This is a genomic window from Pseudomonas sp. LBUM1646 (assembly GCF_059716165.1).
The window spans coordinates 3,761,496-3,876,838 of record NZ_CP166810.1; the positions used below are offsets into that span (position 1 = coordinate 3,761,496).

Sequence of the window (115,343 nt, forward strand, 5' to 3'; positions counted from 1 at the left end):
TCCGCACCCGCGTGGTGCAGAGTTACCTGGAAAGCGGCGTGCTGGAAGCCGTGACCAAGGCCCCTGAGTTCAGTTACCCAACCTACCTGGTTTACTCCCGGGACCGGGATTCGGCGACCCTGCAACAGGCGTTCGACCTGCTGCGCGAAGTGATCAAGACCGACGATGACTGGTCCCAACGCTGGAACCCGTTGAGCTGAGTCCATCAAGTGGCGCTTGTGCCATCGAGGTTCGCCAAGCCTGCACGGCCGGATCGGCTAATCTGCTGTGATAACAACAATCACAGGTGAGCGCAGTGAGGCAGACCACCCAGGCATTTCGCACCCGTTACCGTGCCGACATTCATCGGCTCTACAACCCGTGGCTGCACGGTGTCTTCGTGCTGCTGTTCGGCATCGTCGCCATTGGCGGGTTCTGGCGCACGGTGCAGCAGGTCCAGCCGCTGGAATGGTTGGCGGTGCCATTGACACTGTTGTTCTTCAACTTCGGTGTGTACATGGTGCATCGCCACCTAGGTCACCACAAAAAGAGCTTCGCGCGGATGTTCTACGCCCGGCATGCTGGCGACCATCACAGTTTTTTCACCCCCCGCCACATGACTTACGACAGCGCCCGGGACTGGCGGGTGATTCTGTTCCCGGCCTGGCTGATCGTGGTTCACACCGTGGTCATCACTCTGCCGCTCTGGTGGCTGTTTTCACAGGTCAACGCCAACGTCGCCGGGTTGTTCGGTGGCTGCATGGTCCTGGGTTACCTGACCTATGAAGTGTTCCATGCCTGCGAGCACTTGCCGCCGCGCAACCCGATTACGCGGTTGCCGTGGATCCGCCAGATGCGCCGCCTGCATGAACTGCATCACCGTCGCGAGGTGATGCAGGAGCGCAACTTCAATATCGTGTTTCCGCTGATGGACTACCTGTTCGGCACCCTGTACTGGGAGCCGGAGCACGCCAACCCGCACCCGACGAGAACGCCCATGACCCGCATGCAGCACCAGATCGACATTGCCGGAAACCCGATTGCCGTACTCGCCTACGCCAGCACCGTCACTCGTTGGCCGGAGTGGCATCCGTCGTCGCTGAAGGTCGCCGGCCAGGGCGGTCCGCTGCACGCGGGGTCGCACTTCGAAGAGGACATCCGCGCCGGTGGGCGCGACGGCCATTTGAGTTGGGAGGTCGAGGAGTATTTGCCCGGGCGGCGCTGGAGTGCCCAGGCTCGGGGCGATCATGGTTTGTCGCTGGTGGTGACCTACGAATGCGAGGCCTTTGGCGACGGCACACGGTTTGTCCGGACCCTGGATTATCAGTTCAGCGGCCTGGGCATGCGCATCGCCAATCAGTTGCTACTGAAACGGCGGATCGAGCATGAGTCGGCGGCGTCGATGCTGGCGCTGCGCGACAGGGCGCAACGGCACCTGGCCCCGGCGGGAGTGAGCGTGTGAGATCAGTCTTCAGGTTTGTGCTGTTGCTGATCGTCGCCATCGCCGCGTTTTTGCTGCTAATGCCGAGCAAAGTCGAGCCGGTGGCCTGGACACCGGCACCGGCGCCGTCACTGACCAGCGGCGTGTATGCCGACAATCAGCGGCTCAAAGACGTGGAGCGTGTCGGCGCCTCCGACATTGACGGGCCAGAGGCGTTCTTGCTGGAAAACGACCTGTTGATCACCGGTTTGCACGACGGCCGGGTGATTCGCAGCAGCCTCGATGGCAAGGTCACTAAGGTGCTGACCGACACCGGCGGGCGGCCGTTGGGGCTGGCCCGGCATCCCAATGGCTTGCTGGTGATCGCTGACGGGGTCAAGGGCTTGCTGTCCCTCGACGCCCAGGGTCGGCTGATCCCCTTGACCACTGCGGCCAATGGCGTGCCCTTCGGTTTTACCGATGACGTGGCCATCGACAAGCCGGGGCACTACGCGTATTTCAGCGATGCTTCGAGCCGTTGGGGCTATGGCAAGGATGGCGAGGCGATTATCGAACACGGCGGCGACGGTCGTTTGCTGCGCTATGACTTCCAGACCGGCAAGACTAGCGTGCTATTGGACAAACTGGAGTTCGCCAACGGCGTCACCCTCGGGCCCGACGATGCCTTTGTGCTGGTCAACGAAACCGGCGCCTATCGCATCAGCCGTTATTGGCTGAGCGGACCAAAAGCCGGGACCCATGAAGTGTTTATCGACAACTTGCCGGGGTTGCCGGACAACCTGGCGTTCAATGGCCGTGATCGCTTTTGGGTAGCGCTGTATGCGCCTCGTAATGAGCTGCTTGATGCCACGGCGCCGCACCCGTTCGTACGCAAGATGATTATGGTGCTGCCCAAACCGGTGGAGAAACGGGCGTTTGCGTTGGGGCTGGACCTGGACGGCAAGGTGATTGCCAATTTGCAGGATGCGAGCAGCGGCAATTATTCGCCGATTACGACGGTGCGTGAGTATGGGGACTGGTTGTATTTCGGCTCGTTGAAAGCGCAGCACATGGTGCGGTTGCCTTTGGAAAAGGCACTTCACTAAAAGATCAAAATCAAAAGATCGCAGCCTTCGGCAGCCCCTACACGCGTTCCCCTGTAGGAGCTGCCGAAGGCTGCGATCTTTTGATCCTTGAATCAACGCGGATCCATCTCCCCATCGCGCTCGGCATTGTCGGTTTCTTCGCGCACTCGCTCAGGGTCGAGGTCGGTGCCGTCGCGCTGTTCCATCGGCTTGGCGCCTTCGTTGTTTGGCAGTTCGTCGATGCCCGGTTCGTCCTCGGGGTGGACGGTCGTGCGGCCGGGGCTCAACGGTTCAGGATGAGTCGGAATCGGGTCATACCCGCCCTGTTCTTCGCTTGGGAATTTGGGATGAGTCATGAAGGCACCTCTGAAGCGAGTCATGAATGGTAAGACTCTGTACTTTCGAGGTGCCGGTCTTATCGCCGTTCCAATTATTCAGTCACCGGTCGTCGGTGGTTCAGGAAGACGCCTGGAGTTGTTTGACGATCTTGTCCTTGACCTGCAATCGCTGTTCCTTGAGCTTTTTCAGTGCGTCGTCGCTGGGGGCGTCCGATTGGGCGGTTTCAGCCTTTACCACCTCGGCGTCGGCTTGCGAATACTTGTTGATCAGTGAATCCAGTAACGGATCCTTGGTGCGTTTTTGCTGGATAACTTCCTTTGGAATGTTCAGGTCCAGATAAAGGTTGTGTGGCACCGGCATGGAACACCTCCGTTTGTTGATCGGTAGCAAACGCGATCGATTGCGTTCACCAACCATCAGAATGGCCTTGGTTACCCGGTTCTGTCGACCTCCTGTCAGACCAGCGGTGGCCGTTCGTCGTCGTTTTGCATTTGCGATCAAACCTTTCGTCGAGTCGCCACCTCCATTGAATAACGATCACCTCGATCGCTTATAAAACCCGTGTGGAGAATAACCAATGGACGGATTCACCCTGCGCCACCTCGCCCTGGCCGTTGCCTTGAGCACCAGCATGGGCACCGCTTTCGCGGCCACTTCCAATGACTTTGTCGACAACGCCGCTGCGGGCGGCATCGCTGAAGTCGAAACCAGCAAACTGGCCCTGGAAAAAAGCTCATCGGCGGACATCAAATCGTTCGCCAACATGATGATCACCGACCACACCAAGGCCAACGATGAACTGGCGGCTTTGGCGAAAAAGCATGACATCGAGGTGCCGGACAGCACGACGCTGGTCAGGCAGGCCAAGGCGAAAATCCTCGACCTGCGCGATGAATCCTTCGATGCGGCCTACGCCAACAATCAGGTGAAGGCCCACGAAGAAACCATCGCGCTGTTCAAGAAAGAAGCCGACACAGTGACCGACGACAAAAAACCGGGTGCCACTGAACTCAAAGGCTTCGCGCAGAAAATGCTGCCGGCGCTGGAGAAGCATCTGGACGCGGCCAAAGCCCTGCAAGCGGCGCATCCAAGCAAGTAAGTAACCCCCGACAAAAAAACCGCATCCTGTCGATGCGGTTTTTTTTCACCTGCGCCTAGCCCCCATCGGTGTCGATATCGGCATCGGTGTCCTCGCCGGGTTTTGGCCGGTCGGGATGTGGTTTGAAACCGGGGCTGAATTCGTTGTCGTTGTCGGTGTGGCGATTTTTCTGGTCGACCGCGGTGTCGGCGCTTTCCGGCTCGGCGGTTTTCTCATCGTGCCCGCTTTCACCTTCACCCGGAACTTGCGGGTCAATCGCCGGGTCATTGCGATCAACCGGCGTCCCGGCCTGATCCTGTTGCTGGGATTGCTCTTTCATAGGTACCTCGTTCGTCACTGCAGATGCACGGCTGGAAACAGTCGGGCCATGAGGATTCGAAGCCATACCCGGCGCAGGGTTCAATCCCATGAAGCACGATCCCCTGTAGGCGCTGCCGAAGGCTGCGATCTTTTGATCTTTGGTGTCGGTTGAGTCGTTGAAGATCAAGAACAAAGCCAAAAAATCGCAGCCTTCGGCAGCTCCTACTAGAGTGAAGGAAGAAAAATCCCGCCGCGAGCGAACAACTATTTCATACGGCAAATGTCACTGATTTGCGCCGGTCAATTTTTGGGGCATCGGCCATCACTTTCATGGAGTCAAGACACATGGCGGCACTGCACAGCAACACACTCGATGCGATGAAGAAAACCCAGGCGCAAGTGCTCGCCGAATGGACGAACAGCCTCGAGGCCAGTGGTGCCACGCGCAACATCAAGGAGCAAGACCTCAAGCAACAGACGTCCGATTTCCTGCAGTTGATCATTACCGGGCTGGAGCGCGGCAACGGGCAGAATATCGCGGCGCCGGGCTGGGACGAGATCCGTCAGTTCCTCGAAAAACTCTCCCATAGCCGCGCCCTGCTCGGCCAGGACTCGCAACAGACCGCCAGTTTCATCTTTTCCCTCAAAGGGCCGATGTTTGGCCTGCTGCAAACCGAGTACAAAGACAATCCGGCGCTATTGGCCGAACAACTCTGGGAAGTCTCCGAGCTCCTCGATGCCTTGGGCATGCACACCATCCGCACCTTCCAGAAATCCCGCGAAGCGGTGATCAAGCGTCAGCAAGAAGAACTGCTGGAGCTGTCGACCCCGGTGGTCAAGCTCTGGGACGGTGTGCTGGCGCTGCCGATGATCGGCACCCTCGACTCGCAACGCACCCAGGTGGTGATGGAATCGCTGCTGCAACGGATCGTCGACACCGGCTCGGAAATCGCCATTATCGACATCACCGGCGTGCCCACAGTCGACACGCTGGTGGCGCAACACCTGCTCAAGACCGTCACCGCCATTCGCCTGATGGGCGCCGATTGCATCATCAGCGGCGTGCGTCCGCAGATCGCGCAAACCATCGTCCACCTGGGCCTGGACCTGCACGGCGTGGTCACCAAGGCCAACCTGGCCGATGCCCTGAAACTGGCCCTGACCCGGCTGGGAATGACCGTCAGCAAGGCGGTATAAGCCGATGGAGCGCATTCCGATTCTGCAAATGGGCGACTTCTTGCTGGTGACCATCCAGGTCGACATGCATGACCAGTTGGCCCTGACCCTTCAGGACGATTTATCCGAACGCATCAGCCGCACTTCGGCCCGGGGCGTGCTGATCGATATCTCGGCGCTGGACATGGTTGACTCGTTTATCGGCCGGATGATCGGGACCATCTCCGGCCTGTCGAAAATCATGGATGCCCAAACGGTGTTGGTGGGCATGCAACCGGCCGTGGCGATCACCCTGGTGGAACTCGGCCTGACCCTGCCCGGCGTCAGCACCGCGTTGAACGTCGAGCGCGGGATGAAACTGCTGCAGGCCCGAGTACGCGAACAATGACCGTGCGCAGTAGCGGCAGCCAACCGATTCAGATCGAGCAGGACGTGGTCCTGGCACGGCAGACTGCGCGCAAACTCGCCCAGGAGTGCGGCATGCGCCTGATCGATCTGACCAAACTGGTGACCGCCGTCAGCGAGCTGGCACGCAACACCATGGTCTATGGCGGTGGTGGCGACATGGATTGGCAGATCCTCGACGAGAACGCGCGCACCGGGCTGCGCCTGACCTTTCGTGACGAAGGACCGGGGATTCCTGACATCAAACTGGCCATGACCGACGGCTGGACCTCCGGCAGCGGCCTTGGACTTGGGCTGACCGGGGCTAAACGGCTGGTGGAAGAGTTCGAGCTGGAAACCGAGCCTGGCAAAGGCACTCGCATAACGATTACCCGATGGACATGAACATTGGCGGAACCCTGACCCTGGTGCTGCCGATCGAAGACAGCAGTCAAATCGGTCACGCCCGGCGCACCGCGCAAAAGCTTGCGGAACAACACGGCTTCGACGCCACCGACGCCGGGCGTGTGGCACTGGTGGTCACGGAACTGGCGAGCAACATCCTCAAGCATGCTACCCGGGGCGAATTGCATATAAGAACGTTGCCCCGCCCGACCGGCGTCGGTATCGAGATCCTCGCCGTGGACCGTGCCGGCGGCTTCGATTTGCAGGCGTGCCTGACCGATGGATTTTCCACTGGCGGCACCCAAGGCATCGGTTTGGGCGCTGTGTCGCGCCAGACGGAAGTGTTTGATGTCTACGCCGACGCTCGGGGCGCCGTACTGCTGACTCGCGTGTACCCGCGCACCGACAAGGCGCCGGACCGGCGTATCGGCATCAGCCAGCATTCGCTGCACAACGACCCGGCGTGCGGGGATGTCTGGCACCTGGCCTTCGACGGGGCCTGCATCAGCGCCCTGGTGATCGACGGCCTGGGCCATGGCGAAGAAGCCGAACGCGCCGCCCGCGCCGGTGAGAAAATCTTCGCCCTGGCGCCATTTGCCTCACCGACGCTATTGCTTGAGGACATGCACCAAGCCATGACCGGCACCCGTGGCGGTGCAGCGGCTTTCGCCCAGTTCGACGGCGATGCCTTGAAGTTTGTCGGTATCGGCAACATCGGCGCCAGCCTGATCGCCCCAGACAAATCCCGTGGCCTGGCCTCCCACCCCGGCATCGTCGGCGGGCAATACCGGAAGGCCCAACCCTTTGACTATGCTCAAGTGAACGGACACCTATTGATCATGTACAGCGACGGCTTGCAGTCCCGTTGGAACCTGCAAGATTACCCCGGCCTGGTGCACCGCCACCCCGCCGTGATTGCCGCCGTCCTGCACCGCGACTTCTGTCGCGGGCGGGACGATGTAACGGTGTTGGTCGTTGCCCTGGAGACCGCCCATGGCTGAGTCACCCAACCTGACGCTGGACGAACAAGCGACGCTGATCGCCCAATTGCAGAGCGAAGCCACGGCGTTGCGCGATGAGCTCGATGAAACCAACCAGGGGGTTCTGGCGCTCTACGCCGAACTCGATGAACAGGCCGAGCAACTGCGCCAGGCCTCGGACCTGAAAAGCCGCTTCCTGTCATACATGAGCCATGAGTTCCGCACGCCGCTGGGCTCGATCCTGAGCATCACCGGCCTGCTGACCGATGAACTCGACGGCCCGTTGAGCCCCGAGCAGCACAAGCAAGTGGCGTTCGTCAGCGGTGCTGCGCGGGAGTTGAGCGACATGGTCGACGACCTGCTGGACCTGGCGAAGATCGAGGCCGGACGCATCAGCATTTCCCCGGCCTGGTTCGACATGCTCGACCTGTTCGCCGCGCTGCGCGGCATGTTCCGGCCGATTGTCGATGGCAGTGCGGTCGACCTGATTTTCGAAGAACCGGTCGGCATTCCGCGGTTGTACACCGACGACAAAAAACTCGCGCAGATCCTGCGCAACTTCATTTCCAACTCGCTGAAGTTCACCACTCGCGGCGAAGTCCGGGTCTCGGCGCAACTGGAAAACAGCGATCACGTGCGCTTCGCCGTCAGCGACACCGGAATAGGTATCGCCCCGGAACTACATGGCGCATTGTTCGAGGACTTTTCTCAAGTTGATTCACCCTTGCAAAAACGCCTGCGCGGCACCGGGCTTGGCCTGTCGCTGTGCAAACGCTTCGCCGCGCTGCTGGGGGGCGAAGTCGGGGTGCAGAGCACACCGGGCGCCGGCTCGACCTTTTTCGTGATCATCCCGCTGGCCATTGCCGTGGAGCCCGCCGATGAAACGTGACATCCGTTTGTTGATCGTCGACGACAATGTCGCCACCCGCTACGCCCTGCGCCGGCGCCTGGAACGCCACGGCTACGCCATCCTCGAAGCCGGCACCGGCAGCGATGGCCTGGCGTTGATCGATAGCGAACGGATCGACGCGCTGATCCTCGACGTCAACCTGCCGGACATGAGCGGCTTCGACATCGTGCGCAAACTGCGCGCCGAAGCAAGCACCGCGCTGCTGCCGGTGATTCATGTGTCCGCGGCCTCGATCCAGACCGGCGACATCATCACCGGCCTCGATGCGGGCGCCGATGCTTATCTGATCCATCCCGTAGACCCGGACGTGCTGCTCGCGACCCTGCGCACCTTGCTGCGAGTGCGCGACACCGAAAATGCCTTGCGCGAAAGCGAGGCGCGGTTCCGCGAGATTTTCACCAACGTCTCGGCACCCATTGCGGTGATGGACGCGACGTTGAAAGTCCACGAATGCAATCACGCCTTCGCCCAGCTGATTCAGGACAACCTCGACCCGGACACCCTGCGCGAGTGCTTTGCCGACGATCAGGGCGCGGTGATTGATGAACTGCGCCTGCGCCTGGCCTACGGCGAGCGCTGGAAAGGCACGCTGAACATGCGGGTCGAAGGTCAGGTGCGCGAAACCGAGTGGCAGATTTCGCCGTATCGCACGCCGGAATTGAGCCTGGTGTTCGTCGAGGACGTCACCGAACACCGCCACCGCGAACGCTCGCACCTGGCCCGGCTCGACGACGCCACCACGCAGTTGGCCAAGGAAGTCGCCGAACGGGTGCGCACCGAAGCGCAACTGCTGCAAGTGCAGAAGATGGATGCGCTGGGCAAGCTCACCGGCGGTATCGCCCATGACTTCAACAATTTGCTCACCGGCATCATCACCAGCCTGGAACTGATCCAGAAACGCGTGGCCGATGGGCGCACCGACAAGGTTCAGTTCTACGCCGAGGCTGCGCTGAACTCGGCCATGAGCGCCGCGTCCCTGACCCATCGCCTGCTGGCCTTCGCTCGCCAACAGCCACTCGATACCCGGCCGGTGGACATCAACGAGAACATCCGCTCGCTTGAAGAATTGCTGATTCGCACCATCGGCGAACGCATTACCCTGAGGCTGGAGCTGACCTCCAAAGCGGCCATCGCTTTGGTCGATCCGATCCAGCTGGAAAGCGCCGTGCTCAACTTGGTGATCAATGCCCGCGATGCGCTGCCCCAGGGCGGCAATATCTGGGTCAGCACCTACGCCGCCTATTCCCACGGCGACCCCAATCTGGCCGATGGCGCGTATGTGGCGTTGGCGGTACGCGATGACGGTACGGGCATCGAGCACAGTGTGATCGACAAGGTATTTGATCCGTTTTTCACCACCAAGCCGTTGGGTCAAGGCACCGGGTTGGGGCTGTCGACCATTTACGGTTTCGCCCGGCAGTCCGGCGGCGATGCGCATATCCGCAGCGTGGCCCGGCACGGCACCGAAGTGACCATCATGCTGCCGGCCAGCGCCGATCCTACAGCGACCGAAACCCAATCGGTGGTCATCGATTCCCAAGGCTCGGGCGAACATGTGCTGATTGTCGAGGACATGCCTTCAGTGCGCATGTTCGTTGCCGAGGTGCTGGTGGACGCCGGTTATCGCTGCACTCAGGTGGGCGACATCGAATCGGCGCTGGAGCGCCTGCAGAACGACCCGTCGATTGACCTGATGCTCACCGATGTCGGCTTGCCGCGCATGAGTGGGCGGGAACTGGCGGACGTCGCCCGGGGTTGGCGTGAAGGTTTGCCGATTCTGTTTATGACTGGCTATGCGGAGAATGCGCTTAATCGCCAGGTGTTCCTGGGTGAAGGCATGGACATGCTGGTCAAGCCGTTTCAGATCAGTGAATTGCTGGATAAGGTTCGGCGTACCCTCGACGGCGCCTGACAGTTACTGATCGTTCCCACGCGACCCGTGGGAATGCCTCAAGGGACGCTCCGCGTTCCAGTGGGACGCAGAGCGTCCCGGGCTGCATTCCCACGCAGAGCGTGGGAACGATCATTGGTACAGCACCCTGGCCAAAAACGGTGCCGTGCGGCTTTTCTTGTTCTTGGCCACCGTCTGCGGCGTACCCGCCACCACAATCCTGCCGCCCTGATCACCCGCCCCCGGCCCGATGTCGATCACCCAGTCACTCTGGGCCACCACGCGCATTTCATGCTCGACGACGATCACCGTGTGCCCCGCCGTCACCAGTGTGTCCAGCTGCTCCAGCAACCGATCAACGTCCCGGGGGTGCAAACCGGTGGTGGGTTCGTCGAGCACATACAGAGTCGCGCCACGCTGGTTGCGTTGCAGCTCGGTCGCCAGTTTGATCCGCTGGGCTTCGCCGCCGGACAGCTCGGTCGCCGGCTGACCAAGGCGCAGGTAGCCGAGGCCAATATCCCGCAACACCTCCAGCGAGCGACGAATCCCCGGCTGCTCGGCAAACACCGTGACCGCTTCGTCCACCGTCAGCTGCAAGACCTGGGCGATGCTCAAGCCCTGCCAGGTGATGGCCAGGGTCTGCGGGTTGTAGCGGGCGCCGTGGCAGGTCGAGCATGGCGCGTAGACGCTGGGCATGAACAGCAACTCGACGCTGACAAACCCCTCGCCTTCGCAGGTCGGGCAACGGCCCTTGGCGACGTTGAAGGAAAACTGCCCGGCGTCATAACCTTCGGCCTGGGCCTCGGGGGTGGCGGCGAACAGTTTGCGCACGTTGTCGAACAGCCCGGTGTAGGTCGCCAGGTTCGAACGCGGCGTGCGGCCGATGGGTTTCTGATCGACTTGCACCAGGCGTTTGATCGACTCCAACCCCGCCGAGACCTGACCGCCGCTGACTTGTGGCGCATCGTCTTCAAGGCTCAGTTCTTCCGGTTCGCTGGCCGTTCGTCCCAGATGCGCGCCGACCAGTTCCAGCAACGCCTGGCTGACCAGGCTCGACTTGCCGGAACCCGAGACGCCGGTCACCGCCGTGAAGCAACCCAGGGGGAACTCGACGCTGAGGTTGTTCAGGTTGTTGCGGGTGATGCCTTGCAGCCGCAGCCAATCCTTGGCCTTGCGAATAACGCGAGGTGCCGTGACCTGCTCGGCGAACAGGTAGGTGCGGGTCTGGGAAGCGCTGACGTGCTCCAGCCCCGAAGGATGCCCGCTGTAGAGAATGTGGCCGCCATGCTCCCCGGCTGCTGGCCCGACATCAATCAACCAGTCTGCGCGGCGCATGGTTTCCAGATCATGCTCGACCACAAACAACGTGTTACCCGCCGCTTTCAGACGTTGCAAGGCTTCGAACAACGCCTCGCCATCCGCCGGATGCAGACCCGCCGAAGGCTCATCCAGTACGTAGATCACACCAAACAATTGCGAACCCAATTGCGTCGCCAGACGCAGACGCTGCAACTCGCCGGACGACAGCGTCGGCGTGCTGCGCTCCAGCGCCAGGTAACCGAGGCCCAGATCGGTCAGGGTACTGACCCGCTCCAGCAAATCCTGAGCAATGCGTTGCGCCGCCAGGCGCTTCTCCACCGACAGGTTCGGCGTGTGGCGCACATCCGGCGCATTGGCGTGACCACTGGCGCCGTGGGCAACGCGCTGTACGCGGGCTTCGCGGGTCTGGTCATGGGTCAGGACTTCGCCGGGCTCATCGGCCTGTTCGAGGTAACTGTGCGCCGCCACCGGTTTCAGCACCTCGGCCACTTGCAACAAGGGCATCTGCGACAGTTCGCCGATGTCATAGCCGGCAAAGGTCACCGACAACGCTTCGCGCTTGAGGCGTTTGCCGTCGCACAACGGGCAGGGGCTGCCGAGCATGAATTGCGAAACGCGCTTCTTCATCAGCGCGCTTTGGGAATGGCTGAAGGTGTGCAGGATGTAGCGCCGGGCGCCAGTGAACGTGCCCTGGTAACTCGGTTCCATTTTGCGCTGGAGGGCGACGTTGGTTTCTTCCGGGGTCAGCCCGGCGTACACCGGCACGGTGGGGGCTTCTTCGGTGAAGAGAATCCAGTCGCGCTGTTTTTTCGGCAGTTTGCGCCAGGGAATGTCGACGTCGATGCCCATGGTCACCAGGATGTCGCGCAGGTTCTGCCCCTGCCAGGCCAGCGGCCAGGAGGCAATGGCTCGTTGGCGGATGGTCAGGCTCGGGTCCGGGACCATCAGCGCTTCGGTCACTTCATAGACCCGCCCCAGGCCATGGCATTCGGGGCACGCACCTTGCGGCGTGTTCGGCGAAAAGTCTTCGGCGTAGAGCATCGTTTGCCCCGGCGGGTAACTGCCGGCGCGGGAATAGAGCATGCGGATCAGGCTCGACAACGTGGTCACGCTGCCCACCGAAGAGCGGGTACTCGGCGTGCCCCGCTGTTGTTGCAGGGCCACGGCCGGTGGCAAGCCTTCGATGGAGTCGACGTCCGGCACCCCGACCTGATCGATCAGGCGCCGGGCATAAGGCGCCACGGATTCGAAATAGCGCCGTTGCGCTTCGGCGTAGAGGGTCGAGAACGCCAGGGACGACTTACCCGAACCGGATACGCCGGTGAACACCACCAGCGCGTCGCGAGGAATATCCACGTCGACGTTCTTGAGGTTGTGTTCCCGGGCGCCGCGCACCCTGACCATGCCGGAAGGAGGGGTTGAGGTGCGCTTTGAAGTCATGGGCCAGCCTTAATTCAAGATGCATTGAAGGACGCTGCTATCTGTAGGAGCAAGGCTTGCCCGCGATGGCAATCTCGAGGACGCCATCGCGGGCAAGCCTTGGTCCTACGGGGTTATGTGTTAACCATTGAGAACTGTGCGCACCATCCGGGTCAGCGCCTCCGGCCCATATGGCTTGCTGAGCAGATGTGTATCCGGGCTCAGTTGGTGATTGCGCGAGATGATGTCGCGGGTATGCCCCGAGGTGAACAGCACCGCCACCGGAGGTTCCTGCACTTTGGCCCAGGCCGCCAGGTCCGAACTTTTGATCAGACCGGGCATGACCACGTCGGTAAAAATGATGTCCACCGCCACGCCTTCCAGCAACATCTGCATGGCCGTGTCGCCGTTGCTGGCGGTCAGCACCTGGTAGCCCTCTTCGCGCAGCAACTCCACCGCCGCAACACGCACCGCATCGTTGTCCTCGACCACCAGAACGGTTTCATGTCCGCCCCGCTGCTGCTGCGCCTGAAGCGGTGTTTCATTGGGCAACGGCCGCAGGCTGCGCGGGAAATACAGCTGCACTCGCGTGCCTTCGCCGGTCACACTGGAGATCTCGATATGCCCGCCGCTCTGCTTGACGAAACCGAACACCATGCTCAAGCCAAGACCGGTGCCCTGGCCGTCGGCCTTGGTGGTGAAAAACGGTTCGAATGCCTGCGCCAATACCTCTGGCGCCATACCGGCGCCCGCGTCGGTCACCGTCACGCGCAGGTAGTCACCGGCAACGATGCCCTTGCCCGCGCAGAACCGCTGGTCCAGGACGATGTTCTCGGCGCTCAGGCCGATGGTGCCCTCACCCTTCATGGCGTCGCGGGCATTGATCGCCAGATTGAGGATGGCGTTTTCCAGTTGATTGCGGTCCACATGCAGGCGCCAGGCATCGTCGACCACGACCACATTGATCTGGATGGTTTCCCCCAGCGCCCGTTGCAACAACTCCCCCAGGCCATCGAAGATCTGCCGTGGTTCGCAGACGGCCGGCGACAATGGCTGACGTCGAGCGAACGCGAGCAGTTGCGAAGACAGTTTGGCCCCGCGCTCGACCGCCGCAATCGAGGCACTGACCCGGCGCTGCACGTTGGCGTTGTCCGGTTCGTGGCGGGCCAGTAAATGCAGGTTGCCGGCAATCACTTGCAGCAGGTTGTTGAAGTCATGGGCCACGCCGCCGGTGAGGCCGCCGATCGCTTCAAGCTTCTGTGCCTGGCGCAATTGCTCCTCCGCCGCCAGCCGTGCACCGACTTCATCGGCCACCTGTTGCTCCAGGTTGCGGGTGAACTTGAGCAAGGATTCTTCAGCGGTCTTGCGTTCGTGGATGTCGATCAACACCCCGGGAAAACGAAACGCCTTGCCCTGTGCATTGAACTCGCAACAGCCGCTGGCCAGCACCCACAAATAGCTGCCATCGGGGCGCAGCACTCGGTATTCGGCGTTGTAAGGCGCCCCGGTTTGCACGGCTTGGTCGACCTGTTCCTGAACCCAGCTGCGGTCGTCAGGGTGAATCCGTGATTCGGCGATGCTCGATGGCAGGTCGGCCAGGCTGTGCTCCGGGGGATAGGAGAATGTGCGGGCGAAACGCTCGTCCCCGGACAACACGTTGGCCTCCATGTCCCAGACGAACGAGCCGATCAAGGCCCCCGCATTGAGCGCCAGGCGCACCCGTTCGTTGTCGGCCCGATAGGCGTCCTCGGCTTCCTGGCGCCGGCGTTCGGAAATGACATGCGCGGTGGTCTCGACCACCATCGCCATGACGCCAGAAGGACGCCCGTCATCGTCGGCGACCGGGCTGTAATAGAGGTCCAGCCAGACGTCCTCGGGAACACCATCGCGCAACAACACCAAGGCTTTATTGCGATAGGACAAGGTGCCGCCCGCCAGGCAGGTATCCACCACGTGGCGGTTAAAGTCAGCGACTTCCGGCCACCCGAGTTCCACCGGCGAACCCAGCAGGTAAGGATGGCGGCCACCGGCGAAGACCGAGTAGGCGTCGTTGTAAATCATGTAACCCGCCCGCCCCCAGAGCATCACCATCGGCAAGGGTGAAGCGAGCATCAGTTGCACGGCACTGCTCAGGCTTCGTGGCCAGCTATCGATATTTCCAAGCTCGGTCAGGCTCCAGTCGAACGCGCGAATGCGTCCGGCCATTTCGCCATTCCAGCCGGCACATCCGTGGCTATCCGATAGAAACTGCATTGACTGACTCTGTGTCCTGTAATGGCATCCGTTTGTTTCGAGCACTGCGGATGCCAATGGTTTCATAGAGGTATAGCTGATTCTCGCTTTCCGCTGTGGGAGCCGTCTTGAAGATGCAGGCGGGGCATGTAGGAGTTGCCGCAGGTTGCGATGATCGTTCCCACGCTCTGCGTGGGAATGCAGCCCAGGACGCTCCGCGTCCCAGTGGAACGCAGAGCGTCCCTTGAGGCATTCCCACGCAGAGCGTGGGAACGATCAATCACGGGATGTCGAGATCAGTCAGTGCCGTATTTCGGCGAACGTGGTCCGTACAGCAAGCCTGCCGGGTGCCCGGCCGACAGCAACCGATTGCTGGCGATACCGGCAATCGGGTAACCGGCGTCGGTGGAGCTGTTGATGATCTGCTTCACCGCCGCGGTAATCAGCATGCCGATCAAATTGCCACCGCCGTTGTTGCCGCCCTCTTCGCTCGACGCACGCGCCGCGCCGGTCCACAGGGTGGTGCCGGTTTTCAGGTCCACCAGTTTGGCGGTGGCCGTGACGGCCGTTTCGCTGCTGATCACCATATAACGAGTACCGTACTCGGTCACCGTGATGTACAGCGCCGCGTCGGCACCGAAAATATCCCGCAGCTTGTCGGCCGGTGCCTGGTGAATATCCGCCGGCGTGGTCAGGCCATTCTGGCGAAACGTTTCGTCAACCAGGGCGATCGGCAGCACGTAGTAACCGGCTTCAGCCAACGGAAAAGTCACCTGGGACAGCATCGCGTAGGACGCCTTGACGTCCGGGGAGTCGTTCAGTGGCGGCAGCACCAGGATGGTTTTCGGGCGGGCTTGCTTGTACGCCGAATAGTCCACGGTTTTGGGGCTGACACAACCGCCGAGGACGGCCAATGCCAGCAAGCCGGCCATCAGCTTCAATGCGCGCGGGATCATTTGGCGTCTCCGGTTTTAGCGTTCTTGAGCAGAAAATCCATGTATTGCCCGGACTCGGGGAACAGCGTCTTCTCGGTTCGGAACTGCTGAACCATCTGATCGTCCTTGCCCATGCTCAGGTACAACAGACCCAGATGGGCGTGGTAACCCGGTGGCGGCGTCTTGCCGGTCGAGGCGATTTTCTGCAGATCGCGCTCCAGGGCTTCGGCCTGTGCTTCCTTGGGCGTTTCGCCCTTGAAGTACTCATAGACTTCCGGCTGATAGCTTTCCCACTGGTACAGGGTTTTCGGGCCGCCGTTGCAACCCGTCAGCAGCGCGCTGCCCGACAGGGCCAATGCCATCAGTGGCCACGCTAGAAATTTGTTCATGCGCCTATCGCTCCTTGATCAGTTGCCCGGTTTCCATGCACCGGAATTCATGCCGTCCACCAAGCGATTGATCGCCTCGCGCATGGCCAGGTCGAGCACTTTGCCGTTAAGGGTCGAGTCGTAGGCCGCAGTGCCGCCGAAACCGATAATTTCACGGTTGGACAACGCGTATTCACCGGCGCCCTGGGTCGAATAGACGACTTCCGAGGTACTGATGTTGACGATGTTCAGGTTGACCTTGGCGTAGGCCACTTGGGTCTTGCCGCGACCGAGAATGCCGAACAGTTGATGATCGCCGGTTTCCTTGCGGCCGAACTCAGTGACATCGCCAGTCACCACAAAGTCAGCACCCTTGAGGCGCTGGGCCTGGCCCTTGATCGACGCTTCCTGCTGGATCTCACCCATGTTGTCGCGGTCCAGCACGCTGAAGCGGTTGGTCTGCTGCAAGTGCGTGATCAGAATGGTCTTGGCCTGACCGCCGAGGCGATCCACGCCATCGGAGAAAATCCCGCGCATGTAGCTCGAACGGTTATCGAACTTGCCCACCGCCATCGGTACACGAACACCGGCCCAAGCCTGGGTGGCGCTTTCGACTTTCTCTACCGGCAATGCCCGGGAGCTTTCGGTCGCACACCCGCCGATCCCGCCCAGAACAGCAATCGCCGCCCCTGATACCAACATCCGAGAGATCATTCTCACTGTGCATTCCTTCTGAAAAGCTGTTGATCCCGGCACAGCAATGGCCAACCGCTGCGGGTTGCAGCGATGAAACAGCGATGGGGATTGAAATCGATAATCGACGTGCGAGACGTCGGCGGCGAGCATTATGCCAAAGTGCCATCATCCGTGACAGTGTTTAAATAATTTGGCGCCAGATCGTTGACCTCCTACTGATCGTTCCCACGCTCTGCGTGGGAATGCAGCCCGGGACGCTCCGCGTCCCATTGGAACGCGGAGCGTCCCTTGAGGCATTCCCACGCGGAGCGTGGGAACGATCAGCGATCAGATCGAGGTCAACGGAAATCCCGGCTGCGCACGCTGATGCCGTCGAGCAAGAAACTCAAATCGCTCAAGCGCCCGGCAATCAGGTGCCGCACCTCGCCTTCCCGTTCCCAACGCCCATCGACCTTGAGCAACTGCGAGCCCACCAACACCTGGCGCTGGCGTTCGGCCAAATCGCGCCAGACCACCACGTTGACGTTGCCGAACTCGTCTTCGAGAGTGACAAAGGTCACGCCACTGGCGGTGCCCGGTCGTTGGCGTCCGGTCACCAGCCCGGCGACGCTGACGGGCCGGCCATGCTCGACGTCGAGCAATTCCTTCGAACTGCGGCAACGCCGGGCCTTCAATTCTGCGCGCAATAACGCCAGCGGATGCGGGCCAAGGGTGGTGCCAACCGATGCGTAATCGGCCTGCAAGTCTTCACCCACCGTTGGTTTTGGCAAAGACACCTCAGGCTCTTCCTGACGCGGCAACCCGGCGAACAACCCGAGCTGCTTCTGCACCCCCGCCACTTCCCAGCGCGCCCGATGGCGATCGCCGGCCAATCCGCGCAAGGCCCCGGCATCGGCCAGTTGTTCCTGGGCGCGGGCGTCGAGTTGCGCCCGTTCGCCCAGGTCGGCGATGTCGGCAAACGCGCCCCGCGACCGGGCGGCTTCGATGCGCCGGGCATCACCCTCGCGAAAGCCTTTGATCATCCGCAGGCCCATGCGGATCGCCGGTTGCGCGCCGCTGATCGGTTCCAGGCTGCAATCCCAGTCGCTGGCGCGCACGTCCACCGGGCGAATCTGCAAATGATGCCGCCGCGCGTCCTGCAGAATCTGATCCGGGCTGTAGAAGCCCATGGGCCAGCTGTTGATCAGCGCACAGGCGAAGGCCGCCGGTTCGTGGCATTTGAGCCAGCAACTGGCGTAAGTCAGCAAGGCGAAACTGGCGGCGTGGGATTCGGGGAAGCCGTAGCTACCGAAGCCCTTGATCTGCTCGAAGATCTGCGCGGCAAATTCTGCCGTGTAGCCGTTTTTCTTCATCCCGGCGGCGAGGCGATCCTTGTGCGGTTCCAGCCCGCCGTGGCGTTTCCAGGCGGCCATGGAACGGCGCAGTTGATCAGCCTCGCCGGGGCTGTAATCGGCGGCGACGATGGCGATCTGCATGACTTGTTCCTGGAACAGCGGCACGCCCAGGGTGCGCTTGAGCACGGCTTTCAGTTCCGGGGACGGATAGACCTCGGGTTCTTCCTTGTTTCGACGACGCAGGTACGGATGCACCATGCCGCCCTGGATCGGCCCCGGGCGGACAATCGCCACCTCAATCACCAGGTCGTAGAAGTTCACCGGTTTGAGTCGGGGCAGCATCGACATTTGCGCCCGGGACTCGATCTGGAACACGCCAATGGTGTCGGCACGACCGATCATTTCATAGGTGGGTTTGTCTTCGGACGGAATGGTCGCCAGGCTCAGGTCAAGGTTTCGGTGGCGGCGCAGCAGATCGAAACAGCGGCGAATCGCGCTGAGCATGCCCAGCGCGAGGATATCGACCTTGAGCAGCCCGACCGCGTCGAGGTCGTCCTTGTCCCACTGGATGATCGTGCGCTCGGCCATCGCCGCGTTTTCCACCGGCACCAGACTGTCCAATGGCTGCTCGGAAATCACAAAACCGCCGGGGTGCTGGGACAGGTGCCGGGGGAAACCGATCAATTGCCCGGTCAGGCTCAGGACCCGGTGCAGCACCGGGCTCTCGGGGTCGAAGCCGCCTTCCAGCAGGCGTTCGACGGGGGGGGTCTTGTCACTCCAGTGGCCACAGCAATCGGCCAGCGCGTTGACCTGATCCGGCGGCAATCCCAACGCCTTGGCCACATCGCGCACTGCGCCGGCCGCATGGTAAGTGCTGACCACGGCGGTCAGTGCGGCACGGGTCCGGCCATAACGCTGGAACACGTACTGCAAGACTTCCTCGCGGCGCTCGTGCTCGAAGTCCACGTCAATGTCCGGCGGCTCGTTGCGCTCCTTCGAGAGAAAACGTTCGAACAGTAGCGTGGTGCGATCCGGATCGATTTCGGTAATCCCCAAGGCATAACACACCGCCGAGTTGGCCGCCGAACCCCGGCCCTGACAGAGGATTTTTTGCTCGCGGGCAAACCGCACAATGTCGTGAACCGTCAGGAAATAACTTTCGTAGCCCAGTTCGGCGATCAGTTCCAGTTCCTTGTCGATCTGCGTCAGCACCTTGGCTTGCGGTGCTTGGGGCCAGCGCCATTGAATGCCTTTTTCGGTCAGTTCACGCAGCCAGGACGTGGCCGTTTGCCCCTCCGGCACCAACTCCCGGGGATATTGATAGCGCAACTGGCCAAGATCGAAGGTGCAACGCCGGGCGATGACCAACGTTTCATCGAGCAACGTTTGCGGGTAGATCGATTGCAGTGCATCGAGGCCGCGCAAATGCCGCTCGCCATTGGGATGCAAGCGCAACCCGGCGGCGGCCACCGGCAGGTGATGACGGATCGCGGTCATGGTGTCCTGCAAGGCACGCCGGCCACGGGCGTGCATGTGCACATCGCCGCTGGCTACTGCCGGGATTCGCAGTTCCCTGGCCAACAGCAACAGGTCGTTCAGTCGTCGGCTGTCGTCTTGCCCACAATGCAACTGGACCGCCAGCCACAGGCGTTCGGCGAAGACCTGATTGAGCCAGTGACCTTGTTCAAAATCATCGACCGCGTCCGGCACCCACAACGCCAACAGCCCTGGCAGCGGTTCACTGAAGTCCTCGCGCAGCACCTGATACTGACCCTTTTGCGTACGCCGTCGGGCACGGGTGATCAGCCGGCACAGCGCCTGATAGCCTTCAAGGTTTTCCACCAGCAGCACCAGTTTCGGTCCGTCCTCGATGCGTATTTCGCTGCCGATGATCAGCGGCAGCTCAACAGACTTGGCCGCTTGCCAGGCACGGACGATGCCGGCCAGGGTGCATTCATCGGTGATCGCCAGGGCCTGATAGCCCTGTTGTTTGGCCCGTTGAAACAACTCCAGCGCGCTGGAAGCCCCACGCTGGAAACTGAAGTTCGACAGGCAATGCAGTTCGGCATAGTCAATGCTCATGCGAACCAGCCTTGCAGCCACAAAGGACCGCCCTCGCCCACCACGCGATAGGCCCAGCCTTGCTGACCGGCGCGAGTCTGGATCAAGTAATAATCCCGGCGCACATCGGCACCGTCCCACCAACCGGACTCGATGCGTTCCGGCCCCATGAGGATGCGCGCCGAACCTTCGTGCACCGCCAGTGCTTCGGTCAGCAGCCAGCCCGGCCGTTGCACCCTCGGCAGCCCGCCGCAGAATTGGCTGTCGGCACGGGTCTGCCACGCACACTCGGGTCGGTGATCGGCCTGGAAACGCAAACCCTGCACCGCCTCATCCCCCAGCCGTGCCCGCAGGCGTTCGCGCAACTGCTCCCAAGGCAAGGACTGCTGCGGGCGGTCGTCGAACAATTCCTGGCGCTGGGGCACGAAGCTCGGCAGGTCTTCGGCGCGCAGGCGAAAACCGCGCACCGGAGCCGCGACCTGCACCTGCTCCAACCGGCCTCGGGCCAGTTCGAAAAGCATTGCCGGATCACGCTCGGCGCTGAGCAGGCCGACCTTGATCACGCTGTCCGGTAACCCGGCGTGTTCCAGGTGCAGGTCGAAACGCTGCACGCCGCTGTCCCGGCCGCAGAGGAACGCCGACAGATCGCCAGTCAATCGGCGTAGTGGAAACAGCAGCGCCTGATGGGATTGCACATCAAAGTTGAGCTCGATGCGCACATCGAAGCGGTCCGGCGGCAGGTAGAACGCCAGGGCCAGGTGCCGTAAACCGAGCAAGGCGTCCAGATGCTTGAGCACCTGAGCCTCGAAGCGCCGGGCCAGGGTATGTCGCGGCAGCGCTTGCACCTGGCTCAGGGTGCGCAGGCCCATGCGCGATAACGCCGTGGCCACCGTGGGTTCCAGGGCAATGCGGTCGACCGGTAACTGTCCCAAGTGATAACGCAGGGCCTGATCGTCCGGCACCACCAGTCCGTCATAAACGTTGGCCAGCACCCGCGCCGCCACCGGGTTGGGCGCGGCGACAATCCGATGGCGAAAACCCAGCGCGGTGAGTTCGCTGCGCAACCGCGCTTCCAGCTGCGGCCAGGCGCCGAACAGCCCCAGGCTCGATTCAATTTCAAACACCACGGCGCGCGGGTAATGCACGCTGACCTGGGAGCTGAAGCCATAGGCCCAGGCCGCAAGGAACTGCTGCCAGTGTTCGATCTCGGCGGCGTCGTACTCAGCCGTGACAAAACCTTTACTCAGGGCCTGGGCGGCCGTCATGGACTGGCCGGGGCGCAAGCCGAGCGCCCGGGCCGAAGCGTTGACCGCTTGCAGCACCCGGCGCTGGGCCGGACCGGTCAGCAGCGCCAACGGCTCATCGGGGTCGGGGCGCTGACGCAGTACCGCGTCCAGCGCCAATTGCGGGAACAGAATGCAGACCCAGCGCATGGCAACCTCAATGTCCCATGGCAAAGGCAATCGGCGCCGTGCGCGCCAACCCGCCCCGGCACTTCAAGACCCGCAACTGTGCAGGCTTGGCGTCGATGGCAATGCGCAGCGCGGCCGGCGAAGGGTTGACCGCTTCGGCCATCGAGCGATAGGCAAACGCCAGGGTCGAGCCGGTTTCCGCCGCCACCTGCAAGCGCCGCAACGCCCGGTCATCAGCCTTGTGCGGCCAACACAGCACTGCGCCGCAACTGCCCGAACGCAGGCATTGTTCCGCCGCCCACAAGGCATCGCGTTCGCTGGCCTGGATGATCGACAACTGGCGCAGATCAACCCCGGCGTTCTGCCAGGCCTGGGGATACGGCACGTACGGCGGCGCTATCAATACGATGCGTTCACCCGCTGCCGACAGCCGCGCCAGCGCCGGCCACACCAATTGCAACTCGCCGACGCCCTGCCCGGCCAGGAGGATTTCGGTCAACGCCGCTTCCGGCCAGCCCCCGGTCGGCAATGCCGCATCCAGCGCGGCATGCCCGGTGGGTTGCGGGCTGGCGGCCGGTGGCGCAGGCCGGCCCTTCCAGACCTGGCCGCCATTGAACAGCGTATCCAACGCAACGACGGCGCCCATCACCCTTGCCTCACCAGACCGCAGAACACCCCTTCGATGGCCAAGTCCTGATCGGCTTCGACGATGATCGGTTTATAGGCCGGGTTGCGCGGCAACAGCCGCACCGTATCGCCGACCCGCTCGAAACGCTTGATGGTGACTTCGCCGTCGAGCCGAGCCACCACGATCTGGCCGTTAAGCGCCTCGGGGTTGCGGTGCACGCCCACCAGGTCGCCGTCGAGAATGCCGTCCTCGATCATCGAGTCGCCCTGGACCCGCAGCATATAGTCCGGCACCCGGGAGAAGATCGACGGGTCGAACAGCAAACGGCTGTGCACCTCGGCATCCGCACCAATCGGCGCCCCCGCCGCCACCCGACCGAGCACAGGGATGTCCAGCAACTCGGGCCGCGCCGGTTGCCCGAGCAAACGAATGCCCCGGGCCTGATGCGGGTTGACCTCGATAAAACCGGCGTCGGTGAGCGCCAGCACATGCTTGCGCGCCACGCTGCGGGAGGCAAAACCAAAGGCCTCGCTGATTTCAGCGAGGCTCGGGGACTGGCCGTGCTCCGCGATTCGATCACGGATAAAGGTCAGGATGGCGGTACGGCGGGGAGTGAGAGTCGTCATGGAGTACATTTGTACTCTTTTGGCTTTTTCCTGACAAGCCCCCGTAGCAGCTGTCGAGCAGCGCGAGGCAGCGTTCGGCGGCGAAGCCGTCGTGAAATCAGACACGCGGTGTTTCAGGTAAACCTCGCGTGTAGGTTTGCGACGGCTTCGCCGCCGAACGCTGCCTCGCGCTGCTCGACAGCTGCTACAAGGGGACCAGGTCAGTGACGAGCGCAGTCATCACCCAAGCCACGGGCCGCCAAAAATTCTGCGATGTAATCGATAAACGCCACGACCTTGGCCGTCGCCCGCCGATGGCTCGGGTACACCGCCAGAATGTGCGCGCCAAAGCTGTCCGGATCGATGTCGTAATCGGCCATCAGCCGCACCAGCCGCCCGTCGGCGATGTATGGCGCAGCGCTCCATAACGGCGTGTGCAGCAAGCCACGCCCGGCCAAAGCATTGGCCAACAGCAGGTCATAGTTGTCGCTACGCAAGCGTGGCGACTGGGGTTGCGGCAGGCTCAAACGCTGGCCGTCGCGCTCGGCCCACCAGAATTCACGGCTGAGCAACGGATGGCGATACAGCAGCCATTCATGTTCATCGAGGGTTTGCGGCGTCACCGGCACGCCCTTGCGCGCCAGATAGGCCGGGCTGCCGCACAGCGCCAGGCGATTGCTGCCGACCACCCGGGCGATCAGCCCCGGCAAGTCGTCATGGCCCTCGCGCAGGGCCAGGTCGTAGCCACTTTCCAGCAGATTGACGAACTCGTCGCACAAATCCACTTGCAGGTTGATCTGCGGGTATTGCTCAAGAAAACCGCCGCACACCTGATCCAGAAAGGCTTGCCCATACGCCAGCGGCGCAGTGATTTTCAGGCTGCCACGCAAACCATGCTGCATCTGCTCGACTTCCTCGCCAGCCTCCTCCAGGCGCTGCAACACCTGACGCGCGGTTTCCAGATAGAGCCGCCCCACTTCCGTCAGCAGAATCCGCCGGGTGCTGCGCTCAAACAACCGGGCGCCAAGCTCGGCTTCGAGGTGATTGACCGCTTTGGTCAGGGCCGACGGGGTCTTGCCCAGTTGCTCGGCGGCGCGGCTGAAACTGCCCAGTTGCGCGGTGACCACGAACATTTTCAATGCACCCAACTTGTCCATGCTTTTTCCATTCAGGCAAAAACGTTTTTCGTGAGGGAGGCGTTCTGCTGAAGCCAAGCAGCCACTAATCTGGCCATCAGACGCAATAACAAGGAAACATTCAATGAAAAGATTCATCCCGAATCTATTGATGGCCGCTGTTAGTTTTGCCTCGATGGAAGCCATGGCCGCCACCGATCTGGTGTTGCTCAATGGCAAGATTTTCACCGCCGACCGCGCCCAACCGAAGGTGCAGGCCCTGGCGGTAGAAAACGGCAAGGTGCTGAAAGTCGGTACGGATGCGCAGATCAAGGCGTTGATCGAGTCAGGCACCAAGGTGATCGACCTCGGCGGCAAAACCCTGATGCCCGGCCTGATCGACAGCCATTCCCACGCGGTTTTCGGCGGCCTGGAAATGGTCTCGGCGAATATGGAAGACGAGGTGGTCAGCCTCGACGAACTGGAAAAACGCCTGCGCGGCTGGCGCGACGATGGCAAGGCCAAACATGGTGATGTGTTGAGCGTGGCCGGCATGAGTTCGGCGTATTGGGCGCAAGCCGAAGCGTTTGGTAAAAAATTCAACAGTGGCGAGTGGGCCAAGGTGCCCGTGGTATTCACCGGCAGCGACCATCACACCGCCTGGGCCAACAACGTGATGCTGGAACGCGCGGGCATTGATGCCGCGCTGCTGAAAGCCCTGCCCGACGCCGAGAAAGACACGATCGGCAAACGCGCCGATGGCAGCCCCAACGGGTTCCTGGTGGACGCCGGTTGGGACCGGGTCGCCTCGAAAATGCCGGTGCCGAGCGCCGCCGAGATGCTCAAAGCCGCGCAATCGGCGATGCGCTACAACAACAGCCTCGGCATCACCGCGTGGATGGACCCCGCCGCCAACGCCGCGCCCGGCGAGCCGGTATTCGCGCTCAAGCCCACCGAGAAAACCGTCGGCGTGCTGCCGGCCTACAAAGCGCTGTCCGAGACCGGCGCCATGAGCGTCCACGTCGCCGCGCTGCTGGTGGCCAATCCGAAAAGCGTGCCGGCCGATCTCGACGTCCTGGACAAAGTCCGCCAGCAATTCCAGGGCATTCCCAACCTGACGTTGCCGGGGATCAAGATCTTCGCCGACGGCGTCATCGAATACCCGGCCCAGAGCGCGGCGATGATTGACCCGTACAGCAACTCGCATAAACAGGGCGAGTTACTGATCGATCCCAAGCATTTCGGTGAACTGGTCAGTGCCATCGACCAGCGCGGCTGGCTGGTGCATATCCACGCCATCGGCGACCGTGCTGTGCGCGAATCACTGAACGGCATCGCGCAGGCACGCAAGGATCGCCAGAGCGGCGTGACCCACTCGATCACGCACCTGCAAATGGTCAACCCGAAAGAGTTTGCGCGGTTCAAACCGCTGAATGTGATCGCCTCGATGCAACTGCTGTGGGCCACCGCCGACGATTACACCCTGGACATGATCAAGCCCTACGTCAGCGCCCTGGCCTTCCGTTATCAATACCCGGCGCACTCGCTGCTCAAACAGGGCGCGACCATTGCCGGGGCCAGTGACTGGCCGGTGTCCACGCCCAATCCGTTTAATGCCATGGCTCAAGCAATCACGCGTAAAGGCCCCTTGGGCGTGTTGAACGCCGATGAACGCCTGGACCGCGAAACGCTGTTCTACGCCTACACCCTCAACGCGGCGCGGACCATCGGACTGGAGAAGCAGATCGGTTCGCTGACCGCTGGCAAACAGGCCGATTTCATCGTGCTGGATCGCGATGTGTTCACGGTCGATAACAAAGCCCTGCACGACACCCAAGTGCTGCAAACCTGGTTCGCCGGTCGCGAAGTCTACGCCCCCACCCTCTAAGAAAACCCTTGCTGCCCGCCCCTGCGCTTGTCGCCGGGGTATGGCGCAGCCTTGCCCAAAACCTGCCCAAAACAATCAAAACAAAGGCATCGACCCATGAAAGCTTTCACCCTGTTCGCCCTCCGCTCTTTAAGTTTGTTGCCGTTGAGCATGCTGCCCTTGAGCAGCCAGGCCATCCCCTTGAATGACGACTTCAACCTGCTGGTGGACCTGACGCTGGCCAGCGATTACCGCACCCGCGGCATCTCGCAAACCCAGAACGATCCCGCCGTGCAGGCCGGTGTCACCCTGGCCCACAGCAGCGGTTTGTACGCGGGTGCATGGAGTTCGAATGTCGATTTCGGCGCAGGCCTGAAAACCCGCCAGGAAATCGATTACTACGCCGGTTGGTTCTGGCAGGCGACCGATGCCATCAGTCTGGACCTCGGCTATCTGAAATACGCCTACCCCAAAGAAGGCCAGTTCAATCAGAGCGAGACCTACGGCATTCTCAGCGTTTATGGGGTGAAGCTGGCCGCCTATTACTCGGCGGACGCGCCGGGTATCGACAGCAAGCAGAGCTCGCTCTACAGCTACATTGGCTACGAAACCGAATTGCCCTACGGCTTGGGTCTGAAGCTGCGCTACGGCGAAATGGACTTCAAGGACCCGCATCTGTACGCCTCGAACGGCCACGCTGAAGACGCGTACCACGAATGGGAAGTGAAGCTGACCCATGAACTGGCCGGGGTGTTGCTGGGGGTCAGCTACATCGATACCGACCTGTCGCAAAGCCAATGCACCAGCAATTGGGGGTTTGGTGATGTGTGCACGGCTACGGTAGTGGCGAGCATCAGCAAATCCTTCTGACCCCCCGCACATTCAATGTAGGAGCTGCCGAAAGCTGCGATCTTTTGATCTTGTCTTTAAAAAGCAAAGTCAAAAGATCGCAGGCTTCGCCAGCTCCTACAGCGTTCCGGTCAGTTCTGCCAGGTAAGGCCAGGGGTAAATGCCGCGTTCGTGGCCGTCGCTGAAGATCAGTTGCAGGCCGTAGCCTTGGCTATTCAACTCGACCACACGGATGCGCGAATCCACCTTCACCGTCAGCCCTTGCAGCCGAAACGCGCGGCATTGCGAGCATGGGCACTGGCGGCGCAACTCGGCGTGATCGAGTAACTGCTCGCGCCCGTCCGGCCAGTTCAGCCGCAGTTGCTGTTTGCTCTGGGAATTACCCACCGCCAGCGGGTTCATTGCAGTTGACTCAGGGCGATGCGCACCGCTTTGCGCACTTCCGGGTCGCCGTCGTCTTGCGCGGCTTGCAGGGCGGCAACCGCGCCTTGATCATTCAATTCGCCGAGGGCCAAGGCTGCTTCCTTGCGCAGGTTGCTGATGCGGTGACCAAGGGTTTCGATCAGCGCTTCCAGGGCCGGGGCGTACCGCAAGCGGCCGAGGCTACGGGTGGCGCGCAGGCGCACTTGCCAGTAATCGTCGCTCAAGGCTTCGACCAGTGCCGGGCCTGCATCAACGTGGCCGACCTTGCCCAGCGTGGTCGCGGCTTCTTCGCGCACTTGCCAGGCATGGTCCTGCAAGGCATGACGCAGGGCCGGCAGGACTTGAATGTCCGACGCCAGGCCGAGCGCACCGGTGGCAGCACGGCGCACTTCGGTGTCCGGGTCGTCGCTGGCCAGTCGGGCCAACGCGGGCAACGCATCCAGTTGCTTGAGCCAGCCCAGTACGCCAACGGCTTCGCGGCGCACGCTGGCGTCTTGATCGTTCAATGCGTTTAAAGCAGCACCGGCAGCATCGGGGAAACGCAATTCGCGCAGAGCCCTGAACGCCGCGACCCGCACGCTGATATCGGCATGCCCGGTCCACGGCAAAATCACCCGGCCCGCCGCCTCGCTCTTAAGCAGGCTGAGGCTTTGCGCGGCGGCCGATTGCACGACCAAGGATGGATCGGTCAGCGCCTGGCATAACGCCGAGACGACCGGCTCATCCTCCCACGCTTCCAGCAACCGCGCCGCTTCGGCACGAACCTCTTCAGTCGGGTCTTCAGCCAGGCGATTGACCAGCCAAAGCAAGCCCTCCGGCTCTTCGAGATCAGCCAGTTCGATCAGCGCAATGCGGCGCACGCCGGGGTCGTCATCGGTCAGGCGCGGTTGCAGGGCGAGGATGTCGTCGTTTTCGGTTGCATCAAATAATGAGGTCATAGGGCAAATCGCGGCAGTTTGTTTTCTGGGGGAAGTCCGAGGGGGTTCAAGCGTGGCAGCTGCCGACCGTCCTCGTGACGCAGGAGCTCAAGGCAGTGACGCTTCAAGCAGGAAAACTCGTGGCTGGTCACCAGTTCCGTGGTGCGTGGCCGGGGGAAATCAAGGCGCAGGTCTTCGATGATTCGACCGGGGCGTGAACTCATCACCAGCAGGCGATCGGCGAGAAACAGCGCTTCATCGATGTCATGGGTGACAAACACCACGGTGGTACGAATCCGCGTCCAGATGTCCAGCAGCAGTTCCTGCATGTTCAGCCGGGTGAGCGCGTCGAGGGCACCGAAGGGTTCGTCCATCAGCAACAGCCGTGGGCGATTGATCAGCACCCGGGCGATCTCGACCCGTTGCTGCATACCGCCGGAGAGCTGATCCGGCCAGCGATTGGCAAAGCCTTCCAACCCCACCAAAGCGAGGATTTCATCGGCGGCTTTGTGGCGTTCAGTCTTGCCGATGCCGCGCATTTTCAGGCCGAACGCAACGTTGTCGCGCACGGTTCGCCAAGGGAACAGCGTGTGATGCTGGAACACCATGCCGCGCTGCGGTGATGGGCCTGAGATCGGCGCGCCATCGACATTCAAGGTGCCGATGCGCGGTTGCAGATGCCCGGCCAACGCCCCGAGCAAGGTGGATTTGCCACAACCGGACGGTCCGAGAATGCACACGAATTGCCCTGGCTCGATCTGGCACTCCAAACCCTGGACGGCTTCGAACGCCGCGCTGCCCTCGCCCAGGCTGATCGACAAATCGCGGATATCGATACGCCCTTCCGGGTGTTGAAAAACGCTCATCAGGCTTTTCCTCGTGGTCGATGCCAAGGCGTGAACAACCCGCCCAGGCGTTTGATCAGCAGGCTGCTGCCCATCCCGAGCACGCCGATCAGCAACATGCCAACAACGATGTCGGCGTAGTTCTGGATGGTGTAGGACTCCCAGGTGTAATAGCCGATGCCGTATTGGCCGGAGATCATTTCCGCGGTCACCAGGCAGAACCACGAAGTGCCCATGCCGATGGCCAGGCCGGTGATGATGCTCGGCGCGGCGCCCGGCAGGATCACTTCCAGCAAAATGGCGCGGCGCCCTGCCCCGAGGCTGCGGGCCGAGGCGATCAAGCGTGGATCGACGCCTTCAACGCCGTGGATGGTGTTGAGCAGGATCGGGAACAGCGCGCCGGTAAACGTGATGAAGACCATCGACAATTCAGAGGACGGGAACATCAGGATCGCCAGCGGAATCCAGGCCACCGCCGGGATCGGTCTTAAGACTTCCAGAGGCGGCAGCAACAAGTCCTCGGCCCATTTCGAGCGGCCGATGGCCAGGCCCAGGGCGATGCCGATGACCAGCGCCGCAAGGTAACCAGCGAAGACCCGGCTAAGGCTGCTGCTCAGGTGCTGGGCGAGTTTGCCGGAGTCGCCGAGGCCCAGCGCGGCCTGGATGACCGCCACTGGCGTCGGCACGTTGGCAAAGGTCACCAGGCCGAGGTTCCAGTGACCACTCGCCGCGAGTTGCCAGAACAATAGGCAGAGCAGCAATGAGGCGGCTCTGGGGATCCATCGTGCAAACATATAGCACCTCTGATCGTTCCCACGCTCTGCGTGGGAATGCATCCCGTGACGCTCTGCGTCACATTCAAGAACGGAACGCGGAGCGTCCCTGGCGGCATTCCCACGCGGAGCGTGGGAACGATCTAACGGCCGGGATCGGTCGGAGGACTTCCAGAGGCGGCAGCAGCAAGTCCTCGGCCCATTTCGAACGGCCGATGGCCAGGCCCAAAGCGATGCCGATGACCAGCGCCGCAAGGTAACCAGCGAAGACCCGGCTAAGGCTGCTGCCCAGGTGCTGGGCGAGTTTGCCGGAGTCGCCGAGGCCCAGCGCGGCCTGGATGACCGCCACTGGCGTCGGCACGTTGGCAAAGGTCACCAGGCCGAGGTTCCAGTGACCACTCGCCGCGAGTTGCCAGAACAATAGGCAGAGCAGCAATGAGGCGGCTCTGGGGATCCATCGTGCAAACATATAGCACCTCTGATCGTTCCCACGCTCTGCGTGGGAACGATCTAACGGCCGGGATCGGTCGGAGGACTTCCAGAGGCGGCAGCAACAAGTCCTCGGCCCATTTCGAGCGGCCGATGGCCAGGCCCAGGGCGATGCCGATGACCAGCGCCGCAAGGTAACCAGCGAAGACCCGGCTAAGGCTGCTGCCCAGGTGCTGGGCGAGTTTGCCGGAGTCGCCGAGGCCCAGCGCGGCCTGGATGACCGCCACTGGCGTCGGCACGTTGGCAAAGGTCACCAGGCCGAGGTTCCAGTGACCACTCGCCGCGAGTTGCCAGAACAATAGGCAGAGCAGCAATGAGGCGGCTCTGGGGATCCATCGTGCAAACATATAGCACCTCTGATCGTTCCCACGCTCTGCGTGGGAACGATCTAACGGCCGGGATCGGTCGGAGGACTTCCAGAGGCGGCAGCAACAAGTCCTCGGCCCATTTCGAGCGGCCGATGGCCAGGCCCAGGGCGATGCCGATGACCAGCGCCGCAAGGTAACCAGCGAAGACCCGGCTAAGGCTGCTGCCCAGGTGCTGGGCGAGTTTGCCGGAGTCGCCGAGGCCCAGCGCGGCCTGGATGACCGCCACTGGCGTCGGCACGTTGGCAAAGGTCACCAGGCCGAGGTTCCAGTGACCACTCGCCGCGAGTTGCCAGAACAATAGGCAGAGCAGCAATGAGGCGGCTCTGGGGATCCATCGTGCAAACATATAGCACCTCTGATCGTTCCCACGCTCTGCGTGGGAATGCATCCCGTGACGCTCTGCGTCACATTCAAGAACGGAACGCGGAGCGTCCCTGGCGGCATTCCCACGCGGAGCGTGGGAACGATCTGACTCAGCGGGTGGCCACGGCCTGGGTGGTGGCGTCGGTGAAGTCGAGGACTTTGCCGCCCTGGGCCGTGGCGAATTGTTGGGCCTGGCCTTTGAGCAGGAAGGCGCTGAGGCGGCCTTTCGCGTCACTGGCAAACCACGCTTGATCCGCCAGCAACTTGATCCCGCTGTCACTCGCCTGGGCATACACCGCGCGGATGTTTTTGCCTTCGGCTTTCAAGCTGGCCAGCGCGGTGAACGCCGATTCCGCCGAGGCGTACTGCCGGACTTTCGGTTCACCGCGCACCCAAATTTCCGCCACATGGCTGAAATCGATGATGGCTTTGCCACTCGCCGCATCCACAGCCTTGAGCGGGGTCTGCGCGTAGTTGGCCAGTTGCGCGGTGTAGTCCAGGTTCGACGCCTTGAACGCAGCGCGGATGTACTGGTCGTCGATGAAGGTATTGAGGTCCAGCCCGCGATCAGCCTTCTTCAACAACTTGAGGGTATCGATGGCCGTGCCGACCGCTTGGCGATATTCCGGCTTCCAGCTCAGGTCGCGGGTCTGTACGCCCAGCGGACCATGGAACAGGTAATTGACCTCGGCATCGACCCCGGTGACCTTGGCGATCAACTCGCTGTATTTCTCCGGTTCTGCCGCCAGCAGTTGATTGGCTTCAATGCTGGCTCGCAGGTAAGCGACGACGATTTCCGGGTACTTTTTCGCATAAGCCTGATCCACCAAAGCGCCATGGAAAGTCGGTGCATTGGCCTGGGCACCGTCATAAATCTTGCGAGCAAAACCACGGCTCGGGAACAGTTCAGCAAACGGCACGAAATCAGCGTGGGCATCGATCTTCCCGGCCTGCAACGCCGAACCGGCGACTTCCGGCGGTTGGGCGATGATGTTCACGTCTTTCAGCGGGTCCCATCCCTGGGCGGCCACAGCACGCAGCAGCATGCCGTGAGCGGTGGAAGCAAACGGCACGGAAATGGTCTTGCCCTTGAGCTCCGCCAACGACTGCACGCCGGACGCGCTCGGCACCACAATGCCGTTGCCGCTGCCCTTGATACTGCCTGACAGCACGCTGATAAACAGACTGTGCTTGCCGGCGGTTTCGAACGCCACACCGTTGAACGCGCCGGGGAAATCGGCCATGGCCCCAAAGTCGAGTTTGCCGGCGACCATCTCATTGGTCAGCGGCGCGCCGCTGGTGAAGTTCTTCCACTCCACCTCGTATTTGGCGTCTTTATATTGGCCGTCGTGGGGCAGGTATTTGTCGAGCAAGCCGAGTTCACGGATCAACAGACCGCCAGCGGCGCAGTTGATGGTGGTGTCCTGGGTGCCGATGGCAATGCGGATGGTTTCAGCCGAGGCGGACAAGGTGAATGAGGCCAGAACCAGACCGGCGAATGCTGCACGCAATAACATGAGTATTTCCCCTCGAATCATTTATAGGATGTTCGTCTCCGCCACGATCAGGGCGCGGTGGGAAACGAGGGGTGTTTGAATCAGGCGTCCGGTGTTGCCGGATGGCTTTAACGCAAGCGGTGTTCAACGCAACAGATAAGGAATCTCGACCTTCACCGCCCCGGTCGGGCAGTCCTTTTCACACGGCATGCAATACCAGCATTCATCGAACGCCATGTAGGCCTTTTGCGTGGCCGGGTTGATCGCCAGCAGGTCCATCGGGCAGACGTCGACGCACACGGTGCAGCCTTTGTGGGCGATGCAAAGGTCCTCGTCGACCGTCACTGGTGCGTTGGAGCGGAAGAAGATTTCCTGGGGTTGATAGGCCATGGTTCGGGCTCTCTTGGTTTAGGCGTCAGGCCGCAAACGCGCCGACCCGCAGGCGGTCGTAGGCCTGCATTTCTTCGGCATCGAGCGGGATGATGTAAGGCTCGACGGCTTTCTTGAAACTGGTCATCTGGCCGTCGTCGCCCTTCTTCAGGTGGCAATGGCAGAACCAGTCGCTGTCGTTGCGTTGCGGGTGGTCGACCCGGTAGTGGTAAAGCCCCCAGCGACTTTCGGCACGGAACAACGAAGCCCGGGCGGCCATTTCGGCGCAGTCGCGGATCATGCTGACTTCCATGGCGCGCATCAGCTCGTGAGGGTTGTGGGCCTTGATCTGATCGAGGTCACGCTGGATATCGCTGAAACGCTGCAGGCCGATTTGCATCTTCTTGGTCACTTTCGGCGGTTGCAGGTAGTCGTTCACGAAGCGTCGCAGTTTGTATTCGACTTGCGCGGGCGGCAGGCCGTGTTCGCGGTCCAGGGGTGCGTAGACCCGTTGTTTTTCCGTTTCGACCTGCTGGGCATTGACGGCTGAAAACTCGCGCCCGGCGACAAAATCCGCCGCGTTGGTGCCGGCAAACCAGCCGTAGGTGAAGGCGCCGAGCATGTAGTTATGCGGCACCGCGGCCATGTCGCCCGCCGAGTACAAACCCTTGACCGACGTCTCGGCCCGCTCGTTGACCCACACCCCCGACGCCGAATGCCCGCTGCAAAATCCGATCTCGGAGATGTGCATTTCGACCATTTGCGTGCGGTAGTCCGTGCCGCGATTGGCGTGAAACTGACCACGACTCGGGCGTTCGTTGCTGTGCAGGATCTCTTCGATGTTCTGGATGGTTTCCTCGGCCAGGTGATCGAGTTTGAGGAACACCGGGCCGTTGCCGCTTTCGAGTTCCTGGTGGAACTCCCACATCATCTGGCCGCTCCAGTAATCGCACTCGATAAAGCGTTCGCCCTTGTTGTTGGCGGTGTAGCCGCCCAATGGGCCGGTGACGTAGGCGCAGGCCGGGCCGTTGTAATCCTTGATCAGCGGGTTGATCTGGAAGCATTCGAGGTTCGCCAGTTCGGCCCCGGCGTGATAGGCCATGGCGTAGCCGTCGCCAGCGTTGGTCGGGTTTTCGTAGGTGCCCATCAAATAGCCCGAGGACGGCAAGCCCAAGCGTCCGGCGGCGCCGCAGGCGAGGATCACGGCTTTGGCCTTGATCACATGGAAATCGGCGGTGCGGCAGTCAAAACCCATCAGGCCGTTGACCGCGCCCTCTTCGTCCGTCAGCAAACGCGTGCAAACGACGCGATTGGTGATGCTGACCCGCGCGCGTTTCAACTGGCGGTACAGCACTTTCTTGATGTCGTGCCCTTCCGGCATCGGCAGCACGTAGGCGCCCATGTGGTGGACCTTTTTCACCGCATAGTCGCCGGTTTCGTCCTTCTCGAACTTCACGCCCCAGCGGTCCAGTTGCTCGATAGTTTCGAAGCTGTGGGTGGCGTAGGCATACACCGCTGCCTGATTGACGATGCCGTCATTGGCGATGGTGATTTCCTTGGTGTACTGCTCCGGCGTCGAGTGCCCGGGAATGATCGCGTTGTTCAAGCCGTCCATGCCCATGCTGATCGCGCCGCTGCGCTTGACATTGGCCTTGTCGATCAACAACACACGCAGATCGCGGTTGCGTTCCTTGGCCTTGATCGCCGCCATCGGGCCAGCGGTGCCGCCGCCGATCACGACAATGTCGTATTCCTGCTCCAAAGTGTTTCGGGTCATGCCTGATCCCCTTTTTGCCGATCGATCCGCAAGCGGTACTGGAACGCATCGCCACGGTAGTAAAGGTGTTCGAAGTCCACAGGCTGGCCGCTGGCGTCGTGGGTCAGGCGTTCGATGCGCATGATCGGCGAGCCGGGTTCGACGTTCAGCGCCTGGGTCAGGTCGCTGTCAGCCAGCACCGCGTCGATGGCCAGGTCGGCGTGGCCGAGCGCGAGGCCGCAATCGTTTTCCAGGATCAGGAAGATGTCGCGGGTCACCAGGTCAGCCTTCTCCAGCCGCTCGCCGATGGCTTTGGGCAGGTAGGTGATTTCCAGCGAGATTGGCTCGCGGTTGATCAGCCGTACGCGTTTGATCTGCGCCACGGTTTCGCCTTCGGCCACCTGCAAACGCTCGGCGACCCGTTTGTCGGCGGCAATGAATTTGAAGCTGCGCAGGCGGTTGATCACCTCATAGCCGCGACCGGTCATGGACTCGGCCAGGCCTTGCAGGGTGCTGACGTTCTGGAAGGTTTTCGGCTTGGCGACGAAAGTGCCCTTGCCGTGGATCTTGAAGATCAGCCCTTCTTTCTGCAGATCCCCCAGGGCCTGGCGCACGGTGATGCGGCTGACTTTGAACAACGCGCCAAGTTCGCTTTCGGACGGCATCTGGCTGTCTTGCGGGTATTCGCCGTCGAGAATGCGGGCACGGAGTACGTCGCGGAGTTGGGTGTGCAGAGGAACACTGCTGAGGGAAAGAACGTTATCGGTCATCCGAGATCACTTGTTATAACGAGTTATGACGTGATCTTAGAGAACCGATGCGATGGTTGAGAAATACTGTTTGAGCATAACGATAGATTCGCCGCACGAACGCGAACCGATGTAGCAGCTGTCGAGCACCGCGAGGCAGCGTTCGGCGGCGAAGCCGTCGTAAACCCAGCGCTGCGGTCTATTTGAAACACCGCGGTGGCTGACTCTACGACGGCTTCGCCGCCGAACGCTGCCTCGCGGTGCTCGACAGCTGCTACGGAAAAACCGCGTTAACGCTTGAGGATCTGGTCCATCACCCAATCGGTCTTCAACGCCTGTTCGGCCACCGCCGGATGCTGCGCTTCGCCACGGATGTGCGCATTCATGCCCAGCACGTGATGCCACTGGATGTGTTCGTGATGATCGATGTTCAGGCTGAGGGTTTCATCGGCTTCGAGCACCACCGGATGCTCATCAAACACCGCGAAACTGATTCGGCCCTTGCTGCCAATCACCTCGACCCGATCCTCACGCCGATCCGCCACGAAATTCCAGCAGCCCATGCCTAATGCCCCGGAGGCAAAGCGCCAACTGGCGCTGACCGCGTCTTCTGCCGCATACAATCGGGCCTGCTGCGCCGTAAAACCGGCGACGTCGACGATATCGCCGAGCAAGTACTGGAACAGGTCAAACCCATGGCTGGCCAGGTCAGCAAAATAACCACCACCGGCAATCACCGGATCAGTACGCCAATTATCGGAGCCACCCAAATCTGCCGGTGAAGGGGTTTTGGTCAACGTCCAGGTCAGGTGCCGGACCTCGCCGATCCGCCCCTCCTCCAGCCATTGCCGCACTTGCTGGAAACGCGGCAGCGAACGTCGGTAGTAGGAAACGAACAGGTGCAGCCCGGCATCGGCAAAGACCTTTTGCATCTCACGGCTTTGCCCGGCATTCAGCGACATCGGTTTTTCGACGCAGCAATGTTTGCCGGCAGCGGCGACCATCAGAGCGAAAGCGTGGTGACTGTCGGGTGGCGTGGCGATGTACACCGCATCCACCTCGGGGTCGTTGATCAGCGACTGGGCATCGGTGTAAACCCGGGCGATGCCGTGGCGCGCGGCATAGTCGGTCACCGCCTCCCGCCGTCGCCCCATCACCGCCACCAACGCCGAACCGGGCGCCTTGTAGAAGGCCGGCCCGCTCTTGCGTTCGGTGACATCCCCACAACCAATCATGCCCCAGCGCACCACGTTCATATTCACTCCTTGATAGATTTAGCCGATGCGCAAAGCGCGCAGGTCCAGGTGACCGTCCTTCAGCGGCGGGCACCAGTAGTAGCCGCCAGTGATCGGCCGGCTCATGCGATACAAACCATCGGTGATGCCGTCTTCCAGACCGCTCATGCGCCGCAGTTGCGCTTCGAACGCGTCAAGGGAGAAGCCGAACGCGAGGAACATCAGGCCGGCGCGGTGACCTTCGATCCATGGCATCGAACGACGGACCACAAAGGCTTCGGGTGTGAAGCTTTCCTGGGCGGTGCGTTTGACGTGGGCGGAGATCGGCGCGTCGTCGAGTTCTTCGTTGTCGCTCAGGCGACGGCCCATGATGTTGTCCTTTTCATGGGACGGCATGGCGTTGAAGCCTTTCAAATTATGCTGCCACTGCTGGATCGCGGCGAAGCTGCCACCGACCGTGCCATCGGCGCCGTTACTGACCAGCGCGGCGGCCACGGCGGCCTCGTCGTGGGGGTTTTCGGTGCCGTCTTCGTAGCCAGTCAGGTCGTGGCCGGTGAGGTGGCGGAAGGTTTCGTTCATCTGCACCAAACGGAACGCCGGGGCCAGCGCGGCTTCGATGGCGGTGCTGCGATTGAGCAATTCACCACGGTCGACGCCATGCAGCCAGCACCAGAGCGCGTGTTGGGTCGACGGGTTGTCGACACCAACGCCGGTCATGGCCGGGAATGCGCGCAGGCCTTCGATCTGACCGTGCAGGGCCTTGACCAGGGATTCACCGAAACCGACCACCGCCGACTGGCCGTCCACCAGTTGTATCAATTTGTCGAGCGCGGCCGGCAGCTCGGCGGCGGATTCGAGGGCGAAGAACATATGACGGGCTTGAGGCGGAACGGGGGTGGCGAGAATGCCCGGCTGGTAGTAACTCATATGAACTCCTTGGGAAAGAAGCGCGGAGTTTAACCGGGGCACCGGCAAATGTGTGTTTTCACGGCAAAAGATCAACCACATCCCCGTAGCAGCTGCCGAGCACCGCGAGGCAGCGTTCGGCGGCGCAGCCGTCGTGAAATCAGACTATGCGGTGTGTCAGGTGGGCCGCGTGCATAGGTTTTACGACGACTTCGCCGCCGAACGCTGCCTCGCGGTGCTCGGCAGCTGCTACACACAGGGCTGCGAATCCTGGCGAAACGCGCTGGGGCTCATCCCCGTCCAGCGCTTGAACGCCCGGCGAAAGCTGCGCACATCGCTATAGCCGACCTCCTCGGTAATCCGCTCGATCGACATTTCAGGATTGGCCAACAAACTCAAGGTCCTTGCCTGGCGCACCTGTTCCAGTAACGTCTCGAAAGTCAGCGCGTGCTCAGTCAGGCGCCGACGCAACGTACGGCTGCTCATGTTCAAATCACCGGCAATCTTTTCGATATGGCTGCCGCGCGTCAGGTCCCGGGCAATCGCCCGCTCCACCGCTTGAATCAGATCAATCTTCTGATGCACCTGCGCCGCTTCCAGCTCCAGCAGCTTGACCGCCTGCCGCAACGCCAATGAATGATGATTAGGCAGTCGCACATCCAGCCAATGCGCGGCGATCACCATGCGGTTTTGCAGGCAACCGAAACGCACGTCCGGCCCGAGCAATCGCGCGTACTCGGCAACGTAATCCGGCGCGGCATGCACGAACTCCACCGCCATCGGCTTGAAATCGACCCCGACTAACGCCCGCCCGTAAACCAACAAACTGGCGAAAAACTCCTCCACCGCAAACACCTGCACATCGGCAAACGGCAGGCGGCATTCGATATCGACAAACACCCGATCCCCCGCCTCCTCCACGCTCGACACCACGATGCCGCCCGAGGTGTGCTGATGGCGGATGCCCAGCTCAAACGCATCACGCAAAGTCTTGCACAGCGACAACACATGCCCGAGCAAACCCAGGGTGCCGAGCACGTTCTGCGCGCCGACCCACAAACCGAGCCCGCGATTGGGCAGCACTTTGAGTGCGCGCTGGATCATCGCCACGGCTTGGCGATAGGAAATGCGCTGCGCCGGGTCCTGGAGATCTTCGAGGGTGAAGCCCAGGCCACGGCACAGGTTCTCGGAATTGACCCCGTTGAGCTCGGCGACTTCGGCCAGGGTTTGCAGCAGGAATGGCGAGACGAGTGCCAGTTCGTAGGTAGGATCGACGACTTTCATTTGCATGGGGCAGGACATCCCGGATCAGGCTGAATTCTTATTTTTGTTACCGGTTATGTCGAAAGAACTTAGCACAGGGTTTTACGGCTGTCCGCAGAAGCCCCCCTACGTGGCCGCCAATACCCTGCCCGCCAAGGTCCGAACCGCTTATTTCTATGCAACGGCCCGCGCGGCCGGCGGTGCGTCCCTAACAATAATAATGAGTACACCCATGAACCCGACCCGCACGACATTCCGCTTGCGACTGGCCGTCAGCCTGGCTGGTGTGTTTGCCATTCATTTGCAGGCCTCGGCCACCGAGGCTGGCGTCGACAACATCGGCACCGGCACCGATGGCTTTTTCATGCTGCCGCTGGACGTCAACAGCCTCCCGGACAACATGGTGGCCTTCAACGTCTACTACAACCATTACAAATCCAGGAAGCTGAACATCAGCTCCCTCGGCGGCAAAGTGCCGAACGTGGAAATCGAATCCACCGCCGTGATCCCGCGCCTTGATTACCTGAGCCCGGTGCGCATTTTTGGTGGTCGGCTGGCAGGCTACATCGCGCAGCCCTGGCTCAAACAGGAAGTGTCGGTGTTCGGCTTGCAAGACACCCGCGAAGGCATGGGCGACACCACCATCGCGCCGATCATTCTCTGGGACATGGGCAAGAATCTGACCCTCGGCGCCGCCGTGGAAATCACCGTGCCCACCGGCGAATACAGCCCCGATCGCCTGGCCAACACCAGCAACAATTTCTACACCTACAAACCGCTGTTCTCCTTCACCTGGCTGCCGACGGAGCGCACCGAGGTGTCGATGAAGACCACCTACAGCTTCAACGAGAAGAACAAGGACACCGACTACAAGTCGGGACAGATTTTCCACTTCGATTATTCCGCCAGCTACAAGATCACCGACAACCTGATGCTCGGTTTGAACGGCTACTACCTCAAGCAAACCACCGACGACAAACAGTTCGGCCGGACCGTGCAATTCAACGGCGAAGACGTCAACGACGGGGTTCGCGGCCAGGTCTTCGCCATCGGCCCGGCGCTGCACCTGACCTTCCTCAAATACGCCAGCGCCGAGATTCGCTGGGCCAAGGAATTCGACGTTGAGAACCGGCCGGAAGGCGAGATGTTGTGGGCGAAGATCAGTATTCCGTATGCGTTTTGACGGATAACTCAATCGAACTCATGTGTACAAGCGAGCCTGCTCGCGAAAGCGGCCGACCAGCCAATAATGATGTCAACTGACACGCCGCAATCGCGAGCAGGCTCACTCCCACAGGTTTTGCCCCTGACCGTCCGTCGCCACTGTCAGATCTGACAGTAGGCAGCGCAACGCCATTTCTTGTGTGATACCTCCACCCTGTCCTGCGGCGAAGAGGTATCCCCATGAACAAGTTCCATCCGGTTGAATCCGAAACACCCAATGCCCCTCTGGCGTTGCGTCCGCCGTACTTCCCGTCCAGCACCACCCTGACCGACCCAGACCACTACGCTGGCGGGATTCCGATTCGTGCACTCGAAGGGGATCTGCAATGCATCGTCAGCGCCTGGCTCGCCATGGGCATCGGCGATAAAGTTGAGATGTATTGGCAGAGCCTCACCTCACCGGTTGTCAGTAAAACCATTGAGTTTGATCACGAACTGGATAAGCCGGTGGTGCTCTGGATCCCCCGCGAACACGTCCTGGACGGTGACGCGATGCCGGTGTTTTACCAGGTCACGCAAGGCACCCAGACACCGGAACGCTCGGAGCCGCTGGAAACCTACCTGGTCAAGACCACCCGCCCTGGCAACTATGACGACAGTCCCGAAGAAGGGCATTCCGGGTTCAATTACACCTTTATCACCGACGTCTCCGGGGGTGTCGACGCGGACATGGCCGACCGGGGCGTGCAAATGCGCATCGAGCCCTATGAACACAGGACCACGTTCGACCGCATCGTTTGCCGCTGGGGCAGTCAGGAAGTGATTTATTACCCGGTGACTCAGGCGCAGGTCGACGACCCGGTCAACAACCCGATCATCATCACCTTCACGCGCGCCGTGATCGAAGCTGCCGGTGACGGCACGCGGGTGGTCGTGACCTTTCAGGTCATCGACCGCGTCGATAACCGCCCGGATGAGCGCGCGCCGTGGGCCAAATTCGCCTACGTGAAGGTGGATCTGGACGGCAATCGGCTGGAGGCGCCGCTGGTACTGGTTGGGAGCAAACCGACCAATACCATCAACCTCGAAGATTTGCGCAACGACGATGTGAACGTGCGGGTCTACACCCGTGCCACGGACTTCGCGGTGGACGACACTGTCCGCCTGACCTGGACCGGCACCCCGGCCCAAGGCTCGCCGATCATCGTCGGGCCGCTGGTAAAACTGGTGGATTACGTGCCGTTTCACCTCGACTTCTTCATCCCCAACGCCGCCGTCAAAGCCATCGCCCAAGGGTTTGCCACGGTGTCCTACGTGCGCATCCGCAGCGGTGAGGCGGATCAGCCATCGAAAAACGCCAGCGTCAGCGTGGAGGGTGACATCAGCCGTTTGCCGGCACCGAGCGTGGTGCAAGCCCCCAACGGTACCCTGCCAGCCGACTCGCCTTACGCAACGATTTCCGTGGCGTATTACGAAGGTCGCAAACCCGGCGACCTGATCACCATTCATTGTCAGGGCAAACGCCCGGGCGGTGGCGAGACCTACTACCAGATCCCCATCATCGTCAGCGGCGAGCCCGTCGGCACACCCATCGAGCGCGGCCTGCCCGGCAGCGAAATCAGCCCCCTCAATGGCGGCACCTTGAAGATCTATTACACAGTAGCCAATGATGACGAACTGGCGGTGCGCAGCGAGCGTGATTCCCTGGTGCTGGAACTCAACGTCGGTGTGGCCCTGCCCGAGTTCCGCGCCCCCGATGTCACCGAAGCCGACAGCAAAGACGTGCTGTTACCGGAAAACGCCCCGACCGGCGCCAACATCACGGCCCGTTTCAACGACCCGGTGATCGAAACCCGCGCCAAAGATATCGTCGGCTTGCGCTGGGTAGGTTCTGTCACTGGCGCCCACCCACTGTACGAAATCCCGCTGACCATCCACACCGCCGGCAAACCGGTGCCGTTCTGGGTGGACCCGAGACACATTGGTCCCAACCTCAATGGCACAGTGACGGTGGATTATTACCTCAAGCGCGCGGGGGAACCGCTGCGTTTTTCTCGCGAGCGGGTGTTGAGTATTGGCAGTGCGCGGCTGGAATTGACGCCGCCGACCCTGCTACCGCCGGCTACCAGTCCGATTGATGTGCTGACTTATGCGAGTGGCGTAACTGTGCAGATGACGTTTGCCAGCAGTCCCGGCGACAAAGCACAGCTGAAAGAGATTAACCCTGCACCGGGCGCCGTGCCGTTTCCCGAACAGGACTTTATCGGCGGACAATCGGACTTCAACCTTAGCCCGGCGTTTTTGGCGGCGCGGCATGGCAAGGATGTTGACCTGATAGGGGTGTTGATTCAGCCAGGAACACCGCCAGTGGAGTCATTGCCTTTGGTGCTGACGGTGAGTCGGATTGCGGATGGGGACGTGCGGTTGCCGGTGCCATCAATCCCAGAAACTAAAGGAACGGCGATCCTGGACCTCAATACATTCGCAGGGGACGCCACTGCCAGTATTGAGCCTTGGTTGCCATTAATCGCATTGGGACAGAAGGTTTGGTGTCAGTGTGTCGGTACGCGAGAAGATGGAAGCACGATAGTTATTCCAATACTCGAAAACAAAAATGTGACTGAAAAAGAATTAGCAGAGGGCATAAACCAGCCGATCCCTCGCACTAAACTCAACGACTTAAAAAATAACTCCGAATTATTACTTGAGTTCAGGGTCGCACTTAGCACGGCTGATGACGAAACGGAAACCTTGAAATTTCAAACACTAAAGACAAACATAATCTCTGCACCAAACATATTAATTGATGACTTTGATTATTTGACACCACACTTTAGTCTCCCTTCAGTAACGACCAAGCACATGACCATGCAAAAGAAAAGCGCTGGACTGGGGCTGGATGTGGTCGCCCTCGAAGATTATTATATGTACCCTGGAAAAGTTGAAGGCATAGCAATAAGTTTTAGCGCAAAACCGGCATACGCTACAGAAACCGGAACCATAATCTTCAATTCAACCCACCCGAAAGTAAAATTTTTTGTTAGCCTATGGAGTGGCTCCGACAGATACGATATAGAGTATGTGAAGTATGACTGTTACTCTTCTAGCGGAAGCTTTTTAGATAGCAAAACAATCCGACCAAAGTCACAAGGACCAACGGAACTTTTTGAAATAGTCTTTGAAAAACCCAACATAAAAACAATTGAAGTCACCACATTGAGGGCTGGTGGCAGCTTTATTTCTGCAATAGATAACATGGAGCTAACTCCATAACAACAATCTATCGAAAAAAGTGACGTATTTATTCAACAGGCTCCACTCATTGTTGTAGGAGCTGCCGAAGGCTGCGATCTTTTGATCTTAATTGTTAGGGCAAGATCAAAAGATCGCAGCCTTCGACAGCGCCTACGGGATCGGGGTCATGCCTGGAAAACGCCTACAGGAAAAGCAGCTGTTTCGGGCGTTGCGTTGGTTGACTGCCCTGCCCTCTCTCCCTATCCTCGCGCCTGTCACGACTCATTCGTGATCGGGTTTGACGGCTCGGCGTTTTTCAGGACCTTGTGCAGCGCTATGGCAGCTGTGCGTGGGGCACTTTCGAGTGCGCCGGGTTCCTGAACCGGTCCGTCAACCTGCGTACAGTTGCCACCTGATTCGTTTGACGGCGATGACGTGGCCACTCCATTTTTCAGGAGATGCACATGACCAACGCAACCACAAAATCCACCCCCTTCGCCCGCTGCGACCACGTCGACCATCACCTCTTCGCCGTACAACCCGACATCCCCCTGCTCGACGCCCTGGAACACGCTTCCGTCTACCTCAGCTGCGCCGAAGCCCTCGCCCATCAAGCCCCTAACGCCACCCGCCCGGAACACATTCAGACATTACGCTGGGCCAGCAAGCACATGCTCGATACCGCACGCTCACTGGTGCAGGCCTCGATCGACGGTTTGCACGCAGCACAAGCGGGAGGTGAGGCATGAATGCGCATATGCCGATGACCAACAATGACCACGACATTGCGGTGTTGCTGGTGGCCACGCAAGCGCCGTTGGATGTTTTGCACGGCAGCGCGGCCAGTCGTTTTCTAGCGGTGACGCAGATGATGGAAAGTCTGGCCAGCCTTGATATCACGCAGGCCAAGGGCGCCGATGTGCAGCAACTGGCGCAGGCGGCGGCGATGTTGTTGCGCGATGGCTGTGATGTGATGGATGTGCTGGGGCGGCGGATTCGGGCTCAGGGTTGACCGTCTGAGTTGATGTTGTTTGTGCTGGCGTCTTCGCGAGCAAGCTTTGCTCCTACGGCGGATCTGCGGTGTACGCCAGATTTGCGGACGGCGCCAATCTAGTGTGGGAGCGGGCTTGCTCGCGAAGGCTATTTCACATTCAACATTGATGTTGGCTGACACGGCGCTTTCGCGAGCAGGCTCGCTCCCACAGGGGATTTTTGGTGAACACACTATCTGTGTTCGGCGTTAATCCCGGTAGGAGCCGAGCTTGCTCGCGATGGCGATGGCCCGGCAAGAATACTGTCGCCTGCCACACCGCTATCTCGAACAACTCGGCTCCTCCAGTTCTATAACGTCAGTTGCCCGCGCTCCTCCTCGGTCAACTGCTGCCGGGCCTGTTCATCCAAGGCTCCGGCGCCCAGCACTTGCACCGGGCTGTCGGGGTTGTAGCCCTTCGTCGGTGCCAGGCTCGCGCCATCGCGGGACGGTGCCAATTGTTCCGAGCCAAAGCTCAGCACCTGCACGGTGAACACCGACGCCTGATTCTGTCGCGCCGCTGCTTGCTGCTGCCGCGCCACATCCTCCGCCGCTTGTGTCGCCGAAGACGCCGCCGAGCTGGCCGAGGTAATCGCCCCGGTATTGACCGACGCGGTCACCGGCACCCCGGACGACTTGCCCTGGGTCTGGATGTTCGCCGCGTTGACCACCGTCAGCGCGGCGATGTTGACGTTGCCCGACACTCGGATCCCCGCCTCGCCAGCATCGATGGTGCCCAGCGGTGCAATGAGGTCGATGTCCCCCGGCGCCACTTCGGGAATCGGATTCAACGTCGCGATCCCGGCGCCAGTGCTCGGCACCGACGGCGACAGGGTGACGTTGCCCCAAGTGTCGTAGACGCGTTTTGGCGGGGTGTAGACCACGGTGGTTTTCGAGCCGCGACCGGCGTTGATGTCGCCCTGGGCCGACCAGCCGAAAATCGAGCCGCCGAACGTGGTCATGATCCGGCTCTGGCCCAGCAGGATGCTGCCTTGGGAATACAGCTGGATATCGCCGGAACCCTGAGTGATCACCCCCGCCGTCGACGGTGGCGCGGCACCTTCGATGCCGTAGATTTGCCGTCCGCCCGGCGTCAGTACCTGGATGTCGCCACCGAAATCGGTGTGGATGCCCGCGCCGCCGTAGAGCGTGACGTCACCGTCGTAGTTGATGGTATTGCCGGCCACATCCTTGGTCGGGAACAGCGCAGCAATTGCCTCGCGCCCTCGCACGTAACTGCCGCTGCGGGTGGCGCCGACGGTGTTGTATTCGCGGCCGCCCACCTTCAGTTCGGCGAAGTAGATCTTGCGGGCAAAGACCCGTTGCTGCTCCGCCGGCAATGCCGCGAAATAGTCCGCTGCCTGACGGTCATCACCGCTGAAACCGAAGCGCTCGCGCAGCCACTGGTTCAAATCAGCGCTGTAGTTCTTGATCGCTCCCTGCCCCAAATAACGCGTCAGCAAACCTTGATAATTCGGCCCTTGGGCGCCGGCACCGACAATCAGCGAGATCGACGCACCGCTCTCATTGACCGAAGAGCGGGCATCGACATTGCCGATGCTGTTAAACCCGCCTTCCTGGTAGACCTGCCCCACGCCTGAACCGGCACCGTACAGGTTGCGGCCGGCACTGACTTCCAGCAAACCGGGGCCGGCGACGTTGAAGGTGCTCAAACGAATGTCACGCCCCGCCGACACGACGGAAATATCATCGGCCCGACTGTGGACGATCAGGTTGCCGGTGGATTGCCCACCCGTATTACCACTGACCTCCGTCGGCACGATGGTGTTTGTGCCCAACGGCACGCCGGCATTGACGATGTCACGCCCGGCCATGACCCGTAGCGGGCCACTGCCCTCATAGCGAACTTCGTTGCCCGAGTTTCCATAACGCAGGATTTCCCCGGTGCGCAAGCCAACGATGTCGCCGTCAATGGCGTAGAAGCGCACCGGTTGGCGCTCCGGCCAGGCCATAGTGGTGAAGGTATCGGCACCGAAGGTGAACAACGAGAATTTATTCACCTCTTTGTTGTAAATGTCCGCACTCAGGTTGCTGTAGAGAACGCCCCCGAACTGATTGGTGCCCATAAAAGCCGGGTTGAACGGCGTGGGGATTCGCGCCGGATCAGCCCCGGACTGTGTCACCGCATAACCGCCGGCATAGATCGAATCGCCAGCAATCAGTTGCAGTTCGGCATTGGCCGACGGTGCTGTCATCAGCGAAAAAGTCGATGACTCACTACTGCGACCGGATGCCGAAGAGCCGTAATAGAGACTGCCATTGGCCGCGACTGCGCGCAGGATCGAGGGATAGAACATCCGTCCGCCAACGGCAGGCGTGTTCAGGCTTGGTTTGTTTTCAGTGTTCAAAAATGGCGTCAGATTGCCGCCCGCACTGAACAAGTCGATCGCGGTGTTGGGGGTCCACAGAGAGAAGCCGCTGTATCCAAAACCGTCATGGTCTGTGCCTGATGCATCCTTGAAGCCCGTGGTGTTCTTCATCTCCAGACGCCCTGGGTCGCCCACCCCGTCGAGCACCAGATCACCTCGGCTGTTCAACTGCACGCCGGCATCACCGGCCACCACCGTCATCCCCCCTTGAGCCTCGGCCAGGGTTGCGACATAGGCATCATAAGCGCGGGACTCTTTGGGGTCCTGGTAGGAGCTATAACTGCCGTAGCTCAGATCCAGCGCACCGATAGCACCGGCCTGCAGTTGCAGTGAACCGCGCAGGTTGACCAGGGTGCCTTTGAGATCGGAGGTTGAGCCGCTGGTGGCTGCACGAGCGGTTGCCGACGGGTTGAGCTGGCCGCCGATGCGCACTTGCATGTCGCCACCGCCGGTCAACACCAGGTTGCCATCACTGGCCACTCGACCGCTGCTGCCCACAGCCAGGTTGATACCCTGGCTACGCTGCACTAACGAATCACCTGTCACACCGCTGTAACCCAGTAACCCCGCGTCACCGGCAGCACTGATATCCAGATTACCGCCGCCCAGCGTACCGATACCGGTGAAGCCCACCAGCGCCGGGTCGCCACTGGGTTGCCCCACGAACGTACCGAAGTTGATCCACCAGGCCGTCGGAATATCCGAACCGTTGCCCATGCCCTGACGCCACAGCCAGTTGCCGACCGCCGCCGACCCAAGCTGCGGGCGGATGCCTTGGGTTTCGGTTTTATGCCCGAGCGTATCGCCGTGCAGTTGCCCGCCGGCGTTCAGGCGCAGGTTACCGCCCTGCTCCGGATACCAGGCTTGATACGCCGCACCCTGGGTCAACGGTTCGTAGGCACTGGCATCAACACCCAATACTGTGCCGTCGGCCCCGCGTCCGCGAGATTGTTGCCAGGGATCACTGCTAGCACTGGCGAGCGAAGCCGATTGGGTGCCCGCCGTGTAGATACCAAATAGCGATTGCATGCTGAAGTCACCGGCGCTGAGCAGGTCGAGATCACCGGTGCCGGTGCGCAATACGCTGAACAACTGTGTGCTCGGAGTGGCGACGGTGCGCAGGGGCTCCGGCGGCACCGGAACTTCAACACACCATGTCGGGAAGAGCGTACAAAACTGGATCTGATCTTCCGGGACTGGCGTTCCCGGGTCCGCGACGGGATTGTCGGGGCCCCAAACCCATACCGTTTTGACCGGCACCGGCACACACCAGCTAGGAAGCATGTCACAGAGATACACCTGATCCTCAGGTACAGGCGTTCCCGGGTCGGCAATACCATTTTCGTCGCTCCAGAGCCAGCCAGTGCCGGGATCCTCACCGGTGGTTTCGCGCTTGGCCATGTAATGCCCGTCCGCCAGGCGCAAATGCCCTTCGCTGCCATCTACCCGCGTGAGGCGACTATCCGCCGCCTCGGTATCAGCCCCGGCCACCAGGCGCATCGACCACGACAACGAACCGTCCGGCAACATCGTCGCCACCGCCCAGTTGCGGCCCTGTTGACCGTTGACGCTGGGGCGCAATTCGATCAGGTCAGTGCCATCTGCCAACTTGACGTCGGTTTCGGCCGGGATCAGACCACCAATCGGCAAGGTATTGGCGCCCGATTGCACCAGCCCGGTGTCCGGCAAGGCCACGCCCTTGGGCCAGACACCGGACTTCACGGTGACCGCCACAGTGAAGCGGCTGCCAGCGTCCAGGCGTGTGTCGGACGGCAATGTCACGGCCTCGGGCAAGATCGTCCCGGCGGCGTACAACACATCGCCATTGGCATCGCGCACCGCGGCGCTGAGCAAGGTGCCGGCCGCCAGGTTCAGCGGGGTATCGAGCACCAACGCGTTGGGTAACAGGGTGCCGGCGTTCAGGGTCATGGCCTTGAACGGCAGGTCATAGTTGAGCACGCTGCCCGCCGGGTACTGGGTGCCGTCCGCCAGTTCGATGCCTCCTCGAGGCACCACCACATCGCCACCGAACGGTTGCTTGCCGGGGATCAGCAACCAACCGTTGCCATCGGTGCGCCCGACGGCATCCGCCGGGTCCGGTGGCATAAAACCATCAGTGACGCTGCCGAAAATATCCAGGTTGCCCCCGGCGCGAATCACCAGGCTACCCGGTTCGCCGGAACCGTAGACAGACGTTTTCTGACTGTGGGGGTTTAGGCTGGCGTAGCGGTAACCGGACAAGTCGACATCACCCGAAATCACCATGTCGCCGTTGGCCGTGGCACTGGCGATTTGCACACCGGGACGCAAATGGAAGGCATCAGCGTAGGTCGGGTTATTCAGCCCGGCGAGCTTGCCATTGAGCAACGCGGTGTTGACCAGCGCGGCGTCGATGAAAGCGGTGCTTTCGGCGTGCTTGCCGTCGAGATACGCCTGATCGATGACTTGATACGGACGACCGTCGGCATTGTTGCCGCTGCCCAACGGTGCATCGGTGTAGCGCTGCACGGCATTGAGCGTGATGTCCCGCGCGCCCTGAATCGCCAACGGCCCACGGGCATCGATGTCGATATCATCCGCGCCCAGGCGTCGGGCATTCAGTTCGAGGGTGCCACGCTGGCGGCCATCGTTCTGCCCGGCACCATTGCCCAGCGGTGCATCAGTCCCGTGGCGCAGGTCGATCCTTGAACCTTGCGCCAACACCAACGGGCCATCCTGGGCCGTCAACTCGATCAAAGCGTGGTTCGGTGAATCGATGATCTTGCCGTAGCTGTCGACCCGCAACTGCGTGCCATGGGCATCGAGCAGCGCCGTGCTCGCCAGGGTCAACCCGGTCTTGCCCGCCAGGCGAATACTGCCCACCTTGCGGCCACTGGCATCGACTGTGCCGAGTACCGTGAGGCTGCCGTTGTCCACCGAGACATTGATTTCATTGGCCTTGAGCTCATTGCCGATCACCAGGTCGCCGCGCTTGAGCTGGAAGCTGCGCGAGCCAAACACTTGATCGCGGTTCAGCCGCTGGTTGAGCGCGGCGAAATCCCCGACGCTCTGCGCGCGAATGTCCACACCGCCCGCCGCATAAGGCACCAGGGTGCCACCGGCGTTGTAGTCACCGCTGGCGCTGCCGAGGATTTGCCCCTGCAAATCCACCAGGCCGGCGGCCTCGTTCACGGCGTAGGCACTCAATTGCCCGGCGTAGTTGTTGCGCGCACTCAAGTCAATGACCGACCCGCCAGCCTGGCGGATGTTGCCGGTTGCGCTCTTGAGGATCAGGTCGCCGCCCCAGCTGTATTTGCGCACGTCGTTGAGCAGCAACTCGCGGCCGGCCAGGTCCAGTTGTGCGGCGTCGCCGAGGGTCAGGTCGCCGGTGCTGGCCAGGGTCAGTTTGCCGCTGGGCAGGCGCACGGTGCTGTCGAGCAGCACACTGAGGCCTTCAAGGGACAGTTCCGCGCCCAGTGCCGAATCGTCAGCGACTGCGGCGCTACGACCGGCAATCCCGGCCACCGTAATAGCGCCCCCGGCCTTGATCCGGTTGACCGAACCGGCCTCACCGGTCCACAGCGGCGTGTTGACCCGCAGATCGCCACCGCTGTAGGTGAAACCGCTGCCGGGCACGTAATCGCCTTGCGCCTGATAGACCTTCAGGCCACCGATATGGTTGGCTGTGATGCGCTGGTTCGCCGTCAGCTTGACCTGACTGAAGCCCAGGGCCAGGCGCTGACTGTCATTGTTGTTCGCCTGGCTGCTCGGCCCGTAACCGAACTCCAGGGTATCGACCAGAATATCCAGCGCACCATTGCCAGTACCTGCACCGTTAGCAATGGGTGCAGCGGCCGGGCTCGTGGTGCCGTTCCACACCAGGGTGCCGGTGCGAATCGTCGCCCGCTCATCCGCCGCGACATAGCCATAGATGGCCGGCGTGCCGAGCACCAGGCGTTGCAAGCGCGACTGACCGTTCTGGTCGAGGGTGCTGAGTTCGGCGTTGCCATAGAAGTTCACCGAATCTCGAGCGTTGAGCACCAGGTTTTCCAGGGCCGGCGCGCCTTTGGAAGCGTCACCAAGCAATAGACGATCAAGCACTTGCTGATTGAGCGTCAGCCCCTGGGGCAAGGCGTCGCGTTGCTGCGCGGCAGCCAGGGCCTCGGTCGAACCGATGTTGACCCCGCCCACCGCCAGGATCAGGTTTCGTGTGCCGAAACGTACCGAATCATCCAGGTTGAAGGTGTTATCGGTGGCCACCGTGATCGAGCCTGCCGAGTACAGCTCTGTCGTACCGGTGCAGGTCAGCGATGTACACCGGCCTATGCGCACCGGGCTGGCGCCGGTGACCCCGGCCGCCGAAGCGGTGGGTGGTAATACATCGAGCCAACCATTGGACACCGCTAGCAGACCATTTTGGCCCGGATCAAAAATGTAGCCACTGCGTGAATCGTAAGGCGCATTACCCTGCCCGAGGGTGTTGATGCTCGCGCCTTGCTCAATGACGATGCCATCGCCATTCTTTCCGTTCGCCACCAGAAACACTTCCCCGGCCTGCAGCGTTGCCCCTTGGCGCACATAAACATCGCGCACTTGAGCATCGAACGTCACCAGGTTACCGCCCTGGCCATAGAGCACGCCCGGCAGCGCACCGAGGGACAGTCTCGGTGCCTTGAGCGCATTGAGTTCGCTGGCATAGATCGATGGCCCGGTGAGGTCCGGCATCGCGGATTGTCCGGCCCCCAACACTTCCAGCGCGTTACCGCCGACGACGCCAACGCTGCCCCCCAATCCTTCGCTGGCCGGCGTAAACGCAGCCAGGCCCTTGAAGTTGAAGGTTTGCTCAGGGTTGCCGGTGCCGGTGAAATTCAGCAAAAGCGTCTTGCCGTCCGCCTCGATCATCGGCCGTGGCACACCTTTGAGCGCAGCATCTGCCTTGGCGAACGCGGCATAACCGGTTTCGTTGTACTGCGCGTAACGGCGCAGCACATCGCCGGAGGTGACGATCCATTGACTGGACAGCGGATCTCCAATCCCGGTGCCGGCGATGGATAAACGGCCAGAGGTGGCCCACGAACCATTACGCATCGCCAGGCTTTTGCTCAGGCTGCCAGCACTGGCCAGGCCATTGAGTTCAACCCGGAACGCGCCGGGCAACAGGGCGTAACTGGCCGGCATCAAGGTATAAGTACCGGCCGGCAACCCCGGCACACCGGCATCCAGCGTAATTCGCTGGCCGACTACCGGGTCCCGTACCCCGCTCTCACCCGCCAGCGGCGCGTAAGCCGATGCACTGCCCGGCACGATGGCGTACACCGGATTGCTCGAAAGCCCCGGCAAAGTGAAGCGGCCATCCGCGCCGTTTTGTACCAACGGGTTGTACCGCGCGTCAGTGGAGCCGCCGCGCCCGGCGATAAACCCGGCGCCGGTCAATTCGCCACCGCCGGACAAGTCCAACACCGCGTCTGGTTGCACATCAATGCGCGGGGATCTCAGTGAAATACCCACTGACAGCACGCTTTTGCCCACGCTGCCGCCTGCGCCAAGCAACTCGACCGTCTTGCCGTTGTATTGATAGGTCAGGCCGTCGACCGTGCCACCATAGGGCATCAACAAGCCGTTGCCGCTGACCGAAGTCAGGCTACCGGGCAGGAACGACAGGGTCTGCAAAACGTTTGGCGTGACACCGAAGCTCAACAAGCCGAGCGGCGCCCGAATTACTCCGCCCTGGAGAATGGTTCCGCCATCCAGGCTCAATTGGCCGAACGCCGAATAGGGTATGGCCGGCAACGTGTCAGTGGTCCGCCCGATGGCCAGGGTGGATTCGGCGGTGGTCCTGATGCTCGCGTTAGCCCCGGTAACCGGGTAAAGCTGCGCCGCCAGCAGTTTCAGGTCGGCGTTGCTCTGCAGTTGCGTCACACCCCCGGCATTAAGTGCCGAAGCGCCAAGGAAACGCAGATCACCGCCAGCTCGCAAAGTGGTTTGCGCAAAGCCGCGGCGGTCCACCAGCAGGTCCGGCCCCTGGTTTTGTTCCAGGAGACCATGGGCGCCAAAGGTGACGTTATCGCGCACCTCCATCAGCTCGGCGCTCAGTTGCAGTTGCGCGAGGCTGTCGCGGGTCGACAAACCGCCTTGCACCGTCGGCCGCACGGCCGCATCAGAACCGGTGGTAGAACCGCTGGCCGTGGCCCCCGCCAGGCGTAGGTACGGTGCCTGCAACGATACACGACTGCCGCTGGCGGCATTTTCCGTCAGTGCCAGCGAGCCGGCGTACAGGCTCAGGCTTTGTTTGAGGCTCAGATTCACATCACCGTCAAACGAAAGAATGCCGTTACTGAGTAGCGACAGGTTGTCGAAACCGCCATTGGCAACACGCTCTACGTCAAGCCGCCCCTGACCATAAGCCAGCGGGGCCGATAGATCGACCGCCGTACCCGGCCCTTGGGAGATCACCAGCTCCCGGGGGACCCGTAGCGCATTGTCAATACTGCGCTTGAGATAGAAACCCGTCTCCAGCGCCACCGACAGGCTGCCGCCTGCCGCGGCCACGCCACCGGATGCCGCGCTGAGCTGGCCGTCGATGACCAAGCCATTGTTGGAACTCAAGGCAATCTTGCCACCGGCGCTGGCTATCGAGCGCGGGCCTTGGTCACGAATGTCCAGCTCAGCCTGGGCGCCGTCGGCCAGCAGCCGCGAACCCTGTTCCAACACTACAAACAGGTCCGGTGCCTTGGTCGTGCCCTGATCGGCGTTGATGTCGCCGCCAATCATGATGCTGCCGCCCGCGCCGACCTGGCCGTAACGCCGGCCCTGGGCATCGATGGCCGTCACGGCCCGTGCCGACACATCGATCACGCCGCTGCTGCCCAGGCGAATCGAGCGTTGATGCGCCGCCTCGTCGAGCCCATTGGCAATCGTCACCGGGTTGATCTGGCCCAGGTTCACAGAACCGCCCCAGGCGTTGAGCTGACCGTTGACGGTCAACTGGCCGATGCTCGCCAGGTTCAATGCCCGTCCCGGATCGACGTTGAGCACCGCGCCCTTCTCAAGGGTCAGGCTGACGTCCGGCCGGTCGCTCAAAGGCGAGAGCAATGTGCCGGCGCTCAGGCTCAAATCCGCGCCCGCCCGCTGGCTGAGCACGCCCTTGATCGGGTCTTCCTGATACAGCTGCGGGGTCCACACTTCCAGCAACTGCCCGATCTGCGAACTGGCGTTGCCCTGCACGTCCGGGCGCAGGCGATACACCGGCCGGGTGACGTTGACCTGGCTGTCCGCCAGCACCGTCAGGCCCTGGTTACCGCTCACCCGGTACTGGCCGAAACCTTTGTTGAAAAAGTCGGCGGCCAGTACTAGCGAGTCGTCATCCATGCCCCTTGTCGGACTGCCGATTTGCACTTTTCCGGCCTGAATATCCAGGGTGCCGGCGCCATCGACGCCGTACCCCAGCAGCTCGGCACCGATCAACAACTGGCTGCTGGAACCGCTGCTGTTGGCGTTGGCCGCCAGGGTGATATCGCCACCGCGACCACCCTGCAATTTATTGTTGCTGAGCAAGGTCGCGCCCGACGATACATCGATCCGGCTGCCCTGCTGCAACAGCACGTCGCCACTGCTGCGCAACGCCACCGTGCCGCCGTTGCGATAGGCCAGGCCGTCGCTTTGCACGTCGCTCAACGATTGGTTGCGCCACAAGCCACTGGCATCCAGCTGCACGCCGTTGGTCACGACGACGGCGACTTTGCTGCCGGTCGGTGCATTCAGTTGCGTGTCTTCTACCTTGTCCAGATTCAGTTGATTGAGCACGTTGCCGACCAGAAGGCTGCCGCTATGCGCAGTCAGGTCGGCGTTCACGTCGATGCGCGGGCCGTACAGGGTGATGTCGCCACCGGGGGTCACCTGCAACGCGCCATCGACCACGATCCGGTCCTTGGCGGCGACCTTGATCGCGCCCAGTTCGAAGTCATTCAGCAGACGGCTGTTCAACGTCAGGTTGCCTTTGCGTTCGGTGGCTACCGTGTCGTCCAGCGCGATGGTGTCGCTGACCAACGGTGATTCATCACTGAAGTTGACCTTGTCCAGCACCGCGCCCAACTGATAATTCAGGGTGCCGGCACTTTGCAGATAACGCAGCACGTAACTGCCGACGATTAACTGCGCGCCTCGGGCGGCGCTGTTCTGGGTTTGCTGGTAACCGTCAAGCCCGGCCTGGGGCGCCTGGGTTTGCCGGTCACCCTGGAAGGTCTTGCCCACGAGCTCGCCTTCAAGCACGGCATTGTTGGTCGCAACCACCAGTTGCCCGGCATCGCGGCCCACGGTGTAGCCATTTTCGTAACGCTCACGGGGCGCAATAAGCGGGTTGTAGAAATAGTCGGTCTGGCCCCAGCGCTCGCTGTGATCTTCATAGCCTTTGTAGACGCCGGTGTAGAGCAAATCACCGGGGGCCTTGGACACTTCATACAGGCGACCATCGGCGCCCTTGAGCCAGCTCTGCTGAACCACGCCACCCTGCACATCGAGGGTGCCGCCCGACAGGTTGATCTGCGAGCCTTGCCGGGTGACCAGATCGTTACCGGTGAAGGTCAGGCTGCCGCCCTGGGCCATCCATTCACCGATGCTGTGGTTGCGGGTGCCGAGGTAGCCGCCGACTTCCAGCAAGCCGCCGGCGGTGTACCAACGGTCCGTGGCATAGCCGTTGACCCCGGCGGCCACGTGTACCAGGTCACGCACATCGACCCACACGTCCGTGCTGTTGAGGCTGCCCTGCTCACGGTTGCCCGAAGCATCGCGCTGTTCGTTACCCTGGATGTTGACCTTGATGCTGTTGGCTTCCATCGCCACTTTGACGCCGACCGCGCCAGACACGTCGATGATCGCGCCGTCGCGCACCAGGCTGCGTTTGCCGGCGCTGACCGCGACCTGGCCGCCGGTGGCCAGCACAATCGAGCCCCCCGCGAAATCCACTGTGCCGCCGCTGACGATCTCCACCCGCGACTGGTCGGTGCGATCACTGACTTTGCTCAGGTTGTCGAACCGCCCGGTGGCGTTGTTTGGTAGCACACCGTTGAGGTTGTTGATCGCGGCCTCGCGCTGACTGTCCAGCGCCGCCCCGTCTTGCTCCAACAGGATCGTACTGACGCTGCCCTGGCCCAGCGTGACGCTGCCGGTGGCATCGCTGGCGGCGTTGAGCAGATGAATCGTGCCCCGTGTGTCCACCGAAGTGCTGGCCAGCAGTACGCCGTTTTGCTCAATCTGATGTCCGGTCAGGGTGATGTCGCCGGTCGCGGCTTGAATGAAGCCGCTGTTGATCACCGTACCCGCCGTGCTGCCCGTCTTGAGACTGGTCGCCACTTCGTTGCCGCGAGTAGTCGATTGCTGGTTGCCCTCGGTGCCCGCGCCTCGGCGGATGTAAAAGCTGTCGCCAGCGGCCAGGGTTGCCTGGCCTTTGGGCGTGATGATGGTGCCGTCGTTGTGTACTTCGCTGCCGAGCAGTAAGGCATAACCGCCGGACTGCGTGGAGGAGCCGGCCGGCAGGGTTTGCAGCACGGCGCCCCGTTGCACCTCGACCTTGCCGAACGCCTCGCTGAAGGTGGGCTGGGTGCCGTTCTGGTCGACGTACAGACCGTTTTTGCTGAACTGGTCATCGCTGATGGTCGCGGCGGCGGCCACCAGATTGCGCACATTGACCTGGCTGCTGCCGCTGAACAGGATGCCGTTACGGTTGACCAGCAGCACCGTGCCCGGCGCGTTGATCTGGCCGGCAATCACACTGGCGCGGGCGCTCGGATCGTTGACCCGGTTGAGCACCGCCCAGTTCGACTGTTGGCCGAATTCCACGGTGGTATCGCGGCCGACGTTGAACGTTTCCCAATTGAGGATCGCCTTGTCGGCGGTCTGCTGGATACGCACGGTGGTCTTGCCGTCGGCCTGGGTCTGCTGCGGCGCGTTGGCGTTGATCCAGCCCTTGGTCAGCGCATTGTCATCGACCTTCAGCCCACCCTCGCCCAATCCATTAGGGATGCTCTGCGGTTGCCCCAAAGCAAACTGTCGCCCCGCCGCTTGCGCCGCTTGTTGCGCGGCAATCGCCGCCACGGTGTTGTTCAGGTTATCCAGCGAACGCTGCAATTGCTGATTGACCCGCTGCTGCTGGGCCAATGGCGGTGGCGCGCCGGGCACCTGTGCGCCGGGGCGTGCGGTACCACTGGCCTGGGCTGCGCCCTTGGCGGCGAACCAACCGGAACTGAACGCCGTGGCCGCTTCGGCACTGCCGGCGATCATCAGCAACGCGATGGCCTGGGCCAGCGGTTTCAAGCGCAACAACGGATGCTCCAGTGAGCGCACAGGGACATTCAGATCAGGCGTGGTTTTACCGCGAGGCATCACTACTCTTCCTTTTGCAATTCTCGGAAACGGGCTGCTGCAACGGCGGGCGCTGCTGATATGGGATAAGGCGGTTGGCGCTGGCCGGGACCGAACGCTTGTCATGCAATGTTCATATAGGTGGGGTAAGGCCCTGCCACGCCCACGCAAAAATCGGCAGCGCCCTGTTGGCCGCTGCCGATCGTTATTGCCTTCGCCTGACGGCGCGAAGTGATTTCAGACGCTTGCCTTACGGACGACCCACACCGTTGCAGACGCTGATGTTGGCGATGTTCAGACCGTCACCGTAGGTGTTGTCCAGGAAGGTTTTCTTGACTTCGGCAGCGAAGGCGCTTGGCAGGCTGACGAACGAGTGCAGCAGGATGGTGGTGGACTTGGTGCCGGTGTATAGGTCATTCAGGAAGGTACGTACTGCGGTGGCATCGGCGGCGGTGGCGTAGCACTGACCGACGAGGAAGTTGGTGTAGCCGACGATTGGGTAGCCAGTGGTTGGAACAGGTTTGTCACCGGCAGCGGTGTTGCTACCGAAGGTCGGTACCCATTTCAGCGGGTTGGCACGATCCACAGCGGTGGTGGGTGCCAAGGCAGTGCCCAGGGCGGTGCCGGTGTTGGTGGCGTTTGGCAGTGGCGCCAGAACACCCGAGGCCAGTGGCAGCTTGCTGACGCGAGCAACCACGGCAGCGCTGTTGGCGTTGACGTAGTCAGGGCTGACATAACCGATCGCGCCATCGTTGGCGTTTACGGCGGCGACGACGTCAGCACTGGTGGCCACGGCTTGCCAGTTGGCAGGCTCGGCACCGATGTTGGCGGTGATGAACGTGCCGTTGACGCCGAACTTGGTTGGGCACGAATCGTTGAGGAAGCGCGACAACAGTTCAGTGGTGCCGCTGGAGCCGGAACGGTAGATCACTTTGATCGCGGTGGTGTCAGCAGTACCCAGCAACTGGCCCCAGGTCGTCTTGGTGCCGGAGAACACGTCGCACAGTTGTGCGCCGGTCAATTGCAGGGAAGTCACGCCAGTACGTTTGTACGGAATGGTCACCGAAGTACCCACCGACGGCACCTGGATCAGTTTGCCGAAAGTCGACACTTTACCGGTGGTGGCGTTGTTGTAGGCGGCCAGTTCAGCGGCGCTCAGCGCCGAGTCGCTACCGGCGAAGTCCACCGGAGTGCCGGCGGGTTGACCGATCGAAGCCGGGGCGTTGGTCAGGAAAGCCGTCTTGCCGGCGCCGCTGCCGACACCGGTGTAACTGAAGTCGGTAGGCAACAGGCGTGGCAGGGTCGAGGTGCCGTTGTAGAGGTTTTCCGGCAGGGTTGCACCGCCACCAACTACAGCGGCCATGGATTGGGCCGAGGCCAGTGCGGCAACAGCCAACGAGGCTGCGATCATAGTGCGCTTAAACATGAAGAAGCTCCTTTCGTCGTGTTCGTACGTGGGTGTGATGTGCTCGTTAATGACGCCATGGCACTCAAATCCTTGCCTTGCTCTGAAGGTCGTCCGGGGTGAGGCCATGGGTTAGAAGTTCGCAGCTTCCAGTGACAGATAAAGGAAAAAACCTCGGGAGCCGGGTGCGGATTTTTTGCGGAATACTCGGGTGATTGCGCCTGGATTGCAGGCGTCTGGGGCGGGGTTTTGGCGGGATCTGGCAGAGTTTGGCTGGAAGGGTTGATCTGCCGTTGAACATGACAGGATGGAGAACCCGAGGATGGCTCGGGTGATGTTCGGATGAGGGGGAAAAAGTTTGAGGGTGATGGTGTTTGTGAGGCCTTCTTCGCGTGCAGGCTCGCTCCCACAGAGGATTTGTTTACGCCATAGATGCAGTGTGGGAGCGAGGCTTGCCCGCGAAGCTTTTTACTGCACCAACTGGTTGATCTCGATAATCGGCAACAACACCGCCATCACGATCACCAGCACCACGCCGCCCATGACCACGATCATCAGCGGCTCGAGCAAAGCGGTCATGCCCATGGCCCGGCGTTCGATGTCCCGGGACAGGGTTTGTGCTGCGCGCTCGAGCATCGGTGGCAGCGAGCCGGTTTTTTCGCCGCTGGCGATCAAATGGATCAGCACCGGTGGGAAGACTTTCTCCACGCGCAACGCGGCGGCGAGGTTGACCCCTTCGCGTACCTTGGCCGTGGCGTCGCTGACGCTCAGGCTCAAGCGGTCATTGGACAAGGTCTGGCGCGCCGCTTCCAGGGCGCGCAACAACGGCACCCCGGCGCCGCCGAGAATCGCCAGGGTCGAGGCGAACCGCGCGGTGTTCAGGCCGAGCACGAAGCGTCCGAACAAAGGCAGGCGCAGGATTCGGCTGTGCCAGCTCAGCCGCGCCCCCGGGTTGCGCAAATACAGGCGCCAGCCCCAGAAGCCGCCAGCCATGACGCTGAAACACAACCAGCCCCAGCCACGAATAAAGTCACTGGCATTGAGCATCGCCAGGGTCAGCCCCGGCAGGTCCTGACGGGCCTGGGAAAACGCACTGACCACCTGCGGCACCACGTAACTGAGCAAGAAGATCACGATGGCGATCGACACCAGCCCCACCACCCCTGGATAGATAAACGCGGTGAGGATCTTGCCCCGCAGGTTGTTGCGCTCTTCGATGTAGTCGGCCAGTCGCTCCATCACCTGAGCCAGGTCGCCGGACTCCTCCCCTGCGGCAATCAATGCGCGGTAGATCTCCGGAAAGTCCCGGGGCCGCGCCGCCAGGGCTTCGGCCAGGCGCATGCCGCTGCGCACATCGGCACGCACCGCGCTCAGGGTCTGGGCGATGTGTTTTTTTTCCGCTTGCTCCACCGTGGCACTCAACGCGGCCTCCAGCGGCAGACTGGCGCCGAGCAGGCTCGCCAGTTGCCGGGTGGCCCAGGCCAGGTCGTTGTCCGACAGCTTGGCGCTGAACATTCCACCGCCCGACCCGGCCGGTGTGTTGTTTTCGATCTGCACCAGCAATGCGGTTAAACCACGACTGCGCAAAACGCCGAACGCCGCGCTCTGGCTGTCGGCTTCCAAGTGCCCGGCCTCGATCTTGCCATTGGCGTCGGCGGCTTCGAAACGGTAGCGATTCATCAGGCGTCCCGTGTTACGCGAAGGATTTCTTCCGGCGCGGTGGCGCCGCTGCGTACCCAGCGCTCGCCGTCTTCGCGCATGCTGAACATGCCCGCCTCACGGGCCGCGGCCCGCAGCGCCTGTTCACCCGCGCCTTGGTGGATCAGCGTGCGAATGTCGTCGTCGATGCAGAACAACTCATGAATGCCGGTGCGGCCGCTGTAGCCGGTGTGGTTGCACGCCGCGCAGCCGACCGGACGCCAGGTGCCTGGAGTGGCCGGGTCTTGCTGTTTGCAGTGATTGCACAGGCGCCGCACCAGCCGTTGCGCCAACACCCCGAGCATCGAGGACGCCAGCAGGAACGGCTCGACGCCCATGTCAATCAGCCGGTTGACCGCCGACACCGCATCGTTGGTGTGCAACGTCGCCAACACCAAGTGCCCGGTGAGCGACGCCTGCACGGCGATTTGCGCAGTTTCCAGGTCGCGGATTTCGCCGATCATGATGATGTCCGGGTCCTGGCGCAGTATCGCGCGCAACGCCAGGGCAAACGTCATGTCGATCTTGGCGTTGACCTGAATCTGACTGATACCCGGCAAGTCGTACTCCACCGGATCTTCGACGGTGAGGATGTTGCTGGTGCTGGCATCCAGTCGCGCCAACGCCGCATAGAGACTGGTGGTCTTGCCGCTGCCGGTGGGGCCGGTGACCAGCACGATGCCGTGGGGCTGGCGGATCAAGGTATCGAGCTTGGCCAGCACCTGCGAGTCCATTCCAAGGGTTTCCAGTTGCAGGCGCCCGGCCTGTTTATCCAGCAAGCGCATCACCACCCGCTCGCCGTGACCGGTGGGCACCGTGGACACGCGAATATCGATCGGCCGCCCGGCCACGCGCAGGGCGATGCGCCCGTCCTGGGGCAGGCGTTTTTCGGCGATATCGAGTTGCGCCATGATCTTGATCCGCGACACCAGCGCACCGTGCAACGCCTTGCGCGGCGATACCACGTCGCGCAGGGTGCCGTCGACCCGGTAGCGCACCACCGAATGGCTTTCGTAGGGTTCGATGTGAATGTCGCTGGCCTCGTCCCGCGCTGCCTGGGTGAGCAAGGCGTTGATCATGCGGATCACCGGCGCGCCGTCCTGGGTGTCCAGCAGGTCGGTGATTTCCGGGATGTCCTGCATCAATCGGTCGAGATCGACCTCGTTCTCCGCCGCCCCGACCACCGCCGCCGCACTGCCGGTGTCGGCGTAGGCACTGGCGAGCAGGCCGTCCAGCTCTTCATCGCGCACCCGCTCCAAACGCGCCGGGCCGAACTGGCGGCGCACTTCGCTGATCGACCAGCCTGGCGTCGACGGGCACACGGTCAGCACACCCTCGCACAACAGAATGCGTTGGGCCTTGGCCCAGGCATAAGGCAAGGTACTCATGACCGTAACTCCCGACACAAATCCCCCGTAGGAGCTGCCGAAGGCTGCGATCTTTTGATGTTGATTGTTGGGGTGTCACCGAAGAGCAAGATCAAAAGATCGCAGCCTTCGGCAGCTCCTACAGGGATCATTGCACTGTCCCTCCACTGGCCGGCACCGCCCGAATCGTTGCCCGCGGCTGCACATTCGCCGCCGGCACGCCCTGCTCCGCCGTTGGCAATTGCGGCGCCTGCATGTCCGGCATGGCCCAGCTGCGTTCCGGTTGCAACCCGGCCTGGGCGCGGCGCATGAAATCGTAGCGGTTGAGGGTAATCGCCCGGCCGCCGGCGCTGTCGCGGATGATGTACGGGCGCAGGAACACCATCAGGTTGGTCTTGGTGGTCGCCCGGCGTTCGTTGCGAAACAGCGCGCCCAGACCGGGGATGCTCGACAGCCATGGCACCGCGTCGTTGCTCTGGCTGTAGCCGTCCTGCAGCAAGCCGCCGAGGACCATGATCTGCCCGTCGTCGAGCAGGATGCTGGTGTCGATCGCGCGTTTGTTGGTGACGATGCCGGCGGCGGTCACGCTATTGGAAGCGCGCTCGTCGATGCTGCTGACTTCCTGATAGATGTCGAGTTTGACCGTGCCGCCCTCGGAAATCTGCGGCCGCACATTGAGCTTCAATCCGACCTCTTCCCGGGTCACGGTCTGGAACGGGTTGTTGCTGGTGCCGCCGCCCCCGGTGACGTAGCTGCCGCTGACAAACGGGATGGTCTGGCCGACGAAAATGCTCGCTGCTTCGTTGTCCAGGGTCAGCAGGTTCGGCGTCGACAGCACGTTGGTGCCGCCCTTGCTCTTGAGCGCGTGGGCCAGCACTTTCAGGTCCATGACCTTGCCGATGCCGGGGATGTCCACGGTGCCGTTGAGAAAGCCCACGCTCAGGCCGCCGGGCAACACGTCGACGCTCGTCTTGCCGTTGACGTTGATCCCCGAACCGCCGAGATTGGCGCCGCCGATCACACCGTTGCCGGCCAGGTTGCCGGTCTGCCACTGCACGCCGAATTCATTGGCATCGTCTTCGCCGACTTCGACGATCAGGCTTTCGATCACCACTTGGGCGCGGCGCTGGTCGAGCATGTCGATGACTTCCCGCAGGTTGCGGTACAGCGGGTCCGGCGCGGAAATCAGCAAGGTGTTGGTGGTGGCGTCGGCCTGGATAGTCACGCCGCCGGCGCTGAAGGCGACGCTCTGGTCCGCCTGCTGGCCGCCGGTCTGGCTGCTCGAACTACTGGCGCCCTGCCCATAACCGGTGCCGCTGCCGGAGGGGCTGCCGGTGGTCGAGGTCTGGCCGGTACTGCTCTGATTCTGGCCGTTCTGTCCGCCACTGGCATTACCGCCGCCCATCGCACTGAGCACCGAGCGTCCGTTGTCGCTGCTGCCGCTGTCGCTTTCCCCGGTGAGCAAGCCGCGCAGGGCCTGGGCCAGTTTCGCCGCCTGGGCGTTGCGCAGGTACACCACGTGCAGGTTGCTCGGGTTGCTCTGGGCGTTGTCGAGTTTGTAGATCAGGTTGCGCGCAAGCTCCGTACGTTCCGGGCTGCCGGCGCGAATGATGATCGAGTTGGAGCGTGGGTCGCCGATCACCGAGATTTTCTGGGTCGGGTCGTTGCCCGGCTGTTCCAGCAGCTCCGCGACCATGCCGGCGATGTCCACAGCGATTCCGTTCTGGATCTGCACCACATCGGTGTCGATGGCGTTTGGCGTGTCGATGCCCTCGATGATCTGCGCCACCCGTGTCAGGTTATCGGCGTAGTCGGTGATCACGATGGTGTTGTTGCCGGGGTAGGCGTTGATCGGGTTGTTCGGCGAGACGATCGGGCGCAGCACCGGGATCAGGTTCACCGCGTTTTCGTATTGCAGGCGAAAGGTGCGGGTGAGCATGCCATTGCCCGCCGGTTTCCCGGGGCTGTAGATCGGCCCGCCGAGCAACTTGGCGTCGGCTTCCGGCACCACATGGGAAACGCCGCCGACATCGACCACGCTGAAACCCTGCATTCGCAACGCCGCCAGCAACATGTCGTAGGCCTGATGGGCCGGCACCTCACCTTCGGAGACCAGGGTCAGGTTGCCTTTGACCCGAGGGTCGACCAGAAACTGCTGCCCGGTGGAATGGGACAACGCCCGCACCACGGCCTGGATGTCGGCGTCGACGAAATTCAGCGTCACCGGCTGATTACCCAGGGGATTGCTCGCCGCTGCGCTGCCGGGGGTTGAAGCACCGCTACGGCCAGGGCGAGTGATTTTGTGCTGCGGCCGTGGTTGCTGTTGGGTTTGTGCCTGGGCGCGCTGCCGCTCCGCCAGTAGATCGCCACTTTGCTGGGTATTGGCCAAGGGCCGACCGAGTTCACTGTCTACAAGCAACGGCAGTTGATTCGACGGGGTCGTGCTGCACGCTCCAAGCGCCAGCAACAGAAACGGCGCGGCGGTGCGTGCCGACTTGCGTACGTAGTTGGAACCTGACCACTTCATGAAGCTTCCTTAGCGCCCAGCGCCTGATCCATGCGAACGGTTCCCGACAGAGTGCCTGCCGTGTCATCGGCCCCGGCCGCGCCTGCGCGTTGCAAACGAGCTTCGACCACTTCCAGGGAAAATTGCCTCGGGTTGCCCAACAGCCAACCGATCACCGCATCGGCCGGGGCGTCTTCAAACGTCAACTGCCAGGCCGCGTCCAGGGCTTGCAACTGGTAGTGCCCGGCCAGGCCGCTGGCGTCGAGCGTCTGCTGCAACGACTGTTGGAGGTTGTGTCCGGCGGGCGGCGTGGCCACTTCGCGCAGCAGTCCTTCCAGCGCTTCGTTTTGCGAGTGCAGCTTGGGTGTCTCGGCCTGCCAGTAATCGATTTTTTTCAGCGGCGGCTGGATCAACAGCAGCCAGGTCAGCAGGCCGCCGAGCACCAGCGCCGTGCCCGCGACCATGCGTTTTTCCCGCAGGGCCAGGCCTTGCCAGAACACGCGGGCGCGGAAAAGGATCAGCAACTGCTTATTCATCTTCAGCTCCGGTGCTCGTGTCATTTTCGCTGGCAGTGGACTCAGTGACCGGGCGCAGTGCCCAGCCCGCGTCGGTGGCGCTGACGGCGATGCCGGCCTGGGTCAGTGCGGTTTGCCACGCTTTGTCGGCGGTGGTGCGGCGCGCATCCTCCAGCAGACTCAGTTGCAGTTCACCGTTTTCGAACACCAGGCTTTGCACGCTGCCAGCCATGAACGGCATGCCACTGCCGGCCTGCAATACCAGGCTGGCGAAGCGTTGGGTGATGTCGGTTGCCGCAGCGGCCTGGCGTGCGGTCAATTGTTGGCGGGCCTGTTGCAGCGGGTTGAGAATCACCGGCAATTCGGGAAAGGCCTGCTTCACCCGCTGAGTCATCTGCGCCTTGAGCTGCTGCCCCTGCGCCGCTTCACGGGCGGCATACAGGTTCAGGCCCAAGGCCCAGACCGCCAGCGCCACCGCGCAACACACCGCTGCCCTACCCCAGCCCGTTTGATTCGCGCGGCGTTGCTGGACGCCAGCGTGCAGGCCCCAACCGGACAAGGGGCCGGTCCAGCGTTGCGTATCGGGCAAACGATTCAGCACGGCATCCGGTGCCGCTTCGCCAAGCCATTGCAAACCGCTGCCGGCTTCCAGCAACAGATCACTCAGGGCTTCGTCGAAATGCGGATGCACCACCGCGTGTTCCAGGCTACGGCGCACCAGTAAATGGTCTTCGTACAGGCAAGCGCTATTCACCGGCAAACCGTAGGCCGCCGGGTACAAGCCGCGCAGGGTCAAGCGCGCCAGGCGCAACAACTGGCCGAACTCGTTCAACCATTGCCGCGACAGCCAGGCGATATGCACCCGGCCCTGGGCATCCCGGGGGCTGTGGGCAATGTGCATGTGCTCGCTGGCGCCGAGGATCAGCGACTGCGCCGCACACTGCACCGCCGCTGCGGTTTTCGCCGCAGGCAGCAACGGCAAATCAATACTCGCCAACAGGCTGTCCCGGGGATGCAGGAAGAATGCAATCGCCGGGGTTTTACCGTTTTGCCCCAACTGCAACAACGTGCTTTGGCCCTCACGGGTCACCTGGCCCTGGCGGTCGAGCCAAACGAAGGTCACCGCGCTGTCGAGGGTCAGTTGCGCCAGGGGCGGCAAGGCCACGCGCAGCTGGCTCATACGCCCACCCGCGACCAGATCACCTGGGGCAAGCGGTCCTCGGTACGCCGTAACAACGCGTCGAGGCTGACGCGTTTTTGTTCGCTGCGGGCCTGGCCGCGCAGGCGGAACCAGTCACTGGTGATGCCGACCTTGATGGTCGTCAGTTCCAGTTCGGGCATGCGCAAGCGGTTGACGAAATCGCCGCGATTGATAAACCACTGGCCGCCGTCGCGCTCGGCGACCAGCGCCTGGGCGCGCTCGATCGACAGCCCCTGCACATACGCCGCCAACACCTGGGCGCTGGCGGTATTACCGTTGAGCCAAGTGTTGGCCGGCAGAATGGTGATGAATGGGCTGATCTTCGCCAGCAATGCCTCGGTGACGCCCTCGACACCGCGCAGATCATCGACGCTGCGCAGCATCGGACGCTTGGCCGGTTCAGGTTTGCGCACGGCATTCGGTGAAGTGGCGCGGCCGCTGTTGAGGCTGCTGCTGGCCGGGGCCTTGTCCGCCAGCGCCGGATTCAGTAGCCGGGGATACGCGGCGATCACCCGCTGGCTGATGCGTTGACTCAAGGTCGTGTTCACGCCGATCAGTTCGCACAAGCGCTGAAAATTGCGCAACTGCTCATCATCGATCCGCTCGTTGGCGACCAGGTTGCGCAGGTTGAATTTGCCTTGCTCGTCTTCCAGGCGTCCGTCGAAGGTGCGCGTCGCAACGCTGGTCACGATGGGCTGCGACCATGGCTGGTCCAGGCGGGTCAGCGGGTCACGCTGGCGGGCATCCCAGAGTAGCTGGCGGCTGATTTCGATCCCGCCGTTCAGCACCCAGGCGCCCTGTACCCGCGCCTGTTCGGCTTCAAGGCTGCGGGTGAACACGGTCTGGCGGGTGAGCATGCCCCCGGCAATCACCGCCACCACCGCCGCGATCAGCAAGGCGCTGATGATCGCCATGCCACGTTGCTTCGTCGCTGTCAGCGAATAGGTCTTCATGACCGGCCTTATAGCTGCCAGGAGCCGATATCGGCATTCACGCCGTCGCCGTCAGGCTGACCGTCGGCGCCGAGAGAGAAGATGTCGACTTCGCCGTTGGCCCCCGGATTCAGATAGTTGTAAGGCCGGCCCCACGGGTCGTTGGGCAAGCGCTCAAGGTACGAGCGCCAGTTGCTGTTCTTGGCGTCGGCGGGACGTTCCACCAATACTTTCAGGCCCTGGGTCATGTTCGGGTAAGTGCCGTGGTCGAGGCGATAAAGCTTCAGCGCCTGCATCAAGCCGCCAATGTCCTGTTTGGCAGCCGTGGCCCGGGCCTGGTCCGGACGGTCCAGCACCTTGGGCACCACCATGGCGGCGAGAATCCCGAGGATGACCACCACGACCATGATTTCGATCAGGGTGAAACCGGCCTGTCCATACGGTCGGCGTGGGCGGTGCTTGAGTGCTTTGCAGTGCGCGATATCCATCTCGTCATTCCCTGGCTTGATTCGATTCGACGCGCAGTGTTGCAAGAAGATATGTCAGTGACGTTGAAAATCCTCGGGAGCTTTGGTCGTCAAGCGGTCAAGCCCGGGTGCTTAAGCTGAAGGCTATTCACACTGCCCGAGTGCCTGATGCGCCGCCCTCCCCGACAAGCCGGTTTTACCCTGATCGAAGTGCTAGTGGCCCTGGCGATCATTGCCGTGGCGATGTCCGCTGCCGTGCGCGTGGCCGGGTTGATGACCCAGAGCAATGGGCTGCTGCGGGATCGTTCGATTGCATTGCTGGCGGCGCAAAGTCGCCTCGCCGAGTTGCGCCTTGAGGGGCGGTTGCCCTCGGGTGTGCGGGCGATCGAGTGTGATCAGGGGCGGTTGTTGCTGCGTTGCGAGCAGGTCATCGGCAGCGCCCGCAATGGCCGGTTGTTGCAGGTGGGGTTGCAGGTGTTCGATCGCAGCCGCGAAGCGCCGCCGTTGGCGCGGCTCGATACATTGTTGAGCCACCCTGACGTGAAATGATTTACCGCTTCAACAAATCCGACAAAAACGGCGAGTCCGGCAATTTACTCAGCTCGATCCGGTTTTTTTCCACGCCGCGCTCGATCACCACCGCATTCCCTTCGATGGCCACGACTTTAGCCCCATGACTTACGCTTTCCCCCACCAGAAAACTGCGCGGCGCCCCGCCATTGAGGCTAAGAATGGCCACCGCCCCACGGCTGCCGGCCATGACGCCGCTGACCTTGATATCTACCGCCGCCGGTTGGTTGGAAAACCATTGCAACGCCGGGTTATCGCTGCGGGCGGCGATCAGTTGCGGTGCAGCGTCCGGGGTGCGTGACTCGGCGGAGGTCAACAGCAGCGATGACCAGGTGACGACGCCCGCCAGTGCGGCCAGCAAGGCGATTGATTGCACCAGTTGCGGCGCGCTGAAGCGTTCGGTGAATGACATGGGCTGAATCTCCTTTTAGTCCCTGCCCCGAGCCTACAGCGCAATGTTCACGTTTTTATTTCACATACTCATCATCTTCACCGTGCACGATGAAAATCGACGCAAAGGAGCGCGCAGCGGATGAATGGCTTCAGACAACAGGGCTTTACCCTGATCGAATTGATGGTGGTGCTGGTGATCATCGGCATCGCCAGCGCGGCGATCAGCCTGAGCATCAAACCCGACCCGCTGCACCTGCTGCGCAAGGACGCCGCGCGCGTGGCGCAGCTGCTGCAAGTGGCCCAGGCCGAAGCCCGGGCCGATGGTCGGCCGATAACCTGGCGGACGGATGCCAAGGGTTTTCGCTTCAGTCGGCGCAATGACAGCGGCAAGGGTTTCGACCACTTCAACAACGATCCGCAACTGCGGCCTCGGCCCTGGGAGACGCCAGGGATGGAGGTGCGAGTCGAACCCCGGCAAAAAGTCGTGCTGAATGCGGAATGGATCAACCCGCCGCTACAGCTGACCCTCTCTGATGGCCTCAACAGTATCGCCGTGCACCGCAGCGCCGCCGGCCAGGTAAGCGTGCAATGAAAGATCAACATGGTTTTACCCTGATCGAAGTGATGGTCGCGATCATGCTGATGGCGGTGGTCAGCCTGATTGCCTGGCGCGGACTGGACAGCGTGACCCGCGCCGATGCGCATTTGCAGGCCAGCACCGAACAGAGCGAAGTATTGCTGCGTGCGCTGAATCAGTTGGAGCGGGACGTCGCGCTGCGCGCCAGCATCGAACTGGCGGAACCGGTGCGACCGGGCAACGAAGACGAACCCGTTAACGCCCCGCCCGCACTGACCGTGCGCAGTACCGAAGGCAAGGGCTTTCGCCTGGATGTGATTCGCGCTTCGGCCGATGGTAATGGGGGTGTGCAACGGGTGCGTTGGTGGCTCAAGGGTGACGTGCTGTACCGGGCGATCGCCCCCGCTCGCAGCCAATACCCGTTGCCCGCGCCCACGGAGGGTGTTGCGGTGTTGAATGAGATCAGCGATGCGACTTTGCGGGTTTGGGAGGCGGACAAGGGCTGGCGCAAATTGAGTGGTAACCGCAAGGAAAACCCCCTGGGAATTGAAATCAGCCTGACCCGCAAGACGCCGCAGGGGATGGAGAAATATCGGCAGGTGATGGGGCCGCTGGACTGACACTCCCACTGTAGGAGTGGGCTCGCGAAGGCGGCTTAACATTCAACATTGATGTTGACTGACACGTCACATTCGCGAGCAAGCTTCGCTCCTACAGATCAGCGCACGACGGCGCGGATTTACGTCTCAAACCACTCCCGCCGCTCCGCAAAGGTATTGCGGATCAGCTGCGCAATCATCTGCACCTCGGCCACATCATCAGAATCGGCATTCACCGCCAGCCACACCTGATGCTGCATTGGCTCGCGGAACAACCCCGGCAAGGCAATCAGGCTGCGGTCGTAGCGGGTCATGTAGGCGGGCAGCAGGCCGATGCAGGCGCTGCAGCGGATCATGTCCAGCATCAGCTCATAGGACTGCAACTTCACCACCCCCGCCAGGCGTTGCTCCACCAACGTATTCCAGGGGCGGAAACTCTCGATCTGAAGATCGTGCTGCCATTGCACCAGCATGAAATCCGCCAGGTCATCGACGCTGGCCGGCCGGGCCGTGACCCGGGAATAGCGTTTGGCAATGTGCGGCAGGTAACTCAGTTGCGCGAGGTGCAGGGGTTCGGTGGTTGCGAAGCTCGGACCGGGCTGCGGCGAATAGCCGGTTGCCAGCCACAGCACCACATCGGCGCTGATGGTTTGCAGGGCCAGCTCACTGTCCAGGGAGATAATCTCCAGGCGGACGCTGGCGTTGCGACGCAGCAGGGAGATCAGGTCCCGGCCGAGGATGTCATGCAGCAGCGATTCGGCCACGGCCAGGCGGATGCAGGGTTGTTCGACCACGGGTAACCGGCGTTCGTGGGCCAGGACGGTCAACTGCGCTTGCAAGTGCTGCCCTTCCCGGCTCAACGTCAGGGCGCTGCCCTGGAAGCTGAACAGTGACTGCTGCAAACGCGCCTCCAGTTGCGCCAATTGCTTGCGCAGCACCGTCGCCCGCACATTGAGACTGCGAGCCGCCTGCATGAAACAGCCACAGCGGGCGCTGACCAGGAAGTACTGAGCCACCTCATCCTCGATCCCAGCGGCCAGTGACTGCCAGGACTCGGAGGTGGGTGGCGGTGAGCGGTAATCGGTAGTGGCCTGGCGCCCTGCGGTTTCTGTAAAAGACATCGATGACTCCCTGTCGATCTTTGTTTGGTTTGAAGCTTTAGTTGCCAGCGATTCCCTATGGGAGCGAGCTTGCTCGCGATGGCGGTGGATCAGTCAATATCAATACTGGAGGTGATGGCCTCTTCGCGGGCAAGCCTGGCTCCTACATTGGTTCTGCGCTGTTCACAATTTTCATGCCCAGCCACAAATCCCCGGTGGGAGGTGCTGGGGCAGCTACAGTTTTCCCTCCAGAACTTTGTTCAACTCCGCCCCATCAATGCTCAACGTCGCGGTGTTGAGCATGCCTTCCAGGTAAGCCTTGGCGATTTGTTCCTGGCGTTGCGCACGCAGGGCCAAAGTCAGGCGTTCACGCAATTCGTCCAGGGTGGCGACGCGAGAAGGTTGTTGGTCGGTGAGTTTGATGATGTGGAAACCCGCTGCGCTTTGCACTGGGTCCGATACGGCACCGACCTTGAGCCGCGACACGGCGCCACGCACCTCGGGCACCAGTTGCTGCAAGGGTTGCAGCCCGGTATCGCTGACGCCGCCAGGCCCCGCCAACGCCGCAAATTCCCCCGGCGCGGTCTGAGCTTTTTTGCTCAGTTCCAGTGCCTGCTTGCGTAAGGCTTCAAGGTTTTGCGGATCGTTCACAGCCAGGAAAATCTGACTGACCCGATACATCGCCGGCGTCACCCACCGGATTTGCCCGCGTCATACGCCTGCTGCAATTCAGCAGCACTGGGATAATCCGCTGGCACCTGACTGACCGACTGCAAGTAATCGCGAAAGACAATCTGCTCCGTCGCCGCACGGGTTTGCTGCTCCACCTCCGGACGCTGGCGCCAGCCCTGAGCGTCAGCCTGTTCGAGCACCGCTTTCTCGGCCAGCCGCGAACGAATCCAGCTTTCCAGCGCCCCGCGATTGCCGCGCAGTTGCTCGCGAACCTCGGGCGCCACGGTGGCGAGCAAATCCTTCAACTCGTCCGGCGTGACCTGTTGATTGCCCAACCGCGCCACGGCCGGCCCGCTCACATTCACTGCAGATGGCACAGGCTGCTGAGCCGCGACCGGGTCATTTCCCGGTCGCAGCCCCAACGCAACAGCCACCACCAGCAAGGTCAGCGCACCGGCGCTGACCACCGCCGTTCGTTTTTTCACAGCGCCGGAACCTCGTCTGCCGCCGTCTCGACGGTTTGCGCCTGAGCCTGCAAGTTTGCCGCGTTCTGGCTGTATTCACGCAGGTACACGATGAATTCCTGGAGCAGGCGATCCCACAATTCCAGGTTGCCCTTCAAGTGATCGGCACTGACACCGGCGGCCACCACCACGTCCATTTCCATCACCAGAAACTCGCCCTGCACCGACAAGCGGGCAAAGCGGCGTGAGGCGTTCCACAGTTCCGCCAACCCGGCCGGCAATTCGCCCTGCACGCGCAAGGCGCAGCTGAAGGTGAAGTCGACGTAGCTGCCCGCCTCCGGCGCCGGGTTGCCGAAACGCACGGCGTAGCCGATGCCCTGGCTGGCGCTGAGCAGTTGCACGATGCCGTTCTGTTCGGTCTGGTTGACCCGGTAGCCGGCGGCTTGCAGCACCTCGGTCAGGGATTGCGGCGATACGTGGCTGATCAATTGAGTCATGAGGTTCATCCTTGGTTTAGTGAGCGAGCGCCGCTTGGGGCGCGTCGTATTGCGTCTTGTAGAGTTCGTCGCCAAAGCCCTGAGCCAGCTCTTCGAACTTGACCCGGGCACTGCCGGCAAACGGTTGGCGAATCTTCATCACTTCGGCGACGTCGATTTTTTCGTAGGCCGTCAGAATCTCCTTGGCCACGCCGTACATCTGCTGATTCTTGACTGAACATTGCTGCACTTGTGTGTCACGTTCAGCCAATTGCGTCTGGAGCTTAGCCCGTTCTGCCTCTTTAGCCCGGGCCATCACCAACAGCTCTTCATACGCCTTCTTGAACTTGCCTATCTGCTCGCTGCTGGCCGCCACTTGCGCCTGGGCCTGGCTTTGCAGGCTGCTTTGCTGGCCGGCCAGTTGCTCGGCCACACCTTTGGCCTTGGCCAGTTCTGCCGTCAGTTGCTTGATCTGCGCCTGGGCAGCCTTGGCCTCGCCTTGCGCCGCCAGTTGTGCGGCGCTGGCCTGGGCCTGCTGGCTTTGCAGGGTTTGCAGCTGTTGGGTAGTGCTGCGCAACTGGGTGCGCAGACGCTCCTCCATGCCTTCGGCATTCGCGCCCTGGGCGATCAACACCCCCAGCGTCAGCAGCACAAATAGTGATTTCATGAAGCTCTCCCTGCGCCCTAGAAGCGCGTGTTGATTTCAAGCTGCAAGACATCGATATCGAACGGCGCGCCGTACACCGCTTCGGAACTCAACCAGCGACCGGTGGCGGAGACATTCTTCGCCAAACCGTAGTTGCCGCCGAGGAAGTAACCCTTGGCATTGGTCCCGCCCAGGTGGAACGACGAATCGTTGAAACCATCGGGCAAAGCATCCGGCTGGATGTATTTGTAGCCAGCGAAGAAATTCCAGTCGCCCTGCTTCTTCAACTCCAGCGCACTGCCGAGGGTGAATTGCACCATCCAGGCATCGGCACCACTTTCGACGTTGCCATTGCTGTCGAGGTTATTGACGATCTGCCCGGCCGAGCGCTTGCGCATCTCGCCTTCGTCGTAACCGAGGTTGTGGATGTAGTTGCCCTGGCTGCGCAATTTGAAGTCTTGCGGCAGGTCGGCGTCCCACACCACATTCAGGTCAAGCAGGTTGAATTCCGAGGCCAGGCCGACGAACTGCGGCTGCGCCGTGGCGGCCGGGTTGAGCGGATTGGGCGTGATGTCCCGCAACAGGAACACGCTGTTGCCCTTCTGCATGAACGCCGAACGGCTGCCGTCGGTGTCGCAACCCGGCGCACCGGCCCAGGGTTCGCAGGGGCTGGAGCGCTGGCCTTCGATATCGTCGAAGCGGTAATAGGCCAAGGCACCCTTGAGTCGGTTATCGCTGTTGATCGCCCACTTGGCGCCGATCTGCGCGCCGTACAGCCACTTGTTATCGCTGTCTTCCTTGTCCAGGCCATTGCTGGTGCTGGTGTCGTTGGTGTACTCCACCGGGAACGCGCCGACGGTGCCGAACACGCCCCAGTCGCGGCTGAGTTTGTGGTCGAAAATTGCTGCGATGCCGTCGAAGTTCAGGTCGTTGGAATACAGCATGTCGGTGGAGAAAAACGGATTGGCGATCCGTCCGCCGGTCAACGTCACATCATCCGTCGCCTTCCAGCTCAGGTAACCCTGATCGAGCCAGATGTCTTTCTTGCCGAAGCCGCCGCCCAGGGTTTGCGTGGTCGACACCGGGTTGTTATCAGAACCGGTGGCGATGCGGATGCCGGCGGTCCAGTCCGGTGCGAGCACCGCTTTCATGCCCAGCCGCGCCCGCAGACGGAACAGGTTCTCGCGGTCTTCGCGGGTGTTGAGCAACGGCGGCAGGTTGGTGCTGCTGTTGGGGTTCACGTCGTAGGGGCCATTGTTGTTGAGCTTGGCGAAGTCGACGATTTCGTTACTGTTGGTGCCGGAGTAGTAGCGCGATTCGTCCCGCAGGCGAATGTCGCCATCGAAGCTGATGCGCGAGACCCAGTCCGGGAAGGTGTTGGGCTGGGCCCAGTTCTCTTGCTTGGCGGTGGCCATGACCTCGGCCTTGACCTGATCGCGGATCTGATCACGCACGGCCGCCGGCACGTATTGCACCCGCACATCCCCCGGTGCTGCGACCGGTCCGGCTGCAACCACCGGCGCACTCGCCGCCTGCCGCACCTGGGCCGCTTCGTTCTGGGCCTGGGCGATCAGCGCGTCGGCCTTGTCCTGCTTCAAAATGCCCTGCTCCACCAGCAAGCGGATCAGATTGATCGTGGCGTTTTCCGAGGGCGCAGGGGCTGCCGCTGCGTGCCCGACCAGGGTCGCAATGACCATGCCGACCGCCAGGGACAATCGATTCACGTTGGAAATCATCTGCACACAACTCCTTTTGACAAAACTGTTTTTTGGCAAAGCCGAAGAAATTCCGTTAACCCGGACGCCGCCCTTGCAGGGACAGGCGCACGGGCAAGGTCATGGAGGCCGGTGGCCGTTCGCTCAGGTGCGGCGCGCTGCGCAACGCCGCGAGTACTTGGGTGTCGATTTCGGGTTTACCGCTGGACTTGACCAACTCGACCCGAGTGATTTCACCGACGCTGCTCAGCCAGACGTCGGCCTGTAGTGAAAACGCCAGGTTGCGCAGGTCCGGGTTCTCCCGCAGCAAGCGCTGGAAGGTGAACGCCAAAAACTGGCTGTAGGTGCCGTTGCCCACGCGCCCGCCACCATTCCCGGCCATGCCGCCGCCCTTGCCCGCGCCGATGTTGAAGGCGTCGTTGCCGGACTGCGCATCGCCGTCCATTTGCATCGGGTTGGCCAAATCATCCGCCGGGGATGGCGGGGCCTCTTCGGCAGGCTTGATCTCTTCGGGCTCCGGGGTCGGTTGCGGCTCGATCATTTTTTCTTCCACCGGCGTTTCGGGTTCTGGCGGTTTTTCCGGCGGCGGTGGCGGCGGCGGTGGCAACGGAATGATCGTCGGCACCTTCGGCGCTTCCCGGCGGATACCGCTCATGTCGTTGGCCCACTGCCACAGAAACCACGCCGCGACGGCGCCGAGCAGCAACCCGGAGCCCCACTTGAGGAAGCGCACGGGAGACGGCTTCACCGGCAACGGCTTGAAAGGTTGTTGTGCGGTCATGGTCAGCCCTGGCTCGGTTTGCCGGTGACGAGACCGACCTGGGACAGTTCCAGGCGCCGCAGCAGGTCCAGCACCTCGATCACCTTCTGGTACTGCACCTGAGCATCGCCACGCACGATTACCGGGAAGTCCGGGCTTTGGGCCTTCTCGATGCGCAAGCGGTCTTCGAGCTCGGCCAAGGTCACCGGGTAGGCATCGAGGAACACCTGGCCGCTGTCATTAACCGAAATCGCCTTGGTCTTGGCTTCGGACAACGACACCGAGGCGCTGGCCTTGGGCAAGTTGATCTGGATGCCCGAGACCTGGGCGGTGGCGGTGAGGATGAACATCACCAGCACCACCATCAGCACGTCCACCAGAGGCGTGATGTTGATGGTGTCCACCGCTGCGTCGTCTTCGTCGTCGTGGGAGGCATTTACGGAAGCCATGTTCTTTTGCTCCTCAGGCCGGTACGGACGCGTTGGTGTGATTGCCACGGCGATGAGCCGATTCGCTGAACTGGCTCTCGCCGTGCATCTCCGCCAGGCGAGTGATGAACTCATCGACGAAGACCCGCATGTCGGCGCTGACTTCCTTGTTGCGGGTGATCAGGCGGTTGTAGCCAAACAGCGCCGGGATCGCGACGAACAGGCCCATGGCCGTGGCGAGCAACGCGGCGGCCATGCCGGGAGCGATGGCGTTGATATTTACATCGCCGGCCATCGCCGTGCCGAGGAACACCACCATAATCCCCAGCACCGTGCCGAGCAGGCCGATATAAGGTCCGCCGGCAATGGCGTTGGACAGGGTCGAGAGTTTCGAACTGAGGGCCTGGTTTTCCCGGGTGCGCACACCGTCCATGGAGCAGCGGATCGCTTCGATGGTCGCCGCCGAGACCGATGAGGTATCGGCGCCCTGCTCCCGGCGGGTGCGAATTTCCTTCACTGCCACCATGTACAAGCGCCACAGCGACGAATGCTGCAGACGCTGGGCCAGTTCCTGGTCGTCGGCGAACATTTCCAGGCGTGTGCCGACCTTGGCGAACTGCTCGCGAAAGCCTTCGTTGGCGGCGCTGACGCGGCCGACCATGCGGTTCTTGCGGATCATGATCACCCACGACTGCAACATCATCAGCACCAGCACGACGATGATCACCCAGGCGTCCAGCGGCACCGCGTTAAGCAGGAAACCGAGGCTGCCGAAGCCGTAGCCCGACTGTTCTTCATCGACGCCGTAAGCCACCAGTTTCGACTCGGCGCCCTGGGAGTTGGCGTCGGCCAATAACAGCGCGGCCGGGCGCGCAACCTTGGACAGGCGCAGCTCATCCATGGCCCCCGTGAACGGCAAGTAAGCGCTGGCGGACAGGTCAGCACCGATGGCCATGACCGAGTTGAAAGCTGGCATGACCAAGGCGAGGCTCGCGGTTTCACGACCGTTGACGTACAGCGAAACCTTGCTGCCTTCGGCGGTCAGCGCCAGGTGCTGCCATTGGCCGGGGTTCAGCGGTTGCGTCGATACCGCGCGCTGACCATCGATTTCCACAAACGGCATGCCTTGGTTCAACCCCAGCAGCAGGCTATTGGCGCCTTCACGCCTTGCGAGTACAAGCTGCTCGCCATTGGCCTGATCCAGGCGCAACCAGGCACTGAAGGTGAACGCAGTGCCAGCGTTGTGTTGCAGCGAAGGACTTCCCGGTAGCAGCAACGGTTGGCCGCTGAACTGCAAGGCGCGACCAATCACGCCATCGATGCTCGCGCCAGTCGCACTTTGCGCGGTGTTGCCATACGCGGTGGTGTCCTTGGCCGGAGTGCCATTGGCGCCGTCGAAGTGGTAGAGCGCGGTGTAATTCGGGTCGAACGTGAGCTGGCCGCTGCCGGTGGCCGGAGCTTTCTGGTTGCCGTAGTACATCCAGATGTCCTGGCGCTGACCGCCCTCGACTTTCGGCACATCGACCCAGATCAGCGCCATGCCCATCAGCGGGTCGAAGCTTTCGATCTGGTGGTTGAGCACGGTCTTGTCATCGGCGGCGACGAAACGCAGGTCCGAACCGTCCTCCTTGACCCCATCGAAAGTAAAGTTGCCGGTGTGCAGGCGCACCAACAGCGCCGTGCGGCCGAGGGCTTCGTTGATCGCCGCGCCCTGGGGCGTGGTGTCCACGGCAATCTGCTTGCGGTAATGCCAGTCGTCCTGCCACCAGGCCTGGGCGGTGGCCGGGAGCACGAAGCCCAGGCAGATCAAGAAAGCGATGAATAAGCGCTGCATGAAAATGCTCCTTTTAGAATGTGGCCTGAAGGTTGAAATGCAGGCGCGAATCGTGTTTTTGCGTGTTCGGCCCTTCGAGCAGCGGATAGCCCCAATCCAGGCTGCCGGACAGCCATTTGCTCAGGCTCGCGCGGGTGCCCAGGCCAACACTGGCCAGGGCGTAATCGGCGTCCTGATCGGGTAATTCGTCGCGCAGGTATAGCTGGGCGCCTTCGGCGAATGCATAGAAACGCCACTCCTGAACATAAGAGCCGAGGTACTTGGCCAGAGATGGCGTGCGCAGCTCCTGACTGAGCAGCACGCCGTCGTCAGCGGTGCGCTCGGCGGCCAGATATCCGCGCACCGAGGTCGCGCCGCCGGCGGAAAATTGTTCGTTGGATACCAGCGGCCCGGAGGCCAACTGGAACGCGGCTTTGCTCGCGGTCTGCCAGTCGCTGGTAAAGGTGTAGGTGAAATTGGTATCGCCCTTGAGCACGGCGAAACTGGGGCTGGCGCGGTAGCGTTTGTAGTCGAAATCTTCGTCGGAGCTGCCGTAGCCAAACAGGCTGCGGGTGCCGGCCACCAGGCTCAGGCCCAGGCCCAACTGGCTGCTCTCGGTATAGCGAAAGCCGTTGTAGGCGAAGGTAAATGGCGCGTACTTGAGCGGAACCTTGTCGCTTTCGCCGCCAAGGGTCAGTTGCTCGTCGAAGTCCTTGAAGTCGATGCCGGCGGACAGCGAGTTGGACCAGTTGTCGCTGGACGGCAACGTGTAGATCGCCGACACCCCGTAGGAGTGCCCCTTGCCCAACACGTTGCTGCCGCCGATGGTGGCAACGTTGCTGTCGGACTGATAACCGGAGAACTGCACGCTCCAGCGTTCGTTCAACGGCGCGGTGTAGGAACCGGACCAGACTTTGGCGTTATCCGTGTCCTGGGGCGCGGTGAAGAAGGTCAGCGAAATGCTATGCCCGAGTTGCCAGAGGTTGTTGTAGCCCAGGCTGGTGACGGTGCGCAGTTTCTCGGTGTCGGCGCTGTAGTCGTTGTTCAGGCCGACGCTAGCCTGCCACGGGTTCTGGTCCTCGACCTGCAAATCCACGTCCATGGTGCCGGGGCGCTGGCCTTCGCGTACCAGCGGCATCACCTGGCGGCCGGGAGTCTTGTTCAACTGCGCCAGTTCGCCCTGGACCTTGCTGAAGTCCGGCACCTCGCCTTCTTTGAGCGCCGGCACGTCTTCACGGATGTCCAGTGGCGAATAGTGCTTGGCACCGACCACTCGAACGCGGCCGATCTTGGTCTCGCTGACTTGCAGATAGACGATGCCGTCCTCGACTTTCTGCTCCGGTAACTCGACGAACACCGACTGATACCCGCGAGCCTGATAAGCCTTCTGCAACGCTTCGCGGGCGCCTTCGATATCGGTCAGGGCTTTTTGCGGGCCGAGAAACGGGTACACCGCTTCTTCAATGGCCCGGGCATCGAGCACGGTGTTGCCGCGCACGAAGTACTCGTTCACATCGACCAACTTGGCCGGCACGGCTTCTTCGGCCAACGCCGGTTGCGCGCTCGCCGTCACCAGCAACCAGCCCCACAGCGCCAGCCGCGACTTGAAAAGATGCTCCACACCACCCCCTGAATTCGAAATGACCGTCGCCGTTTGCCCGGCGTTTGGCCCACTCAATTGCTTGCTGTCGATGTCGCGGCGTGTTTGCCCAGCCAGGTGTGCAGCAATGCAAAGTTCAAGGAGAACTCAGGCATTTGCAGCAAGGCACCGCAGAACACTTCGCCAATGATTTTCTGGATCAGTTGCACCGCCCGCGGGTTGTTCAGCAGGGTGGCGATGTCGCGGCTCAGGACGTTGAAGCTCCAGACCTTTTGATTCAGGTCCAGGCCGACGAACCAGCGAAACAGCAGGTTGTAATTGAGCTGCTCGTAGAGTTGCTGCTCGCTGGGCACCGAATAGAGCAGCTGCAACAGCAGGATGTGCATGACCGTTTGCGGGGCGATGAGCATGCCGGGCTCGGCGTTGAGGCCGTGCAATACGTCGCAATGCTCATCCAGCAAGTCATCGATTTGTGGGCGCAGCAGCACCAGGGAATGGCCCGGCGGAATGTAGCTGGACACCTCTTTCAACGCGCCCTGCCAGTCATCCTGAGACACGATCCAGACCCACGGCGCGCCGTAGCGATACACCGAAACCGGCTTCTTGCGCGCCGCTTCAACGATCTTCGACAGGCGTTGATCAAGCTCTTGCATGCCCACTTTCGAGTAGCGTTCCATAGTCCCCATTGCCTCACTCCCGGCGTCCCGCCTCGGCTTAAAAAAGTGGCCCGAAGGCCCCCTCAAGCGCGTCACATAGGCATGACCGGACTGGCGATGTGCTACCGAACTTTTGTCATGAAAGCTTCATGTCGGGGGATGGGGATGGTGCCACTTGAACTTGGGTTACACACAAAACCACTGTGGGAGCGGGCTTGCCCGCGATGGCGCTGATCGGCCAATAATGATGATGCCTGACCCACCGCTATCACGGGCAAGCCCGGCTCCCACAGGGATCCGCAGTGTCCGCAAATTTTGTGTACGGCGCCAAACCACTGCGGGAGCGAGCTCGCTCGCGTTGGCGGCTGACCAGTCAATGATGATGTCGACTGACACACCGCTATCGCGGACAAGCCCGGCTCCCACAGGGGATCTGCGGTGTCCGCAAATTTTGTGTACGGCGCCAAACCAGTGTGGGAGCGGGCTTGCCCGCGAAGAGGCCGGTGTGTTCAGCAGAAAATCAACTGAGCACCACCACCCCACCTGGCAACTCGGTACAGGTCGCGCCATACGCATCGCGAATCAGCAACGCCACGCCGGCCAGTTGATCCAGTCTAAACCGCGCCTGAACCTTGCGTTTGCCCAACTCGGCATTGAGCAGCAACAACATCCCCGGCCGGTAGCGGTTGATCTCATCGATCACCTGGCTCAACGTCGCGTCGTTGAACACCAGCACCTGCTGACGCCAGGCAATCACCGCCGAGGTGTCGACGGTTTTCGGGGCGCTGACTTGCTGTGCGCTGTAGGTCAGTTGCTGGCCTGATTCCAGACGAATCCGCTGGCCTTGCACATCAACCTGCAAGGCGCCGTCAAGGCAGGTCACACAGACGCTCTGGTCGGTATTGCGCAGGTTGAAACGCGCCTGGCTGGCGCTCAACCACCCTGCCCCGGCCTGCACTTTCAACGGGGTCACCTGCCGCGCCAGCACTTCAACTTCACCGCTCAATAACTCGATGCCTTGTGCGCCGTCGGCCAAGGTGCGGCGGCTGACGCGGGTCTGGGTGTTGAGTTCCAGGCTGACGCCGTCGCCCAGGTCGAACCGCCGCTGTTCACCGACTTCGGTGATGTAGTCCGCGCTGATCCCGGAGAAACCACCCGGCACGCTGTAGCGCACCAGCAAAAACGCCGCCGACGCCGCCACCGCGCCGCCCAGAAATGCCCGTCGACCGAAATGCCGGGGCGCCTGCAAGGCCTCGGCCGCCGGCTTCAAGCTGTGCCACAACACCTTGGCGCGTTCGAACGCTTGCGCATGTTCGGCGCTTTGCGCGCACCACTGGCGCAAGGCCCGGGCGTCGGCGGCGGTGGCTCGGCCGGAGGTCAACAGGATCAGCCAGTCCCGGGCTTCGCTGTACAAGCGATCCTCGGGTGAAGGCTCAGGCGATGGGAAACGAAAGATGTTCAAGCGCGGGGATACTCACGGATTAGTTCGTTCTCTTCTTTCAAGACGGTTTTCCTGCCCCGGGACCGAACCGCTGAATCACTTTTCTTTCCAAACGGGCAGCGCAATGTCCCAGCGCAGCCTTGATTTCCTTCTCGACCATCCGCGTGGAGATGCCGAAACGCTGGGAGATCTCCAGGTGCGGCGCCTCTTCCAGGCGCGCGGCGATGAAAATTTGGCGGCGCCGTGCGGGCAGTTCGTAAAGGGCCTTGAGCAGGGTCTGGATCTCTTTCTGCCCGCCCACCACCCGCGCCGGGTCCTGGGCGTCGTCGGACAGCTGCAACAGCTCCTCGACTTCACTGCCCGTGAGCAAACGCGCATCGGCCTGACGCCGATCGGCGGCGATGTTCAGGGCCATGCGATAGAGATAGGCGTTGGGCTGCACGATGTTCGGCGGCGTTTCCATGCGGTCGACCCGCAGGTAGGTTTCGTGCAGCACGTCGTTGGCCAGGTCTTCGGAGCCGAGACGGCGGCGCAGGCGAACCTTGAAATCGTCGTAGGACGTCAGGAACAGCCTGACCATCGAACTCTGTCCGCTGTCTTTCATGCCCCGAAGGCTCCTTGCTGCTGAGTGCATTCCATGCGTTTTCCTGATGAGTCCGGTACGAGTAGCAGGGTCACCGGTTGGCGCAATGAGCTGGGCGGCGACCGTTCGATCCTGAGGTGTTGCATGCTGTCCACCAGCGCCGAATCGCGCTGACCATCGCCGCTGGAGGTGACCAGGCGACTGTGTTGCACCGCGCCATCGCGGCCGATCCACACTTGCAGCAACGCCCGGTAAGCACCGGGTCGGGTCAGGGGCGACGCACACAAGCGGCGTTCGATGGCCGATTGAATCGCCAGCGCGTAACTGCTGCCGACCTGACTGCCAGTGGCCGCAGCCCCCGGCGGCAACGGCACCGGTGCAACTTGCGCGACCTGCAAGGTGAATGCATCCGCCCGGGCGTAACGCGCCATCAATCCAGTGCCGACGAGCAAAGTATTCAATGCTTGAGTGGCGGTTAATCGGCCCTGAACTCCGATCGAACGCCGACCGCGAGTCAGTTGACGATCCACCAGCACCGCCATGCCGCTGCTGCGGCTGAACGCTTCAAGCGCGCCGCTCAGCTCCTGGGCCGAAATGTCGTAGGTGTTCCAGGCCTGGGGCGGCTCGACTTCGGCACGCGCCGGCAGCAGCCAGACCAACAGCCACAGGCACACAGCACCGCGCAGCAGGCCTCGAGCCCTCAATTCTGACCCCCGACGCCCTTCCTGGCGCTGCCTCGCTGCACGGCTGACGTACTCCTGAAAACCGTCATCCTGAGGGCTGTATATGACTCTGGTGTGACGGCCGGTGCAAAAAAACCATCACGGGACGGTCAAGGGCTTTGCACTAGACTCAAACCACAGAGCGGCCCGGTCGGGCCGGCTAGGAGGCCAGTGATGAAGCATCCATTGAGTATCGCGGCGGGCGTGTTGCTGATGTGTGGCATGACCATGACGCAGGCCGCAGAACCGCTGGGCTGTGTCGATGTCAGTGTCGGCGGCTACAAGGCACCGGACTACGACTGCCTGAGCCAGCAGATGGGCAACAACCCCGAGGGCGCGGCGGCGGCGCAGAAGAATCAGGAGGCGATGAATGTGCCGGTAGGTAAGAAGCCGCCGAATCAGTTGGGGTTGGCGACGCCGGCCGCTACCAGTACGCGGATGGGCAATACGTTTGGTACGTCGGTGAGGCCGCAGCGGCCGGCGGCGACTGGAGGGGGTACACCGTTACTCATTGGCAAGTGATCAGACACTGCAATGCTATTGAATAAACACTGTCCCCTGTGGGAGCGAGCCCGCTCGGGAATGCGGAGGGTCGGTCAACATTGATGCTGAATGGTATGCCGCCTTCGCGAGCAGGCTCGCTCCCACAGGGGTTATCGCAAGTTTCAGTCGCTGGGAGTCTGGCGGAAGCTCACGGCCAGACGATTCCAGCTGTTGATGGTGGTGACGGCGATGGTCAGGTCCACCAGTTCGCCTTCACTGAATTGCTCGCGCGCCAGTGCATAAACCTCGTCCGGCACATGACTCTCGGCAAGCAACGTCACCGCTTCCGTCCAGGCGAACGCTGCGCGTTCCCGCGGGTTAAAAAAGTTGCTGTCGCGCCAGACTACGATTGAATACAGGCGCCGATCCGTCTCGCCGAGGCGCCGGGCGTCCACTGAGTGCATGTCGGTGCAGAACGCGCAGCCGTTGAGTTGCGAGGCGCGGATTTTGATCAGGTGCAGCAAGGCCGGCTCGATGCTCAGGTTGCCGGTCAGCGCTTCCATGGCAATCATGGCTTTCATCGCTTTGGGCGAGGCGCTGTAGTAGTCCAGGCGGGGATTCATGACGGGACCTCGTAGCGCGAATGTGTACTCCCAAGGTAGGCGCTGATGCAGCAGCGTTACAGATCCAATTCAACGGAAAACCCCTGCACCACCCGGCAGCAGACCAATCCGGCGCTTTTCGCCTGCGCAACTTCTACCGGGCGGCGCAATAAGGGTAATCTGGCGCGACTCACAGTCGCCTAATCGCCCCAGGAGCCCCGCCGGTATGGAACTTCACGTTGTCATCAACGGCCGCAAGGACCTGGCAGGTCAGTTGTACCAACAACTGCGCAGCGCCATCGAAACCGGGCGCCTGGCCGCTGGCACACAACTGCCGCCCAGCCGTTTGCTGGCCGAGCAGTTAGGGATTTCGCGCAAGACCATTTCCGACACGTACTCGCAACTGACCTACGAAAACTTCCTCACCGGCGTGACCGGCAAAGGCACTTACGTCAACGCGCGGCCGGCGAAAATTCAGCGCAAGCAAAGCCATTCGGAGCTGGCCAGCAGCGAGGTCATCGAGTCCTGGCGCAACTTGCCGGTGTTCCTGCGCCACCCGACGCTGGAAGGTTCGCTGCGCTACGACTTTATCGGCGGCGCCACCAGCAAGGGCCAGTTTCCCCAGGACGACTGGCGGCGCTGCACCTCCCACGCGTTGCGGCAGATGGCCGGGTCCAAAGGCTTTTACAGCCTGCCCGAAGGCCTGCCGGCGCTGCGCAATGCGATTGCCCGGCACATCGCGTTTTCCCGTGGGGTCAATTGCCAGGACGAAGACGTGGTGGTGTGCAACGGTGCGCAGCAAGCGTTGGATCTGATTGCCCGGGTGCTGATCCAGACCGGCAGTCTGGTGGCGATGGAAGACCCCGGTTATCCGCCGGCGCGCTTATTGTTCGGTAGCCATGGCGCCACAGTGGTGGGAGTGCCGGTGGATGCCGACGGAATCCAGGTCGAGCTGATTCCGGATGGCACGCGGCTGATCTACGTCACGCCGTCGCACCAGTTTCCGCTGGGAATGCCGATGAGCCAGGCACGCCGGATCGCCCTGCTCGCGCGGGCTCACGAACTGGGCGCGATCATTATCGAAGACGATTACGACAGCGAATTCCGCTACGAAGGCCGGCCCACCGACTCCCTGCAAAGCATGGATGAGCGCGGGATTGTCGCCTACGTCGGGACCTTCTCGAAGACCCTGCTGCCGGAGCTGCGATTGGGCTACACAATCCTGCCGCCGGCGATCCTCGAAGCGGTGATCCGTGCCAAGCAGTTGACCGATCTGCACACCTCGACCCTGCCGCAATGGGCGCTGGCCAAGTTTATCGCCGAAGGCTGCCTGCTCAAGCATATCCGCCGCTGCCATACAATCTACGCCGGGCGCCGCGAGCGGATCCTGGCGCGCATGGCCGGTGATCTTTCGCCGTGGTTTGAGGCCGTGCCGACCGTCGCCGGGTTTCACATGGTGGTGCTGTGCAAGGTGCCGATCGACACCGCGTTGATCATCGAATTGGCCAGAAAAGTCGAAGTCGGGCTCTATTCCATTGAGGGGTTCTTCTATCAGCAAGCACCGCGTGCCGGGCTGCTCATGGGGTTTGGCGCTATCGAAACCCTGGACATCGACACCGCGCTGGACCGCGTGCGGGACATTTTGCAGCAGGTGGCCTGACGATTGGTCTTGGGGTTTATCCGGCGATTGGCTATTGGCGGTCCCCCGGTGCAGGCCTATTCTGCAGGGGCGTTATCCCTCAATGAGCAGGATTCGTCCGGCCTGATTCAGGAGTGTGAGCAATGTCCAACGAAGTGATCAATACCGTACAGGTGCAAGCGGCAGCGGGCCGCTCGGAAGAACTGGGCAAGCAACTGCAAAAGATTGTCGACACCCTGCGCGAACTTCCAGGCTGTGATTCCTATATGGTCGACCGCTGCCCCGAGGACGACAACCGCTGGACGGTCAGCGCCCGCTGGCAATCGGAAGCGGCCATGCAATCGCATTTCAACTGCCCCGAAGTGCAAGGCTTTATCGGCTTGATTGATAGCCGATTGGCGAATGCCGTGGACTTCAATAGCTTTCCTATCGTCTGAAAACACACCTCTTCCCGATGATCGTTCCCACGCACTGCGTGGGAACGATCAAAACCCACCGCCTCGTAGCAGCTGCCGAGCTGCGCGAGGCTGCGTTCGGCGGCGCAGCCGTCGTAATTTCTGCATACGCGTTTCTCCTGATAAACCGCATTGACTGATCTCACGACGGCTTCGCCGCCGAACGCTGCCTCGCGCTGCTCGGCAGCTGCTACATCTGATCGTTCCCACGCTCCGCGTGGGAATGCAGCCCGGGACGCTCCGCGTCCCCTCCAGAGCCGAACGCGGAGCGTCCGATGCGGCATTCCCACGCGGAGCGTAGGAACGATCAAAACCCACCGCCTCGTAGCAGCTGCCGAGCTGCACGAGGCTGCGTTCGGCGGCGCAGCCGTCGTAATTCCTGCATACGCGTTCCTCCTGATAAACCGCATTGACTGATCTCACGACGGCTTCGCCGCCGAACGCAACCTCGCGCTGCTCGGCAGCTGCTACATCTGATCGTTCCCACGCTCTGCGTGGGAATGCAGCCCGGGATGCTCCGCGTCCCCTCCAGAGCCGAACGCGGAGCGTCCGATGCGGCATTCCCACGCGGAGCGTAGGAACGATCAAAACCCACCGCCTCGTAGCAGCTGCCGAGCTGCGCGAGGCTGCGTTCGGCGGCGCCGCCGTCGTAATTCCTGCATACGCGTTTCTCCTGATAAACCGCATTGACTGATCTCACGACGGCTTCGCCGCCGAACGCAACCTCGCGCTGCTCGGCAGCTGCTACATCTATTGATCATTCCCACGCACTGCGTGGGAATGCAGCCCGGGACGCTCCGCGTCCCCTCCAGAGCCGAACGCGGAGCGTCCGATGCGGCATTCCCACGCGGAGCGTAGGAACGATCAAACCCCACCGCCTCGTAGCAGCTGCCGAGCTGCGCGAGGCTGCGTTCGGCGGCGCCGCCGTCGTAATTCCTGCATACGCGTTTCTCCTGATAAACCGCATTGACTGATCTCACGACGGCTTCGCCGCCGAACGCAGCCTCGCGCTGCTCGGCAGCTGCTACATCTGATCGTTCCCACGCTCTGCTTGGGAATGCAGCCCGGGACGCTCCGCGTCCCCTCCAGAGCCGAACACGGAGCGTCCGATGCGGCATTCCCACGCGGAGCGTAGGAACGATCAGCCAAGGGGAATTGGTCCCCTTACCTTCCCGAAAATTGGCCGTTTTGTTACTCCGGCCCCCGGCTTACTGTGATCCCTGACGACTAACCACCCCCAGGTGATCAACCATGAAAGCTCTGCATGTACTGGCCGCCCTGGCCCTGACCGTTTCGGCCTCGGCCTTCGCCCACGACCCCTCGGAAAAGGTCACGGTGCTGCAGGATGAACTGCTGCAAAACGTGCCCGGCAAAAAGGCCATGATGATCGAGGTCGACTACAAACCCGGCCAATCCTCCATTGCCCACAAACATGACGGCACGGCCATGGCGTATGTACTGCAAGGCCAGGTCACCTCTCAGGTCAAGGGCCAAAAAGCGATCACCTACAAGACGGGCCAATTCTGGTATGAGCCGGCCGGCTCCGAACATCTGGTCTCGAAAAACGCCAGCACAACTCAACCGGCCAAGTTGCTGGTGTTTATGGTGTTGTCGCCCGACGAGAAAGTGCTGACCCCCTTGAAAAACTGATCGCTGTTGCATCAGCCATAAATAAACAGGCTCGAATGGATGATTCGGGCCTTTTTTATTACCGGGCGCAATTAGATCAAGACGCTTACAGCAAACAAAACTATGGATCAGTCGATAAGTGTATTTATGGACGGTTTCATTCAGTGAAGACGGGTTTAGTCTGAGTCCACCGCCGGTATGACCGGCCACTCAACTTCCGTTGTTTCACTGGAGAAACACCATGAAACTTATACTTATCGGCACATTGACTATCGCCGCACTATTAACCGGCTGCTCGGTGCCCACCGCGCCCAAAGCCGTTTCGTCACTGGACACGCTACTCAGCGCTCCGGTCGGCCGATCCAGCGCCACGCGTGTGGCCAATGGCGGCAATGTGTCCCTGGGCATCGTCTACAGCCCGAGCACCCAGGCTAATCGCGACTACTTGCGCCATTACCAAGCCAACGCCGGCACCGGTTTCGGCCAGAGCCTGCTGGTGCAATCGATACATGATGCCTACGTAGCAACCTCCAACCCGGACTTTTCCGTAGACGGGGTCAAGGCGTCGTTGCAACGCCAGTTCGGTTCGGTCACGGTCTATCCCGATATGCAAAGCTTGCGGGCTGCCAGGCCAGATGTGGTGGCCATTGTCGATACCCACAGCCAATTGATAACCTCGCGCAGTTCGGACATCAAGGCCGATGTCAGTGCCGATTTTTATGATGCGAAGTTCAACTACATCGGGACCGCACAAGGGCATGACGCCAAGTCGCTGAGTCCTGTATGGGCGGACTTTAAACGCAGCAAAGAGATCGTCGCGGATATTAACCAGCAACAGGATGTGCAAGTTCGAGCACTGCAGAAGTTTGACCAGTCGCTCAGTAATTTATTGACCAGACCGACAAGTAATGTATCGATGATTGATAATCAAACGGGTCAGAAGTTGTATTGAAATTGATGGCCTCTTCGCGGGCAAGCCTTGCTCCTACAGGGTTGTTGTTCACAAATGATGTGTTCAACCCCCCCAATCCTGTAGGAGCAAGGCTTGCCCGCGAAGGCGCCCGAACTGACGCCACGAAACCCTTCTGCTGCCACAGAAAAGTGCGGCGGCGCCAAGGATGCGTTGATCCAGGGAGCGGTGTTTTTGCTCATGAGGTACCCCCTGAAAATCCATATCTGTCGCGGAAAAATGCCCCACCCCATCCTTGCCCATTACTACGCCGCTCGACCGGGCCGGCGCAACTGTCAACTCTGACAGTAGACACACCACTCTTGAATCCAATTCAATCGGACGGGAGGGCTGGTATCTGAATTCTCGACTCGACGCCCCGCTCCCATCCATTTTCAATGGGCTTCGATCATGAAAAATCAACAGTCAACCTCAACGCAAAATGCACACCGAGACCCCTTATTCGGCGAAGAAGGCAGGGTAATTCTCCAAAGCCCCAAGAACGAAACCGGCATTGCCCAAGCCATTGCCACCTCACAAGACGGAAAAATTTACGTAGCGGGCAGCTTCGGCCGTGGTTACTTCCTCGCTCGCTTGCAAGAGAACGGAATACCGGATGACAGTTTCGGAAAAAACGGTTTCATCCAGGACCTTTTTGCAGAGGGCGTATCGTCAGCGACGGGAATCTCGCTACTGAAGAATGAGGAAACCATCCTGCTGAGTGGCGTACATACACCCCTCTCCGGAAGCCTTACACCCGCTTTTGCGCTCTACGACAAAACAGGCAACCTTGTTAAAGGTTTCGGTTCTCAGGGAAAAACCATTGTTTCACTACCAAGAGGGCAAGCACCTGCCGTTAACCTGGCGCCCTATGTAAAAACAGCTAACGGCAGCGTGCCCTGCAGCTCGATTAACGCTGATGGAAAAATACTAGGAGTAATCCATCCCTATATCTTTCAGCTCGATGAAAATGGGCAGCTGGATAAAAACTTTAAAGGCCAGGGCTATATGCCTATCAGGCACCCTGAACTCCTTGTCGTGCCCACGAGCATAGTGAAAACGGCAGCTGCCAAGATCCTGGTGTCAGGCATTGCCTTTACGAACTTACCAGTAGGCGTCGGATTTTTTGCCCAATATCACGCCGATGGTGATCTTGACACTGACTTCGGTGAGGGTGGGTTCACCCTGATGACTGAAGTGGGTAACAGCAACACCATACTCGCTTTGCCGTATGGCCGAAAAATCCTTGGAGTTGGCATGACCAGGTCCCAACCGCACAAAGCGGTACTGGTACGCCTGAATGAGGACGGAAAATGGGATTCTTCGTTCAATGGTGGCAATCCAGTATTGATGCCAACCGATGAACGCCGCGAGTTCGGCTGGTATGGCGGAGCCGTCGATGCCGACGGACGAATCATCGCGACCGGCGGTTCGCTGGAGCCGCCCGCGCCAACGGGCGAAGGCTACATTGCCACCGCGCGATTCTCGGATATTGGGGAAGTTGATACCTCTTTTGGTTCTCGAACAGGATGGGTTCGCGAAGAAGGAGTGCGGACCGAAGTCGCTGCTGTGGATCGCAAGCGCCGCATCATCGTTGCAGGACTCATCAACTTAGGAGAAGACGTTGGCCGTCGGCCGGTCGTTCTTCGCTACTTGCCCTGAATCAGGCAAAAAAAAGCCCCCGCATCTCTCGACACGGGGGCTTTTTCATTCAGCGCCTATCAGGCCGCCGGTTCCAGCTCCAGGGCAGCAGCAGCGACAGGCACTACCGCCTGACCGCTCAACGCCAGGTCCAGCAACTCACGGTTGGCCACTGCATACATGGCGTAGTCCGTACCACTGGCGGCACGGATTTCCACCAGCATGGCGCGCCAGCGTTCGATCATGCCTTCATGCTCTTCCATCCACAGCGCCAGGCGTGTTTCCACGTCCTGGGTGCCGTCGCCCTGTTGCAGGACCGAGATGGTGATCGCACGTTGCTGCCAGTCCACATCATCGCGGAACGCTTCACGGGCCAGGGCTTGCCAGTTGTTTTCAACCGGCAGCGCGCTGATCTGTTGCAGGTACCAGGTGATGTCCAAAGCGCTGCCGACGGCGAAGTAAGCCTTCGCGACGTCTGCTGCGTTTTGGCCAGTCACGTCGGCCGCTTCGATGATTGGCAGCAAGGTGTACAGGTGCGAAGTGCCAGCCACCATACGCGCGAGCAATTCCGGCACACCGGCTTCAACGTACGCCTCATAGCGCGACTGCCAGTTTTCGTGGATCTCGCCACTCAGCAGTTCGTCGAGCTTGAGACCCAGCTCCTTCAGATGCGGACCGAAGTGCGCAACGTCACGGGCAGCGTTCTGCTCGTTGCGGCGGGCACGCAGGAACCAGCGCGTAGCGCGACGGCCCAGACGCATCAGCTCGTCCATCAGCTCCAGTTGCACGTCGGCGGAGACCTGGTAATCCAGGGCTTCGATCTGACGGAACCAGTGCGGGAGATGGAAGATGTCACGCACGATCACATAGGCGCCGGCCACGTTCGCCGGGCTCATGCCGGTCGACTCTTTGAGTCGTTGAACGAAAGTGATGCCCATGTGGTTCACCAGATCGTTGGCGATCTGGGTGCTGACGATTTCGCGCTTCAGACGGTGACGGCGCATGGCTTCGGAGAACTTGCTCACCAGGGATGGCGGGAAAGCGGTTTCCATGTCGCGGGTCAGGTAGTCGTCGTCCGGCACCAAGGAGTTGAGCAGCGCTTCCTTGAGGTCGATCTTGCTGTAGGAGATCAGCACCGACAGCTCGGCACGGGTCAGGCCATGGCCCGCCGCAACGCGCTCGTTGATGGCTTCTTCCGCTGGCAGGAACTCGATGGCGCGATCCAGTTTGCCGCGGCCTTCCAGATCGTTCATCAGACGCTTGTATTCGGCAATCCGCGGCAAGGCGCGACGAGCCGCCAGGGACAGTGCCTGAGTCTGCTTGTAGTTGTTGCCCAGCACCAGGTTGCCGACTTCGTCGGTCATGCTCGCCAGCAACTGGTTACGTTGCTTGTCGGTCATGTCACCGGCCTGAACCACTTCGTTCAGCAGGATCTTGATGTTTACTTCGTGGTCGGAGCAGTCCACACCACCGGCGTTGTCGATGAAGTCGGTGTTGGAGCCGCCGCCATTGAGGCCGAATTCGACCCGACCCAGTTGGGTCATGCCGAGGTTACCGCCCTCGCCCACGACTTTGCAGCGCAGTTCGTTGCCGTTCACGCGCAGTGCATCGTTGGCCTTGTCGCCGACATCGGCGTGGCTTTCGCTGCTGGCCTTGACGTAAGTGCCGATACCGCCGTTCCACAACAGGTCTACCGGCGCCTTGAGCAAGGCGTTCAGCAGTTCGGTCGGGGTCAGCTTGTCAGCCTTGATGTCGAAGCGCTCTTTCATCTGCGGGGAAATCGCGATACTTTTCGCGCTACGGGAGAAGATCCCGCCGCCTTCGGACATGATGCTGGTGTCGTAATCGGTCCAGGCCGAACGCGGCAGGTCGAACAGGCGCTGACGCTCGACGAAGCTGTTGGCAGGCTGTGGATTCGGGTCGATGAAGATGTGCAGGTGGTTGAAGGCTGCGACCAGTTGCAGCTTGTCGGACATCAACAAACCGTTACCGAACACGTCACCGGCCATGTCGCCGACGCCTACGACGGTGATGCTGTCTTCCTGAACATTGATGCCGCGCTCGCGGAAGTGGCGTTGTACGCCCACCCATGCGCCTTTGGCGGTGATGCCCATTTTCTTGTGGTCGTAACCGGCAGAACCACCGGAAGCGAACGCGTCACCCAGCCAGAAGCCGTAGTCGATGGCGATGCCGTTGGCGATGTCGGAGAAGGTTGCAGTGCCCTTGTCCGCTGCAACGACGAGGTACGGGTCATCGTCGTCATGACGCACGACGTTGGCCGGCGGTACCAGCGCGCCGTCTTTCAGGTTGTCGGTGATGTCCAACAGGCCCGAAATGAAGATGCGGTAGCAGGCGATGCCCTCGGCCGCGATCTCGTCGCGACCACCGCCCAATGGCAGGCGACGCGGCAGGAAGCCGCCCTTGGCGCCGACCGGTACGATGACCGAGTTCTTCACTTGCTGAGCTTTTACCAGGCCCAGCACTTCGGTGCGGTAGTCTTCTTCACGGTCGGACCAGCGCAGGCCGCCACGAGCAACGTTGCCGAAGCGCAGGTGCACGCCTTCGACGCGCGGCGAGTAAACGAAGATTTCGAACTTCGGTACTGGCTTCGGCAGCTCTGGAATCTGGTGCGGGTTGAACTTGAAGCTGAAGTAGGACTTGTTATGGCCCTGCGCATCGGTCTGGTAGAAGTTGGTGCGCAGCGTGGCCTTGATCAGGTCCAGGTAGCGACGCAGGATACGGTCCTCGTTGAGCACCTGGACGTCGTCCAGTGCGGTGACGATGGCTTGTTCCAGACGTTGCTGCTTGTCTTCCAGATCGTCGCTGGTCAGCTTGCGCGCCAGGTAGAAACGGGTCTTGAACAACCGGGTCAACTCGCGAGCGATGTCGGTGTGGTTGTTCAGGGTGCTGGCGATATAGCCCAGATCGAAGCCCAGACGAATCTGCTTCATGTAGCGGGCGTAGGCACGCAGCAGCGCCACGTCGCGCCATGGCAGGCCGGCGGTCAGCACCAGGCGGTTGAACGCATCGTTCTCGGCATCGCCACGCACGATGTGGACGAACGCGTCCTGCAAGGTGTCGTTGAGTTGCTGGATATCGAGTTCCAGGCCTTCGGCGGCGGTGAACGCAAAATCGTGAATCCAGAACTCGCGGCCACTGTTGTGACGCAGGCGATACGGGAACTCACCCAGCACGCGCAGGCCGAGGTTTTCCAGGATCGGCAACACGTCCGACAACGCCAGCGGCGTATCGGCGTGGTACAGCTTGCAATGCAGCTCGCGCTGACCGGAGACCTGGCCCAGCGGCTGATAGAAGCTCATGACCAGCGGGTTTTTCTCGGTCAGGCTCAGCAGGTGCTGCATGTCGACCACGGCCGAATGCGCCGCGAAACGCTCGCGGTAACCGGCCGGGAAGCCTTTCGGGAAGTCGGCCAGCACGTTGGTGCCGTGGGCTTCGCCGAAGCTTTCCACGACCAGGCTGGCGTAGTCGTCCTGCCAGCTGCGGCAAGCCTGGACCACTTCTTTTTCCAGCAGCACCGGGTCGATGTCCAGGCGGTTCTTCGGATCAACCCGCAGAATCAGCTGCACGCGAGCCAGTACGGACTCGGAGAAGAAGGTCCAGAACTCGCAGTCCGAGGCTTTCAGGCGATCCATCAGCACTTGCTGGATCTTCTGGCGCACTTCGGTGGAGTAGATGTCGCGCGGCACGTAGGCCAGGCAGTAGCAGAAGCGGCCGTACGGGTCTTTGCGCAGGAACACGCGGATCTTGTTGCGTTCCTGGATCTGCACGATCGACATCACGGTGCTGAACAGCTCGTCCACCGGGGTCTGGAACAGATCGTCGCGGGGCAGTACTTCAACCACCTGCGCCAGTTCCTTGCCCAGGTGAGCCTTGGCCTGGAAGCCGGAGCGGCGTTCGATTTCTTCGACCTTGCGACGGATGTACGGGATGACCCGCACGCTCTCGCCATACACCGAGGAGGTGTACAGGCCCATGAAACGGCATTCCTTGATGACTTTGCCGTCGGCGTCGATTTCACGGATCGACACGTAGTCCGGGTAAGCCGGACGGTGTACACGGCTTGGGTGCGCGGCCTTGGCGAACGACAGCAGGGTCGGTTCGCGCAGGTAGTTCACGGCGTAGTCTTCGATGCGCAGGTCTTCGTAGGTCAGGCCGGTGCGCAGCAGTTTGGTCAAGCCCAGGAAGGAGCTCTGGTCGTATTCGATGTGGCCGCCGTCGGCCTGGTCGCTGACCACGAATTCTTCGTAGCCCAGGAACGTGAAGTGGTTGCCCACCAGCCATTCCAGGAAGCTCTTGATTTCGGCTTTTTCTTCAGGATCGGCGTTGAACTGGCTGTTATCCAGGCCGGTCAGGATTTCCTGGACCTTGTCTTTCATCGGTTCGAAATCGGCGACCGCGACGCGGACTTCGCCGAGAACCTGTTCCAGCTCTTTGCTCAGGACATTCAGCTCGGCCGCGTTGGCGCAACGGTCGATTTCCAGGTACATCAGCGATTCTTGCAGGATGCCTTCGCCCTGGGAGCCCTTCGGCAGGATTTCCAGCAGCTCGCCCTTGCTGCCGCGACGCACGCTCAGCACAGTGGTTTGCAAGGTGTGGATGCTATAGCCGCGACGGTTCAGCTCGGTACGTACCGAGTCCACGAGGAATGGCAAATCGTGGTGCAGCACTTCGACTGCGGTGTGGGTCGACTGCCAGCCGTGGCGTTCGTAATCCGGGTTGTAGACGCGCACTTGCGGTTGCGCGTGATCGAAGCGCTCAAGCAGGCGCCACGCAGAAAGGGTGCAGCCGGCGAGGTCGGACAACCGACGTTGAGTCAGCTCGTCGAGGGAAATGATGCCGAAAAATTGTTCAGCAAACAGCGCCACTTGTGGCAGTGCCTGTTCACTGATGTGCTGCGCCAGTGCCGCTTGCAGTTGGTGCTGGAAGTCGGCTTTGCTGGCTGCGGTGAAGAACGCCATCTGTGGTACTCCGCTTGGGCTTGTTATTGATGGAAGCGTCGCGTGCAAAACCCCTTTCGGGGCGATCCGTCACCCTGTTCCTGATTCTCGGGCAGAGGAAACAGGGTGACAGGTGGGTGAAGCTGGACGAGACACTCAGGTCACATTCACCTTCCAAGAATGGGTATCGGCAAAAGCGACTGTACGATGAATTGCACAATGCCTTTACGGGTATCCATTCGATGCGCAGCTTAACGAGTGCGACAACGTGCCTGCTTGCGGCGCTGCGACATATTCGGTCATCGGCACGCAGCTTGCGCCTTGTGCATCGAACAACACTAGCAGCCACACGGCAAAACGGGGGGTTTAAGCCCGGTTTTGCGGCACATCCGTACCCGAAGTGACCAGCAACACCCTGGATGTTCACGACACATCCTCTGACACTCAGGCGAGCAGAAATTCCCGTCTGCTGGCAGAATCGCCCTTTGTTCGTCTTCACAATGCTCGTCGAGCCAGGAATTCCCCATGCAAATGACCACCGCCCTCTTGATCGTCAACCCGTGCGATGACGAAGAAGACAACATGGCCATGCTCTGCTGCCACAGCGATCAGGGCGACATGTTCCTGATGACCCGCTACCCGGACGAGGACGCGCTGGACATCACCCTCGACGGCGAGCCATCGACCCTGGACGGGGTGAAAGTCACCCTCAGCCCTACCCGCCTGCTGATCGAAATCGCGGCTGGGGATGCGGATGCGCTGAATGGCGATGATTCGCTGGAAATCACTCACATCACCGATGCCAGCGATCTGGCTGAAGTGGAAGAAACCTTGCAGAACATTCTCAAGGGCACTGGCACTTATATCAGCGAGCTCTGAATCTCAGCGCCCGCGAAGGCGTCCGAAAGAACACCACCCTCCCTGATCGTTCCCACGCTCTGCGTGGGAATGCATCACCGGACGCTCCGCGTCCCGCTTTAAAGTCGTGACGCAGAGCGTCACTGGCTGCATTCCCACGCAGAGCGTGGGAACGATCGGTCGTAAGGCGCGTTAACAAGCGTTGATCCGCACATTTCTACAAAATGCCGTTAGTCGCCACCCCCCGCGATGCATTAAAGTAACGCCCCCAGCCCTGGCGTTATTCGAACGTCTTCGGTCACCCTTTCCAGGAACAGTCATCGATGGAACATCGTGAAGCGCTGCTTGCGCTGCGAACCTTTCTTTCAACGCAGATTCTCGGCCAGGAAAAACTCATCGAGCGCTTGCTCATCGCCTTGCTCGCTGACGGCCACATGCTGGTCGAGGGCGCGCCGGGGCTGGCCAAGACCAAGGCCATCAAAGAGCTCGCCGAAGGCATCGAAGCGCAGTTCCATCGTATCCAGTTCACCCCCGACCTGTTGCCGGCCGACATCACCGGCACCGAGATCTATCGCCCGGAAACCGGCAGTTTCGTGTTCCAGCAAGGCCCAATCTTCCACAACCTGGTGCTGGCGGACGAAATCAACCGTGCCCCGGCCAAGGTTCAGTCAGCCTTGCTCGAAGCCATGGCCGAGCGCCAGGTCAGCGTCGGGCGCAGCACCTACGAGTTGTCGCCGCTGTTTTTGGTGATGGCCACGCAAAACCCGATCGAGCAGGAAGGCACCTACCCGCTGCCCGAAGCCCAGCTCGACCGTTTCCTGATGCACGTAAAAATCGGTTTCCCGGACGCCGCCGTCGAACGCCGCATCCTGCAACAGGCCCGTGGCGAAGCGCTCAACGGTGAAACCAAGCCCGAGCGCCGGGTCAGCCAGCAGGCGATCTTCGCCGCGCGCAAGGAAATCCTCGGTTTGTACATGGCCGACGCCGTGGAGGAATACCTGGTGCAACTGGTCATGGCCACCCGCACCCCGGCCAAGTTCGACCCGGAGATGGCCGAGTGGATCGCTTACGGCGCCAGCCCGCGCGGTTCCATCGCCCTCGACCGTTGCGCCCGCGCTCACGCGTGGTTGGCCGGTCGCGACTTCGTCAGCCCGGAAGACATCCAGGCGGTACTGTTCGACGTATTGCGTCACCGCATCATCCTGTCCTTTGAAGCCGAAGCGGCGGGCATCGACCAGGACCGGGTGGTCCAGCGGATTCTCGACGTCGTAGCCGTCGCTTGACCCCGATGAACGCCATCCTGCCGCCCGAGCCGGGCATCCGTGTCAGCCTCGCCGAGCTGATCGAGATGCGCCATCGGGTGCGCGAAGTGCAGTTGTTCTCGACGCCGAACCAGCGCAGCCCATTGATCGGCCTGCACCACTCCAAGCTGCGTGGCCGTGGCGTCGACTTCGATCAGGTGCGGGTCTATCAGGCCGGCGACGACGTGCGCACCATCGACTGGCGCGTCACCGCCCGCACACAAGAGCCGCACACCAAACTGTTCCATGAAGAGCGCGAGCGGCCGATTTTCATCATGGTCGAGCAAAGCCGTCGGCTGTTTTTTGGTTCGGGGCTGATGTTCAAGTCGGTACTCGCTGCTCAAGCCGCGAGCCTGATCGGCTGGGCGGCGCTGGGGCATAACGACCGGGTCGGCGGGCTGGTATTCGGCGATAACGAGCACTACGAAATCAAACCCCGGCGCAGCAAGCAGAGCCTGCTGCAATTGCTCAACCGGTTGGTGCGGGTCAATCAGTCGCTGCACACCGAAAGCGAGCAGAACCGCGACTCGCTAAACCTGGCCCTGCGCCGCGCCCGGGAAGTATTGCGCCCCGGCAGCCTGGTGATCGTGATCTGCGACGAGCGCGCCCTGACCGAAGGCTCCGAGCAACAACTGAGCCTGTTGTCACGCCATTGCGATCTGTTGCTGCTGCCGCTGTCCGACCCGTTGGACCACGCCCTGCCCGCCGCGGGCCTGCTTCGGTTCGCCGAACGCGGCGCGCAGCTGGAACTCGACACGCTGAATTTCGACCTGCGCCAGACCTACCGCGCCCAGGCCGAAGCGCGCATCGCCCACTGGGAATTGCTCGCGCAAAAACTGCGGGTGTTGTTGATGCCCCTGAGCACCCAGAGCGAGATGGTCGAGCAACTGCGCGAATACCTGAACCCACAGAAACCGGGGAAAGGTCGATGAGCAGTATTGAGCAGTTGCAACCGCTGATGACCCCGCCGCCGATTGGCTTCTGGCCGCCGGCGCCGGGTTGGTGGCTATTGCTGCTGTTGCTGCCGCTGATCGGTTTAGGCCTGTGGCAGTTGCGACGTTTCATTCCGGACAAACGCCGTATCGTGCGCGCCGAACAACCGCTGGATCCGGTGCGCGTCGCCGCCCTGGCCGAACTGGCGCGGATGCCCAAGCCTTACGACGGCGCGCCGGCCGGTGCCTGGTTGCAGCAACTCAACGGTTTACTCAAACGCCTGTGCCGCAACCATTACCCCTACAGCCAGAGCCACACCCTCAACGGCCGCAAATGGCTTGCGTTCCTCGACAACCGCTGTCCGGCCGCCGGCCTGACGCGCTGGATGGTCCTGGTCGAAGGCGCTTACAAACCCGAATGCAAACTCGACGACAAGGCCATCGCCGGCCTGACCCAAGCCGTCGACACCTGGATTCGCAAACATGTTTGAGTTCGCCTGGCCGTGGATCTTCGCCCTGCTGCCGATGCCGTGGCTGATGCGCGTGCTGCTGCCAGTGGCCGACAGCGGCGAACCGGCGCTCAAAGTCAGTTTTCTCAGCGACCTCGAAGGGTTGTCCCGCCGCCGTGCCCGCGCCAACCTGCCGGCCTGGCGCCAACAGGCACCGTTTATTCTGTTGTGGTTATTGCTGCTGATCGCCGCCGCGCGTCCGCAATGGCTCGGCGAACCGCTGCCAATTGCCGCCAGCGGTCGCGATTTGCTGGTGGCGGTGGACGTGTCCGGTTCGATGGATTTCCCGGACATGCAGTGGCAGGACGAAGACGTCAGCCGCCTGTCGCTGGTCCAACACCTGCTCGGCGATTTCCTGGAAAGCCGCGAAGGCGACCGGGTCGGCCTGATCCTGTTTGGCAGCCAAGCGTATCTGCAAGCGCCGCTGACCTTCGACCGCCGCACCGTGCGGGTCTGGCTCGACGAAGCGCGGATCGGCATCGCCGGCAAGAACACCGCCATCGGCGACGCGATCGGCCTGGCCCTCAAGCGCCTGCGCCTGCGTCCGGCGCAAAGCCGCGTGCTGATTCTGGTCACCGACGGCGCCAACAACGGCGGCGAAATCGACCCACTGACCGCCGCGCGCCTGGCTGCCAATGAAGGGGTGAAAATCTACCCGATCGGCATCGGTGCCGACCCGGAGCAAAGCGGCACGTTAGGCTTTCTCGGCGTCAACCCGAGCCTGGACCTTGATGAACCAATGCTGAAGGCCATCGCCGAGGCCACCGGCGGTCAGTACTTCCGCGCCCGCGACGGCAAGGAACTGCAAGCAATCAAGGACACCCTCGATAAACTCGAACCGGTGACCCAGCAACCGACCCAGGCCCGCCCGGCCCAAGCGTTGTATCACTGGCCCTTGGCGCTGGCGTTGCTGTTAAGCATGTTGCTGGTGATGCGCGAGCGCTGGCCGGATAACCCGTTGCAACGCTTGCTGACCAAGGACCTGTTTTTGCAAAGTCAATTGCCGGACTGGCGCCAACGGCTCAAACGCCTGCGCCTGCGGAGGCGTCGATGAGCGCGCTCTGGCCTTACTGGTTCCGGCCTTGGTGGCTGCTGCTGTTGCCGTTGCTGGGCTGGTTGCTCTGGCAACTCTGGCACCGGCAGAAACGCGCCGGGCGCTGGCAGATGATTTTGCCGCCAGCCTTCCACGCAGCATTGCTCAGTGGCGGCAATGGTCGCGACAGCAAGTTGCCGTGGATGGTCCTGGGCCTGGCCTGGGTGCTGACCATTGGTGCGCTGCTCGGGCCAAGCTGGGAGCGAGTCGAACAAACCAGTCAGAAACCCGCCGACCCGCTGGTGGTGCTGCTGGAACTGACCCCGGAAACGCTCGCCACCGACAGCCCGCCGACCCGCCTGGAACAGGCCCGACGCAAACTGTTCGATCTGCTGCAAAGCCGCAGCGATGCCCAGACCGCCATCGTCGTCTACGCCGGCAGCGCCCACACGCTGGTTCCGCTGTCGGATGACTTGTCCACCAGCCGCAACCTGCTGGATGCGCTCAAGCCTTCGTTGATGCCCGAGGCCGGTCATCGCGCCGATCTGGCGGTGATCAAGGCCTTGGCGCTGCTGGATCAGGGCGCCCTCGGCCAGGGCCGGATCCTGCTGATCGGCTCCTCCCTGACCGAACAGGAACGCTTCGGTATTGAGCGGGCGCTGAACGGCAAATCCACGGAGTTTCTGATGCTCGGCGTCGGCACGCCCGAAGGTGCGCCAGTCGCGCAAGAGGACGGCAGTTTCCTCAAGGATGACCAGGGCGCGATTCTCGTTCCGCACCTGGACAGTCCGGGCTTGAAAGCCTTCGCCAGTGATTTGGGCGGCCGCTACCACGCGGCACGACTGGACGACGCCGATCTTGGTGCCCTCGGCCTGCTCGATGGCCCGCGCAACCTGCGCAACGACGGCCAGACGCTGCGTCTGGACTCTTGGGCCGATCAGGGTTACTGGCTGTTGCTGCCGCTGTTGCTGCTGGCCTCCTTCGCCGGGCGCCGGGGTTGGTTGTTCTGCCTGCCGCTGCTGTTCCTGCTGCCGCAACCCAGTTACGCCTTCGACTTTGAAGATTTGTGGCTGCGCCCCGATCAACGCGGCCTGCATTTGCTCAATCAGGACCATCCGGCCGAGGCCGCGCAACATTTCGAAGACCCGCAGTGGCAAGGCGTAGCGCTGTACGAGGCCGGCGACTACAGCGGCGCCGCCCAGCGCTTCGCCCAAGGCAACGACGCGCGCGCGCACTACAATCGGGGTAACGCCCTGGCCAAGGGCGGTGAATTGGAAGCGGCGCTGGATGCCTACGAGCAAGCCCTGGAACGCCAGCCGGATTTGCGTCCGGCGCTGACCAACAAGGCGCTGGTGGAAAGCCTGATCAAACAGAAAGCCACGCCACCGGCGGTTGAACCGGACAAGTCCGAAGGCGATGATCCCGGCACCGCCAGCGACAGCCCGGCGCCCGGTGGCACCACCCAGCCGTCGAGCAGCGGCGAACCGAAAACCGATGCTCAGCCCAACGCGCCGGACACTGAACAGCCGGCTACCACGCCGCCGCAACCGGGGGCCAACGAGGTGCCAGGCAGCGAACTGGGGGACGAGCAAAGCACCACGCCACCGCGACGCCCGGCCAATGACAGCCTTGAAGGCGAACGGGCCCAGGCACTGGAGCAATGGCTGCGCAAGATCCCGGATGACCCCGGCGAATTGCTCCGGCGCAAATTCTGGTACGAACAGCAACAACATCAGGATCAGGGAAAAACTCGATGACCCGCTTCACCGCTTTCTTGCTCGCCCTACTGTTCTGGAGCTTTCAGGCCCAGGCAGCCGGGCTGGTCGCCAGTGTCGACCGCAGTCGCCTGAACTCCGGCGAGACGGTCGAACTGACCCTGGAATCCAACGACGTGACGCTGTTCGGCAAGCCCGACCTGACGCCGCTGGAGCCGGCATTCGAAGTGCGCGGCACCCGCCAGGTCAACCAGTTGACCACGATCAACGGTGATAACCGCGCCACCACGCGCTGGATCATTACCTTGCTGCCCAAGCAGAACGGCAGCGTGGAGATTCCGTCGCTGCAACTCGGTGAGGTGCGCAGCCAAGCCATCACGATCCAAGTGGTCGAAAGCGAAACCCAGGATACCGAGCACACCCTGGCGCCGGTCTTCATCGAAGCCAGCCTCGATCAAAGCAGCGTGTACGTGCAGGCCCAGGCGATCCTGACCCTGCGCATCTACCATTCGGTGTCGCTGTATGACGACAGCAGCCTGACCCCGCTGCAGATTCCCGACGCGCGCATCGAGCAACTGGGCGAGTCGCGCACCTATGAAAAGGTCATCAATGGCCTGCGCCATGGCGTGATCGAAATGCGCTACGCGATTTTCCCTCAGCACAGCGGCGTGCTGAGCATTCCGACGCAGGTGTTCAGCGCGACCCTGGTCCAACCGGCGCAGGACACGACGTCCCAAGGGCCGAAACCGGGCAAGCTGATGCGCGTCAGTTCTGCCGAAATCCCGTTGACGGTCAAGGCCAAACCCGAGACTTACCCTGCCGACGCGCCATGGCTGCCAGCGCGCAGCCTGAGCCTGAGTGAAAGCTGGAGCCCGGAACCGGATCACGCCCAGGTCGGTGACTCGCTGACCCGCAGCCTGACCTTGAAGGCCGAAGGCCTGGCCAGTTCGCAGTTGCCGCCACTGCCCGCCACCGACATCAACGGCTTGCGCCGCTATCCGGACCAACCGGTGCTGGGCAACCAGCACAGCGAACGCGGCCTGATCGGCAGCCGCGAAGACCGTGAAGCCCTGGTGCCCGCCCACAGTGGCGCCATCGAATTGCCGACGGTGGACGTGGTCTGGTGGAACACCTTTGAAGATCACCTTGAACACACCAGCCTGCCGGCCCGGACCCTGCAAGTGACCAATAATCCAAGCCTGATGGTCGACACCCCGGCCAGCACCGCACAAGTGAATTACGGCGCCGACAGCGAAGCTCTTTGGTGGTGGAAACTCAGCACCATGATCCTGGCCTGCACCACGCTACTGGGCTTCGGCCTGTGGTGGCGCGCCCGCTGGCAACCGGCGATCCTGCGGGCCGCGCAAACCGGCCCGAGCCCACGCACCGTACTCGACGAGCTCAAACGCGCCTGCCAGGCCAACGACCCCCACGCCACTCGCCAGGCCCTCGACGCCTGGGCCCGGCAACAACCGGAAACCCTGGCGGACATGGCGGCGCGGTTTGTGCCGTTGTCCGATGCGCTGGACGGCTTGAACGGCGCGCTGTACAGCGAAACCGGCCAGCACTGGCAAGGCGAAGACCTATGGCGCGCGACCCGGGCGATCCCGATCGCCGAGTGGGTGCAGGATCCGGTGGGTGATAGCGGGTTGCCGCCGCTTTATCCGAAATAGCTGTCAGAAAAGGTCGCCTTTCCCGATGTGATTCCGATTCGCGGACAAGTCCTACAGCAGATATCGAATCGACTGACTTCGCCAATTCGCAAACTCCAGCAAAGTCCCGTGCCTTAAAAAGACACAGGGATGTGGGATGCTCAGTACGGCGAAGGACGTTGTTTTCAGGCTCGATATTGCAGGTTTTTCCTACGACCTTCAGGTACTCGAGTTCCGGGCCAGGGAAGCGCTGAACCAGCCATATGAGGTCATGCTCGAACTGGTCAGCGAACGCCCTGACCTGGAACTCGAGTCGCTGCTGCATCGCCCGGCCTTTCTGGCGTTTGGACCCGACAATGGCGGCCTTCACGGCCAGGTCTATCGAGTCGCGCAAGGTGACTCGGGCAAACGCCTGACTCACTACCAGATCACCCTGGTCCCCCGCCTCGCTTATCTCGCGCATCGCCACAACCAACGTATTTTCCAGCACCTGAGCGTGCCGAAAATCATCGAGCGCGTGCTGATTGACCATGGCATGCACGCTGACACATGGCGTTTCCAGCTCAGCGCAGAGTACCGGCCGCGGCTCTACTGCGTGCAATACAACGAGTCAGACCTGTATTTCATTCAACGGCTGTGTGAGGAAGAAGGCCTGCACTTTCATTTCCAGCACAGTGCCACCGGGCATGTGTTGGTGTTCGGCGACGACCAGACCGTGTTCCCGCCCCCCTCGGGACCGACCGCTTATGCCCAGGGCAGCGGCATGGTCGCCGAAACCCCGGTGATCGATCGGTTCCAGGTCAGCCTGGAAACCCGCACCACCCACGTCAGTCGCCGTGATTACAACTTCGAAAAGCCGCGCGCCCCCCTCGAAAGCGAGAGCAAGAGCCCGCTGTTGCCGCACCTGGAGGATTACGCCTTCCCGGGACAATTCACCGAGCGTGAACGCGGCAAGCATCTGGCCAGGCGGACCCTGGAGCGCCATCGCGCCGATTATCGGCAAGCCCATGGGCGCAGTGATCAAAGTTTGATGCGCAGCGGACATTTCGTTGAGATGACCGAACACCCACGCGGTGACTGGAATGGTTTGTGGTTATTGACTGAGGTCGAGCACACAGGGAAACAGCCCCAGGTCCTGGAGGAGTCAATTACAGACGGTCATCCTGAGGACGGCTTCAGCCAGGGCTACCGCAATCAGTTCGTCGCAACGCCATGGGACGTAATCTTCCGACCGGCCCTTGACCATCCCAAGCCTCGAATAAACGGTAACCAACACGCCGTCGTCACCGGGCCACCCGGCGAAGAAATCTATTGCGATGAATATGGCCGGGTGAAAGTCCAACTGCTCTGGGACCGCGAAGGTCAGCACAGTGAACACTCAAGTTGCTGGCTGCGAGTAGCCACCGGCTGGGCCAATGACCGCTATGGCAGCGTGCTGATCCCGCGAATCGGCATGGAAGTGCTGGTGGGCTTCAGCGAAGGTGATCCCGATAAGCCTTTCGTGCTTGGCTGTTTGCCCAATGCGGCGACACCCGTGCCGCTGGACCTGCCCGCCGAACAGACGCAAAGCATCTTTCGCAGCCAGAGCAGCCCGGGCGGCGGCGGTTACAACGAATTGCGCATCGAGGACAGAGCAGGCGCCGAAGAAATAGCCCTACGTGCCCAGCGCGATTTCGTCCAACTCGTGCTCAACGACGAACGCATTCAAGTCGACCACCAGCGAACGGTCGTGGTCGGCGGCATTGCCAGCCACGACCTGCGCGGCGAAGAACACCATCTGACCCACGGCAATCGCCTCACTGAAGTCAAACGGGACGATCACCTGTTGGTCCAGGGAGACCAACACATTCGTGTCACCAGTCAGAGACTCAGCGCCACTCAGCAAATCCACCTCGATGCCGGGCAACAAGTCGTCATTGATGGCGGAGCACACCTGACGGTCAAGGCTGGCGGCCATTGGCTGACGCTGGGACCGGATGGCATTTTCAGCAGCGTGGCGATTGTGCAGGGTGGCTCCCCGGCCGTGGGCATGTCGGCAGAGCCGCTAATGCCGGGCGCGTTACCCCTGCTGAAGGTGACCTTCGACGCCGCTAAACAACGCCAGGCGCTGGTTTCAACGCGCAGCTCACGTTGCCTGATTTGCGAGGCAGCTCAAGCATGAAGCTCTCGACCTCACTGCCGACAGACCTGCCGTGGAATGATCAACAGGCCTTTGTGTTGCTGGACGGCGCGACCCGCAACCAGTTGCTGGAGCGCTTGAAACAGCTGAGTCCCGGAGTCAGCACTGTTGCGCTATACGACTACCCGCCCTTCACCGAGCTGCGGGATATCTCACCGCTGTTGGTGGTGATCGAACACCCTGACGCACCGGTTTTTCAGTTCTATCTGGAGCACGCACACGAGGAATGGGGCGTGCTGTTGTTCAGCCCGGAGCCGCAGTACTCCGTCGCCAGCACCTGCGTAAATTGCTGACCGTTGAATTGCCAGAGGGTCTGCCGGTGATCCTGCGGCTGGCCGACGCCGCCGTGGCACGGGCCTTGTTCGGCAGCGGCGATCAACGCTTGTTCGGTCCCGTTTCCTGTGTGATGACGGCCGATAGCGTCGGCGCGAATTGGCATCGTCAACAGCCTCGACTGACCGAGTGTCCCGAACTGCAGACGCCCTATCGCCTGAGCACCGAACAGAATTCAGCGTTGGACCACGCTGATCGGCGCCGCGTACTGCTCGAACTCGACGCCCATCTACTCACCCACTTCCCCGAACGTCACGGCGGCGAAACCGTGGCTCAGCGTTGGCCAATGCACGAACAGCACTTCGAGGAAGCCCAGGCCCTGGGGTTAAGCAGCCAATCCGAGTTGTTCTATTACGCCAACGTCATGGCCTGGCTGGATGGATCGCCGCTCGACCAGCATCCCCACATCGCCCGATTACTCCATACGCCATCGCTGCAATCACCCGGCGAGCGCGTTGCGCTGGCCGCCGACCTCGCTCACCAGTGGGCCATCCAACGGGGCCGCCCATGAACGCACCAGCCAACCTCGCCGCTGCTGCGGCGTCCAAAACCGCCATCGGCTCGCCTGGCGCCTGCCCTTTGCAGCAGACCCACGTGCAACTCCTGCCTTTGCGCTACGGTCTGGTGGAGAAGCCTCTGGGTCCGAGCGCCGATTTGAAGCTGCCCTACGCCCTGGAAACCCGTCCACTGGGTATTCGCCTATTGCGTGATGGCTGGTTGTACGTGATCGACAGCGTTACCGGCCATTTGCATGAATACCGCGTCCTCAACGGACTGGTCAGTGCCTTGCTGCACAAGGGTGCCAAGGTCAATGGCGATCAGCGCACGCCTGTCGAGGAGCGTCCGGCGCTGGTGTTTTCCAGGCGTAGCCTCTTGCACGTGTGTTTCGCTGAGGTGCAGTGGACCGCCGCCAAATGCGCTCAAGTGACCGAGAGTCGTGAGGAGCGCGAACACTTCATGCAAGTCGTTGACCTCGGCCCGGTGGATTGTAAAAGCGGTGGCGAGCATCTGCTGACGGTCGAGCAAGGCAGGCAGTGGCTGGCGGAGGTTGCCACGGTTGCGCCTCAGCAGGCGCCCGCCGCACAGGACGATGTCGAGCCTGGCACCGTTCTTTTGCCGACGGTACAGGTCAGCGATGCCCCGGAACATGAGCGCGAGCCCTACCTGTGGGAGAAACCTCGGCGCTTTCGCGAAGCACACTTGGGCGAGTTTCTCGGGCAAGTGCGCCCCGTTTATCAGGACGACACGCTGTTCCTCGTGGTGCAGGACGACCTAGGCGTGTTGCGCGATCTGGCCGACTATCAAGACATTGTGGTCGGCTGGGTCGACGATTGGACCAACGCCGACCACAACGAACGCAATTACCTGCTGGCCTGCTACATCGAGTCGTTGAGCCTGCTCAGTCCGGCGGATGTCGACACACTGTCCGAAGCCAGCAACGACCCAAAGGTCAAGGCCCTGCTGGGCGATCTGGAACAGTTGCCCGAACCCGACCGGGAGCAGACTCGCAAAGCCTTGCTCGACTACCTGAACAAGGGCGGCAAAGTCGAGCCGCCGAATGCTCCAGTGACGCCGGAGCTGGAGCAACTGCGAAAGCAGGCCCACACCGAAGCGTTCGAAATGGCCAAGTACCAAGGCGCCGATCCCGATTTCACCGCGCACAGCCGCGCCATTGATGATGCTGATAGCCATTACTACGCCCGTCGGCACTTTGCAGTCGCCCCTGCTGACTTCGTCGAGCGCCACCTCGACACGCTGGTCAAGCTCGGCAGGGAGCAAAACAAACGCATCCTGGAGGTGGTTGAAGGCTCTCGTTTCAGCGGCAAACGCGGGATCAACGACTTCATCGACCGCCCGGCCATGGACGACGAACTGTTTCAGTACCGGGCCGACCTCGGCCGCTGGAATCGCGTGCTTGAGCGCATCACCGCCGACCGCACGATGCTGGTGTGCGCCGGGCGCTACCACCGTTCGGCCTGGTACTACGACGCGCATGAACCGGCACAACTGGGCCAGGTGTTCAGCGCCGAATACGCCTGCCTCAAAGACATCTGCCGCAGCGATCACGCGAGCCAAGAAATGCTCGGTTATCTGGAAAAACACCCGGAACTGACTCGGCCATTGTTTTACACCTTGCCGCTGCGCCTGCAGCCGGAACAGGCCGTGCAATACACCCTGTTCTTCAATGCCGGCATGGGCGTGTTCAACAACTTGCCACGCTGGCTCGGCGAGCTGAAGAAAATCGAACAACCGCACCTGCCGGCCCTCGACGACTTGCCCGAGCACACCCGCGCCGTGGCCGACGCGGCCCGGCACAGCCTCAGCCCGGCGCTGAACCTGGGCCTGAGCCGGGCGCTGGAAGGCTTCGACCTGGCAGCAGACAAAATCCCCGACCTCGACGAACTGTTCCGGCGCCTGCCCAAAGCGCTGCACATGCGGCTACTCGATGCGGCGAAAACCACTGGCGTGACCTTTACTGTCGCCAGCCCGGCGGAACAGGCGGCGCTGCAAACCAACCTCAAGACCTTGATCCGTGAACGCAACCAGATCACCCACAACAAAAACCGCCAGGGGCACAAGACGCCACGGGCGGTGGAATTGCAGGGCGAGATCGCTCGCGTACGGGCGCAGTTGACGCAGCTTGAGGGGCGGTTGGCCGGGGCGCTGAGCCCGATTGCGGAACTGCCGGATCAGTCGGCGCGGCTCTACGGTGCAACGCAGGCGCGGGCGGGGGTGACGGTGGTGTTTCCTCCGGCGCAGCAGCAGGAGGTGCGAGGGTTGTTGAGGAATATTCGGTTGGGAGTCGGGGCGGTGCCGAATGCGGGGTTGATTAGAAGTGAGGGGATGGGGTTGTTGGTGTTTTTGGTGCAGGGGGTGAATTTGGTTTCGGTCGTGAGGGAGACGTTTAGCCAGTCGCGGGATAAGCGTAAGTTGGCTCCGTTGCTGAGTGCGGCGTCTGCCACTGGGGCGGCAGGATTCACTGCTGCCCAAAGTCTCACCGACACTGCCCTGAAGGCACGAAGCGCGGAGCTTGTCGCTGGTCTGCAGCGACACGCCTTGCAGAGTGTTCATGTGCAGATGGGGAAAATGCATATTGGGTTGGGTGGCTTTACCTACTTTTTTGGGGTTATTGCTTCGGCATTCAGCTTGAATACCCAGTACCAGAATTGGCAGCAGGCTACACGCAGCGGAAATAGCTCGGCACAGAACAGTGCAGCGCTTGCCACATTGGGTGCTGGAGGCATGACAACCGTTAATGCCTATGGCCTGAGCCATACCGTCCACGCCACGGCTAAAGTCCTGACTGCTCGAAGCGCCGAAGCACGAACAGCGGCTTGGGCCGCTGCGGGTACACGTCTGTCGACCGTGTTCTTCCGGTTCAATTTGGCCGGGGCGTTATTCACCGTACTGGAACTGGGTGGCTCATGGCTCTTCAATCGCTACAACATCAGCTCCCACGACAAGTGGCTCAAAACCACGCCATGGAGCCTGGATGCGGAGGCGCGCGGCGACCACACGCTGGATGAGTACAAAAGTTATCTGGCCTTTTTGCTTCATGCACCTTATGCCCAACTGGGTCCGAACGAGCATGACTCGTGGCTGAAAAACCTGCTGCTAAAGGCCAAACCCAAGGATATCCATTTGGTCCTGCCAGGGCTCAAGCTCAATGATTTTCAACCGCCCCTGAACGGTCAACCTGCCCGTCGCCTGGGGATCGGCGCCCACCGTATTTCTATCCCCCTTCACAGCCGCGGCACGCCGCGAGAAAGCAAGGACGTCATCAGCGAGGAAGTGGCGAACAGCCTGCGTATTGTAGAAACAGGCCCCGATCGGTTGGTACTGTGCCTGCAATACCCACTGGATATTGATGCCGAATATACGCCAGCCTCCGAAACACTGGAATTGACGGTCTGTCTACAGACCTTGGCCAACAACGGCGAATGGGTTTCTCGCAATCGCGTCATACGCCTTAACCCCCGTGGCGAGGGCCATTTTCCTGTGTCGCCCTCTCAAACTGTTACCGAGCGTCCACCGATGTTGCTGGTTGAAACCCATTTGCTGGAGATGGCTGACCATGCCCACCAAGATTGATAGCCTGCTGCCGCCTCCGAACCTTGAACAATCCCGAAACGCGGGCGAAGTCGAAGCGTTCCCCAGTGGAAGAATCACTTATCTCGCGCCATTGCCATTGCCGACACCACTACCACCATACGGCCCCCATATTGGGGAGCTAAATGAGGTGTACATGGACTTCGGTTTGGGATGGCCGCAGGTATTTTCATGGCAGGTCATCTTAGGCCTGCCATTCAGTGGGAGCTGTATGCTCATTTTCCTTTTCCCGTTGTTTTGTTTTTGTTTTGGTCTCGTATCAGGGTACGAGTGGTTGTACTCATGGGAGTTTACGGTAGATGTTTTTTATGCCGCTTCAGAAGTTGGACTTTTAGCCGCTTTTCTTTCGCTACTCATCGGCCTCTTCACTTGGCACCACAACCACAAAAAACGCCTCCAAATCATCCCCACCCGCTTCAACCGCCAACGCCGCAAAGTCTGCTTCATGCCCGAAGACGCTACCGAACCGGTCTTCGTCCCCTGGGAATCCCTCTCCGCCTGGGTCATCGAGTCCCAGGCCGCCACCCAATACGGCATCCAGCGCCAATACGGCATGGGCATCGGTTTCCAGCATGGCGAAACCCTGACCAGCGTCGAATTCCCCTGCTTTGGCTTGCCCATCGCCATCAGCCACTGGGAAGCGATTCGCGGGTACATGGAATACGAAATCCACGATCTCAAGAGCATTCAGGACCTTGAAGACCTGCAACTCCCCAGCGACCCGCCCCACGAAGGCCTGCACACCTTCCACAATGCCCGGGCGCGCATGCACCAGGAGATTCGCGACGGCGAGCGCAACCGGCTATCGGGGTTTTTCTGGTACCTGTACCACGTGATGACCCTATGGACGATCCCCAACTACCTGACCGAATGGGAAGTCCGTCGTCTCCAGAAGTTGGGCCCGCAAGCCATGCCTGAAGTGATGCAGCAATGGTCAGAGCCGCTGCCTAAGGAGCAATGGGCCAAGCCCAGCGAAGAACTTCTGCGGATGAGCGAACAAGTACGAGCGCTGCAAAAGCGCCAGCCGAGGCGAGCCATTACCGAGATTTTTGCTGAGGTGCAGCGATTGAATCCAAGTGGTAAGCGACGTGCATGATCGGCATTTACGTGCAGGCCTTGGAGGCCGTTTCCCTGCGCTGCCTGCCCAGTCCGTTACCGAGCGTCCACCGATGTTGCTGGTTGAATCCCATTTGTTGGAGCTGGCTGACCATGCCCACCAAGATTGATAGCCTCGCCCCGCCTCCGCCCATTGATCAAGCCCGAAAAGCCGGAGACATCGAGCCATTCCCAAGTGGAAGGATCACTTATCTGGCGCCTTTGCCGTTGCCGACACCCATGCCGCCGCATGGTCCTCACATTGGGGAATTAAATGATGTGTACATGGACTTCGGACTGGGATGGCCTCAGATATTTTCATGGCAGGTGATATTAGGCGGCCCATTCAGTGTTGCCTTCTCGGTTGCGTTTCTGTTTCCACTAATTGGCGGCTTCCTGTTTTTTCTGTTCGGAATGGGTTGGGACGACATCACTGACGCCATACAGGGCGTTTTTCTAGTGTCATACGGAAATGCAGCACTAACCGGTATTACTTCCTTAGTCATCGGCCTCTGCGTCTGGCACCACAACCACAAAAAACGCCTCCAAATCATCCCCACCCGCTTCAACCGCCAACGCCGCGAAGTCTCCTTCATGCCCGAAGACGCCACCGCCCCTGTCTTCGTCCCCTGGGAATCCCTCTCCGCCTGGGTCATCGAGTCCCAGGCCGCCACCCAATACGGCATCCAGCGCCAATACGGCATGGGCATCGGTTTCCGGCATGGCGAAACCCTGACCAGCGTCGAATTCCCCTGCTTCGGCTTGTCCATCGCCATCAGCCACTGGGAAGCGATTCGCGGGTACATGGAATACGAAATCCACGATCTCAAGAGCATTCAGGACCTTGAAGACCTGCAACTCCCCGACGACCCGCCCCACGAAGGCCTGCACACCTTCCACAACGCCCGCGCGCACATGCATCAGGAGATTCGCGACGGCGAGCGCAACCGGCTATCGGGGTTTTTCTGGTACCTGTACCACGTGATGACCCTATGGACGATCCCCAACTACCTGACCGAATGGGAAGTCCGCCGCCTCCAGAAATTGGGCCCGCAGGCGATGCCCGAGGTGATGCAGCAATGGTCCGAACCGCTGCCGAAAGAGCAATGGGCGAAACCGAGTGAAGAACTGGTGCGGATGAGCGAACAAGTACGAGCGCTGCATAAGCGACAGCCGAGGCGAGCCATTACCGAGATTTTTGCTGAAGTGCAGCGGTTGAATTCCGGCTGCAAACTTGGCGGATAAAGAGGCTTTTTGTGGCGAGGGAGCTTGCTCCCGCTCGGCTGCGCCGCAGTCGCAGCCCGGATAATCCGGTGTATCTGAAGGAAAAACGGGGCCGCTTCGCCCCCCAACGGGGACAAGCCCCTCGCCACAAGATCAGTGTCCGACCACATCCAACGTGTTTGCCAGTAAACTCCCTCCCCTTTAGCCGCCATCATTTCCCACGCGGCCATCACCTTATTTCCTACGGAGTACGCCTTGCGTCTGTTCCACACCTCCGACTGGCACCTTGGGCAGAACCTGCACGGCCAGGACCGCGATTTCGAGCACGGTTGTTTCCTTGAGTGGCTGTTGCGCCAGCTGAAGCTGGACCAGCCCGACGTGCTGCTGATCGCTGGCGATATTTTTGACACGGTCAACCCGCCGGTCAAAGCCCAGGAACGTCTTTACGATTTCATCGTCAGCGCCCACGAGCAGCAGCCGCTGCTCACCATCGTGATGATTGCCGGCAACCACGACTCCGGCTCGCGGATTGAACTGCCGGCGCCGCTGATGCGGCGTCTGCGCACTCACGCACTGGGCCGGGTGTTGTGGCTCGATGACGGGCAACTGGACGCCGAGCGCCTGCTGTTGCCGCTGCCCGACGCCAAAGGCGAGATTGCCGGTTGGTGCCTGGCGCTGCCATTCCTGCGTCCTGCGGAGGTGACCGGCGCGCAGTTGGGCGACCACTATTTGCGCGGTATTGGTCAAGTGCACGAATGGCTGATCGAAGCGGCGAACGCCAAGCGCAAGCCGGGCCAGGCCTTGATCGCCATCAGTCACGCGCACATGGCCGGCGGTTCAGTGTCGGAGGATTCCGAGCGCAGCCTGATCATCGGCAATGCCGAGGCGCTGCCGGCCAGTCTGTTCGGACCGAGCATCAGCTATGTGGCCCTCGGTCATTTGCACAAGCCGCAGAAGGTCAACGGCGAAGAACGCATCCGCTACAGCGGCTCGCCGATTCCGCTGTCGTTTTCCGAGATCAACTATCAGCATCAGATTCTCGACATCACCCTCGACGGCGAAACCCTGGTCAGCGTCGAACCGAAACTGATCCCGCGTGCAGTCAACCTGCAACGGATCGGCCCGGCGCCGCTGGCGGAAGTGTTGCTGCTATTGGCGGACCTGCCGAACATTGATCTGCTGGCCGATCTGCAACGCCAACCGTGGCTGGAAGTGCGGGTACGTCTGGATGAGCCGCAACCGGATCTACGCTTTCAAGTGGAAACTGCACTGGAAGGCAAAGCCGTGCGACTGGTGCGAATTGCCGCCGAATACGCCGGCAACGGCAGCAAGGACGGGACCGACGACGGCGCGACCTTGATCGAACTCGACCAGCTATCGCCCCAGGAACTGTTCAGCCGCGCCTGGCAGGACAACTACGGCAGCGAGGTCGATGAGCAAACTCTCAAGGACTTTGCCGAGCTGCTGCAAGACGTGCAGATGGAGAGCGAACAGCCATGAAGATCCTCGCGATCCGCCTGAAAAACCTCGCCTCGCTGGCTGGGCCGTTTGAAATCGACTTCACCGCCGAGCCGCTGGCCAGCGCTGGATTATTCGCCATCACCGGGCCGACCGGCGCCGGTAAAAGCACCCTGCTCGATGCCTTGTGCCTGGCCCTGTTTGGCGCCGTGCCGCGCCTGAACAACACCGGGCGCGATGCCAAAGTCCCGGACGCCGACGGTGAAATCGGCACCGGCGACCCGCGCACATTACTGCGTCGCGGCACCGGCGAAGGTTATGCCGAAGTGGATTTCGTCGGCATCGACGGCCGGCGCTACCGCGCGCGCTGGGAAGCCAATCGCGCCCGGGAAAAGGCTGGCGGCAAGCTGCAAGCCAGTCGCCAAAGCCTGCGCGATATCGATCAGGATCAATTGCTGGCCAGTCAGAAAGGCGAGTACAAGACCCAGCTCGAAGCTGCGCTGGGTCTGAACTTCGAACAGTTCACCCGCGCCGTGCTGCTGGCCCAGAGCGAGTTCAGCGCCTTCCTCAAGGCTGACGACAACGACCGTAGCGAACTACTGGAAAAACTCACCGATACCGCGCTCTACACGCGTCTGGGACGCCGGGCGTACGACAAGACCAAAGAGGCACGCGAAGCCCACAAGCTGCTGCAGGATCAGGCCACCGGCGTCACGCCGCTGCCCCCAGAGGCGCGCGCCGAACTGGATGAACGCTTCAACGAAGCCCAGCAGCAACTCAAGCTGCAACAGGCCCAACTCAAGCAGCTTGAAGAGCAGCACACCTGGCTCAAACAACTGCGCCAATTGCAGGACGAACAGCAGAGCGCCAGCGAGCAACTGCAATCCGCCCAGCAACACTGGGAAAGTCTGGCCGGTGAACGGCTGAAGCTGACGCGCCTGGAGCAACTGGCGCCGCAGCGGCATCAGTTCAGGCGCAAGACCGAACTCAGCGCCCAGCTCACACCGTTGGCCGCGCAGATTCAACAACACACACAACAGCAACAAGAACTGACCGCGCGTCAGACGCAACTCGAACAAAGCCTGAGCAGCGCCCACGCCGCATTGACCGAGGCGCAGAACCAACACAGTGCCGGTGCGCCGCTGCTGCGTCAGGCGTTTGAAGAGCAAAGCACCCTCGCCCGTCTGGCTAAGGATGCCGGCCTCAGTGCCGACGCCAAGCAACAAGCGGAACTGGCCTGCTCCCAAGGTCAAACCGCTATTCAGGGTTTGGTCGATCAGCAAACACAGGTCGCTTCACGCTTGGAGCGCATCGCCGGAGAGCTTGAACAAAGCACCCATCTGGCGCCACTGAGCGATGCCTGGAACGCCTATCGTGATCGCCTGCAACAGCTGATGCTGATCGGCAATCGCCTGAATAAAGGCCAGGCCGAACTGGCCGATCTCGAACAAAGCGCCACCCGCGCCGCCGAAGAACTGGCCGCGCAAAAGCAGAACCTGGAAGTGCTGTACAAAGAGGCCGGCGCCGAGCCCGAAGCCGTGGCCGAGCAAATCCAGCTGCTGAGCACGCTGTTGCAGGACAACCGCAAGCAACTGCGTGCGTTCGAAGAGTTGACGCGACTGTGGGCCAGCCAACAGGAACTGGACAAGCGCGGCGCCGAGCTTCAGCAACGTCAGCTCACGGCCCAACAAGAACGTGATCGTTTGACTCAGGACGGTGTAAAAACCAAGGCCGAACTGACCGTCGCCGAACAGACCCTGACTGTCACTCGGGACTTGCTGGAACGCCAGCGCCTGGCCCGCAGCGAAAGCGTCGAGGAATTGCGCGCACAACTGCAAGACGATCAACCGTGCCCGGTGTGTGGCAGCCCGGATCATCCTTATCATCAGCCCGAAGCGCTGCTGCAAAGCCTCGGTCGGCATGACGAAAGTGAACTGACCAATGCGCAGAAAGCCGTTGACCTGCTGAAGGAAAAACTCACCGATCTGCGCGCCGAAGTCGGCGGATTGATCGCGCAGCAAAAGGAACTGCTGCAACAGCAGGAACGGCTTGCGACCCAGCAACAAAGCCTGACACCAAGCCTCGAAGCCCATCCGCTGTCCGCTCAGTTACTGAACCAGGACATCGCCAAACGCGACGCCTGGCTGACCCAACAAAACAGTCAGCTAAACCAGAGCATCACCCAGGACGAACAACGCCAAACCGCCCTGCTCACCCTGCAACAGGATGCCGCGCGACTGGCGCAACAGCTGCGCAGCGCCGAAACCGCGAGCCAGCAATCGGCCCAACACCTGAGCAATCAGCACCAGGCGTTGAGCAATGATCGCCAGCGTCTGGACGAAGAACTGACGGCGTTCAGCAGCCTGCT

At 61.6% G+C, this 115,343-nt stretch carries 88 protein-coding genes and 4 pseudogenes (2 of these 92 cut by a window edge); 40 read left to right on the plus strand and 52 right to left on the minus strand.

The annotated features are described in order from the left end of the window. From ACA071_RS17195 to ACA071_RS17205, 3 genes are all read left to right on the plus strand, one after another. Positions 1-200: the 3' portion of a LysR family transcriptional regulator gene (locus ACA071_RS17195; protein WP_497640248.1), read on the plus strand. 664 nt of this gene lie to the left of the window's left edge; only the last 200 of its 864 coding nucleotides appear in the window; its start codon lies off the left edge, out of view; it ends in the stop codon at positions 198-200. Positions 201-295: 95 nt separating this feature from the next. Beyond that, positions 296-1,441, plus strand: coding sequence for a sterol desaturase/SRPBCC family protein (locus ACA071_RS17200; protein WP_497640249.1), 1,146 nt, complete (start codon positions 296-298; stop codon positions 1,439-1,441). Then, positions 1,438-2,505 (plus strand): SMP-30/gluconolactonase/LRE family protein, encoded by a 1,068-nt coding sequence (locus tag ACA071_RS17205; protein WP_497640250.1) that lies wholly within the window; start codon positions 1,438-1,440, stop codon positions 2,503-2,505. The genes ACA071_RS17200 and ACA071_RS17205 overlap by 4 nt, the downstream gene beginning before the upstream one ends. A 92-nt stretch (positions 2,506-2,597) precedes the next feature. On the opposite strand, the gene ACA071_RS17210 is transcribed toward ACA071_RS17205, so the two are convergent. Together ACA071_RS17210 and ACA071_RS17215 are read right to left on the minus strand one after the other, a co-directional pair. Further along, positions 2,598-2,840, minus strand: a complete 243-nt coding sequence (locus ACA071_RS17210) for a hypothetical protein (RefSeq protein ID WP_497640251.1) — start codon at positions 2,838-2,840, stop codon at positions 2,598-2,600. Positions 2,841-2,940: 100 nt separating this feature from the next. Continuing rightward, positions 2,941-3,183 (minus strand): HP1242/YdcH family protein, encoded by a 243-nt coding sequence (locus tag ACA071_RS17215; protein ID WP_497640252.1) that lies wholly within the window; start codon positions 3,181-3,183, stop codon positions 2,941-2,943. 217 nt (positions 3,184-3,400) lie between these two features. Between ACA071_RS17215 and ACA071_RS17220 the strand changes: the two genes are divergently transcribed. Continuing rightward, positions 3,401-3,922: a DUF4142 domain-containing protein gene (locus ACA071_RS17220; protein WP_497640253.1), complete on the plus strand. Its 522-nt coding sequence runs from the start codon at positions 3,401-3,403 to the stop codon at positions 3,920-3,922. Positions 3,923-3,977: 55 nt separating this feature from the next. Here the strand turns inward: ACA071_RS17220 and ACA071_RS17225 are convergent, their stop codons facing one another. Beyond that, on the minus strand, positions 3,978-4,241 hold the full coding sequence (locus tag ACA071_RS17225; RefSeq protein WP_497640254.1) for a hypothetical protein: 264 nt from the start codon (positions 4,239-4,241) through the stop codon (positions 3,978-3,980). A 326-nt stretch (positions 4,242-4,567) separates the two neighbouring features. Between ACA071_RS17225 and ACA071_RS17230 the strand changes: the two genes are divergently transcribed. Genes ACA071_RS17230 through ACA071_RS17255 form a run of 6 tightly spaced genes read left to right on the plus strand, consistent with a single transcriptional unit; the run spans position 4,568 to position 9,989 of the window. After that, positions 4,568-5,419 (plus strand): STAS domain-containing protein, encoded by an 852-nt coding sequence (locus tag ACA071_RS17230; protein WP_497640255.1) that lies wholly within the window; start codon positions 4,568-4,570, stop codon positions 5,417-5,419. A gap of 4 nt (positions 5,420-5,423) precedes the next feature. Beyond that, positions 5,424-5,786, plus strand: a complete 363-nt coding sequence (locus ACA071_RS17235; RefSeq protein ID WP_059405963.1) for an STAS domain-containing protein — start codon at positions 5,424-5,426, stop codon at positions 5,784-5,786. Beyond that, positions 5,783-6,187, plus strand: a complete 405-nt coding sequence (locus ACA071_RS17240) for an anti-sigma regulatory factor (RefSeq protein WP_123508486.1) — start codon at positions 5,783-5,785, stop codon at positions 6,185-6,187. Before ACA071_RS17235 ends, ACA071_RS17240 begins: the two co-directional genes overlap by 4 nt. Beyond that, a complete protein-coding gene (locus tag ACA071_RS17245) occupies positions 6,184-7,188 on the plus strand; it encodes an ATP-binding protein (RefSeq protein WP_497645330.1) in 1,005 nt (334 codons plus the stop codon). Before ACA071_RS17240 ends, ACA071_RS17245 begins: the two co-directional genes overlap by 4 nt. Next, complete coding sequence (locus ACA071_RS17250) at positions 7,181-8,056, plus strand: sensor histidine kinase (protein ID WP_497640256.1); 876 nt, start codon at positions 7,181-7,183, stop codon at positions 8,054-8,056. Before ACA071_RS17245 ends, ACA071_RS17250 begins: the two co-directional genes overlap by 8 nt. Beyond that, entirely contained in the window at positions 8,046-9,989 is a 1,944-nt protein-coding gene (locus tag ACA071_RS17255; protein ID WP_497640257.1) for a PAS domain-containing hybrid sensor histidine kinase/response regulator, read from the plus strand. Before ACA071_RS17250 ends, ACA071_RS17255 begins: the two co-directional genes overlap by 11 nt. 111 nt (positions 9,990-10,100) lie before the next feature. Here the strand turns inward: ACA071_RS17255 and ACA071_RS17260 are convergent, their stop codons facing one another. The 10 genes from ACA071_RS17260 to ACA071_RS17305 form a co-directional block, all read right to left on the minus strand. Beyond that, positions 10,101-12,728 carry an excinuclease ABC subunit UvrA gene (locus tag ACA071_RS17260; RefSeq protein ID WP_497640258.1) on the minus strand — a complete coding sequence of 876 codons (2,628 nt, stop codon included), beginning with the start codon at positions 12,726-12,728 and terminating at the stop codon, positions 10,101-10,103. 120 nt (positions 12,729-12,848) lie between these two features. Next, positions 12,849-14,960: a hybrid sensor histidine kinase/response regulator gene (locus tag ACA071_RS17265; RefSeq protein WP_497640259.1), complete on the minus strand. Its 2,112-nt coding sequence runs from the start codon at positions 14,958-14,960 to the stop codon at positions 12,849-12,851. A 275-nt stretch (positions 14,961-15,235) separates the two neighbouring features. After that, a complete protein-coding gene (locus ACA071_RS17270) occupies positions 15,236-15,895 on the minus strand; it encodes a DUF799 domain-containing protein (RefSeq protein WP_497640260.1) in 660 nt (219 codons plus the stop codon). Next, a complete protein-coding gene (locus ACA071_RS17275; protein ID WP_427632432.1) occupies positions 15,892-16,236 on the minus strand; it encodes a DUF4810 domain-containing protein in 345 nt (114 codons plus the stop codon). The genes ACA071_RS17270 and ACA071_RS17275 overlap by 4 nt, the downstream gene beginning before the upstream one ends. A gap of 45 nt (positions 16,237-16,281) precedes the next feature. Next, positions 16,282-16,956, minus strand: coding sequence for a CsgG/HfaB family protein (locus ACA071_RS17280; RefSeq protein ID WP_497645331.1), 675 nt, complete (start codon positions 16,954-16,956; stop codon positions 16,282-16,284). A gap of 320 nt (positions 16,957-17,276) precedes the next feature. Further along, positions 17,277-20,375: an error-prone DNA polymerase gene (locus tag ACA071_RS17285; RefSeq protein ID WP_497640261.1), complete on the minus strand. Its 3,099-nt coding sequence runs from the start codon at positions 20,373-20,375 to the stop codon at positions 17,277-17,279. Further along, on the minus strand, positions 20,351-21,766 hold the full coding sequence (locus ACA071_RS17290; protein ID WP_497640262.1) for a Y-family DNA polymerase: 1,416 nt from the start codon (positions 21,764-21,766) through the stop codon (positions 20,351-20,353). Before ACA071_RS17290 ends, ACA071_RS17285 begins: the two co-directional genes overlap by 25 nt. 7 nt (positions 21,767-21,773) lie before the next feature. Next, positions 21,774-22,391, minus strand: a complete 618-nt coding sequence (gene imuA, locus ACA071_RS17295) for a translesion DNA synthesis-associated protein ImuA (protein WP_497640263.1) — start codon at positions 22,389-22,391, stop codon at positions 21,774-21,776. After that, positions 22,391-23,008, minus strand: coding sequence for a transcriptional repressor LexA (lexA, locus tag ACA071_RS17300; RefSeq protein ID WP_497640264.1), 618 nt, complete (start codon positions 23,006-23,008; stop codon positions 22,391-22,393). Before lexA ends, imuA begins: the two co-directional genes overlap by 1 nt. Before the next feature lie 191 nt (positions 23,009-23,199). Continuing rightward, positions 23,200-24,135, minus strand: coding sequence for a LysR family transcriptional regulator (locus tag ACA071_RS17305; protein ID WP_497640265.1), 936 nt, complete (start codon positions 24,133-24,135; stop codon positions 23,200-23,202). Positions 24,136-24,238: 103 nt separating this feature from the next. On the opposite strand from ACA071_RS17305, the gene ACA071_RS17310 reads away from it, so the two are divergent. Both ACA071_RS17310 and ACA071_RS17315 read left to right on the plus strand, forming a co-directional pair. Next, the gene (locus ACA071_RS17310; RefSeq protein WP_497640266.1) at positions 24,239-25,981 is read left to right on the plus strand and encodes an amidohydrolase; all 1,743 of its coding nucleotides are present in this window, start codon (positions 24,239-24,241) and stop codon (positions 25,979-25,981) included. A gap of 96 nt (positions 25,982-26,077) precedes the next feature. Further along, the gene (locus ACA071_RS17315) at positions 26,078-26,830 is read left to right on the plus strand and encodes a TorF family putative porin (protein ID WP_497640267.1); all 753 of its coding nucleotides are present in this window, start codon (positions 26,078-26,080) and stop codon (positions 26,828-26,830) included. A gap of 96 nt (positions 26,831-26,926) precedes the next feature. Here ACA071_RS17315 and ACA071_RS17320 read toward each other — a convergent pair whose 3' ends face one another. From ACA071_RS17320 to ACA071_RS17385, 14 genes and pseudogenes are all read right to left on the minus strand, one after another. Then, positions 26,927-27,211: a DUF971 domain-containing protein gene (locus ACA071_RS17320; RefSeq protein WP_497640268.1), complete on the minus strand. Its 285-nt coding sequence runs from the start codon at positions 27,209-27,211 to the stop codon at positions 26,927-26,929. Next, positions 27,208-28,170: a HEAT repeat domain-containing protein gene (locus ACA071_RS17325; RefSeq protein WP_497640269.1), complete on the minus strand. Its 963-nt coding sequence runs from the start codon at positions 28,168-28,170 to the stop codon at positions 27,208-27,210. Before ACA071_RS17325 ends, ACA071_RS17320 begins: the two co-directional genes overlap by 4 nt. Further along, complete coding sequence (locus tag ACA071_RS17330) at positions 28,167-29,015, minus strand: ABC transporter ATP-binding protein (RefSeq protein ID WP_497640270.1); 849 nt, start codon at positions 29,013-29,015, stop codon at positions 28,167-28,169. The genes ACA071_RS17325 and ACA071_RS17330 overlap by 4 nt, the downstream gene beginning before the upstream one ends. Continuing rightward, on the minus strand, positions 29,015-29,788 hold the full coding sequence (locus tag ACA071_RS17335) for an ABC transporter permease (protein ID WP_497640271.1): 774 nt from the start codon (positions 29,786-29,788) through the stop codon (positions 29,015-29,017). Before ACA071_RS17335 ends, ACA071_RS17330 begins: the two co-directional genes overlap by 1 nt. A gap of 112 nt (positions 29,789-29,900) precedes the next feature. After that, positions 29,901-30,236 (minus strand): annotated as a pseudogene (locus tag ACA071_RS17340) (ABC transporter permease); the annotation flags it as partial. Between the two features lie 31 nt (positions 30,237-30,267). Further along, positions 30,268-30,603: pseudogene (locus tag ACA071_RS17345) on the minus strand (ABC transporter permease); the annotation flags it as partial. 31 nt (positions 30,604-30,634) lie between these two features. Further along, positions 30,635-30,970: pseudogene (locus ACA071_RS17350) on the minus strand (ABC transporter permease); the annotation flags it as partial. A 127-nt stretch (positions 30,971-31,097) separates the two neighbouring features. Next, positions 31,098-32,504 carry an ABC transporter substrate-binding protein gene (locus ACA071_RS17355; RefSeq protein WP_497640272.1) on the minus strand — a complete coding sequence of 469 codons (1,407 nt, stop codon included), beginning with the start codon at positions 32,502-32,504 and terminating at the stop codon, positions 31,098-31,100. 123 nt (positions 32,505-32,627) lie between these two features. Continuing rightward, the gene (locus ACA071_RS17360; protein WP_007946457.1) at positions 32,628-32,873 is read right to left on the minus strand and encodes a 4Fe-4S dicluster domain-containing protein; all 246 of its coding nucleotides are present in this window, start codon (positions 32,871-32,873) and stop codon (positions 32,628-32,630) included. A gap of 25 nt (positions 32,874-32,898) precedes the next feature. Then, positions 32,899-34,629, minus strand: coding sequence for a fumarate reductase/succinate dehydrogenase flavoprotein subunit (locus tag ACA071_RS17365; protein WP_497640273.1), 1,731 nt, complete (start codon positions 34,627-34,629; stop codon positions 32,899-32,901). Beyond that, positions 34,626-35,378 (minus strand): GntR family transcriptional regulator, encoded by a 753-nt coding sequence (locus ACA071_RS17370; RefSeq protein WP_497640274.1) that lies wholly within the window; start codon positions 35,376-35,378, stop codon positions 34,626-34,628. The genes ACA071_RS17365 and ACA071_RS17370 overlap by 4 nt, the downstream gene beginning before the upstream one ends. Before the next feature lie 269 nt (positions 35,379-35,647). Next, positions 35,648-36,613 carry a Gfo/Idh/MocA family protein gene (locus tag ACA071_RS17375; RefSeq protein WP_497640275.1) on the minus strand — a complete coding sequence of 322 codons (966 nt, stop codon included), beginning with the start codon at positions 36,611-36,613 and terminating at the stop codon, positions 35,648-35,650. Positions 36,614-36,631: 18 nt separating this feature from the next. Further along, on the minus strand, positions 36,632-37,519 hold the full coding sequence (locus tag ACA071_RS17380) for a Dyp-type peroxidase (protein ID WP_497640276.1): 888 nt from the start codon (positions 37,517-37,519) through the stop codon (positions 36,632-36,634). Positions 37,520-37,747: 228 nt separating this feature from the next. Next, positions 37,748-38,788: an AraC family transcriptional regulator gene (locus ACA071_RS17385; RefSeq protein WP_497640277.1), complete on the minus strand. Its 1,041-nt coding sequence runs from the start codon at positions 38,786-38,788 to the stop codon at positions 37,748-37,750. 205 nt (positions 38,789-38,993) lie between these two features. Here ACA071_RS17385 and ACA071_RS17390 point away from each other — a divergent pair, with 205 nt between their 5' ends. The 4 genes from ACA071_RS17390 to ACA071_RS17405 all read left to right on the plus strand — a co-directional run bounded on the left by ACA071_RS17390 (position 38,994) and on the right by ACA071_RS17405 (position 44,171). Next, positions 38,994-39,944: a SphA family protein gene (locus ACA071_RS17390; protein WP_497640278.1), complete on the plus strand. Its 951-nt coding sequence runs from the start codon at positions 38,994-38,996 to the stop codon at positions 39,942-39,944. 221 nt (positions 39,945-40,165) lie between these two features. Beyond that, complete coding sequence (locus ACA071_RS17395; RefSeq protein ID WP_497640279.1) at positions 40,166-43,198, plus strand: hypothetical protein; 3,033 nt, start codon at positions 40,166-40,168, stop codon at positions 43,196-43,198. Between the two features lie 425 nt (positions 43,199-43,623). After that, on the plus strand, positions 43,624-43,908 hold the full coding sequence (locus tag ACA071_RS17400; protein WP_497640280.1) for a DUF3077 domain-containing protein: 285 nt from the start codon (positions 43,624-43,626) through the stop codon (positions 43,906-43,908). Next, on the plus strand, positions 43,905-44,171 hold the full coding sequence (locus ACA071_RS17405) for a short-chain dehydrogenase (RefSeq protein ID WP_497640281.1): 267 nt from the start codon (positions 43,905-43,907) through the stop codon (positions 44,169-44,171). Before ACA071_RS17400 ends, ACA071_RS17405 begins: the two co-directional genes overlap by 4 nt. A gap of 329 nt (positions 44,172-44,500) precedes the next feature. Here ACA071_RS17405 and ACA071_RS17410 read toward each other — a convergent pair whose 3' ends face one another. From ACA071_RS17410 to gspG, 9 genes are all read right to left on the minus strand, one after another. Continuing rightward, positions 44,501-56,935, minus strand: coding sequence for a filamentous hemagglutinin family protein (locus tag ACA071_RS17410; RefSeq protein ID WP_497640282.1), 12,435 nt, complete (start codon positions 56,933-56,935; stop codon positions 44,501-44,503). Positions 56,936-57,164: 229 nt separating this feature from the next. Continuing rightward, the gene (locus tag ACA071_RS17415; protein ID WP_497640283.1) at positions 57,165-58,340 is read right to left on the minus strand and encodes a substrate-binding domain-containing protein; all 1,176 of its coding nucleotides are present in this window, start codon (positions 58,338-58,340) and stop codon (positions 57,165-57,167) included. Between the two features lie 447 nt (positions 58,341-58,787). After that, a complete protein-coding gene (gene gspF / locus ACA071_RS17420; RefSeq protein ID WP_497640284.1) occupies positions 58,788-59,999 on the minus strand; it encodes a type II secretion system inner membrane protein GspF in 1,212 nt (403 codons plus the stop codon). Beyond that, the gene (gspE, locus tag ACA071_RS17425) at positions 59,999-61,405 is read right to left on the minus strand and encodes a type II secretion system ATPase GspE (RefSeq protein ID WP_497640285.1); all 1,407 of its coding nucleotides are present in this window, start codon (positions 61,403-61,405) and stop codon (positions 59,999-60,001) included. The genes gspF and gspE overlap by 1 nt, the downstream gene beginning before the upstream one ends. 127 nt (positions 61,406-61,532) lie before the next feature. Further along, complete coding sequence (gspD, locus tag ACA071_RS17430) at positions 61,533-63,911, minus strand: type II secretion system secretin GspD (protein WP_497640286.1); 2,379 nt, start codon at positions 63,909-63,911, stop codon at positions 61,533-61,535. Next, entirely contained in the window at positions 63,908-64,426 is a 519-nt protein-coding gene (locus tag ACA071_RS17435) for a type II secretion system protein M (protein WP_497640287.1), read from the minus strand. The genes gspD and ACA071_RS17435 overlap by 4 nt, the downstream gene beginning before the upstream one ends. After that, positions 64,419-65,585 carry a type II secretion system protein GspL gene (gene gspL, locus ACA071_RS17440; RefSeq protein WP_497640288.1) on the minus strand — a complete coding sequence of 389 codons (1,167 nt, stop codon included), beginning with the start codon at positions 65,583-65,585 and terminating at the stop codon, positions 64,419-64,421. The genes ACA071_RS17435 and gspL overlap by 8 nt, the downstream gene beginning before the upstream one ends. Then, positions 65,582-66,559, minus strand: coding sequence for a type II secretion system minor pseudopilin GspK (gene gspK, locus ACA071_RS17445; RefSeq protein ID WP_497640289.1), 978 nt, complete (start codon positions 66,557-66,559; stop codon positions 65,582-65,584). The genes gspL and gspK overlap by 4 nt, the downstream gene beginning before the upstream one ends. An 8-nt stretch (positions 66,560-66,567) precedes the next feature. Next, a complete protein-coding gene (gene gspG, locus ACA071_RS17450) occupies positions 66,568-67,026 on the minus strand; it encodes a type II secretion system major pseudopilin GspG (RefSeq protein WP_497640290.1) in 459 nt (152 codons plus the stop codon). 147 nt (positions 67,027-67,173) lie between these two features. Between gspG and gspI the strand changes: the two genes are divergently transcribed. Then, the gene (gspI, locus tag ACA071_RS17455; protein WP_497640291.1) at positions 67,174-67,554 is read left to right on the plus strand and encodes a type II secretion system minor pseudopilin GspI; all 381 of its coding nucleotides are present in this window, start codon (positions 67,174-67,176) and stop codon (positions 67,552-67,554) included. A 1-nt stretch (position 67,555) separates the two neighbouring features. Here the strand turns inward: gspI and ACA071_RS17460 are convergent, their stop codons facing one another. After that, positions 67,556-67,987, minus strand: a complete 432-nt coding sequence (locus ACA071_RS17460; RefSeq protein WP_497640292.1) for a type II secretion system protein N — start codon at positions 67,985-67,987, stop codon at positions 67,556-67,558. Positions 67,988-68,107: 120 nt separating this feature from the next. Between ACA071_RS17460 and gspH the strand changes: the two genes are divergently transcribed. Together gspH and ACA071_RS17470 are read left to right on the plus strand one after the other, a co-directional pair. Beyond that, positions 68,108-68,560 (plus strand): type II secretion system minor pseudopilin GspH, encoded by a 453-nt coding sequence (gene gspH, locus ACA071_RS17465; protein ID WP_497640293.1) that lies wholly within the window; start codon positions 68,108-68,110, stop codon positions 68,558-68,560. Further along, positions 68,557-69,165, plus strand: coding sequence for a type II secretion system protein GspJ (locus ACA071_RS17470; RefSeq protein ID WP_497640294.1), 609 nt, complete (start codon positions 68,557-68,559; stop codon positions 69,163-69,165). The genes gspH and ACA071_RS17470 overlap by 4 nt, the downstream gene beginning before the upstream one ends. Positions 69,166-69,284: 119 nt before the next feature. Here ACA071_RS17470 and ACA071_RS17475 read toward each other — a convergent pair whose 3' ends face one another. From ACA071_RS17475 to ACA071_RS17535, 13 genes and pseudogenes are all read right to left on the minus strand, one after another. Next, the gene (locus tag ACA071_RS17475; RefSeq protein ID WP_497640295.1) at positions 69,285-70,265 is read right to left on the minus strand and encodes a LysR family transcriptional regulator; all 981 of its coding nucleotides are present in this window, start codon (positions 70,263-70,265) and stop codon (positions 69,285-69,287) included. Between the two features lie 213 nt (positions 70,266-70,478). Next, positions 70,479-71,401 (minus strand): annotated as a pseudogene (locus ACA071_RS17480) (peptidylprolyl isomerase). Further along, positions 71,398-71,877, minus strand: a complete 480-nt coding sequence (locus tag ACA071_RS17485; RefSeq protein ID WP_497640296.1) for a YbjN domain-containing protein — start codon at positions 71,875-71,877, stop codon at positions 71,398-71,400. The pseudogene ACA071_RS17480 and the gene ACA071_RS17485 overlap by 4 nt, the downstream one beginning before the upstream one ends. Positions 71,878-71,893: 16 nt before the next feature. Next, positions 71,894-72,523 carry a DNA repair protein gene (locus tag ACA071_RS17490; protein WP_497640297.1) on the minus strand — a complete coding sequence of 210 codons (630 nt, stop codon included), beginning with the start codon at positions 72,521-72,523 and terminating at the stop codon, positions 71,894-71,896. A gap of 17 nt (positions 72,524-72,540) precedes the next feature. Continuing rightward, positions 72,541-74,238 carry a putative porin gene (locus ACA071_RS17495; protein ID WP_497640298.1) on the minus strand — a complete coding sequence of 566 codons (1,698 nt, stop codon included), beginning with the start codon at positions 74,236-74,238 and terminating at the stop codon, positions 72,541-72,543. A 55-nt stretch (positions 74,239-74,293) separates the two neighbouring features. After that, positions 74,294-74,998, minus strand: a complete 705-nt coding sequence (locus ACA071_RS17500) for an energy transducer TonB family protein (RefSeq protein ID WP_497640299.1) — start codon at positions 74,996-74,998, stop codon at positions 74,294-74,296. Positions 74,999-75,000: 2 nt separating this feature from the next. Beyond that, positions 75,001-75,426: an ExbD/TolR family protein gene (locus ACA071_RS17505; protein WP_497640300.1), complete on the minus strand. Its 426-nt coding sequence runs from the start codon at positions 75,424-75,426 to the stop codon at positions 75,001-75,003. A gap of 13 nt (positions 75,427-75,439) precedes the next feature. Continuing rightward, entirely contained in the window at positions 75,440-77,239 is a 1,800-nt protein-coding gene (locus ACA071_RS17510) for a DUF2341 domain-containing protein (protein ID WP_497640301.1), read from the minus strand. A gap of 13 nt (positions 77,240-77,252) precedes the next feature. Further along, entirely contained in the window at positions 77,253-78,815 is a 1,563-nt protein-coding gene (locus ACA071_RS17515) for a ShlB/FhaC/HecB family hemolysin secretion/activation protein (protein ID WP_497645332.1), read from the minus strand. Positions 78,816-78,892: 77 nt separating this feature from the next. Next, on the minus strand, positions 78,893-79,504 hold the full coding sequence (locus tag ACA071_RS17520; protein WP_497640302.1) for a transposase: 612 nt from the start codon (positions 79,502-79,504) through the stop codon (positions 78,893-78,895). A 490-nt stretch (positions 79,505-79,994) separates the two neighbouring features. Further along, on the minus strand, positions 79,995-80,936 hold the full coding sequence (locus ACA071_RS17525; protein ID WP_497640303.1) for a FecR family protein: 942 nt from the start codon (positions 80,934-80,936) through the stop codon (positions 79,995-79,997). 37 nt (positions 80,937-80,973) lie between these two features. Beyond that, positions 80,974-81,519 (minus strand): RNA polymerase sigma factor, encoded by a 546-nt coding sequence (locus tag ACA071_RS17530; RefSeq protein ID WP_497640304.1) that lies wholly within the window; start codon positions 81,517-81,519, stop codon positions 80,974-80,976. Continuing rightward, positions 81,516-82,202, minus strand: a complete 687-nt coding sequence (locus tag ACA071_RS17535) for a secretin and TonB N-terminal domain-containing protein (protein ID WP_497640305.1) — start codon at positions 82,200-82,202, stop codon at positions 81,516-81,518. Before ACA071_RS17535 ends, ACA071_RS17530 begins: the two co-directional genes overlap by 4 nt. 192 nt (positions 82,203-82,394) lie before the next feature. Here ACA071_RS17535 and ACA071_RS17540 point away from each other — a divergent pair, with 192 nt between their 5' ends. Continuing rightward, complete coding sequence (locus ACA071_RS17540; protein WP_497640306.1) at positions 82,395-82,742, plus strand: hypothetical protein; 348 nt, start codon at positions 82,395-82,397, stop codon at positions 82,740-82,742. A 143-nt stretch (positions 82,743-82,885) separates the two neighbouring features. Here the strand turns inward: ACA071_RS17540 and ACA071_RS17545 are convergent, their stop codons facing one another. Beyond that, positions 82,886-83,326, minus strand: coding sequence for a carboxymuconolactone decarboxylase family protein (locus ACA071_RS17545; protein ID WP_497640307.1), 441 nt, complete (start codon positions 83,324-83,326; stop codon positions 82,886-82,888). 205 nt (positions 83,327-83,531) lie between these two features. Here ACA071_RS17545 and pdxR point away from each other — a divergent pair, with 205 nt between their 5' ends. The 5 genes from pdxR (at position 83,532) to ACA071_RS17570 (ending at position 89,639) form a co-directional block, all read left to right on the plus strand. Continuing rightward, complete coding sequence (gene pdxR, locus ACA071_RS17550; protein WP_497640308.1) at positions 83,532-84,965, plus strand: MocR-like pyridoxine biosynthesis transcription factor PdxR; 1,434 nt, start codon at positions 83,532-83,534, stop codon at positions 84,963-84,965. Between the two features lie 122 nt (positions 84,966-85,087). Continuing rightward, positions 85,088-85,381 carry an antibiotic biosynthesis monooxygenase family protein gene (locus ACA071_RS17555; protein ID WP_149658250.1) on the plus strand — a complete coding sequence of 98 codons (294 nt, stop codon included), beginning with the start codon at positions 85,088-85,090 and terminating at the stop codon, positions 85,379-85,381. A 1,269-nt stretch (positions 85,382-86,650) separates the two neighbouring features. After that, positions 86,651-87,049 carry a cupin domain-containing protein gene (locus ACA071_RS17560; protein ID WP_497640309.1) on the plus strand — a complete coding sequence of 133 codons (399 nt, stop codon included), beginning with the start codon at positions 86,651-86,653 and terminating at the stop codon, positions 87,047-87,049. 220 nt (positions 87,050-87,269) lie between these two features. Further along, complete coding sequence (locus tag ACA071_RS17565) at positions 87,270-87,980, plus strand: ATPase (protein ID WP_497640310.1); 711 nt, start codon at positions 87,270-87,272, stop codon at positions 87,978-87,980. Between the two features lie 408 nt (positions 87,981-88,388). Further along, on the plus strand, positions 88,389-89,639 hold the full coding sequence (locus ACA071_RS17570; RefSeq protein WP_497640311.1) for a delta-60 repeat domain-containing protein: 1,251 nt from the start codon (positions 88,389-88,391) through the stop codon (positions 89,637-89,639). Between the two features lie 59 nt (positions 89,640-89,698). On the opposite strand, the gene ACA071_RS17575 is transcribed toward ACA071_RS17570, so the two are convergent. Then, positions 89,699-94,597, minus strand: a complete 4,899-nt coding sequence (locus tag ACA071_RS17575; protein ID WP_497640312.1) for an NAD-glutamate dehydrogenase — start codon at positions 94,595-94,597, stop codon at positions 89,699-89,701. Between the two features lie 504 nt (positions 94,598-95,101). Here ACA071_RS17575 and ACA071_RS17580 point away from each other — a divergent pair. The 15 genes from ACA071_RS17580 to ACA071_RS17650 all read left to right on the plus strand — a co-directional run. Continuing rightward, positions 95,102-95,455: a hypothetical protein gene (locus ACA071_RS17580; RefSeq protein WP_497640313.1), complete on the plus strand. Its 354-nt coding sequence runs from the start codon at positions 95,102-95,104 to the stop codon at positions 95,453-95,455. Positions 95,456-95,757: 302 nt separating this feature from the next. Then, positions 95,758-96,717, plus strand: coding sequence for an AAA family ATPase (locus ACA071_RS17585; protein WP_003218556.1), 960 nt, complete (start codon positions 95,758-95,760; stop codon positions 96,715-96,717). A gap of 5 nt (positions 96,718-96,722) precedes the next feature. Next, the gene (locus ACA071_RS17590) at positions 96,723-97,667 is read left to right on the plus strand and encodes a DUF58 domain-containing protein (protein ID WP_497640314.1); all 945 of its coding nucleotides are present in this window, start codon (positions 96,723-96,725) and stop codon (positions 97,665-97,667) included. Further along, positions 97,664-98,158, plus strand: coding sequence for a DUF4381 domain-containing protein (locus ACA071_RS17595; RefSeq protein WP_497640315.1), 495 nt, complete (start codon positions 97,664-97,666; stop codon positions 98,156-98,158). The genes ACA071_RS17590 and ACA071_RS17595 overlap by 4 nt, the downstream gene beginning before the upstream one ends. Next, positions 98,151-99,230 carry a vWA domain-containing protein gene (locus ACA071_RS17600; RefSeq protein ID WP_497640316.1) on the plus strand — a complete coding sequence of 360 codons (1,080 nt, stop codon included), beginning with the start codon at positions 98,151-98,153 and terminating at the stop codon, positions 99,228-99,230. The genes ACA071_RS17595 and ACA071_RS17600 overlap by 8 nt, the downstream gene beginning before the upstream one ends. Continuing rightward, positions 99,227-100,966 (plus strand): vWA domain-containing protein, encoded by a 1,740-nt coding sequence (locus ACA071_RS17605; RefSeq protein WP_497640317.1) that lies wholly within the window; start codon positions 99,227-99,229, stop codon positions 100,964-100,966. Before ACA071_RS17600 ends, ACA071_RS17605 begins: the two co-directional genes overlap by 4 nt. After that, on the plus strand, positions 100,963-102,597 hold the full coding sequence (locus tag ACA071_RS17610) for a BatD family protein (protein WP_497640318.1): 1,635 nt from the start codon (positions 100,963-100,965) through the stop codon (positions 102,595-102,597). Before ACA071_RS17605 ends, ACA071_RS17610 begins: the two co-directional genes overlap by 4 nt. A 136-nt stretch (positions 102,598-102,733) precedes the next feature. After that, positions 102,734-104,737: a type VI secretion system Vgr family protein gene (locus ACA071_RS17615; protein ID WP_497640319.1), complete on the plus strand. Its 2,004-nt coding sequence runs from the start codon at positions 102,734-102,736 to the stop codon at positions 104,735-104,737. After that, on the plus strand, positions 104,734-105,048 hold the full coding sequence (locus ACA071_RS17620) for a DUF4123 domain-containing protein (protein WP_497640320.1): 315 nt from the start codon (positions 104,734-104,736) through the stop codon (positions 105,046-105,048). The genes ACA071_RS17615 and ACA071_RS17620 overlap by 4 nt, the downstream gene beginning before the upstream one ends. Continuing rightward, entirely contained in the window at positions 105,042-105,599 is a 558-nt protein-coding gene (locus tag ACA071_RS17625; RefSeq protein WP_497640321.1) for a hypothetical protein, read from the plus strand. Before ACA071_RS17620 ends, ACA071_RS17625 begins: the two co-directional genes overlap by 7 nt. After that, on the plus strand, positions 105,596-109,180 hold the full coding sequence (locus ACA071_RS17630; RefSeq protein WP_497640322.1) for a toxin VasX: 3,585 nt from the start codon (positions 105,596-105,598) through the stop codon (positions 109,178-109,180). The genes ACA071_RS17625 and ACA071_RS17630 overlap by 4 nt, the downstream gene beginning before the upstream one ends. Continuing rightward, on the plus strand, positions 109,164-110,294 hold the full coding sequence (locus ACA071_RS17635) for a hypothetical protein (protein ID WP_497640323.1): 1,131 nt from the start codon (positions 109,164-109,166) through the stop codon (positions 110,292-110,294). Before ACA071_RS17630 ends, ACA071_RS17635 begins: the two co-directional genes overlap by 17 nt. A 113-nt stretch (positions 110,295-110,407) precedes the next feature. Beyond that, complete coding sequence (locus ACA071_RS17640) at positions 110,408-111,538, plus strand: hypothetical protein (protein WP_497640324.1); 1,131 nt, start codon at positions 110,408-110,410, stop codon at positions 111,536-111,538. 234 nt (positions 111,539-111,772) lie between these two features. Continuing rightward, complete coding sequence (locus tag ACA071_RS17645; RefSeq protein WP_497640325.1) at positions 111,773-113,017, plus strand: exonuclease SbcCD subunit D C-terminal domain-containing protein; 1,245 nt, start codon at positions 111,773-111,775, stop codon at positions 113,015-113,017. Continuing rightward, positions 113,014-115,343, plus strand: the 5' portion of a protein-coding gene (locus ACA071_RS17650) for an AAA family ATPase (RefSeq protein ID WP_497640326.1). 1,312 nt of this gene lie beyond the right edge of the window; the window shows 2,330 of its 3,642 coding nt (coding positions 1-2,330); its start codon is at positions 113,014-113,016; its stop codon lies off the right edge, out of view. Before ACA071_RS17645 ends, ACA071_RS17650 begins: the two co-directional genes overlap by 4 nt.

Bases quoted from the DNA above. Each gene is read 5' to 3' on its own strand.
- ACA071_RS17310 (WP_497640266.1), top strand. From the start codon at position 24,239: ATGAAAAGATTCATCCCGAATCTATTGATGGCCGCTGTTAGTTTTGCC.
- ACA071_RS17260 (WP_497640258.1), bottom strand. From the start codon at position 12,728: ATGACTTCAAAGCGCACCTCAACCCCTCCTTCCGGCATGGTCAGGGTG.
- ACA071_RS17250 (WP_497640256.1), top strand. From the start codon at position 7,181: ATGGCTGAGTCACCCAACCTGACGCTGGACGAACAAGCGACGCTGATC.
- ACA071_RS17470 (WP_497640294.1), top strand. From the start codon at position 68,557: ATGAAAGATCAACATGGTTTTACCCTGATCGAAGTGATGGTCGCGATC.
- ACA071_RS17520 (WP_497640302.1), bottom strand. From the start codon at position 79,504: ATGGGGACTATGGAACGCTACTCGAAAGTGGGCATGCAAGAGCTTGAT.
- ACA071_RS17375 (WP_497640275.1), bottom strand. From the start codon at position 36,613: ATGAACGTGGTGCGCTGGGGCATGATTGGTTGTGGGGATGTCACCGAA.
- gspL (WP_497640288.1), bottom strand. From the start codon at position 65,585: ATGAGCCAGCTGCGCGTGGCCTTGCCGCCCCTGGCGCAACTGACCCTC.
- ACA071_RS17355 (WP_497640272.1), bottom strand. From the start codon at position 32,504: ATGTTATTGCGTGCAGCATTCGCCGGTCTGGTTCTGGCCTCATTCACC.
- ACA071_RS17305 (WP_497640265.1), bottom strand. From the start codon at position 24,135: ATGGACAAGTTGGGTGCATTGAAAATGTTCGTGGTCACCGCGCAACTG.
- ACA071_RS17635 (WP_497640323.1), top strand. From the start codon at position 109,164: ATGCCCACCAAGATTGATAGCCTGCTGCCGCCTCCGAACCTTGAACAA.
- ACA071_RS17510 (WP_497640301.1), bottom strand. From the start codon at position 77,239: ATGCAGCGCTTATTCATCGCTTTCTTGATCTGCCTGGGCTTCGTGCTC.
- ACA071_RS17220 (WP_497640253.1), top strand. From the start codon at position 3,401: ATGGACGGATTCACCCTGCGCCACCTCGCCCTGGCCGTTGCCTTGAGC.
- ACA071_RS17275 (WP_427632432.1), bottom strand. From the start codon at position 16,236: ATGGCATTGGCCCTGTCGGGCAGCGCGCTGCTGACGGGTTGCAACGGC.
- ACA071_RS17210 (WP_497640251.1), bottom strand. From the start codon at position 2,840: ATGACTCATCCCAAATTCCCAAGCGAAGAACAGGGCGGGTATGACCCG.
- ACA071_RS17280 (WP_497645331.1), bottom strand. From the start codon at position 16,956: ATGATCTCTCGGATGTTGGTATCAGGGGCGGCGATTGCTGTTCTGGGC.
- ACA071_RS17235 (WP_059405963.1), top strand. From the start codon at position 5,424: ATGGAGCGCATTCCGATTCTGCAAATGGGCGACTTCTTGCTGGTGACC.
- ACA071_RS17320 (WP_497640268.1), bottom strand. From the start codon at position 27,211: ATGAACCCGCTGGCGGTGGGTAATTCCCAGAGCAAACAGCAACTGCGG.
- ACA071_RS17565 (WP_497640310.1), top strand. From the start codon at position 87,270: ATGAAACTTATACTTATCGGCACATTGACTATCGCCGCACTATTAACC.
- gspG (WP_497640290.1), bottom strand. From the start codon at position 67,026: ATGGATATCGCGCACTGCAAAGCACTCAAGCACCGCCCACGCCGACCG.
- ACA071_RS17600 (WP_497640316.1), top strand. From the start codon at position 98,151: ATGTTTGAGTTCGCCTGGCCGTGGATCTTCGCCCTGCTGCCGATGCCG.
- ACA071_RS17460 (WP_497640292.1), bottom strand. From the start codon at position 67,987: ATGTCATTCACCGAACGCTTCAGCGCGCCGCAACTGGTGCAATCAATC.
- ACA071_RS17365 (WP_497640273.1), bottom strand. From the start codon at position 34,629: ATGACCCGAAACACTTTGGAGCAGGAATACGACATTGTCGTGATCGGC.
- ACA071_RS17335 (WP_497640271.1), bottom strand. From the start codon at position 29,788: ATGTTTGCACGATGGATCCCCAGAGCCGCCTCATTGCTGCTCTGCCTA.
- ACA071_RS17330 (WP_497640270.1), bottom strand. From the start codon at position 29,015: ATGAGCGTTTTTCAACACCCGGAAGGGCGTATCGATATCCGCGATTTG.
- ACA071_RS17360 (WP_007946457.1), bottom strand. From the start codon at position 32,873: ATGGCCTATCAACCCCAGGAAATCTTCTTCCGCTCCAACGCACCAGTG.
- ACA071_RS17325 (WP_497640269.1), bottom strand. From the start codon at position 28,170: ATGACCTCATTATTTGATGCAACCGAAAACGACGACATCCTCGCCCTG.
- gspF (WP_497640284.1), bottom strand. From the start codon at position 59,999: ATGAATCGCTACCGTTTCGAAGCCGCCGACGCCAATGGCAAGATCGAG.
- ACA071_RS17270 (WP_497640260.1), bottom strand. From the start codon at position 15,895: ATGATCCCGCGCGCATTGAAGCTGATGGCCGGCTTGCTGGCATTGGCC.
- ACA071_RS17585 (WP_003218556.1), top strand. From the start codon at position 95,758: ATGGAACATCGTGAAGCGCTGCTTGCGCTGCGAACCTTTCTTTCAACG.
- ACA071_RS17245 (WP_497645330.1), top strand. From the start codon at position 6,184: ATGAACATTGGCGGAACCCTGACCCTGGTGCTGCCGATCGAAGACAGC.
- ACA071_RS17435 (WP_497640287.1), bottom strand. From the start codon at position 64,426: ATGAATAAGCAGTTGCTGATCCTTTTCCGCGCCCGCGTGTTCTGGCAA.
- ACA071_RS17225 (WP_497640254.1), bottom strand. From the start codon at position 4,241: ATGAAAGAGCAATCCCAGCAACAGGATCAGGCCGGGACGCCGGTTGAT.
- ACA071_RS17620 (WP_497640320.1), top strand. From the start codon at position 104,734: ATGAAGCTCTCGACCTCACTGCCGACAGACCTGCCGTGGAATGATCAA.
- gspD (WP_497640286.1), bottom strand. From the start codon at position 63,911: ATGAAGTGGTCAGGTTCCAACTACGTACGCAAGTCGGCACGCACCGCC.
- ACA071_RS17560 (WP_497640309.1), top strand. From the start codon at position 86,651: ATGAAAGCTCTGCATGTACTGGCCGCCCTGGCCCTGACCGTTTCGGCC.
- ACA071_RS17255 (WP_497640257.1), top strand. From the start codon at position 8,046: ATGAAACGTGACATCCGTTTGTTGATCGTCGACGACAATGTCGCCACC.
- ACA071_RS17530 (WP_497640304.1), bottom strand. From the start codon at position 81,519: ATGAAAGACAGCGGACAGAGTTCGATGGTCAGGCTGTTCCTGACGTCC.
- ACA071_RS17505 (WP_497640300.1), bottom strand. From the start codon at position 75,426: ATGGCTTCCGTAAATGCCTCCCACGACGACGAAGACGACGCAGCGGTG.
- ACA071_RS17240 (WP_123508486.1), top strand. From the start codon at position 5,783: ATGACCGTGCGCAGTAGCGGCAGCCAACCGATTCAGATCGAGCAGGAC.
- ACA071_RS17410 (WP_497640282.1), bottom strand. From the start codon at position 56,935: ATGCCTCGCGGTAAAACCACGCCTGATCTGAATGTCCCTGTGCGCTCA.
- ACA071_RS17395 (WP_497640279.1), top strand. From the start codon at position 40,166: ATGAACAAGTTCCATCCGGTTGAATCCGAAACACCCAATGCCCCTCTG.
- ACA071_RS17630 (WP_497640322.1), top strand. From the start codon at position 105,596: ATGAACGCACCAGCCAACCTCGCCGCTGCTGCGGCGTCCAAAACCGCC.
- ACA071_RS17495 (WP_497640298.1), bottom strand. From the start codon at position 74,238: ATGATTTCCAACGTGAATCGATTGTCCCTGGCGGTCGGCATGGTCATT.
- ACA071_RS17605 (WP_497640317.1), top strand. From the start codon at position 99,227: ATGAGCGCGCTCTGGCCTTACTGGTTCCGGCCTTGGTGGCTGCTGCTG.
- ACA071_RS17370 (WP_497640274.1), bottom strand. From the start codon at position 35,378: ATGACCGATAACGTTCTTTCCCTCAGCAGTGTTCCTCTGCACACCCAA.
- ACA071_RS17415 (WP_497640283.1), bottom strand. From the start codon at position 58,340: ATGTTTAAGCGCACTATGATCGCAGCCTCGTTGGCTGTTGCCGCACTG.
- ACA071_RS17555 (WP_149658250.1), top strand. From the start codon at position 85,088: ATGTCCAACGAAGTGATCAATACCGTACAGGTGCAAGCGGCAGCGGGC.
- ACA071_RS17595 (WP_497640315.1), top strand. From the start codon at position 97,664: ATGAGCAGTATTGAGCAGTTGCAACCGCTGATGACCCCGCCGCCGATT.
- ACA071_RS17575 (WP_497640312.1), bottom strand. From the start codon at position 94,597: ATGGCGTTCTTCACCGCAGCCAGCAAAGCCGACTTCCAGCACCAACTG.
- gspK (WP_497640289.1), bottom strand. From the start codon at position 66,559: ATGAAGACCTATTCGCTGACAGCGACGAAGCAACGTGGCATGGCGATC.
- ACA071_RS17475 (WP_497640295.1), bottom strand. From the start codon at position 70,265: ATGTCTTTTACAGAAACCGCAGGGCGCCAGGCCACTACCGATTACCGC.
- lexA (WP_497640264.1), bottom strand. From the start codon at position 23,008: ATGTACTCCATGACGACTCTCACTCCCCGCCGTACCGCCATCCTGACC.
- ACA071_RS17580 (WP_497640313.1), top strand. From the start codon at position 95,102: ATGCAAATGACCACCGCCCTCTTGATCGTCAACCCGTGCGATGACGAA.
- ACA071_RS17215 (WP_497640252.1), bottom strand. From the start codon at position 3,183: ATGCCGGTGCCACACAACCTTTATCTGGACCTGAACATTCCAAAGGAA.
- pdxR (WP_497640308.1), top strand. From the start codon at position 83,532: ATGGAACTTCACGTTGTCATCAACGGCCGCAAGGACCTGGCAGGTCAG.
- ACA071_RS17315 (WP_497640267.1), top strand. From the start codon at position 26,078: ATGAAAGCTTTCACCCTGTTCGCCCTCCGCTCTTTAAGTTTGTTGCCG.
- gspI (WP_497640291.1), top strand. From the start codon at position 67,174: ATGCGCCGCCCTCCCCGACAAGCCGGTTTTACCCTGATCGAAGTGCTA.
- ACA071_RS17540 (WP_497640306.1), top strand. From the start codon at position 82,395: ATGAAGCATCCATTGAGTATCGCGGCGGGCGTGTTGCTGATGTGTGGC.
- ACA071_RS17405 (WP_497640281.1), top strand. From the start codon at position 43,905: ATGAATGCGCATATGCCGATGACCAACAATGACCACGACATTGCGGTG.
- ACA071_RS17610 (WP_497640318.1), top strand. From the start codon at position 100,963: ATGACCCGCTTCACCGCTTTCTTGCTCGCCCTACTGTTCTGGAGCTTT.
- imuA (WP_497640263.1), bottom strand. From the start codon at position 22,391: ATGGGCGCCGTCGTTGCGTTGGATACGCTGTTCAATGGCGGCCAGGTC.
- gspE (WP_497640285.1), bottom strand. From the start codon at position 61,405: ATGAGTACCTTGCCTTATGCCTGGGCCAAGGCCCAACGCATTCTGTTG.
- ACA071_RS17500 (WP_497640299.1), bottom strand. From the start codon at position 74,998: ATGACCGCACAACAACCTTTCAAGCCGTTGCCGGTGAAGCCGTCTCCC.
- ACA071_RS17400 (WP_497640280.1), top strand. From the start codon at position 43,624: ATGACCAACGCAACCACAAAATCCACCCCCTTCGCCCGCTGCGACCAC.
- ACA071_RS17570 (WP_497640311.1), top strand. From the start codon at position 88,389: ATGAAAAATCAACAGTCAACCTCAACGCAAAATGCACACCGAGACCCC.
- ACA071_RS17230 (WP_497640255.1), top strand. From the start codon at position 4,568: ATGGCGGCACTGCACAGCAACACACTCGATGCGATGAAGAAAACCCAG.
- ACA071_RS17390 (WP_497640278.1), top strand. From the start codon at position 38,994: ATGAACCCGACCCGCACGACATTCCGCTTGCGACTGGCCGTCAGCCTG.
- ACA071_RS17490 (WP_497640297.1), bottom strand. From the start codon at position 72,523: ATGAAATCACTATTTGTGCTGCTGACGCTGGGGGTGTTGATCGCCCAG.
- gspH (WP_497640293.1), top strand. From the start codon at position 68,108: ATGAATGGCTTCAGACAACAGGGCTTTACCCTGATCGAATTGATGGTG.
- ACA071_RS17380 (WP_497640276.1), bottom strand. From the start codon at position 37,519: ATGAGTTACTACCAGCCGGGCATTCTCGCCACCCCCGTTCCGCCTCAA.
- ACA071_RS17385 (WP_497640277.1), bottom strand. From the start codon at position 38,788: ATGCAAATGAAAGTCGTCGATCCTACCTACGAACTGGCACTCGTCTCG.
- ACA071_RS17485 (WP_497640296.1), bottom strand. From the start codon at position 71,877: ATGACTCAATTGATCAGCCACGTATCGCCGCAATCCCTGACCGAGGTG.
- ACA071_RS17590 (WP_497640314.1), top strand. From the start codon at position 96,723: ATGAACGCCATCCTGCCGCCCGAGCCGGGCATCCGTGTCAGCCTCGCC.
- ACA071_RS17615 (WP_497640319.1), top strand. From the start codon at position 102,734: ATGCTCAGTACGGCGAAGGACGTTGTTTTCAGGCTCGATATTGCAGGT.
- ACA071_RS17290 (WP_497640262.1), bottom strand. From the start codon at position 21,766: ATGCGCTGGGTCTGCATTCTGTTCCCGCAATTGGCGCTGGACGCGGTA.
- ACA071_RS17265 (WP_497640259.1), bottom strand. From the start codon at position 14,960: ATGCAGTTTCTATCGGATAGCCACGGATGTGCCGGCTGGAATGGCGAA.
- ACA071_RS17640 (WP_497640324.1), top strand. From the start codon at position 110,408: ATGCCCACCAAGATTGATAGCCTCGCCCCGCCTCCGCCCATTGATCAA.
- ACA071_RS17545 (WP_497640307.1), bottom strand. From the start codon at position 83,326: ATGAATCCCCGCCTGGACTACTACAGCGCCTCGCCCAAAGCGATGAAA.